The 115,343-nt window shown below is 60.8% G+C and carries 95 protein-coding genes and 3 tRNA genes (1 of these 98 running past the window's edge); 50 read left to right on the forward strand and 48 right to left on the reverse strand.

Annotated features, from left to right (window positions below):
• Nucleotides 1-81: 81 nt before the first annotated feature.
• The 3 genes from ASE94_RS02715 (at nt 82) to ASE94_RS02725 (ending at nt 4,320) form a co-directional block, all read left to right on the forward strand.
• The gene (locus ASE94_RS02715) at nt 82-1,080 is read left to right on the forward strand and encodes an ABC transporter ATP-binding protein (protein WP_062629113.1); all 999 of its coding nucleotides are present in this window, start codon (nt 82-84) and stop codon (nt 1,078-1,080) included.
• Nucleotides 1,081-1,206: 126 nt separating this feature from the next.
• On the forward strand, nt 1,207-2,679 hold the full coding sequence (locus tag ASE94_RS02720) for a mannitol dehydrogenase family protein (RefSeq protein WP_062629114.1): 1,473 nt from the start codon (nt 1,207-1,209) through the stop codon (nt 2,677-2,679).
• A gap of 72 nt (nt 2,680-2,751) precedes the next feature.
• Complete coding sequence (locus ASE94_RS02725) at nt 2,752-4,320, forward strand: FGGY-family carbohydrate kinase (protein WP_244483930.1); 1,569 nt, start codon at nt 2,752-2,754, stop codon at nt 4,318-4,320.
• On the opposite strand, the gene ASE94_RS02730 is transcribed toward ASE94_RS02725, so the two are convergent.
• Genes ASE94_RS02730 through ASE94_RS02755 form a run of 6 tightly spaced genes read right to left on the reverse strand, consistent with a single transcriptional unit; the run spans nt 4,321 to nt 10,601 of the window.
• Complete coding sequence (locus ASE94_RS02730) at nt 4,321-4,851, reverse strand: peptidylprolyl isomerase (RefSeq protein WP_156351788.1); 531 nt, start codon at nt 4,849-4,851, stop codon at nt 4,321-4,323.
• Between the two features lie 57 nt (nt 4,852-4,908).
• Nucleotides 4,909-6,489, reverse strand: a complete 1,581-nt coding sequence (locus tag ASE94_RS02735; protein ID WP_082460826.1) for a peptide ABC transporter substrate-binding protein — start codon at nt 6,487-6,489, stop codon at nt 4,909-4,911.
• Nucleotides 6,486-7,505, reverse strand: a complete 1,020-nt coding sequence (locus ASE94_RS02740; RefSeq protein ID WP_062629118.1) for an oligopeptide/dipeptide ABC transporter ATP-binding protein — start codon at nt 7,503-7,505, stop codon at nt 6,486-6,488. Before ASE94_RS02740 ends, ASE94_RS02735 begins: the two co-directional genes overlap by 4 nt.
• Nucleotides 7,502-8,506: an ABC transporter ATP-binding protein gene (locus ASE94_RS02745; RefSeq protein WP_062629119.1), complete on the reverse strand. Its 1,005-nt coding sequence runs from the start codon at nt 8,504-8,506 to the stop codon at nt 7,502-7,504. Before ASE94_RS02745 ends, ASE94_RS02740 begins: the two co-directional genes overlap by 4 nt.
• Nucleotides 8,503-9,675 (reverse strand): ABC transporter permease, encoded by a 1,173-nt coding sequence (locus ASE94_RS02750; protein ID WP_062629120.1) that lies wholly within the window; start codon nt 9,673-9,675, stop codon nt 8,503-8,505. The genes ASE94_RS02745 and ASE94_RS02750 overlap by 4 nt, the downstream gene beginning before the upstream one ends.
• Nucleotides 9,672-10,601 (reverse strand): ABC transporter permease, encoded by a 930-nt coding sequence (locus tag ASE94_RS02755; RefSeq protein WP_062629121.1) that lies wholly within the window; start codon nt 10,599-10,601, stop codon nt 9,672-9,674. The genes ASE94_RS02750 and ASE94_RS02755 overlap by 4 nt, the downstream gene beginning before the upstream one ends.
• Before the next feature lie 213 nt (nt 10,602-10,814).
• Here ASE94_RS02755 and treZ point away from each other — a divergent pair, with 213 nt between their 5' ends.
• From treZ to ASE94_RS20825, 6 genes are all read left to right on the forward strand, one after another.
• On the forward strand, nt 10,815-12,647 hold the full coding sequence (gene treZ, locus ASE94_RS02760) for a malto-oligosyltrehalose trehalohydrolase (RefSeq protein ID WP_200913574.1): 1,833 nt from the start codon (nt 10,815-10,817) through the stop codon (nt 12,645-12,647).
• Between the two features lie 153 nt (nt 12,648-12,800).
• The gene (locus tag ASE94_RS02765) at nt 12,801-13,757 is read left to right on the forward strand and encodes an ABC transporter substrate-binding protein (protein WP_062629122.1); all 957 of its coding nucleotides are present in this window, start codon (nt 12,801-12,803) and stop codon (nt 13,755-13,757) included.
• 127 nt (nt 13,758-13,884) lie between these two features.
• Nucleotides 13,885-14,700 carry a DUF1206 domain-containing protein gene (locus ASE94_RS02770; protein ID WP_061909697.1) on the forward strand — a complete coding sequence of 272 codons (816 nt, stop codon included), beginning with the start codon at nt 13,885-13,887 and terminating at the stop codon, nt 14,698-14,700.
• A gap of 134 nt (nt 14,701-14,834) precedes the next feature.
• Nucleotides 14,835-15,089: a 30S ribosomal protein S21 gene (rpsU, locus tag ASE94_RS20445; RefSeq protein ID WP_082460827.1), complete on the forward strand. Its 255-nt coding sequence runs from the start codon at nt 14,835-14,837 to the stop codon at nt 15,087-15,089.
• 374 nt (nt 15,090-15,463) lie between these two features.
• Nucleotides 15,464-16,078 (forward strand): LuxR C-terminal-related transcriptional regulator, encoded by a 615-nt coding sequence (locus tag ASE94_RS02780; protein WP_062629124.1) that lies wholly within the window; start codon nt 15,464-15,466, stop codon nt 16,076-16,078.
• A gap of 294 nt (nt 16,079-16,372) precedes the next feature.
• Nucleotides 16,373-28,339 carry an Ig-like domain repeat protein gene (locus ASE94_RS20825; RefSeq protein ID WP_062629125.1) on the forward strand — a complete coding sequence of 3,989 codons (11,967 nt, stop codon included), beginning with the start codon at nt 16,373-16,375 and terminating at the stop codon, nt 28,337-28,339.
• Between the two features lie 12 nt (nt 28,340-28,351).
• Here the strand turns inward: ASE94_RS20825 and ASE94_RS02790 are convergent, their stop codons facing one another.
• The 3 genes from ASE94_RS02790 to rpsU (ASE94_RS02800) all read right to left on the reverse strand — a co-directional run bounded on the left by ASE94_RS02790 (nt 28,352) and on the right by rpsU (ASE94_RS02800) (nt 30,548).
• Nucleotides 28,352-29,335, reverse strand: a complete 984-nt coding sequence (locus ASE94_RS02790; protein WP_244483932.1) for a DUF429 domain-containing protein — start codon at nt 29,333-29,335, stop codon at nt 28,352-28,354.
• Between the two features lie 77 nt (nt 29,336-29,412).
• A complete protein-coding gene (locus tag ASE94_RS02795) occupies nt 29,413-30,093 on the reverse strand; it encodes an outer membrane protein (protein WP_062629127.1) in 681 nt (226 codons plus the stop codon).
• 227 nt (nt 30,094-30,320) lie between these two features.
• Nucleotides 30,321-30,548 carry a 30S ribosomal protein S21 gene (gene rpsU / locus ASE94_RS02800; RefSeq protein WP_061909685.1) on the reverse strand — a complete coding sequence of 76 codons (228 nt, stop codon included), beginning with the start codon at nt 30,546-30,548 and terminating at the stop codon, nt 30,321-30,323.
• A gap of 257 nt (nt 30,549-30,805) precedes the next feature.
• Between rpsU (ASE94_RS02800) and ASE94_RS02805 the strand changes: the two genes are divergently transcribed.
• Nucleotides 30,806-31,498 (forward strand): alpha/beta fold hydrolase, encoded by a 693-nt coding sequence (locus ASE94_RS02805; RefSeq protein WP_062629128.1) that lies wholly within the window; start codon nt 30,806-30,808, stop codon nt 31,496-31,498.
• A 232-nt stretch (nt 31,499-31,730) separates the two neighbouring features.
• On the opposite strand, the gene ASE94_RS02810 is transcribed toward ASE94_RS02805, so the two are convergent.
• The 3 genes from ASE94_RS02810 to ASE94_RS02820 all read right to left on the reverse strand — a co-directional run bounded on the left by ASE94_RS02810 (nt 31,731) and on the right by ASE94_RS02820 (nt 33,620).
• The gene (locus ASE94_RS02810) at nt 31,731-32,819 is read right to left on the reverse strand and encodes a 5-(carboxyamino)imidazole ribonucleotide synthase (protein ID WP_062629129.1); all 1,089 of its coding nucleotides are present in this window, start codon (nt 32,817-32,819) and stop codon (nt 31,731-31,733) included.
• A gap of 5 nt (nt 32,820-32,824) precedes the next feature.
• Nucleotides 32,825-33,316 (reverse strand): 5-(carboxyamino)imidazole ribonucleotide mutase, encoded by a 492-nt coding sequence (gene purE / locus ASE94_RS02815; protein ID WP_061909679.1) that lies wholly within the window; start codon nt 33,314-33,316, stop codon nt 32,825-32,827.
• 88 nt (nt 33,317-33,404) lie between these two features.
• Nucleotides 33,405-33,620, reverse strand: coding sequence for a DUF465 domain-containing protein (locus ASE94_RS02820; RefSeq protein ID WP_061909677.1), 216 nt, complete (start codon nt 33,618-33,620; stop codon nt 33,405-33,407).
• Nucleotides 33,621-33,767: 147 nt separating this feature from the next.
• Between ASE94_RS02820 and ASE94_RS20530 the strand changes: the two genes are divergently transcribed.
• The 3 genes from ASE94_RS20530 to ASE94_RS02830 all read left to right on the forward strand — a co-directional run bounded on the left by ASE94_RS20530 (nt 33,768) and on the right by ASE94_RS02830 (nt 37,502).
• The gene (locus tag ASE94_RS20530) at nt 33,768-33,941 is read left to right on the forward strand and encodes a DUF465 domain-containing protein (protein WP_082460829.1); all 174 of its coding nucleotides are present in this window, start codon (nt 33,768-33,770) and stop codon (nt 33,939-33,941) included.
• A gap of 217 nt (nt 33,942-34,158) precedes the next feature.
• A complete protein-coding gene (locus ASE94_RS02825) occupies nt 34,159-35,643 on the forward strand; it encodes a sigma-54 dependent transcriptional regulator (RefSeq protein WP_062629130.1) in 1,485 nt (494 codons plus the stop codon).
• A gap of 236 nt (nt 35,644-35,879) precedes the next feature.
• Entirely contained in the window at nt 35,880-37,502 is a 1,623-nt protein-coding gene (locus tag ASE94_RS02830; protein WP_062629131.1) for an ABC-F family ATP-binding cassette domain-containing protein, read from the forward strand.
• A gap of 9 nt (nt 37,503-37,511) precedes the next feature.
• Here the strand turns inward: ASE94_RS02830 and ASE94_RS02835 are convergent, their stop codons facing one another.
• The 4 genes from ASE94_RS02835 to ASE94_RS02850 form a co-directional block, all read right to left on the reverse strand.
• Nucleotides 37,512-38,702: a multidrug effflux MFS transporter gene (locus ASE94_RS02835; RefSeq protein WP_062629132.1), complete on the reverse strand. Its 1,191-nt coding sequence runs from the start codon at nt 38,700-38,702 to the stop codon at nt 37,512-37,514.
• Nucleotides 38,703-38,725: 23 nt separating this feature from the next.
• On the reverse strand, nt 38,726-39,538 hold the full coding sequence (locus ASE94_RS02840) for an alpha/beta hydrolase (RefSeq protein WP_062629133.1): 813 nt from the start codon (nt 39,536-39,538) through the stop codon (nt 38,726-38,728).
• A 48-nt stretch (nt 39,539-39,586) separates the two neighbouring features.
• Nucleotides 39,587-40,225, reverse strand: a complete 639-nt coding sequence (locus ASE94_RS02845) for a DsbA family oxidoreductase (RefSeq protein WP_061909668.1) — start codon at nt 40,223-40,225, stop codon at nt 39,587-39,589.
• A gap of 90 nt (nt 40,226-40,315) precedes the next feature.
• Nucleotides 40,316-40,873 (reverse strand): tryptophan-rich sensory protein, encoded by a 558-nt coding sequence (locus ASE94_RS02850; protein WP_062629134.1) that lies wholly within the window; start codon nt 40,871-40,873, stop codon nt 40,316-40,318.
• A gap of 147 nt (nt 40,874-41,020) precedes the next feature.
• Between ASE94_RS02850 and ASE94_RS02855 the strand changes: the two genes are divergently transcribed.
• On the forward strand, nt 41,021-41,233 hold the full coding sequence (locus ASE94_RS02855) for a SlyX family protein (protein WP_062629249.1): 213 nt from the start codon (nt 41,021-41,023) through the stop codon (nt 41,231-41,233).
• Between the two features lie 158 nt (nt 41,234-41,391).
• On the opposite strand, the gene ASE94_RS02860 is transcribed toward ASE94_RS02855, so the two are convergent.
• Nucleotides 41,392-42,405 carry an alpha/beta hydrolase-fold protein gene (locus ASE94_RS02860; protein ID WP_062629135.1) on the reverse strand — a complete coding sequence of 338 codons (1,014 nt, stop codon included), beginning with the start codon at nt 42,403-42,405 and terminating at the stop codon, nt 41,392-41,394.
• Nucleotides 42,406-42,507: 102 nt separating this feature from the next.
• Here ASE94_RS02860 and ASE94_RS02865 point away from each other — a divergent pair, with 102 nt between their 5' ends.
• The 3 genes from ASE94_RS02865 to ASE94_RS02875 all read left to right on the forward strand — a co-directional run bounded on the left by ASE94_RS02865 (nt 42,508) and on the right by ASE94_RS02875 (nt 46,299).
• Nucleotides 42,508-43,509 carry a ligase-associated DNA damage response exonuclease gene (locus ASE94_RS02865; protein WP_062629136.1) on the forward strand — a complete coding sequence of 334 codons (1,002 nt, stop codon included), beginning with the start codon at nt 42,508-42,510 and terminating at the stop codon, nt 43,507-43,509.
• Entirely contained in the window at nt 43,506-45,071 is a 1,566-nt protein-coding gene (locus ASE94_RS02870) for a cisplatin damage response ATP-dependent DNA ligase (RefSeq protein WP_062629137.1), read from the forward strand. Before ASE94_RS02865 ends, ASE94_RS02870 begins: the two co-directional genes overlap by 4 nt.
• A gap of 79 nt (nt 45,072-45,150) precedes the next feature.
• Nucleotides 45,151-46,299, forward strand: coding sequence for a hypothetical protein (locus ASE94_RS02875; protein WP_062629138.1), 1,149 nt, complete (start codon nt 45,151-45,153; stop codon nt 46,297-46,299).
• Here the strand turns inward: ASE94_RS02875 and ASE94_RS02880 are convergent.
• Genes ASE94_RS02880 through ASE94_RS02890 form a run of 3 tightly spaced genes read right to left on the reverse strand, consistent with a single transcriptional unit; the run spans nt 46,296 to nt 48,926 of the window.
• Nucleotides 46,296-46,829 (reverse strand): hypothetical protein, encoded by a 534-nt coding sequence (locus ASE94_RS02880; protein ID WP_061909654.1) that lies wholly within the window; start codon nt 46,827-46,829, stop codon nt 46,296-46,298. The genes ASE94_RS02875 and ASE94_RS02880 overlap by 4 nt on opposite strands.
• A 4-nt stretch (nt 46,830-46,833) precedes the next feature.
• Complete coding sequence (locus ASE94_RS02885; RefSeq protein ID WP_062629139.1) at nt 46,834-47,223, reverse strand: MerR family DNA-binding transcriptional regulator; 390 nt, start codon at nt 47,221-47,223, stop codon at nt 46,834-46,836.
• Nucleotides 47,220-48,926, reverse strand: a complete 1,707-nt coding sequence (locus tag ASE94_RS02890; RefSeq protein ID WP_156351792.1) for a long-chain fatty acid--CoA ligase — start codon at nt 48,924-48,926, stop codon at nt 47,220-47,222. Before ASE94_RS02890 ends, ASE94_RS02885 begins: the two co-directional genes overlap by 4 nt.
• 241 nt (nt 48,927-49,167) lie before the next feature.
• Between ASE94_RS02890 and ASE94_RS02895 the strand changes: the two genes are divergently transcribed.
• The 9 genes from ASE94_RS02895 to ASE94_RS02930 all read left to right on the forward strand — a co-directional run bounded on the left by ASE94_RS02895 (nt 49,168) and on the right by ASE94_RS02930 (nt 61,092).
• Nucleotides 49,168-51,753: an acyl-CoA dehydrogenase gene (locus ASE94_RS02895; protein WP_244483934.1), complete on the forward strand. Its 2,586-nt coding sequence runs from the start codon at nt 49,168-49,170 to the stop codon at nt 51,751-51,753.
• 31 nt (nt 51,754-51,784) lie between these two features.
• Nucleotides 51,785-53,743 carry a 3-hydroxyacyl-CoA dehydrogenase NAD-binding domain-containing protein gene (locus ASE94_RS02900; RefSeq protein ID WP_062629140.1) on the forward strand — a complete coding sequence of 653 codons (1,959 nt, stop codon included), beginning with the start codon at nt 51,785-51,787 and terminating at the stop codon, nt 53,741-53,743.
• Between the two features lie 14 nt (nt 53,744-53,757).
• Entirely contained in the window at nt 53,758-55,044 is a 1,287-nt protein-coding gene (locus ASE94_RS02905; RefSeq protein ID WP_062629141.1) for an acetyl-CoA C-acetyltransferase, read from the forward strand.
• Nucleotides 55,041-55,205, forward strand: coding sequence for a hypothetical protein (locus ASE94_RS20830; protein ID WP_156351794.1), 165 nt, complete (start codon nt 55,041-55,043; stop codon nt 55,203-55,205). The genes ASE94_RS02905 and ASE94_RS20830 overlap by 4 nt, the downstream gene beginning before the upstream one ends.
• 312 nt (nt 55,206-55,517) lie before the next feature.
• Complete coding sequence (locus tag ASE94_RS02910) at nt 55,518-57,140, forward strand: peptide ABC transporter substrate-binding protein (RefSeq protein ID WP_062629142.1); 1,623 nt, start codon at nt 55,518-55,520, stop codon at nt 57,138-57,140.
• A 106-nt stretch (nt 57,141-57,246) separates the two neighbouring features.
• On the forward strand, nt 57,247-58,170 hold the full coding sequence (locus ASE94_RS02915; RefSeq protein WP_062629143.1) for an ABC transporter permease subunit: 924 nt from the start codon (nt 57,247-57,249) through the stop codon (nt 58,168-58,170).
• Entirely contained in the window at nt 58,170-59,090 is a 921-nt protein-coding gene (locus ASE94_RS02920; protein ID WP_062629144.1) for an ABC transporter permease subunit, read from the forward strand. Before ASE94_RS02915 ends, ASE94_RS02920 begins: the two co-directional genes overlap by 1 nt.
• Complete coding sequence (locus ASE94_RS02925) at nt 59,090-60,073, forward strand: ABC transporter ATP-binding protein (protein ID WP_062629145.1); 984 nt, start codon at nt 59,090-59,092, stop codon at nt 60,071-60,073. The genes ASE94_RS02920 and ASE94_RS02925 overlap by 1 nt, the downstream gene beginning before the upstream one ends.
• Nucleotides 60,073-61,092 (forward strand): dipeptide ABC transporter ATP-binding protein, encoded by a 1,020-nt coding sequence (locus ASE94_RS02930; protein ID WP_061909640.1) that lies wholly within the window; start codon nt 60,073-60,075, stop codon nt 61,090-61,092. The genes ASE94_RS02925 and ASE94_RS02930 overlap by 1 nt, the downstream gene beginning before the upstream one ends.
• A 176-nt stretch (nt 61,093-61,268) precedes the next feature.
• Here the strand turns inward: ASE94_RS02930 and ASE94_RS02935 are convergent, their stop codons facing one another.
• The 8 genes from ASE94_RS02935 to ASE94_RS02970 all read right to left on the reverse strand — a co-directional run bounded on the left by ASE94_RS02935 (nt 61,269) and on the right by ASE94_RS02970 (nt 72,108).
• The gene (locus ASE94_RS02935; RefSeq protein ID WP_061909638.1) at nt 61,269-62,060 is read right to left on the reverse strand and encodes an anti-sigma factor; all 792 of its coding nucleotides are present in this window, start codon (nt 62,058-62,060) and stop codon (nt 61,269-61,271) included.
• A complete protein-coding gene (locus ASE94_RS02940; RefSeq protein WP_061909636.1) occupies nt 62,057-62,563 on the reverse strand; it encodes a sigma-70 family RNA polymerase sigma factor in 507 nt (168 codons plus the stop codon). The genes ASE94_RS02935 and ASE94_RS02940 overlap by 4 nt, the downstream gene beginning before the upstream one ends.
• A gap of 14 nt (nt 62,564-62,577) precedes the next feature.
• A complete protein-coding gene (locus ASE94_RS02945; RefSeq protein ID WP_061909815.1) occupies nt 62,578-62,964 on the reverse strand; it encodes a hypothetical protein in 387 nt (128 codons plus the stop codon).
• Nucleotides 62,965-63,148: 184 nt separating this feature from the next.
• Complete coding sequence (hpt, locus tag ASE94_RS02950) at nt 63,149-63,694, reverse strand: hypoxanthine phosphoribosyltransferase (protein WP_061909634.1); 546 nt, start codon at nt 63,692-63,694, stop codon at nt 63,149-63,151.
• A gap of 323 nt (nt 63,695-64,017) precedes the next feature.
• Nucleotides 64,018-65,445 carry a glutamate synthase subunit beta gene (locus ASE94_RS02955; protein WP_061909632.1) on the reverse strand — a complete coding sequence of 476 codons (1,428 nt, stop codon included), beginning with the start codon at nt 65,443-65,445 and terminating at the stop codon, nt 64,018-64,020.
• Nucleotides 65,446-65,548: 103 nt separating this feature from the next.
• Complete coding sequence (gene gltB, locus ASE94_RS02960; RefSeq protein ID WP_348270946.1) at nt 65,549-70,222, reverse strand: glutamate synthase large subunit; 4,674 nt, start codon at nt 70,220-70,222, stop codon at nt 65,549-65,551.
• Nucleotides 70,223-70,816: 594 nt separating this feature from the next.
• Nucleotides 70,817-71,290 (reverse strand): DNA starvation/stationary phase protection protein Dps, encoded by a 474-nt coding sequence (dps, locus tag ASE94_RS02965; protein WP_046144029.1) that lies wholly within the window; start codon nt 71,288-71,290, stop codon nt 70,817-70,819.
• Nucleotides 71,291-71,652: 362 nt separating this feature from the next.
• On the reverse strand, nt 71,653-72,108 hold the full coding sequence (locus ASE94_RS02970) for an Hsp20 family protein (protein WP_061909628.1): 456 nt from the start codon (nt 72,106-72,108) through the stop codon (nt 71,653-71,655).
• Between the two features lie 407 nt (nt 72,109-72,515).
• Here ASE94_RS02970 and ASE94_RS02975 point away from each other — a divergent pair, with 407 nt between their 5' ends.
• The 4 genes from ASE94_RS02975 to ASE94_RS02990 all read left to right on the forward strand — a co-directional run bounded on the left by ASE94_RS02975 (nt 72,516) and on the right by ASE94_RS02990 (nt 75,921).
• Nucleotides 72,516-73,490: an alpha/beta hydrolase gene (locus ASE94_RS02975; RefSeq protein ID WP_162236033.1), complete on the forward strand. Its 975-nt coding sequence runs from the start codon at nt 72,516-72,518 to the stop codon at nt 73,488-73,490.
• Between the two features lie 63 nt (nt 73,491-73,553).
• Nucleotides 73,554-74,870 (forward strand): TadE/TadG family type IV pilus assembly protein, encoded by a 1,317-nt coding sequence (locus tag ASE94_RS02980; RefSeq protein ID WP_062629147.1) that lies wholly within the window; start codon nt 73,554-73,556, stop codon nt 74,868-74,870.
• Entirely contained in the window at nt 74,867-75,403 is a 537-nt protein-coding gene (locus ASE94_RS02985; RefSeq protein WP_062629148.1) for a TadE/TadG family type IV pilus assembly protein, read from the forward strand. The genes ASE94_RS02980 and ASE94_RS02985 overlap by 4 nt, the downstream gene beginning before the upstream one ends.
• A complete protein-coding gene (locus ASE94_RS02990; protein ID WP_062629149.1) occupies nt 75,400-75,921 on the forward strand; it encodes a TadE/TadG family type IV pilus assembly protein in 522 nt (173 codons plus the stop codon). Before ASE94_RS02985 ends, ASE94_RS02990 begins: the two co-directional genes overlap by 4 nt.
• Before the next feature lie 3 nt (nt 75,922-75,924).
• Here ASE94_RS02990 and hisN read toward each other — a convergent pair whose 3' ends face one another.
• Nucleotides 75,925-76,722: a histidinol-phosphatase gene (hisN, locus tag ASE94_RS02995; protein ID WP_062629150.1), complete on the reverse strand. Its 798-nt coding sequence runs from the start codon at nt 76,720-76,722 to the stop codon at nt 75,925-75,927.
• 58 nt (nt 76,723-76,780) lie between these two features.
• Nucleotides 76,781-77,677 (reverse strand): N-formylglutamate amidohydrolase, encoded by an 897-nt coding sequence (locus tag ASE94_RS03000; protein WP_061909616.1) that lies wholly within the window; start codon nt 77,675-77,677, stop codon nt 76,781-76,783.
• A 198-nt stretch (nt 77,678-77,875) separates the two neighbouring features.
• Here ASE94_RS03000 and ASE94_RS03005 point away from each other — a divergent pair, with 198 nt between their 5' ends.
• The 4 genes from ASE94_RS03005 (at nt 77,876) to ASE94_RS03020 (ending at nt 78,871) form a co-directional block, all read left to right on the forward strand.
• Nucleotides 77,876-78,235 carry a response regulator gene (locus ASE94_RS03005; protein ID WP_061909614.1) on the forward strand — a complete coding sequence of 120 codons (360 nt, stop codon included), beginning with the start codon at nt 77,876-77,878 and terminating at the stop codon, nt 78,233-78,235.
• A 161-nt stretch (nt 78,236-78,396) separates the two neighbouring features.
• Nucleotides 78,397-78,471: transfer RNA gene (locus ASE94_RS03010), tRNA-Val, on the forward strand.
• Nucleotides 78,472-78,498: 27 nt separating this feature from the next.
• Nucleotides 78,499-78,573 (forward strand) — tRNA-Val (locus ASE94_RS03015).
• A 223-nt stretch (nt 78,574-78,796) separates the two neighbouring features.
• Nucleotides 78,797-78,871: transfer RNA gene (locus ASE94_RS03020), tRNA-Gln, on the forward strand.
• Nucleotides 78,872-79,043: 172 nt separating this feature from the next.
• Here ASE94_RS03020 and ASE94_RS03025 read toward each other — a convergent pair.
• The 13 genes from ASE94_RS03025 to ASE94_RS03085 form a co-directional block, all read right to left on the reverse strand.
• Nucleotides 79,044-79,733: a hypothetical protein gene (locus ASE94_RS03025; protein ID WP_062629151.1), complete on the reverse strand. Its 690-nt coding sequence runs from the start codon at nt 79,731-79,733 to the stop codon at nt 79,044-79,046.
• Complete coding sequence (gene ugpC / locus ASE94_RS03030) at nt 79,733-80,779, reverse strand: sn-glycerol-3-phosphate ABC transporter ATP-binding protein UgpC (RefSeq protein ID WP_062629152.1); 1,047 nt, start codon at nt 80,777-80,779, stop codon at nt 79,733-79,735. Before ugpC (ASE94_RS03030) ends, ASE94_RS03025 begins: the two co-directional genes overlap by 1 nt.
• A gap of 3 nt (nt 80,780-80,782) precedes the next feature.
• The gene (locus ASE94_RS03035; protein ID WP_046142392.1) at nt 80,783-81,625 is read right to left on the reverse strand and encodes a carbohydrate ABC transporter permease; all 843 of its coding nucleotides are present in this window, start codon (nt 81,623-81,625) and stop codon (nt 80,783-80,785) included.
• Complete coding sequence (locus ASE94_RS03040) at nt 81,615-82,535, reverse strand: sugar ABC transporter permease (RefSeq protein ID WP_062629153.1); 921 nt, start codon at nt 82,533-82,535, stop codon at nt 81,615-81,617. Before ASE94_RS03040 ends, ASE94_RS03035 begins: the two co-directional genes overlap by 11 nt.
• A gap of 55 nt (nt 82,536-82,590) precedes the next feature.
• Entirely contained in the window at nt 82,591-83,862 is a 1,272-nt protein-coding gene (locus ASE94_RS03045) for a sugar ABC transporter substrate-binding protein (RefSeq protein ID WP_062629154.1), read from the reverse strand.
• A gap of 23 nt (nt 83,863-83,885) precedes the next feature.
• Nucleotides 83,886-85,499 carry an FAD-dependent oxidoreductase gene (locus ASE94_RS03050; protein ID WP_062629155.1) on the reverse strand — a complete coding sequence of 538 codons (1,614 nt, stop codon included), beginning with the start codon at nt 85,497-85,499 and terminating at the stop codon, nt 83,886-83,888.
• Nucleotides 85,496-86,527 carry a LacI family DNA-binding transcriptional regulator gene (locus ASE94_RS03055; protein ID WP_062629156.1) on the reverse strand — a complete coding sequence of 344 codons (1,032 nt, stop codon included), beginning with the start codon at nt 86,525-86,527 and terminating at the stop codon, nt 85,496-85,498. Before ASE94_RS03055 ends, ASE94_RS03050 begins: the two co-directional genes overlap by 4 nt.
• Nucleotides 86,528-86,741: 214 nt before the next feature.
• Complete coding sequence (locus ASE94_RS03060; protein WP_156351800.1) at nt 86,742-88,394, reverse strand: iron ABC transporter permease; 1,653 nt, start codon at nt 88,392-88,394, stop codon at nt 86,742-86,744.
• A 52-nt stretch (nt 88,395-88,446) separates the two neighbouring features.
• Nucleotides 88,447-89,475, reverse strand: a complete 1,029-nt coding sequence (locus tag ASE94_RS03065) for an extracellular solute-binding protein (RefSeq protein ID WP_062629157.1) — start codon at nt 89,473-89,475, stop codon at nt 88,447-88,449.
• 162 nt (nt 89,476-89,637) lie between these two features.
• On the reverse strand, nt 89,638-90,651 hold the full coding sequence (locus tag ASE94_RS03070) for an ABC transporter ATP-binding protein (protein ID WP_244483938.1): 1,014 nt from the start codon (nt 90,649-90,651) through the stop codon (nt 89,638-89,640).
• Nucleotides 90,652-90,767: 116 nt separating this feature from the next.
• Entirely contained in the window at nt 90,768-91,547 is a 780-nt protein-coding gene (locus tag ASE94_RS03075) for a metallophosphoesterase (RefSeq protein WP_062629158.1), read from the reverse strand.
• A gap of 113 nt (nt 91,548-91,660) precedes the next feature.
• Nucleotides 91,661-92,302, reverse strand: coding sequence for a ThuA domain-containing protein (locus ASE94_RS03080; protein ID WP_062629159.1), 642 nt, complete (start codon nt 92,300-92,302; stop codon nt 91,661-91,663).
• A 102-nt stretch (nt 92,303-92,404) separates the two neighbouring features.
• The gene (locus ASE94_RS03085) at nt 92,405-93,640 is read right to left on the reverse strand and encodes an ROK family transcriptional regulator (protein WP_062629160.1); all 1,236 of its coding nucleotides are present in this window, start codon (nt 93,638-93,640) and stop codon (nt 92,405-92,407) included.
• A 210-nt stretch (nt 93,641-93,850) separates the two neighbouring features.
• On the opposite strand from ASE94_RS03085, the gene ASE94_RS03090 reads away from it, so the two are divergent.
• The 7 genes from ASE94_RS03090 to ASE94_RS03120 all read left to right on the forward strand — a co-directional run bounded on the left by ASE94_RS03090 (nt 93,851) and on the right by ASE94_RS03120 (nt 100,170).
• On the forward strand, nt 93,851-95,143 hold the full coding sequence (locus ASE94_RS03090; protein WP_156351801.1) for an extracellular solute-binding protein: 1,293 nt from the start codon (nt 93,851-93,853) through the stop codon (nt 95,141-95,143).
• 61 nt (nt 95,144-95,204) lie between these two features.
• The gene (locus ASE94_RS03095; RefSeq protein ID WP_061909597.1) at nt 95,205-96,140 is read left to right on the forward strand and encodes a sugar ABC transporter permease; all 936 of its coding nucleotides are present in this window, start codon (nt 95,205-95,207) and stop codon (nt 96,138-96,140) included.
• The gene (locus ASE94_RS03100; RefSeq protein ID WP_061909595.1) at nt 96,133-97,011 is read left to right on the forward strand and encodes a carbohydrate ABC transporter permease; all 879 of its coding nucleotides are present in this window, start codon (nt 96,133-96,135) and stop codon (nt 97,009-97,011) included. Before ASE94_RS03095 ends, ASE94_RS03100 begins: the two co-directional genes overlap by 8 nt.
• A 9-nt stretch (nt 97,012-97,020) precedes the next feature.
• A complete protein-coding gene (gene ugpC, locus ASE94_RS03105; protein ID WP_062629162.1) occupies nt 97,021-98,082 on the forward strand; it encodes a sn-glycerol-3-phosphate ABC transporter ATP-binding protein UgpC in 1,062 nt (353 codons plus the stop codon).
• Between the two features lie 305 nt (nt 98,083-98,387).
• Entirely contained in the window at nt 98,388-98,663 is a 276-nt protein-coding gene (locus ASE94_RS21320; protein WP_061909591.1) for a hypothetical protein, read from the forward strand.
• 236 nt (nt 98,664-98,899) lie between these two features.
• Nucleotides 98,900-99,115, forward strand: a complete 216-nt coding sequence (locus ASE94_RS03115) for a cold-shock protein (protein ID WP_061909589.1) — start codon at nt 98,900-98,902, stop codon at nt 99,113-99,115.
• A gap of 167 nt (nt 99,116-99,282) precedes the next feature.
• On the forward strand, nt 99,283-100,170 hold the full coding sequence (locus ASE94_RS03120) for a DMT family transporter (protein ID WP_062629164.1): 888 nt from the start codon (nt 99,283-99,285) through the stop codon (nt 100,168-100,170).
• An 18-nt stretch (nt 100,171-100,188) separates the two neighbouring features.
• Here ASE94_RS03120 and ASE94_RS03125 read toward each other — a convergent pair whose 3' ends face one another.
• Nucleotides 100,189-101,091 (reverse strand): LysR family transcriptional regulator, encoded by a 903-nt coding sequence (locus ASE94_RS03125; RefSeq protein ID WP_062629165.1) that lies wholly within the window; start codon nt 101,089-101,091, stop codon nt 100,189-100,191.
• Nucleotides 101,092-101,188: 97 nt separating this feature from the next.
• On the opposite strand from ASE94_RS03125, the gene ASE94_RS03130 reads away from it, so the two are divergent.
• From ASE94_RS03130 to ASE94_RS03140, 3 genes are all read left to right on the forward strand, one after another.
• Nucleotides 101,189-101,929, forward strand: a complete 741-nt coding sequence (locus tag ASE94_RS03130; RefSeq protein ID WP_062629166.1) for an SDR family oxidoreductase — start codon at nt 101,189-101,191, stop codon at nt 101,927-101,929.
• A gap of 99 nt (nt 101,930-102,028) precedes the next feature.
• Entirely contained in the window at nt 102,029-102,529 is a 501-nt protein-coding gene (locus tag ASE94_RS03135) for a nuclear transport factor 2 family protein (RefSeq protein WP_162236035.1), read from the forward strand.
• A complete protein-coding gene (locus ASE94_RS03140; protein WP_082460839.1) occupies nt 102,526-102,873 on the forward strand; it encodes an Atu4866 domain-containing protein in 348 nt (115 codons plus the stop codon). Before ASE94_RS03135 ends, ASE94_RS03140 begins: the two co-directional genes overlap by 4 nt.
• 63 nt (nt 102,874-102,936) lie before the next feature.
• Here ASE94_RS03140 and ASE94_RS03145 read toward each other — a convergent pair whose 3' ends face one another.
• Genes ASE94_RS03145 through ASE94_RS03160 form a run of 4 tightly spaced genes read right to left on the reverse strand, consistent with a single transcriptional unit; the run spans nt 102,937 to nt 107,641 of the window.
• Nucleotides 102,937-103,734: an ABC transporter ATP-binding protein gene (locus tag ASE94_RS03145; protein ID WP_200913576.1), complete on the reverse strand. Its 798-nt coding sequence runs from the start codon at nt 103,732-103,734 to the stop codon at nt 102,937-102,939.
• Nucleotides 103,731-104,588, reverse strand: coding sequence for an ABC transporter permease (locus ASE94_RS03150; RefSeq protein WP_082460841.1), 858 nt, complete (start codon nt 104,586-104,588; stop codon nt 103,731-103,733). Before ASE94_RS03150 ends, ASE94_RS03145 begins: the two co-directional genes overlap by 4 nt.
• A gap of 54 nt (nt 104,589-104,642) precedes the next feature.
• The gene (locus ASE94_RS03155; RefSeq protein ID WP_062629168.1) at nt 104,643-105,605 is read right to left on the reverse strand and encodes an ABC transporter substrate-binding protein; all 963 of its coding nucleotides are present in this window, start codon (nt 105,603-105,605) and stop codon (nt 104,643-104,645) included.
• A 56-nt stretch (nt 105,606-105,661) separates the two neighbouring features.
• Entirely contained in the window at nt 105,662-107,641 is a 1,980-nt protein-coding gene (locus ASE94_RS03160) for a N,N-dimethylformamidase beta subunit family domain-containing protein (protein ID WP_062629169.1), read from the reverse strand.
• 330 nt (nt 107,642-107,971) lie between these two features.
• Here ASE94_RS03160 and ASE94_RS03165 point away from each other — a divergent pair, with 330 nt between their 5' ends.
• The 6 genes from ASE94_RS03165 to ASE94_RS03190 all read left to right on the forward strand — a co-directional run.
• A complete protein-coding gene (locus tag ASE94_RS03165; RefSeq protein ID WP_062629170.1) occupies nt 107,972-109,021 on the forward strand; it encodes a mannonate dehydratase in 1,050 nt (349 codons plus the stop codon).
• Nucleotides 109,022-109,084: 63 nt separating this feature from the next.
• Entirely contained in the window at nt 109,085-110,197 is a 1,113-nt protein-coding gene (locus ASE94_RS03170) for a lactonase family protein (protein ID WP_062629171.1), read from the forward strand.
• Between the two features lie 6 nt (nt 110,198-110,203).
• A complete protein-coding gene (gene manD, locus ASE94_RS03175; RefSeq protein WP_062629172.1) occupies nt 110,204-111,415 on the forward strand; it encodes a D-mannonate dehydratase ManD in 1,212 nt (403 codons plus the stop codon).
• A 7-nt stretch (nt 111,416-111,422) separates the two neighbouring features.
• Complete coding sequence (locus ASE94_RS03180; RefSeq protein WP_062629173.1) at nt 111,423-112,580, forward strand: mandelate racemase/muconate lactonizing enzyme family protein; 1,158 nt, start codon at nt 111,423-111,425, stop codon at nt 112,578-112,580.
• Between the two features lie 10 nt (nt 112,581-112,590).
• Entirely contained in the window at nt 112,591-113,571 is a 981-nt protein-coding gene (locus tag ASE94_RS03185) for a hypothetical protein (protein ID WP_062629174.1), read from the forward strand.
• 336 nt (nt 113,572-113,907) lie between these two features.
• A protein-coding gene (locus ASE94_RS03190) for an ABC transporter substrate-binding protein (protein ID WP_062629175.1) crosses the window boundary here: on the forward strand, nt 113,908-115,343 show its 5' portion. The gene runs 349 nt beyond the window's last position; 1,436 of the gene's 1,785 nt are visible here — the first part of the coding sequence; the start codon lies at nt 113,908-113,910; the stop codon falls past the right edge of the window.

Genomic DNA, 115,343 nt, shown 5'->3' on the forward strand with positions numbered 1-115,343 from the left:
CCAAAGGGAGAGGTGAAGAAGGCCAGCGTCTCGTGCACCCAATCACCGCCATGCGGCGAACAGCCTAGAAGGACCAAAACAATGGGTTCAATCACCCTCGAACACGTCAACAAGTCCTTCGGCGAAGTCGAGATCATTCCCGACATTTCCCTCGATATCGAGGACGGCGAATTCGTCGTCTTTGTCGGTCCGTCGGGCTGCGGCAAGTCGACCTTGCTGCGCCTCATCGCCGGCCTTGAAGACACGACCTCGGGCAAAATCCTCCTAGACGGGCAGGACGTCACCGACGCGCCGCCCGCGCGCCGGGGCCTCGCCATGGTGTTCCAGTCCTATGCGCTTTATCCGCATATGAGCGTGCGCGAGAACATCGCCTTTCCGCTCAAGATGGCGAAAATGCCCCAGGCCGAGATCGACAAGAAAGTCGACTACGCCGCGCGTACCCTCAACCTCGGCTCTTATCTCGACCGTCGCCCGCGGGCCCTCTCCGGCGGTCAGCGCCAGCGCGTCGCCATTGGCCGCGCCATCGTCCGCGAGCCCAAGGCCTTCCTTTTCGACGAACCCTTGTCGAACCTAGACGCAGCGCTCCGCGTCAACATGCGCCTCGAAATCACCGAGCTGCACCAGCAGCTCAAGACCACGATGATTTACGTGACCCACGACCAGGTTGAAGCCATGACCATGGCCGACCGGATTGTGGTGCTCAATGCCGGCAATGTCGAACAGTTCGGCTCCCCGCTCGACCTCTATAAGAAGCCCGCCAATCGCTTCGTTGCTGGCTTCATCGGCTCGCCGAAAATGAACTTTGTGGACGGCCCGGAAGCCGCCAAGCACGGTGCCCATTCCATCGGCGTTCGCCCCGAACATTTTAAACTCTCGACCACAGAAGGCGCCTGGAAAGGCACGGTCGGCGTTGCCGAACAGCTCGGCTCCGACACCTTCCTTCACGTCCAAACCGACGGCCTAGGCCTGATGACCATCCGCACCGACGGCGACCAGACTTTTAGCCACGGTGACGTAGTCTATCTGACCCCGGACCCGACCCGCATCTATAAATTCGACGCTGCGGGCAAGGCCTTATAAGCCTGCCACACAAACAGCGTCATTCCCGCGAAAGCGGGAATCCCTTGTTGCAAACAGGAGAGAGATTCCCGCTTTCGCGGGAATGACGCCGGGGCAGGGCCGGATGTGAAGAATAGGACGACCAGAATGACCAAACTTGCCGCCGCCACCCTGCCGAGCCTCACCACCGCCGCGGTCCCCGGCTACACCCGCGCCGACCTAACCCCCGGCATCGTCCATTTCGGCGTCGGCAATTTCCATCGCGCCCACCAGGCCGTCTATCTCGACGCGCTCTTCAATATCGGCGAGGGCCACGACTGGGCCCTGATCGGCGCTGGTGTCCGCGAAACCGACGAAGCCATGCGCCAAAAGCTCATGGGTCAGGATTTGCTCACCACCGTCGTCGAACAGGAAGCCGATTCCAGCTCCGCCCATGTCACTGGTGTGATGGTCGATTACCTGAAGCCCGGCGACAGCGCTGCCGTCATTGCCAAACTCGCCGATCCCGCCATCCGCATCGTCTCCCTCACCATCACCGAGGGCGGCTACTACATCGACCCGGCATCGCAAGAGTTCGATCCGACCCATCCCGATATCGCCTACGACGCCGCCCACTTCGACGCACCGAAAACCGCCTTTGGCCTGATCCTTGCCGGCCTCGTCGCGCGGAAAAACGCCGGTCTGCAGCCGTTCACCGTCATGAGCTGCGACAACATCCCCGGCAATGGCCACGTCACTGAAAACGCCGTCGCAGGCCTCGCTGCCCTGATCGATCCCGCGCTCGCCAACTGGGTCAAATCTTCCGTCGCCTTCCCCAATGGCATGGTCGATCGCATCACCCCCGCGACCTCCGACCGCGAGAAAAAGCTCCTCGCCGACAATTTTGGTATCGACGACGCCTGGCCGGTCTTCTGCGAAAATTTCAAGCAATGGGTGCTCGAAGATAATTTCCCGGCCGGCCGCCCGGCGCTCGAAAAGGTGGGCGTCCAGTTCGTCCCCGACGTCGCGCCCTATGAGCACATGAAGATCCGCATCCTCAATGGCGGCCACGCGACCATCGCTTACCCCGCCGGGCTCATGGACATCCACTTCGTCCACGAAGCCATGGAGCATCCGCTCGTTGCCGCCTTCCTCAAAAAGGTCGAGACCGAAGAGATCATCCCGGTCGTGCCGCCGGTGCCCGATACCGACCTCAACGACTATTTCAAGCTCTGCGAAAAACGCTTCGCCAATCCCAAGATCGGCGACACGATTCGCCGCCTCGCGCTCGATGGCTCCAATCGACAACCGAAGTTTATCATTCCGACGGCCTTGGATAGGGTCAACGCTAACGGAATGGTAACAGGCCTTGCCCTGGTGAGCACACTTTGGTGCCGCTACTGCTATGGCACGACCGATAGCGGCGCGGTCATCGAACCCAACGATCCAAGCTGGGATCGCCTCACGGCGCAGGCCAAAAAAGCCAAGGATAATCCAACTGTCTGGCTCGAGATGGCCGACATCTATGGCGACCTCGCCAAGGCCCCCAGCTTCATCGCGGCCTTCACCAAGTCGTTGAATTCATTGTGGTCTATCGGCACTAAGGCGACGCTCGAAGCCTATCTCGCCGACCGCCTCTAGCCCCGCTCGCTGCCTTCCGCTAAGCTCCGCCCGGGACGGAGAAGCGAGGGCAGCGTGGGGCAAGACCTCCTGGTGGGAGTGGACGTAGGCACCGGCAGCGCCCGTGCCGGAGTTTTCACAGTCGACGGTAAACTCTTGGGCCGTCACGAAAATCCGATCCTGATGCGGCGCAGCGACGCCAACTTTGCCGAGCACGACAGCGAAGACATCTGGACCGCCGTCTGCCTCGCCGTCCGCGCCGCCCTCACCCAAGCCAAGGCCGATCCCGCCGATGTCGTCGGCATCGGTTTTGATGCCACCTGTTCCCTCGTTGTCCGCGACGCCGCAGGCGCACCGGTAACTGTATCCAAAGATGGAGAAGATCGTTGGGATACAATAGTTTGGCTCGATCATCGCGCCCTCGAAGAAGCCGATGAATGCACGCGAACCGGCCATGAAGTGCTCCATTATGCCGGCGGCGTCATGTCCCCGGAAATGGAAGTGCCCAAGCTCATGTGGATCAAGCGCCACCTGCCCAAAAGCTGGGCCCGTGCTGGCCATATGTTTGATTTAGCTGATTTTTTATCTTGGAAAGCCACGGGCTCACTTGCCCGTTCGCAATCGACCCTCACCTGCAAATGGACCTATCTCGGCCACGAGAGCCCAAGCTGGCGGCATGACTTTTTGAGTCTCGTTGGCCTCGACGATCTCATTGAAAAAGCTGCACTTCCTGACGTAGCGAGCCCTGTCGGCGACGACCTCGGCTCCCTCACGGAAGCCGCCGCCGCCCAACTCGGCCTCACCCAAAATTGCCGCGTCGGTGCCGGCCTCATCGACGCTCATGCCGGCGCCCTCGGCGTCCTCGGCGCCTTCACGTCCGACGTCGAAACCATAGACCGGCACCTTGCCCTCATCGCCGGAACATCGAGCTGTGTCATGGCTTTATCGGCCGAGGACCGCCCGACCACAGGGGTATGGGGGCCCTATTTCGGCGCCGTCCTGCCGGGCGTCTGGCTCAACGAAGGCGGCCAATCGGCCACCGGCGCGCTGCTCGATCACATCATCCGCTGGCACCGGGCGGGGGGTGATCCGACCCCGGAAAACCACCTCGGCATCTGTCGACGGGTGATGGAGTTGCGCGAAACCGAAGGTCTCGCCCTCGCTAACCGCTTGCACGTGCTGCCAGATTTTCACGGGAACCGCTCGCCGCTCGGCGATCCCTTTGCGCTGGGGGTCATCTCCGGCCTCACCCTCGACAGCGATTTTGACTCCCTCTGCCGCCTCTATTGGCGCACCTGTGTCTCCATCGCCCTCGGCGTTCGGCATATCCTCGAAACGCTGAATACCCGCGGCTATGCCATCGACACCCTCCATATCACTGGCGGGCATACCAAAAATCCATTGCTGATGGAGCTTTACGCCGACGCTACCGGCTGCACCGTCGTCGAACCATCGACGCCCGACGCAACGCTTCTCGGCATGGCTATGGTCGCTGCCAATGCCGCGGGGCTTTATCCGAGCCTTGATCAGGCGTGTCTAGCCATGCAGCAGGGCGGCACCTCGCGGGCACCCAATCCGGCAGCCCGGTCGCAATTCGACAGGGACTACCGGATATTCCTCGAAATGTTGAGGCAGCGCCAAGCTATTGACGCGATGGAATAATCAGGCGCGACGAACGCGCGTGAATTTTACGGGCTGCTTCTTGTATTCATTGCCGGCGCCGGTTTCGGCCTCGGCAAAAATCTTCATCACCGTATCGCGGCCATCGACCACCTGACCAAAGGCGGCAAAGCCCTGGCCATCGGGATTGCGTCGTCCGCCGAAATCGAGTTCGGGCTGATCGCCGATGCAGATGAAGAACTCCGAAGCCGCTGAACCGACAGCAAAGCGGGCCATCGAGACGGTCATATCCTTATGGGAAAGGCCAGTCATTTCAGTGGTTTCATGGGCAATCGGTGGATAGGGCGCTTGCCGGTCGTCGGTCGTGTGATAGCCCCATTGCACGACTTCGATCTTGTGCACCGATTGCGGGTTCTGGTTTTCATAGGTGACGATGCGATAGGCCTCGGCATCATCGAGCAGGCCGTCATCGACATAGCGCAGGAAATTGGCCGCCGTAACGGGGGCCTTGGCGTCGTCGACGGAAATGGTGAAGCTGCCTAGCTCGGTTTCGAGCAGAACTGAAATGGTCACGTCTTTAATCCGATGAAAGAGAAGCTCCCGCCGGTTGGCCGGCGGGAGGCATTGATTTTATTCAGCGATTTCAGCGTCGCGGAAGTAGGGGACGTTGAGCGGCGAACGCCAGAAGCCGGTCACCTTGGGGCTCATCATCATGTAATTGTAGCGGTGGTACTGCGGCAGGATGACGTGGTCATTCATCAAGATGGCCTCGGCCTTGCGCATGTCGTCGCGCGATTCCGCTTCATCGCCGGTTGCCTTGGCCGCTTCGATTGCAGCGTCGTAATCCGGGTTGGACCAATTGGCGAGATTGTTGGCGCTGCCGGTGACGAAGTTGTCGAGGAAAGTCATGGGGTGCGGGTAATCAGCACCCCAGCCCATCTGCGCGATCTGGTACTCGACCTTCTGCACTTCGGGATAGAAGACCTGCCATTCGGTCGCCTGGATCTCGACGTCGATATTGAGGTTTTCCTTCCACATCTGCTGGATGGCTTCGAGCAGCTTTTCGATCGGCGGGGAGGAATAGGTGACGTAGAGCGTCTTTGGAAAACCTTCGCCATTTGGGAAGCCGGCTTCGGCCAGTTCGGCCTTGGCGCCTTCGACATCGGCGGTTTCCGAGAGACCAAAATTATCGTGGCCTTCGGTGAAATCTTCGCCGGCAAGGCTCATGCCCGGGGGCACAAGGCCGAGGGCCGGGGTGTCAGCCGATTGCAGCACGAACTCGATGATCTCGGAGCGATCGATCGCCATCGAAAGCGCCTTGCGCACATGGATATTGTCGAGCGGCGCCTGGTGCGGATTGAAGAACGCATAGGTGGTGCCGAGAGCGGGAACGATGAGGAAAGCATCGGACTCGACGGAAAGGCGCGGAATTTCGGGCGCCGGGACGGCTTCGATGCCGTCGACATCGCCGGCTTCGAAGGCGGCGAGTGCGGTTGCCGGATCAGGGATCAGGCGGAAGGTCAGCTTGTCGAGGCTGACCGCGTCGGCGTCATAATAGTTCGGGTTCTTTTCGAAGACGACGGATTCGCCCTGATTGAACGCGGTGACGCGGAACGGGCCGGTGCCGATGAAAGTAGCGGGATTGCGCGTCCAGCCTTCCGGATCGGCGGAAACGACATCTTCGCGGACAGGATAGAAGGTTGGGTAGTTAAGAAGCTGCAGCATATAGGGCACGCGCTGCTTGAGCGTGAAGGTCAGCGTCTTGTCGTCGGGAGCCGAGATCGCAATCGCGCTAGCATCGCCCCCGCCATAGGCTTCTTCGGCGCCGACGATGTGGTAGAGCATCTGCGAATTCATCGAGCCCGATTTGGGATCGAGCACGCGCTTCCAGGCATAGACGAAGTCCGATGCCTTGACCGGTTCGCCATCGGACCACTTTGCATCGCGCAGGTGGAATGTGTAGGTGAGGCCGTCTTCCGAAACATCCCAGCTTTCAGCCAGAGCTGGCACGACTTCGCCCTCGGGGCTCAGGCGCACGAGACCTTCGAAGGTGTTGCCGATGATCGGGGCGGCAAAGGTTTCGGCGGTGGTGCCGGGGTCGTATTTGGCGCTTTCATTGTTGACCACATAGGTCAATTCGCCGGCAGCGAAGGCCGACCCGGCCGAGGCCAGCAGCATTGCCGTTATGAGCGGCAGTACGCGTTTCATCATTGCGTTCTCTCCTTTGTCGGGGATGTTACCCCGTTTGCTTGTTGCGCCAGTTCCCCGGCGAAGTGGCAGGCTGCCAGATGACCGCCGCCAATATCGGTAAGCTGCGGCTCGACACGCGCACAAAGCTCGGTAGCGAGCGGGCAGCGGGTGCGGAAGCGGCAGCCGGATGGGATATCGATCGGGCTCGGGATTTCGCCCTGCATGGGCTCGACCGCCCGGGCCGCTTCCGGGTCCGGCACCGGAATGGCCGAGAGCAGGGCGCGGGTATAGGGGTGCGAGGGGCGGTGATAGAGATCGGCAGAGGTCGCGAGCTCGACAATTTTGCCCAAATACATCACCCCGATCCGATCCGAAATATGCCGGACCATCGAGAGGTCATGGGTGATGAAGAGATAAGTCAGCCCGAGATCGGCCTGAAGGTCTTCAAGCATATTGACGACCTGGGCCTGCACCGACACGTCGAGCGCGGAAATGGGCTCGTCGCAGATGACGAGATCTGGCTCAAGCGCGATGGCGCGGGCGATGCCGATGCGCTGGCGCTGGCCGCCGGAAAATTCATGGGCGAAGCGCTGGGCGGAATCGCTGGGGAGACCGACGCGGTCGAGAAGGTTCGCGACTTTCTTGCGGCGTTCGACTGGCGTCCCGATGCCGGCGATCTCAAGGGGTTCGGCAATCAGGTCGCCGACGCTCATGCGCGGGTTAAGCGAGGCATAGGGATCCTGAAAGATCATCTGCACGCGGCGCCGGAACTGGCCCAGTTGCCGCTCGGGCGCTTTGGCGACCTCTTGGCCATCGAACAGGATACTGCCTGAGGTTGGCTCGTGGAGGCGAATGACGGTGCGGGCTAGCGTCGATTTTCCGCAGCCCGATTCCCCGACGAGGCCAAGCGTCTCGCCTTTCATCAGGTCGAGATCGACACCATCGACGGCACGAAGCACGGGCTTTGCCGCAAAGGGGGCTGCCGGCAGATGGAAGTGCTTGTGGAGGTCGCGCAGTTGGAGAAGGGGTTTTGTCATGCCGCCACCTCGTGAATGGCGCCGACCTTGGGCGCCTCGGGGTGTTGCAGCCAGCAGCGCGATTGATGCGCGGCGCCGAAGAGCGGCGGCAGTGCGGCCATGCATTGGGCCATGGCGTGCGGGCAGCGCGGGGCGAAGGGGCAGCCGGGTGGGGGCGAGAGCATATTGGGCGGCGAGCCGGGTATCGGTGTCAGCCGCTTATGCGTGTCGTCACGGAGGTCCGGCACCGCGCCCAGAAGGCCGACTGTATAGGGATGCGCAGGGCGGGCGAACAGGTCACGCACCGGGGCGGTTTCCATGACGAGGCCCCCATACAGGACCAGCACGCGGTCGGTGACTTCGGCGATGACGCCGAGGTCATGGGTGATCAGGATCACCGACATGCCAAGGCGCCGTTGCAGGTCCTTCAGCAGAGCGAGAATCTGGCGCTGGATGGTGACGTCGAGGGCTGTGGTCGGCTCGTCGGCGATCAGCAGTTTTGGATCGCAGGCGAGCGCAATGGCGATCATCACGCGCTGGCGCATGCCGCCAGAGAATTCGTGCGGATAGGATCTTAGGCGCTTGGCGGCAGAGGGGATGCGGACGAGTTCGAAAAGTTCGATGGCGCGCGCGCGTGCTTCGGCGGCGCTTGCCTTGCGATGCCGCCGCACCGCTTCCATGACCTGCTCGCCCACGGTGAGCGTGGGATTGAGCGAGGTCATCGGGTCCTGGAAAATGACGCCGATGCGGTTGCCGCGGAGGTCGGACAGGGCGTCTTCGTCGAGCGATAGAATGTCCGTGCCTTCGAAGGTCGCCGAGCCGGATTTGATCCGGCCGCCAGCTTTCAAGAGGCGGAGAACCGACATGCAGGTGATTGACTTGCCTGAGCCGCTTTCGCCCACGAGGCCGAGGATTTCGCCTTGTCGCACATCGAAGCTCACGCCGCGAACGGCCTGGACTTCGCCGCGCCGGGTGAAAAAGGACGTTGCGAGATCTCTGACGGAAAGAATGGGGGCGCTCATCGGCTGAGCCTCGGATCAAGCGCATCGCGGAGGCCATCGCCGAGGAAATTAAAGGCGAACATGGTCAGGGAAATCGCGGCAGCCGGGAAGAACAATTGGTGCGGATAGGCGCGGAGCGTCTCGACGGCTTCGGAGGTCAGCGAGCCCCAGCTCGCGAGCGGTGGCGTTACGCCAAGGCCGATAAAGCTCATGAAACTCTCGATGAAGATGGCCGAGGGGATGAGCATGGTCAGGGTGACGATGATCGGTCCGATGGAATTGGGCAAGAGGTGCCGCGTCAGGATGCGGGCCGGGGATGCGCCCATGGTGCGGGCGGCGGCAACATAATCCTGGCTCTTGAGGCTGAGGATTTGCCCGCGCACGATGCGCGCCATATCGACCCAGAAGACCGAGCCGATGGCGATGATGATGGATAGGAGCCCAGAGTCGAACACCACCATCAGCAGCACGACATAAAGCGTCAGCGGAATGGTCGAGATGATTTCGACGATCCGCATCATCACGGCATCGACCTTGCCGCCCATATATCCGGCAATGCCGCCATAAAAGACGCCGATGAAGAAGTTCACGAGGGTCGCGACGAAGGCGACGGTGAGGGAAATCTGCGCGCCATAGAGCTGGCGCACCAAGATATCGCGGCCGAGCTGGTCTGTGCCGAAAAGATAAGTCTTGTTCCAGGCCCAGCCGGTGGGGCGGACTTCCGAGCCGTCTTCGAGCACGAGCCGGGCGGGCAGTTTTGAATAATCGAGCGTCAGGGTCTGATCGCCGAATTCGTACGGCTGGCTCTTCTTGATGATGTCTTTGCGCCCACCCCTCAAAAGGCCGAGCATGTTCCCCTCGGCGTCGACCTCGTACAGGTTGAAGTTCGACGCATTGAGGAAGAAGCGCGTCGTTTCGCCTGCACCGTCGGTCACCGCATAGGTTTCGAAGAAGGGCGGGATATTGGCGAGCTTCAGGTCCTGCTTGTAATAGGTGTGGGGCGAGAGATAGGGCCCGAAGAAGGCCGCGATCACGAGCAGCACGATGAAGACAATGCTGACGACGGCGGGCTTATTGGCCCAGAGGCGGCGGCGTACTTCCTGGCCATAGGTCGGGGCGGGCGGTGGAACAGGCGTCGCCTTTTCGTCGGCCGGGAGCTTGGCCCACATTTCCGGAGATATGTCGGTCATGCGGTTGCCTTGGTCAGTTTGATGCGCGGGTCGAGCCACACATAGAGAAGATCGACGATCAGGATCATTAGCATCAGCACGGCGGCATAGAAGATCGTGATGCCCATGATGGCGGTGTAGTCGCGATTGGTGATCGAGAGCACGAACTGCCGCCCGATGCCGGGCAAAGCGAAGATCTGTTCGATGACGAAGGAGCCGGTGATCAGGTTGGCAACGACCGGACCCAGTACGGTCACGACGGGCAGAAGCGAATTGCGGAGGCCATGCTTGATGAGGATTTGCCCCTTGCGCAGGCCCTTGGCGCGGGCTGTGGTCATATAATCCTGATCGAGCGTTTCGAGCAGCGACGAGCGAGTCAGGCGGGACACGAAGGAAATCCAGAAGCCGGAAAGGGCAAAGACCGGCAGAAAATAGCCGCGCCAATCATCGAGGCCGAATGTGGGCACCCAGCCGAGGCGCAGGGCGAAGACGTAGATCGAAACTGTGGCGATCACATAGCTTGGAATGGCGACGCCGAGCGTCGCAATGAACATCACCGTCGTGTCGGGCCAGCGATTGCGATTGAGCGCCGCGATGACGCCCAGCGGCACGCCCAGCGCGATGACGCAGATGACCGCCAGGAGCCCGGTCTGCAACGTGACAGGCAGGCCGGCGGCGATCATGGAATTGATCGATACACCGGGATATTTGAAGGACGGGCCGAGGTCGAAGGTCAGGATGCGGCCGAGATAGTTGAGATACTGCTCCCAGATCGGCAGGTTGAGCCCATATTTGGCATTGAGGGCGGCCGCGATCTCAGGCGCAAGCATGCGTTCGGACACGAATGGCCCACCGGGTACGGCATGCATGAGAAAGAAAGTCAGGGTGACGATCGCCCAGAGGGTGACGAGCATCATGCCCAAGCGATTGAGAATATAGGTGAGCATAAACGACGCCGCTCTGGAAAGCGGTGCTGTAGGACGCCGCAGACTCGAAACATGGTTCTATTGCAGCACCATTAAGCCCCGAATTCAATATCTCAAACAGGCGGCCCATCGCCTCGTTGCGCGCGCCGCAAGCGTTACATGCAGGAACGCGCGCTGGGCGCAGGCATTTGGGAATCCAGATGCCTCACAGTCCATCCTGTCAGTTGTGTACCCATGAATATCATGATCCCCCAAGAGCCGCGCGTTGTTCGGCGTGACCAGCCGATGAAGTTCGGCACTCAGTTTACCGCGACCGGTGTGCGTTTCCGGGTTTGGGCTCCCTATTCCAACGGGGTCGCGCTCAAAATATACGATCTCGATATCACCGTACCGATGAACAGCCAGCCGCGGGATTGGTATGAAGTCGAGATCGAGGGCGCGCAGGCGGGCATGCGCTATCGCTACGTGCTCGAGGATGGCACCGAAGTGCCCGATCCGGTTTCAAGATTTCAGCCAGAAGATGTTCACGGCCCAAGCGAGATCATCGACCCCCACCAGTTCGAGTGGACCGACATCGGTTGGCCAGGCCGGCCATGGGAAGAGCAGATCATTTATGAACTGCATGTCGGCACATTTACCAGGGAAGGCACGTTCCGCGGCGTCATCGATAAGCTCGACTATCTCGTCGAACTCGGCATCACCGCCATCGAGCTTCTCCCCGTTGCCGAATTTCCCGGCAAGTGGAACTGGGGATATGACGTGGCGCAATTGTTTGCGCCCGATTCAAGCTATGGACGGCCAGAGGATCTCAAGGCGCTGGTCAATGCTGCGCACGAAAAGGGCCTCAGCGTCTTTCTCGATGTGGTCTACAATCACTTCGGCCCCAAGGGAAATTATCTCTCCGTCTATACCCCGCAGACGACCGACAAGCACGAAACGCCCTGGGGTCCGGCGATCAATTTCGACGCAGACGGCGCTTCCGTCATTCGCGAATATGTTTTCGCCAGCGCTCGTTATTGGCTCAACGAATATCATTTTGACGGCCTGCGCTTCGATGCCGTTCACGAGATCCACGACAATGGCCCTCGGCATCTGCTGCAGGATTTGGCGGAGCAGATCCGCAGCTCGACCGATGGGCGACATATTCATTTGATGGTCGAGAATTCCGACAATGAAGCGAGCTGGCTTAAAAGGCGCGAGGACAGCACGCCATGGCTCTATGACGCCCAGTGGAGCGATGACATCCACCATGCGATGCACAATGCGCTGACGGGCGAAAGCGCCTGGTATTATGCGGACTTTGATGGTCGCATCGACCTTTTGGGACGAGCGCTAGCGGAAGGCTTTTCCTGGCAGGGCGAATATATGGAGCATGAAGGCCGCAAAAAGGGCGAGGCGAGCGCCTTCTTGCCGCCAACGGCCTTCGTCTCTTATGCGCAAAACCACGACCAAGCCGGCAATCGGCCGTTCGGTGAGCGGATCAACCATCTAATCCCCGCCGACCGCGTCCAGCTATGGGCCGCGATTTATTTGCTGAGCCCACATATTCCCATGCTGTTCATGGGGGAAGAATGGGCGCCCAAACAGCCTTTCCTGTTCTTTTCCGATGTGGGCGAAGATCTTGCCGATGACATCAGGCAATCGCGGAAGGATGAGCTCAAGAATTTTCCCGAAGATATGGACCGCGGCGATCCGCCCGATCCGATGGCGCGTTCGACCTTTGAAAGCAGCAAGCTCGTCTGGTCCGATCTCGAGAAAGACGAGCATGCCAAGAGCCTTGTGCATTATCGGCAGCTTCTTGCGCTGAGAAAAGAAGAGATCATTCCGCGCCTTGCGGATATCGGCGGCAATGCTGGCAGGTTCGAGCTGCTGGCTAAAAGGGTTCTCAAGGTTGAGTGGACGCTAGGGGATGAATCGGTTTTGACGCTGATCGCGAATTTGTCTGATGAACCGTTCTCGGGCGCCAAAATCTCCGGCGCGGATCAGCTTTGGCTTGAAGGGTCCGCGTCAAAGGATACGATTGGCGCTTGGAGTGCTGTTTTCACTCTCGATCGCGCAGGTTCCTGACCGTAACGAGCGCTGGGCATGCCGCATAGGCGTTGCTGCTCGGCGACATCCGCAGGCCTCTCAAAGCGTCACTGATATTGTTGACATCGTTAGTCATAATTATTAGTGCGGGCTGTGAGGCCACTTTTATGCGCCTCGGTATGGGGGAAACGCATGAACCGCTTCATTGCAGCCTTATTGGCTGTCATCCTTACCGTTGCCCCGGCGCTAGCGCAGGAGACACGCAGCATCACCGATCTGACCGGTCGGACGGCCGAGATTCCAGCACATCCAATGCGGATCGTTTCGCTGCACGATCTCAGCATCACCATCCCGCTGATCGAGCTTGGCGTGCCCCCGATCGGTAGCCATGGGCGGACGACGGCCGATGGAAAGCCGTTCATCCGCGCCAGTGCAGTACTGACAGGGGTCGATTTCGACAATTCCGAGATCAAATTCGTCGGTAATCTGCCTGCTGATATAGAAGCGATCTCGGCTCTTGAGCCCGATCTCATCATCACGACCGAATGGCAGACCGCCCCCGTCGGTCAATTGGAGAAGATCGCTCCCGTCGTTGTCATCGATACCAGCGCTGACGCTTTTGCGGCCTATGAACTTTTGGCCGACATAACCGGCACACAAGAGCGCATGGCTTTCCTCAAGACCCGCTATGATGGCCAGATTGCGCAGATCAAGCGACTGATCGACACGGCCAACATTTCGGTCTCTGTCATTCAGGGCAATGACGGCGCCTTCTATGTCGAGCACACCTATGGCACGCTCGGGCGTGTGTTGCGCGATGCGGGGTTCAAGGCGCCTGCGCTCATCGAGAGCATACCCGAGGGCGGCGACATGATGGTTCCGGCCGACAGACTTCCGGAGCTCGATGCAGACTTTGTCTTTGCCACTTACCGCACGGACACGCTCGAAACCCCTCAAACGTCCAATGAGAAGCTAAACGCCGTTGTCCCCGACTTCTGCCAGTATCTGACGGCGTGCCAGAACCACCAGCAGATCACCATTCCGCGCGAAGAAGCCTCGTCCAACTCCTTCTATGCGCTCGGAGCCATCAGCTACATGCTGATCTCCAACATTTCGGGCCGAACCTTCGTGCCCTATGCCGGCCAATAGGACCTAAGTGGCGCGGCACCCAAGTGTCGCGCCATGCTCGCCCACCGTCGCAGCATCGTCGCATCGCTAACGCTGCGGAACCCGGCCCACGTCTCGTCGTTTGCCCTTCAGTTGAAGGGTTTACGTCATGCGCAACAAATTTGAGACACTGGCACGGGCAGGCTATGCTGCTCGTGGCGTTGTTTATATTCTCCTTGGCGGTCTCGCCTTCATGTCAGCTTTAAATGGCGGCGGGGGCACGGAAGACTCCTCAGGAGCGCTCTCGCATGTCTTGCAATTCCCCTTCGGTCGCGTGCTTCTGGGCCTGATTGCCATCGGTCTTGCCGGTCACATCGCCTGGCGCCTCGCGCAAGGATTTCTGGACGCCGACAATGTCGGTACGGACGGCAAGGGTCTTGTCGGGCGCGTCGGTTCGCTGATCAGCGCAGGCGCCAATGTTTTCCTTGCGCTCACTGCTGCGCGCATGGCGTTGGGGCAAGGGGGCGGCAGTAGCGGTGGTGGCGGGGAATCCGAGGCCTCGGCCTGGCTCCTCCAGCAGCCGTTCGGCCCTTTCCTCCTTGGCCTCGTCGCTATTGGTGTCATCGGCGCGGGTCTTGTTCAGATCGGCAAGGGTGTCACACGGAAATATCGCGATCGGCTCGATCTTCCATCGTCGCCCAAAGTGCTCGACTTTGCATGCTTGTTCGGGCTGGTTGCCCGCGGCGCTTTGCTCGCCATCGTCGGTGGGTTCGTGGCTTATGCGGCTTTGACCGTTTCGCCCGAGCAGGCTGGCGGAATTTCGGATGCTCTCGATTATGTCTATGCGCTGCCCTTCGGGCGTTGGCTTTATGGCACTGCGGCTCTTGGCCTCGTCGCGTTTGGCTGCTATTCCATCATCCAGGCAGTGTACCGCCACATGAATGCGCCAAGCCTTGCTGATGTGAAGCAGGCGCTTCCTGGTTAGATCTTCCCGAAAATTTACCCTTATTGGGGTTGGGTCGAGACGATCAAGCTGATACCACACGCCCCAATCGGTCTTACGTCGACTCCTGCCTGTCTGTTCAGGCGGGTGAGACGAAATCAAAGTTAGGAAATTTTTTGCAGGTTCAGGTACGCGACAACAACGTCGAACAAGCCCTTCGTGTCCTCAAGAAGCGCCTTCAGCGCGAAGGCGTCTTCCGCGAAATGAAGCTCCGGAAGTATTTTGAGAAGCCCTCGGAAGAGCGCGTCCGTAAAAAGGGTGAGGCCGTTCGCCGCGCCCGCAAGAATGCTCGCAAGCAGGCTATCCGCGAAGGTTTGATCGCGGCTCCCAAGCGCCCGGTACGCACCGATGGTCGTCCGTCGCCCCGCTAAGGCATAACCCAGGGCCCGCCGGCATAAGGTCGGCGGCCCTAGGCTCTCTTCCTTCTTATCCATCGGATCGGGGCTTTGCCTCCCAGTATTCCGATGTCGCGGTTTAGCCTCGTTATGGGCTGTCCGCCAACTGGTGCGCTCAGCGTCGCTTTGCCCAGTTACTGCAATAACCATTCCCGATCTTTAAGTTCACATCGTGAATGTAATTGTCCGCGACCTGCGGTTCTGCAGTCGCTTGGCAATGCGGCTTAGTTCCACAAAGAACATGGGTTATATGAACACAGAAGATGGTTGTATTATCACCGATATTGGGTACATTGAGGTTGTGTATGTAGATTGCCTTAACCGCACCCTATGAACCAACTTCCTGGCTGATGAAAAAAACTGTCGATTGGACGGCTGAACGTCAAAGGTTTCGGGCCGTTACTGAGACCACCAATTTGATCGCTTGGGCGACTGATTTGAATGGTGAATGCTTTTACCTCAGCCCGGAATGGTTTCATTTCACCGGTGCTGACGCTGATCAAGGGATCGGCCTTTCCTGGCTGAGCCTTGTTCATCCAGACGATGCCGGAAAGGTCCGGCGCAGCTTCCTCCACGCTCATGATACGCAGACTGCTTATGGCGCGGCCTTCAGGCTGGCGCGGGCGGATGGCGATTATTCGAGCGTCTGGGCCGTGGGCCTACCAAAATTCGGCGAGAATGATCAGTTCGAAGGATTTTACGGCACTGTTTGCCCGATCCAGGACTATCAAGAAGAAGAGCCGCGTGAGGAAGAGCCGCAGCCACGCGGCAAATACGCCATCACCGAGCGCGAACGGGAAGTTCTGCGACTGATCTCTTTCGGCAATACCAGCGATACCGTTGCTTCGATGCTCGGCATCACCAGCCGGACTGTGGATACGCATATTGCCAATGCGGGGGCGAAGCTTGGTACGTTCAACCGCGTTCATGCGGTCGCTACGGCCCTTCGTAAAAACCAGATCTAGCGCTTTTTGAAACTAGTTTAGGCGTGAGACTGCGTTCACGTCTACGTCCATTGCAGAAAACCAGCAATTGACACGACGTCGAATCGCGCCAGATACGGAATATTCCGTACCAAGAACCCACAATATCTCGAATAATCCGCGTTAAGCATACTGACAATCGGCGTCATGACGGCTTTCGATCGCAGCGCTTCTGGAATATCGCGCCAGCGTCAGGCTCCGATTTAGTTAACAACAGTTAACGTTTTTCTTTCCAGTTGGCAATTCGAAAGCGTTCAGACGGTCACAATTGGTGTTGTGCTCTTTCTGTCTGGGTTTTCGGTGGTACCGATCTTTACGCGCCTTTGGCGTAATGACTTCGTTATCGGTGTTATTCAGTGGCTGGCGACAGTCCTCGCCATCTGCTGCGCCCGTCTTCTTATCCAGCCTCTTCGCCATTGCATTCCAGCATCGCTGTGCTTCTTCGCGCTGACGGGTGTCGCCGCCGCAGCGTCGCCCGGTTGCACTTACGTCAATTCGGGCGTGATGAACTATTCGGGTCCGCCATCCACCGCAGGACTGTTGCTGACGACGCAGGTTTTTTATGCCGGCGACGAAATTCGCTTTGCCTATACGAGCAATCCGGCCAAAGCCGGCGCAGTATTGCAAATCCTCTACAACAACATCTTGCCCGCAACGATCCTTGGCGCGACCGTTACCAATGCCACTAATACCAGCTATGTCATCAATGGAACAATTGCGGCGACTGGCTCCGCCCTGCTGCAGGCGGCCCATGTCGATGCGACGGCCGCCCTAAGCCAGTCGAACCGCGTTACTGTCTCGCTCACCTGTAATCCGGCGCCCGCGCCGACAACACTAGCCGTTTCGGGCGCAAGTCAGTCGTTTTTTGGTCAGTCGGTTCAGTTTCAGGCAAGCGCGAGTTCGATTGGTGGAACACCCACGGGCGATGTGGTTTTCTCGATCGGTGGTGTACAGCAATCGCCGGTTGCCTTGAGCAACGGCGTTGCGACCCTATCGCGTTCGGATTTGCCGGTCGGCACATATGCGGTGACCGCGAACTATCTCGGGAATGCGAACTTTGGTGGCGCTAGCGGCACGCTGGCCGGAGGGCACGGGGTCGCACTAGCGGTGACCAGTACGACCGTCGCTTCAAATCCAACCCCAAGCGCTTATGGCCAGTCTGTGACGCTGACGGCTCAAGTCAGTGCGACTGCGCCCAGCGTGTCGACGCCCACCGGCACGGTGGTGTTTTCCATCGATGGCGTCGATCAGCGGGCGGTCGCTTTGCAGGCGGGCACGGCGACCTTCACGACCACAGCACTTGCCGCCGGCACGCGGTCTATCATTGCCAAATATTCGGGCTCATCGGGTCATGCTGCCAGTGTTTCGAGCCCAGCTTACCGGTCCGTCACGCCTGCAGCGACGACGACTACGCTCAGTCTTTCGCCAAATCCGAGCACTTTTGGCCAGGCCGGCACAATTACCGCCACTGTCGAGGCCTCCCAGATCACGCCGGTGGGCACCGTGGTTTTCACCGTCGATGGCGTTGCCTATGCGCCGGTCAGTCTTGTCAGCGGCAAAGCCAGTATCGCCATGCCGCCGCTTGGTGTCGGGACACATGCCGTGTTGGCGACATATCATCCCACGAGCAATTTCACCGGCTCCAATACGTCGGCTTCCCAGCAGGTCGATCAAGCGGCCACCACTGTCCAAGTCACGGGTCCGGGTGCCGTGGTCTATGGTCAGCAGGCAACCTTCGCCGCAACAGTTACCTCTTCTGGCGGCACGCCGACTGGCACGGTTACCTTCAAGATCGACGGTGTTGCACAGACGCCGGTGCCTGTCGTCGGCGGTGTTGCAAACTTCACCGCGCTTAATCTTTCCGGTGGCACACATCTTGTGGAGGCTCACTATGGAGGCTCTACCAATTTCCGGACCGGGGATGGGGTTCTCTCAGGCGGACAGGTCGTTTCGCCGGCCTCGACCACGACCACGCTCACCTTGGGTTCGGCAAACAGCCAGTTTGGCGATACGCCGACGGCGGTCGCTCGCGTTTCGTCGGTCGCAGGTGCTCCGGGTGGCAGGGTTGTCTTCAGTATTGATGGCGTCCCGGGGCCAGACGCCCCGCTCGTTGGTGGAGAAGCCACGGTATCGCTGTCGGGCCTTGCGATTGGCGATCGCAGTATCACCGCCGCCTATCAGGTGTCCGGCAGTTTTTCGGCCAGCGTTTCAGGCGCTGTCGTACACACCGTCAGTAAAGCGACATCCTCTGTTTTGTTGACCGCGACGCCTGAACCAACTGTAACCGGGCAGGCGGTGACTTTTACGGCCCGTGCTTCCGCGCCGGGCGGCCCGGCAACGGGGTCGATAATATTCACGATCGACAATCAGCAGGTTTTGCCCGGGGTGACCCTCGTCAATGGTGAGGCGACACTCACGCGTTCCTCGCTCGCAGTGGGCAATCACACCGTATCGGCAGCCTATAGCGGGAGTGCCAACGCTCTTTCGACAACTGGCTCGCTTCCAGGTGGCCACACTGTTGACCGTGCCGCCACGACCACCACGATTTCAAGCACTGCTGCGAGCGGGGCATTTGGCGCCGCTGCGGTGTTCACCGCTCATGTCGAAGCGCTCGCGCCTGGCGTCGGCACTCCGACGGGAAGCGTCACCTTCTCGCTCAACGGGGCACAGCAACCCGCGCAAAACCTCGTCAATGGTACGGCAGTCCTCTCCCTGCCGAGCCTTGCGGTGAACACGTATACAGTAACCGCCGTCTATAGCGGGGATGCAGGCTTTATCCAGAGCACCGATACGCTCGCCAGTGGCTACCAGGTGCGCCCTGCCGATACTGCTCTGAACCTCACCGTTTCACCTGAACCCAGTCGGTTCAAAGATGAAGTCACGCTTCGTGCAGAGGTGACATCCCTAGGTGGTGTGCCAATTGGCGATGTGACCTTCATGGTCGACGGGCAGTCTCTTGGATCGGCGGAGCTTCACGCAGGTGTAGCCTTGGCCAAAACGACTGCCCTTGCCGTGGGGCAGCGGCAGATTACGGCAAGCTATACTGCAACGACCAGCTTTAGCGCGAGCCCAGTTGCCAGTGTGCAGCATCAGGTCAACAAGGCTTTGACCTCGACTGAAGTCACCACCTCGGCGCCTTCAATCGCGCTAGGCGGGACTGTGACCTTTTCGGTCAAGGTCAACTCCACAGCCGCAACGCCGACAGGCACGGTCGATGTCTACATCGACAACACGCTGGTCGCGGACGATGTGTTGCTTACAGCAGGTATGGCGAATGTTTCCGTCACGCCGTCTTCCGTCGGCACTCATGTTGTCAGGGTTGAATATTCTGGAGACTCTGATCTCGAGCAATCGACGGGCATTCTCGCCGGTGACTTACACGTTGATAGGGCGCTGGTTTCTCTAAGCGTATCAGCGAGTGCCAATGCGATCGCCTATGGGCAATCCGCGACCCTTACTGCCGATATTTCTTCAGCGGGAGGGTCGCTTCCTGGTAACATCGTCTTCGACATCAATGGGACGAGCTACCAGGCTCCGATCACGAATGGCAGGGCGCAACTGGCCGTTCCGACATTGGAGCCAGGATTTTATCTCGTCACTGCCAGCTATGCGCAGACGACCGATTTCCAAAGCGCGACCGTGCCTTTGGCCGGTGGTTTGACCATCCAACGGGCTCCATCTGCGCTCACCGTTGTTAGTTCTGCGGCCGTATCAGTCTATGGGAGCAGTCCGACGATCGAGGCGCGCCTCAATACAGGCGCTCTTGTGCCATCCGGCACGATAACTTTCACGGTGGACGGTTCGCCAAGATCTGCTGATTCATTTGCCAATGGCGTGGCGGTGCTGAGCCTTCCTGGCCTCGATGTCGGCAATCACACCATCTCAGCAAGCTATTCAGGCGATAGCCATATCCTGCCTGCGACGGGCGCTCTAAGCGGCGGACAGACAGTTACCCCGGCGAGCACCCTCATGGCTTTGTCCGCGACGCCCTTGACCGCGGAATTGGGGACTGCCGTCGAGTTGGTGGCTGAGGTAACCGGCGTGGGGACGCCGTCGGGCAACGTGGTCTTTATGGTCGATGGGACCGCTTATGGCGCCCGCTCCTTGGTTGGCGGCAAAGCGCGACTGACATTGAGCGCTTTGACAGTCGGTTCGCACGCCGTCAGCGCCTCCTACGCCACGCAGAACAATCATGACACCTCCAGCGCGACGCTGGCGCCCCCTGTCGTCATTACGCACAAAACGACGACGCTTAGAATTTCCGGGCCCCCTGCGCTTCTTCATGTAGGTGAGCTGGCCACGTTCCGCGCAGACCTGACGACGGGTGCTTTTACCCCAACCGGCACAGTCGATTTCATCATAGATGGAGACACTTCGGCGCCAATCAGAAAACCCCTCGTGAATGGCTCCGCCACGCTCGATTACGCATTTGTGTCAGGCGGCAATCACGCTGTGGAAGCGGTTTATGCCGGTACGCATGAATACGGTCCTGCGCGCGACGCGCTTGCTGGCGGGCAGGTCGTTGTCGCGGCTGCCACCAGCACGGCTTTATCCTTGCCCGCCGCACCTTTGCGCTTTGGCGATCCGATCACTGCCACAGCCGTCGTTACGGCCCTGACTGCGGGGGCGGGAACACCGTCGGGCATCGTCGAATTTTTGGTCAATGGGACTGTTGTCGGCACCTCGGCCCTTGTGGGTGGCTCTGCGGACTTCGACTTACCGGCATTGTCTGCGGGACAATATGTGGTCATCGCCCGCTATGTCGCAGGTCGAGACTATGGGGCAAGTTTTGACGAGCGCATTGGCGTCACCATCGAACGAGCGACACCAAACGTTGCCCTTGTTGTCAGCCCGAGCCCCGCCACTGCGGGACAGCCGGTGGTGTTTGAACTCACGGTCGCTGCGCCTGGCCTGTTTCCGCCAAGCGATGTCACCTTCAGCGCTCCCGGCATGTCTCCGGCAACGGTCCAACTCAACGCGTCCGGAAAGGCTTCTTACTCAACAGCGTTCCCAAGCGCTGGCAGCTTCACCGTCGCTGCCGATTTCAGCGGAACACCAGATATCTTGCCGGCCAGCGCGTCTGCTGTGCTCGTGGTCGACCCTGCGCCAATCAGTGTGACGCTCGTCTCGCATGTTCCCCCTGGGGAAGTCGGCGCGGACTATTTCGGTTCGGTCACTGCCGTCGGTGGTACAGGTCCCTATTTTGTCACGCACGGCACCGGGTTTCCGCCGGGTCTGCAGATGGATGCGGCAACGGGGCAAATTACCGGGCGCCCCTTGTCCGCTGGATCGTTCACCTTTGACGTCGATGTGGTCGACGCAAACGACCAGCCGGTCACCACAGGCAGTTATTCGATTACCATCGTCGTTCCCGTCGCGGTGCTCATCACGTCAAGTCTTCCACCAAGCGGTGTCGCTGGGATCCGTTATCAAAGTGTAGCGCCTACCGTCACGGGCGGCGCTGGCGCTTATTTGTTCGCGCTATCGGGGGCACCATCGGGGATTAATGTCGATCCAACGACGGGCATTGTCGCAGGGACCACGCGCCAAACCGGAACGTTCAACCTTGTCCTGACCGCAACCGATACCAATGGCGTTGTGGGCAGCAGAACCTATCCGGTGACCTTCACCGCGCCAGTGATCGCGGCGTCAGCCAACATGCCCGCAGGCGAAGTGGGCGTTGCCTATCCCGGCGGTTCAATCACTGCCTCGGCAGGCGCTGCCCCCTACACCTATGCGATCGGTGCCGATCCACTGCCGCCCGGACTGGTACTCGATGCAGATACAGGCGCCGTGACCGGTATTCCCTCAGCCGCAGGGACCTATCCGGTGACGTTCACAGTCACAGACGCCAACGGTTTTTCCGGGCAGGCATCGGCTTCGTTCGTCACCACCGTGGTGCCCGTGGTCACCCTGCCGGCAAGCCTGCCGCCCGCCCGTGAGGGGCAACATTATCTTCAGTCGATCGCAGCGGTTGGCGCGACGGGTCCCTATACCTACAGCGTCTCAGCGGGCAGCCTGCCATTTGACCTGCAGCTCGATACCACGACGGGCTTGTTGTCTGGCATACCGAGCCAATCGGGCACTGCTGACTTCACAATCACTGCCATCGACAGCTCCTTGCCCGTGCCGCGTGTTGGTACCCAGCGCTACACCTTTGCGATCGCCGCTGCCTCTGTGCTCACAATGACGCCGCCGCCTGCGGTCGTCGCGGGCGCGGCATATTCCCATGCCTTCAATGCTACGGGTGGCTCTGGAAGCTACACCTATCAGATTGTTTCGGGCACGTTGCCTCAGGGCCTCCAGTTCGATCCGCAGACTGGCGTGGTTTCTGGAACCACGACCGACGTCGGCAATCATGCTTTCATCGTCGCGGCGACCGACACCGGCTCCGGCGACACATCGAGCCAAGGCTTTGCTCTGGTCGTGGTCCCGCCATCGATCGTGGTTTCGATCTCAGGGACCTCCGCCGCATTCGGCGCTGCTTTTTCGGCAAATCTGACGGCGGTGGGCGGGCAGGGCACTTACACCTTCACCAGCCCCGACAAACCAGCGTGGCTATCCCTTACAGCAGCCGGTGACCTTACGGGCACACCCGACGCTGCCGGTTCTGTGAGCTTCGATGTCGAGGCCAAAGATGCAAATGGCTTCATCGGCACGGCCACAATTACCCTGGTTGTCGCGCCGCCGGTCCTTTCGCTTGGCGTCCTCAGTGATACTGCCCACGAAACCACTCGCCCCTATAGCGCGACGTTTTCGATAGCGGGGGGCGTCGCGCCTTATAGCTTGGTCCTTAAGGGAGGGACACTACCGCCCGGTTTGACGCTGGGTGCCATGGCAACAATTCAGGGCACGTTGTCCGGTACGCCATCGCTCGTCGGCACATATACCTTTGACATCGAGGCTCGCGATGCCAATGGCTTCACTGTCGAGCATGCCTACACCGTCATCATCAGCACCCATCTGGGCACCGCCATATTGAATCCGACCCTGCCACCTTGGATTGCGGGCGAGCCTGACTCTGACACGGCAGGAGTGACCAATGGGGGCGGCACTTTCACCTATGTGAGCTTGGACCTGCCCGCCGGTCTCAGTCTTGACCCGGTCACGGGCGACATTTCAGGGACACTGACAACGGCCGGGACCTACGCGTTTACGGTGACTGCGACGAATACCTTGACCGGTCTTGAGAATAGCCAGAGCTATTCGCTCTCCGTCGTGGCCCCGGCATTCACCTCGGCAAGTGCGTTGGCAACTGGTACCGCGGGGACGGCTTATTCCGCTCAGATCGCCGTCAGCGGTGGTTCTGGCATCTACACTTTTGGCGCAGCCACGGGGCTTCCGGCAGGTCTGTCCTTTGATCCGGCGACAGGGACGTTGGCCGGCTCGCCGACTGAAGCGGGTGCCTTCCCCATCGTCGTTCCCATCCGCGACAGCAATGGTTTTGACGGCACCGCGACCTATGCGCTGCAGGTCGACGCGCCGACGATTACGCTAGCCGGCGGCAGTCTCACCGAAACGATACTGGCATCGCCGTTCGCACCTTATCAGTTCGCTGCGTCAGGCAATGGTGCTGGAGTGCTCAAGTTCTCGCTGAGCGCAGGAACGCTTCCGCCGGGTCTTGCTCTTGCGACAGACGGGACGCTCTCGGGCTCTGCGACCGCCCAAGGCCGGTTCTCGTTCGAAATAACTGCGACCGACGAGAATGGCTTTACCGGTTCGGCGCTCTTTGATTTGACCGTGCTCAGCAATGAAAGCGGCGCCCTCAGCTTCTCCGGTGCGTTGGCGGATTGGCCTTTCAGGCAACTCGATACGCGCAACGTTGCGGCATCAGGCACCCCTGTCGCGAATGTCAGCTATAGCGTCACCGCTGGTGCCTTGCCGCCGGGTGTCAGCCTCGCGCCAACGACCGGTATGCTCAGCGGAACGCCCACCGCAGCGGGACCTTTCCGTTTCGAAATCACGGTAAAGGACGGCGACTATTTCAAATCTCATACCTTTGACCTGAACGTGGCTCCGCCAGGATTGAGCTTGAGCGGTATGGTTCCGCCGACGGGTCGTGTGGGTGTGCCCTATACCGCCGATGTGGATGCGACGAGTACATTGTCTGGCTCGAGCTTCGTCTATCGACTGATCAATGCGCCGCCCGGCCTCTCGATCGATGCATCCGGCGCGATCACGGGCACGCCGACAACCGATGGCTCGTTTACCTTCACTATCCAGGCGACCGATGGAGACGGTTTTTTCGTCAGTCAGAGCCACACCCTCGTCGTTTCTGAGGCGTTCATTCCACTCGCGCTCCCCGCTAGCCTTCCCGATGCCGAAAATGGCGTGCCCTATTCCGAGCTGGTCCAGCCAACCAATGGGACTGGCCCGTTCACGTTTCAGATTGACGCGGCCCCTGACCTTCCTCCCAATCTGTCGATCGATAATACCAGCGGCTTGCTTTTCGGTACGCCTTCGGCCGACGGCCAATTCTCCTTCACGATCACGGCCACAGACAATCTGGGCAATAGCGGTTCTAAAACCTACACCTTGACGATTGCGCCCGCAGGCGCCAGCACGCCGAGCGTGACGACCGTCAACCTCACGCCATCCTCCTCAAGCCCCGTGGTGGGGGAGCGGGTGGTCTTGAGTGCGGAGGTGCTGTCGTCGGGCGGTATTCCGGGTGGTACCCTGGTCTTTAAATCCAACGGCGCGACGATTGGCAGCGAGCTTCTCGACGCTCAGGGCCGCGCGGAAATCGAGTGGCCGATCGGGCTTGCTTCGCAAACGGTGGAGGCCGAATATCTCGGTGCCTCGGGCTTTCTGGGCTCCAGTTCCGCACAGCTTACCGTGTCGGCCACAGCAGCAGCCACGGAAGCCAGCATCAGCGGCAATCTCTCGATCAGCCGGCATGACGATAGGCTTGTGGTTGTCGCAAGCGTCGGGCGACTTGCGCCTTCAAGCGGTCCGGTGAGTGCCGGCACTCTTAAATTCTACCTGGATAATGCGCCCATCGACTCTGGTCCGGCCGTTGGAGGGACGCGCACGCTGATTAGCACATTGGATCCTGGGCTCCATATTCTACGCGCGGAGTTTGAGCCAGACGACCCAGCGCTCGACCTTGGCGCATCCGCAGAGGTGAACATAACCGTCAGTGCAGACACGGTGGTCACCGTCACGGGTCCGGCCTCGGCAATGGAAGGCGCGACGTCCACATTCGTGGCCACCGTCGATCTCGTGCCGGCCCATGCGTTAGACGCCATTGGCGATGTGGAGTTCTTTGCCGGAACAACGAAGCTCGGCGAGGAGACACTCGTGGGCGGAGAAGCAACATTCTCGACCGATGAGCTGCCCGTCGGTACTCATGACATATGGGTGAATTACCCGCTCCATCACGTGTTCCGCGCCAGTGCATCGCCCCGCATGGCCCATCGTGTCATGCACGTCTCGACGGTATCTGAAGACTCGTTTACCGATCTTTCGCTCTCAACTGCGTCGCCGGTCATCAGCCAAATGATCACGATGAGGGCTGAAATAACCGCGCTGTCTGGGTTGATCCCGACTGGCGACGTCGAGTTCGTGGCGCAGCCGTCAGGCACTGTGCTCGGCAGGAGCGCAGTTGATGCCATAGGTGTTGCGAGCCTTGATTATGCATTTTTCGATCTCGATACGCGGAACATTGAGGCGCGATACCTTGGCGAGGGGAACTTCAATGCGAGTTCAGACACCTCGCCGGTCGTTCCGGTGAGTGCGCCGACCAAGCTCAACCTTTCAGCGTCAGCGCCCAGAACACTTGTTGGCGAGACGGTCACATTGACGGCCGAAGTCGAGCGACAGGCACCCGCCAGCGGCCTGCCATCCTCCGCAACGATAGAGTTCCTAGCCGATGGCAGTGTGATCGGAACATCGGTGACCAACGGCGCGAGCTCAGCGACATTTGTCACACCGCCTCTCGCCGCCGATACAGCGTTCACGGCGCGATATCTTGGTCCACTCAATCTGATCGATGCTGCAAGCCAGTCGGCGGTCCTCAACCAACCCGTCGTCCGCGACGATGTCGATCTTGCGGTCGATGCCACCAATAATGGCACCGATTTCGTCATCGACGTTACGTTGACACCTGTCGCTCTAACCGGTCGCACGCCCAGCGGAACACTGAAACTTCGTCACGCCGACGGACTCTTTGCCGATCAGGTCATCACGCTTGCAGGGCCGACCGCGCAGTTTTCCGTTCCCGAAACCCTTTTTGGCCCAGGCGTCCATACGCTTTTAGTCAGTTATGACGGGGACACCTATTTCAATGCGGCCAGCGCCCAGATCAACCATCAGGTCATGGGCGATACGACGGTAAGCTTCACCATTTCGCCTAACCGTCCCGTTCCCGGCGCTCTTGCCACCCTGTCGGCGCGCGTTTTCTCGCTATCGGGCAGTGGCATGCCCACGGGATCAGTCCTGTTCCGCTTCGCCAGCAGCACTTGGAGCGATCAGGTTTCAGCTAACCTTGTGGGTGACCACGCAACGGCCAGCATGGTCTTTCCGGACGCGACGGAAGGCGAGATGACGGTCATCTATTCGGGAGACGCCGTCTATCAATCAAACGCCGCTGCGCCGCTTCGGCGCCGCATCGTCATGATGTCGGGCCTTGAAGCCACAAGCACCGCTCTCTCGACCTCGGCCGCTGCAGTGGGCGTGGGCCAGCCCGTAACCTTTACGGCTGCCGTGCAGACGCCAACTGGTTCGCCGTCGGGGTCTGTAGTGTTTTATAGCGGCAACATTCTCTTGGGGCGCGCCACGCTTGGCGGGGGACTAGCGCAATATACCGTGCCCGGCTTTGCGTCCGGCACGCATTCGATCATCGCCTATTATGGCGGCACGGCGCTCCATGCCGCGAGCCAGTCACCAGCGTTGAGCCAGCGCGTGATCGGCGCCGATGGCGTCAGTTTCTCGATGAGCACACGTCCCGAGGCCTTCGTCGCGCTCGGTCAGCGGATCGAGGTCATCTATACGCTCGTTGCGACGGGTGGTGTCGATCTGACGGGCCTCGGCGTCAGTTCCGCGGCTATGGCGGTGACGTGTCCGTCGGATAGTCTGGCGGCCTTTGCGACCATGGTCTGTACGGGGTCATATACGATCACCGAAGCCGACATGCAGGCCGGCCGCGTTGATCTGCCTGGCACAGCGGTGGTCGATGGGATCGGCGCCATCGTCTCAGGAACGTCGATCACCTTGCAGGCGGCGGCAGTCGCTGAACAGTTCGCCACGATGACCGAAGAGTTCATGACGACGCGGCAGAAGCTCGTGGCAACGGCTCTTCGTCTCCCTGATATTTTTGATCGACGCCGCATTGCGCCCGGCCGGCGCCCCGGCACGGTCATTGCGCGGGCCGATGGCACAAGCCAGATCCTCGGCTTCACCTCGAGCCTGGCTGACGTCATGAGTTGGGGCGCGGCAAAGGCTGCAGAAAATCTGGCAACTTCGGTCGCGCTGGAGCCCCTTCCGGTCAATATCTGGATCGACGCGCAGATGACGCTCCACGCGCAAGCTGGTGTCGATACGCACTGGGGCGACTTCTCGACCCTGGCCATCGGCGCCGACTACCTGATTGGCGATACTGCGTTGCTCGGCGCAGTGCTGCAGGGGGATTGGATGCACGACAATTCGAGCAAGGGGTCAGTGAGCGGCACCGGTTATCTCGCAGGCATCTATGGTTCAGTGGCCCTCTCCGAGCACCTCTCTCTCGACGGCAGTCTCCTCTATGGCCAATCGCAGAACGACGCGGTTGCGGAAATGTTTGGCCAATATTTCGCTGGCTCGTTCGGCACGGAGCGGTTCCTTGCCAATCTCGATCTCAGCGGTTTCTGGGAGCACGACGCCCTCACCATCCGGCCGAGCGTGCTCATGACGCTTTCAAGCGAAGATGGTGGCGACTATCTCGTGCGCAACGAGACCGGGGATGCCGTTCTGGTCGAAATTGAGCGGCAGACGGAATTCAAGCTGGGCCTGGGGAGCGCCCTTGAATACGGCATCGATTTGGAAGGCGGGCACGTCCTGACGCCAAAGGCAGAGATCGAACTCGGGCTGTCTGACAGCGTTCTTGGCGATCTCAGTGTCGACAGCCGCCTCTATGGTCGCAGCACGGTGGGCTTTGGCTATTCGAGCCCAAATGGGCTCACGCTCAACGGCGAATTTGGTGCAGATCTTGACGCGACGGGGTTCCGTTCCGTGACAGTCAGGGGTGGCATAGGCGCGAAATTCTAGGCGATTTCTGAACTATCCGCTTCGCCGATGACCAAGCATCCAGCCCTCGATCTCGCTGATTTGCGGGGTATCCGGCGCGCCGTCATAGCGCCCTCCGTCGACCACATCGATCATGCCAATTAGACCGACAAGAGAATCGAAGCGGTCTTCCGCATGCGGGTCTTCGCCGAAGCCCGTCGCGATCAATGGCAGTATTGCGCCTGGCTTCACGTGGGGTTTTTCCATGAACCATTGGGCGAAACTATCGGCAAATCTGACGCGATCGCCTTGCTTTCGCTTGCTCCAGCCGCGTTTGGGAAAGCCGATTTGGCTATAGATATCGCCGGGATAAGTTTCAGCGATGACAATGTCATTGGTCCGGACAAGCTCGTGCAAAGGCCCGTCGAAGGGCCATAGTGCGATGCGATCGAGGTTGGGAATGATAAGCTCCTGCCAGCCGGAGATGGCGGCTTTGCCAACTTGGTTGCCGCCCATGGTCCAGAAGAGGCTGGCGGCGGCTGGTCTTTCTTTGCTGGCGCGTTCGCAGAGGCGGAGGAGGTCGTCCCAAGCCGTTAGGCCTAGGGCGTCGAGGAGATGGGCTCGCTTCGCGCTGCCGGGGCGTGCGGGATAGAAGGGGCGGTGAATTCCGATTTCTTCAGGGGTTGTGGCGACGTCGAGCCAGGTCGGCCACTTGCCCTTTCCGATGGAATTCAGGAACTCTCGAAAGCCCGTTATGCCGGCGGCTTTAGCGTAAGCTGCTGGTAAACCTATCGAAAAATCGACGCCTAAAAGGAGCGCGCCGTTTTCGCGCTTTCGTTTTGCCAGTCTCTCGAAGAGCGTTTCGGTGCTGCCGACGGGTTCGGGTGCGGAAATTTGCCAGCCGCTCTCTGTCCGGCAAGCGAGGCTCATCCAGCGTTTGGATGGAGTTTTGCTCCAGTCGCAATGTGCGATCAGGCCCACATCGGCGGAGATATTTTGTGAAGGTCGAATGTTCGGCAATCGAGAAACGTTCTCCACGGGACTAAAACAGAGAAGGCCCGCAGCGCTGCCTGCGGGCCTTGTTCTGTTAGCATTCCGTTAACATCGACGCGCGATTAGAACGCGTAATTGACACCGGCGCGGATGACGCTGAAGCGCTGGCCGATTTCGCGGCTGCCGCCGGGGAGACCATTGTAGGTCTGGTTGCCGAGATCGACATAGAGGTACTCGGCCTTGACCGAGAGATTGTCGGTGGCCTTGGCTTCGATACCGACGCCGGCGGTCCAGCCGAAATGGGTGGCGTTCTGGGACGTGGTGACGCCGCCATTGAGGACCTGGGACGTGCCGCGACCGAAGGCGGCGCCGAGGGTCACGAAGGGCATGACCTGACCGAAGGTGCCACCGGCGCGAGCGCGGGCGGTACCGAACATGTCGAGCTTGCTTTCGAACGTGCTGCCGTTGCCGAGTGGCTCGCTATAGGCAAGGTTGGCCCACTGCAGATCGGCTTCAGCGCCGACGACGAAGCCGCCCATATCCATGTTGAAGCCGAGCTGACCGCCAGCGGTCCAGCCGGAGCTGTTATTGTTGGTATTATTGATCGCAGGGCTGGTGGTGGTATTGCCCCAGAGGTAGCCGCCGTTCACGCCGGCATAAAACCCGTTCCAATCCGCAACGGACGTGGAGGAAAACATGGTGGACGTAGCGGGGGCGCCGCCGCCGTTCCAGCCCAGGTCGGCTGCGCTCGCAGACGCGGTAAGCGTCAGAAGGGCTGACATCACAATGGCTGAGCGTTTCATTCGGGCCTCGTCGAAAATGAGCCTTAACATCAAGGCCCAAAATCGTCCGAAGGTCTTAACGACGGGGTAAGGAATAAGGTTAACGCCGAAGGTTTTATGCTTTTGTGAAGGGGTTTGTTAGGGCAGGGGATAAGTTGGCCCGCCCGCTGCCTAAGCGAAATCCTGGCGCCAAAACAAAAAGGCCACCCCGAAGGGCGGCGCTTTCAAATTCAGACTGTTCGCAAAACCTAATTGCGAGCCGGTGGCGCTGCAATCAAGCCTTCGCGCTGTGCGCGCTTGCGAGCCAGCTTGCGGGCGCGACGGACGGCCTCGGCCTTCTGGCGAGCCTTCTTTTCAGAGGGCTTCTCGTAATAGTTGCGCAGCTTCATTTCGCGGAAGACGCCTTCGCGCTGCAGCTTCTTCTTCAGGGCGCGCAGCGCCTGGTCAACGTTATTATCGCGAACGACTACTTGCAAAGGTCAACTGCCCCTTCAAAACTTGGCAATGTGCTAGGATGGAAGCGCCGGAGCCGCAGAGCCACGTCGCCGACCAGCAGCGCCGGTCACCGTGGCGGGGTCTATAGAGTAAGATTGCGGCTCTGTCCACTGTAAAAGCCGCCGAATACCGCCCAAAACTGGCTCAAGACTCCTACGCTCAACCAACGCGAGCGCCATCACTGTCTTGCTCGCAGCAAGCCGGCATTCTACGTCTTGCCTGACTTAAGGAGACCACCATGTTCCAGCCGCTCGTCCTCGTTCCCGGCCTTCGCTGCGATGCCTACCTGTGGCATGCCGTGATCGAGCGTCTCGACGAGCGCGTGGCGCCGGTGGTGGCCGACGTTTCGCGCGACGATAGCGTTACTGGAATGGCTGCGCGGATACTTGCCGCGGCGCCGCCGCGCTTTGCCCTCGCGGGGCTTTCGATGGGCGGCTATGTGGTTCTCGAGATCATCCGCCAGGCGTCCGAGCGCGTGACCCATCTGGCGCTGCTCGATACCAATGCGCGGCCCGATAGCGAAGAGCGCAAGACCGCCCGCCGTACCGAAATGGAACTTGTCCGCCAAGGCAAGTCAGCACTTGTGTCCCGCATGGGTCTGCCGAACCTATTGGCGCCGATCCATCTCGATAGTCCCATCGCCGAAGCCGTCCACGCCATGACGCTGCGCGTCGAGTCCGAAGTCTATCTGCGCCAGCAAGACGCGATCATGACCCGCATCGATTCCCGGCCGTACCTCGGGCAAATTGCTGTGCCGACTTTGGTCGGCGTCGGGGCCGAGGACAAGCTGATCCCGCCTGAACTGTCGGAGGAAATGGCAGCGATGATCCCAGAGGCCAAACTCGCCATCTTTGCCAATGCGGGCCATATCCCGACGCTCGAAGCGCCACAGGCGGTGGCGACCGCTATGCGGGAATGGTTGGCGCGGTAGTTTTAACCGTTCCTAAGGGGATAGTCTGCCTGCGAGGCGTCTAGTTCCCACCGGGCTTCCCTCGGGCTTGACCCGAGGGTCACTCCCCCATGCCTGAATGTTTGTGGCTTCCGAACTGGCCCTCGGGTCAAGCCCGAGGGAAGTGCAGTGGGTGGGAGGTCTTCGAGGACAGGGATGGGAGCGACACGTTTCGCCTTCGGTGAGGAAAGCTCCAGCGTTCGCTGGAGCAAAACTAGTTCGCCCGCACAATCTTATTGATGTGCCCCATCTTCCGCCCAGGCCGCGCTTCCGCCTTGCCATAAAGATGCGGTTGGGTATCGCCATCGATGCCGCCGGGGACAATATCGACCTCGTCGCCGATCAGGTTCTGCATGACCACATCGGCATAGCGCTGCGGATCGCCGAGCGGCCAGCCGGCAACGGCGCGGATGTGCTGTTCGAACTGGTCGGTGAGGCACACTGCTTCAGTCCAGTGGCCGGAATTATGGACGCGGGGTGCGATCTCGTTGACGACGAGGCTCGGGCGCTCGCCGCCGATGACGAAAAACTCGACGCCAAGCACCCCGACATAATCGAGCGCAACGACGATGACCTTGGCGAGCATGGCCGCATGTTTGGCAATGCCCGGCGCAATCTCGGCGGGAACCGTCGAGGTGAAGAGGATATGGTCGCGATGGACATTTTCGGCCGGATCGAAGGCCCGCACGGTGCCATCCGCGCCGCGCGCCACAACGACAGAGATTTCCTTTTCGAAATCCACAAAACCTTCGAGCACCAGCGGATGCGGCTTCAAATCGGCAAAGGCTGATGCCGCGTCTTCCGGCGCCCGCAGCACGCGCTGCCCCTTGCCGTCATAGCCAAGCCGCGTGGTCTTCAGAACTGCGGGAAGGCCAATCGCAGAGATCGCGTCATTGAGCTCATCGAGCGAATGAACCGCGCGATAGGGCGCGACCGGAATATTCTTCGAGGCCAGAAAGCTCTTCTCGGCCAAACGATCCTGCGAGATCGCCAGGGCGTTGGCGCCTGGCCGAAGCGGCTTCAAACTTGCGAGAATTTCGGCCGTCGCTGCCGGCACATTCTCAAATTCATAGGTGATGACATCGACCTCTGCCGCGAAGGCCCGCAGCGCAGATGCATCATCATATGCCGCGACGGTCTTCAGTGGAGTCACGTCAAAGGCGGGGCTTTGCGGATCGGGGCAATAGATGTGGCTCTTGAGCCCAAGCTTTGCTGCCGCGAGGGCCAGCATCCGGCCCAACTGGCCACCGCCCAAAATGCCGATGGTGGCGCCGGGGCGCAGCGCCGCAAAAGTGTCTGCCAAGAGTTTTACTCGAGATCGGAGGGGAAATGCGGCACGGCCTTCGCCTGCCGTTCGCGATGCGCGTCGAGCCGGTCGGCCAATTCGTCATCATTGAGGGCCAGAACCGCCGCAGCCAAAAGGGCGGCATTGATCGCGCCCGGCTCGCCAATGGCGAGCGTGCCGACGGGAATGCCGCCGGGCATCTGCACGATGGAATAAAGGCTATCGAGCCCGCTTAGTGCCTTGGAGCGCACCGGCACACCGAAGACGGGAAGCGGTGTCATCGCGGCGATCATGCCCGGCAGATGCGCGGCGCCTCCAGCCCCGGCGATGATGATCTTGATGCCTTCGGCGCGGGCATTGGTAGCAAAATCCACCAGGCGCTCGGGCGTCCGGTGCGCCGAGACGATCCGCGCCTCATATTCGATTTCAAGGGATTCGAGTGTTTCGGCGGCAAGACGCATGGTCGGCCAGTCCGATTGACTGCCCATGACGATGGCCACAGGTGGCTTGAGCATGGCGGTGTCTCCCCTGCCGCTCCGCAAAAACCGCATCTAGCTCAAAATCAAAGACCGCTCAAGCCGGGGCGGGGCGCTCAGCGACTTTTCAGGCGATGATATCGGGCAGTAAAATGTTTTCGAGCTGGGTGATGCGGTCTTTCAGCGCCAATTTGCGCTTCTTGAGCCGCTGCACGAGCATCTTGTCGGAAAATTGCGACTGCGTCAGCGTGTGGATCGCCGCGTCAAGATCCGCATGCTCCTGCCGCTTTGTCGCCAGTTCCAGCCCGAGTTGGGCCTCTTGTTCCTTGCTGAGCTGCAGCATGACCGGAAAACCCTGCTCCCACTCACCTTTGGTTAACGCATCACACCTTGTTTTGCATCTGATTTCGATGAGCTGCCCATCTGTGCTCGACAAACCATGAAAGATTTGTGACCATGATCCTCGTCCACGATGTCTAAGGAGTTGTCTATGACTACTGAAGGCCACATCGCAGCGCTGGAGCGGCGCCACCAGGAACTGGACCGGCAGATTCAGGCAGAGATGCAGAATCGCCAATATGACGACCTGATGGTTTCCACGCTGAAGCGAAAAAAGCTCGAAGTAAAAGACGAACTGTCGCGTTATTCCGAAGCGCAGCATTAATCGGTCGGACGACCATCTATCACTGAATTCTGAGGGTCACGGATTTTCCGCGGCCCTTTTTATTTGGGCATGGCAACGCCTTCGCGCCGTTTGGCGCGCGCAAAAGCGAAGCCGAAATATTTAGGATTAACACCCTCTTAACGCCGTTTCTTCATTGTCTTCCCAAAACGGCACACCCGATTCGTGCCTTTTGCCCGCAATCAGCTTTGGGATAGGCATGACGCGCGTTCTTGTGGTCGATGACGATCCGGTCCAACTCCGGCTTACTGCCGAAATTGCCAATCGAGCCGGCTTCAAGCCATTGACGGCGACGGGGGGCGAGCAAGCCCTCGCTATTCTGCGCGACGATCGCAAGATCGGCGCGATGATCCTCGATCTCGTCATGCCCGATCTCGACGGCATGGGGGTCATGTCGGTGATGCGGGCCGAGGGACTCACCACGCCGGTGATCATCCAGACGGCCAATGCCTCGCTCGAAACCGTCATCTCGGCCATGCGCCAGGGCGCAGCTGACTATTTCGTCAAACCCGTTTCGCCCGAGCGCCTCATCATCTCGCTGCGCAATGCGATGAAGCTCGATACGCTCGAAGCGGCTATCCGCTCCGACACGGCCAAGCGCAGTGGCACACTGACCCAATCGGACATGATCGCGACGGCACCAGCCATGGCCCGCGTGCTGACGCTTTCGGGCAAGGCGGCGAAAAGCCCGATCCCGGTGCTCATCGAGGGCGAAACCGGCGTCGGCAAGGAAATGGTCGCGCGCATCATTCAGGGCATGTCCGATCGCGCGGGAAAACCGTTCGTGACCGTCAATTGCGGCGCCATCCCACCCAATCTCGTTGAATCCGTGCTCTTCGGGCACAAGAAGGGGGCCTTTACCGGCGCCATTGCCGACCAGGCGGGGAAATTTGCCGAGGCCCATGGCGGTACGCTGTTCCTCGATGAAGTGGGCGAACTGCCGCTCGAAACGCAGGTCAAACTGCTCCGCGCCTTGCAGGAAGGCGAGATCGAGCCGGTCGGCGCGGCGCGGCCAGAGCGGGTCAATGTACGGGTGATTTCGGCCACCAACCGGCGCCTGCTCAACCTCGCCAAATCGGGCGAATTCCGCGAGGACCTGTTTTATCGGCTCAATGTTTTCCCGATCTACGTGCCGCCGCTGCGCGAGCGAATGGAAGATCTGCAGAACCTTACGGCTCATTTCGTCGCCCGCCTTTCGGCGGAAGCGGGCAAGCGCGTCGTTGGCGTGACGCCCAAGGCGCTCGATCTGCTCGCCTCCTACGATTGGCCGGGCAATGTCCGCCAGCTTGAAAACGCCATCTATCGCGCCATCGTCCTTGCTGACTCGGCCTTTCTTGAGCCCAAGGATTTTCCGCAGATTCTCGCGCAAGCTGCCGGCCGCGATGAGGCGTATCGCGCGACCGAGCGCGCCCCGGTCTTGGCGGCGCCCATTCATATCGATACCGCTCCGGCTCGGCCGCGGCCTGAGCCCGAAATCGAGCCGATGCAGGATCGCTTCCTCAGTTCGGCAGGGGATCTGCGCGCACTTGGCGATATCGAGCGCGAGGCTATTGCCTTTGCCATCGACTATCACGGCGGCCGCATGTCGCGTGTCGCAAGGGCGCTGGGGATCGGCCGCTCGACGCTCTACCGCAAGCTCCATGAATATGGCATGGCCGAGGGGCTGATCAGCGATGCGGCTTAGGCGGGAAAGCGCTGCAAGGCCGCGTTGCAAAACGCTGCCTTGCGCATAACGCCCCCGTTCTTTAGAGACCGCCCTAAATCGTAACGCATAGTCGTCCTCATGGTGAGGTGCGGAGCGCAGCGTAGCCTCGAACCACGAGGACGTGGCACGCGCTCCTTGAACCACGCCCTCGTCCTTCGAGGCTTGCCTCCGGCAAGCACCTCAGGATGAGGACTACTGAATTTCAAGGGCTCCCCATGATCCGCCTCGAAAGCATCGGCAAGCAGAACGGCAAGCAGATCGTCTTTATCGAGGCATCGGCAACGCTGCTCAAGGGCGAGAAGATCGGTCTTGTAGGGCCCAATGGCGCGGGCAAGACGACGCTTTTCCGCATGATCACCGGCGAAGAGCAGCCCGATGAGGGCCAGGTTTCGGTCGAGCGCGGCACGACCATCGGCTATTTCAGCCAGGATGTTGGCGAAATGAGCGGGGTCAGCGCGGTTGCTGCCGTCATGGATGGCGCCGGCCCGGTCAGTGAAATTGTCAGGGAAATGCGCGCGCTCGAAGCCGATATGGGTGATCCCGATAAGGCCGACGAGATGGACGCCATCATCGAGCGCTATGGGGAAATCCAGCACCAGTTCGAAGAGCTCGACGGCTATTCGCTCGATGGGCGCGCGCGCGAAGTGCTCGATGGCCTCGGCTTTTCGCAGGAAATGATGGATGGCGATGTCGGCGCGCTTTCGGGCGGCTGGAAGATGCGCGTGGCGCTCGCCAAGATCCTTCTCATGCGCCCCGACGCGCTACTGCTCGACGAACCCTCGAACCACCTCGATCTCGAAAGCCTGATCTGGCTCGAAGAGTTTTTGCAGAATTATCAGGGCGCTCTCTTCATGACCTCGCACGACCGCGAATTCATGAACCGGATCTGCACGAAAATCGTCGAGATCGACGCCGGCGCGCTGACGACTTATTCGGGCAATTACGAATTTTATCAGCAGCAGCGGGCGCTGGCCGAAAAGAACCAGCAGGCGCAGTTCGAGCGCCAGCAGGCCATGCTCGCAAAAGAGCTCGATTTCATCGCGCGCTTCAAGGCGCGCGCCAGCCATGCGGCGCAGGTGCAGAGCCGGGTGAAAAAGCTCGACAAGATCGACCGCGTCGAGCCGCCCAAGCGCCGGCAGACTGTCGATTTCGAATTTCGCCCAGCGCCCCGCTCGGGTGAAGACGTCGCGCTTTTGAAGGGCGTGTCGAAAAGCTATGGGTCGCGCTCGATTTATAACGGGCTCGATTTCCACGTTCGTCGGCGTGAACGCTGGGCGATCATGGGCATCAACGGCGCGGGCAAGTCGACGCTGCTGAAACTGGTGACCGGCACCACCGATCCAGATGATGGTTCGGTCTCGCGCGGTCCGTCGGTGAAGATGGCCTATTTTGCCCAGCACGCGATGGATGTGCTCGATGGCGACCTGACTGTCTTCGGCCAGCTCGAATATTCCTTCCCGCAGGCAGGCCAGGCGCCGCTGCGTGCGCTGGCCGGCGCCTTCGGCTTTTCAGGCGACGATATCGAAAAGAAGTGTCGCGTGCTTTCGGGCGGCGAAAAGGCGCGTCTCGTCATGGCGATGATGCTGTTCGATCCACCGAATTTTCTGGTGCTCGACGAGCCGACCAACCACCTCGATATCGCGACCAAGGAAATGCTGATAACGGCGCTGAGCAATTACGAAGGCACCATGCTCTTCGTCAGCCACGATCGGCATTTCCTCGCCGCGCTCTCCAATCGTGTGCTCGAGCTGACGCCCGAGGGCGTTCATGTCTATGGCGGTGGCTATACCGAATATGTCGCCTCGACCGGCCGCGAGGCACCCGGTCTCCATAGCTGAGGCGCGACGCTAGCGCTGCACGGCCGAGCGGGTGCGCCTCAAGTCGGCGCTGGCGAGGGCGATGGCCAGCAGCGCCAAAGCCGGCATGAGGATGACGAGCGCGCTGCGGGCTTCGGGGAAGAGCAGCGTGCCGGCAAGGGAGGCGAGGAAACCGCCGCCCATCTGAAAGAAGCCGGTCAATGCTCCCGCTGAACCGGCAATTTCGCCAAAGCCTGACATGGCGGCGGCGGTGGCGCTGGGGCTGATGCAGGCAAGCGACAGCATCCAGAAGCCCACGGGGATCATGACAGCCAGAACCTCATTGGGCCAGATGCGCGGGGCTATGGCGTAGCCAAGGCCCGAGAGCCCGATGAGCACCAGACCGATGGCGACCAGTTGCCAGCCATCGACGCGCTTGGCGAGGCGCGCGGCAATGAGATTGCCGGTGATGAACGAGCCCGTCTGGATCAGCATGGCCATGGCGAACTGGAAGGGCGTGAGGCCGATCTGATCGATGAGCACGAAGGGCAGGAGCGCGGCGGAGGCGTAAAAGCCACCAAAGGCGGCCGCCAGCGTACCGGCGGGCAGCAGAAAGGCCGGGGCGCGGAGGAGGCGTCGATAATTGCCGAGGATCGTGCGCGGATTGAGCGGGACGCGCCGGTCGGCGGGGAGCGTTTCGCGGGCGGAAAAGCCCAGAAGCGCTATAATGGCGAGGCCGAAGCCGCCCATGACGACGAACATCAAGTGCCATGAGCCGATCGCAAGAAGCGCCGTGCCGAGTGTCGGGGCGATGGCCGGGGCGACGGTGAGAACGAGGTTGATCAGGGTGAGAATGCCAATCGCTTCGCGGCCGACGAAGAGATCGCGGACCATGGCGCGCGACAGCGCTACGCCTGCCGAGACGCCGAACCCCTGGAGGATGCGGCCGATGAGTAGCATTTCAAGGTTTTGCGCCGAGGTGCAGACCAGTGCGCCCAGCACGTAGATGGCAAAGAAGGCGATGCCGACCATGCGCCGGCCATAGCGGTCGGACAGCGGGCCGCAGATCAATTGGGCCAGCGCAAAGGCGGCGAAATAGACGGTGAGCGTCAGCTTGCCGCCAGCGTCGGTCGTGCCGAGATCGATGACCATGCCGGGCAAGGCGGGGGCATAGAGCGTCAGGCTAAGAGGGCCGGTCGCGACCATGAGGCCGCCGATGATGGCGGTGCGGCGGCCGGACATGGCGCCCGATGCGGATGAGACGGTCAGCGGACGGCTCCGGCGCGGGTGAAGAAAGCCTTGGCCTTGGCCCAGATTCCAGCATCCCACAGATCGGAATGGTCGGCGCCCGGGACGATCCAAAGTTCGTCCTTGTTAGGGACGAGATCATAGAGCCGTTCGCCATTCGATACGTCGATGGTGCGATCGGCCGTGCCGTGGCCGATGAAAACCGGCTCTGTGACATTGGCGATCCACTGATCGGAATGGAACTGATCGAGCATGACGAGGCTGACCGGCAGGAAGGGATAGCGCTCGGCGGCGACGCCGACAGCGGAGAGGAAGGGCGTTTCAAGAAGCAGAGCGAGCGCATCCCTCTGGCTCGCGACATAGGTCGCCGGGCCCGTGCCGAGCGAGCGGCCCCAGATGACGAGGGGGAAGCCTTGCTTCTGCGCCCAATCGAAGGCGGCGATGGAATCATCGAGGATTCCGGCTTCGCTGATCGAACCGGGCGAGGCGGGGAAACCGCGGTAGTCAAAAGCGAGGAAGCCGTAGCCCTCGGCGGCAAAGGTCTGGTAGCGCTCGTGCTCAGCCGAGAAGCTTTCAGAATTGCCTTTGTAATAGATGATCAGCGGCTTGCCGGGCGATGGCGCCTTGTACCAGCCATTGACGACGGAGCCATCCACCGGAATGGCGACGTCTTGGGCGCCGGGAATGCCGGCTTCGGCGAGGGTGGTTACCTCGCCGAACGGATTGTACTGCAAGGCGCGCTGGTTGACATACATGTAACCGACGATGCCAAGATAGGCGATGACGACGAGCCCCACCAGGGCCAGAACAGCAAGACGTAGGCGCTTCACCGATGCGATCCTCAAATCATTCGGGTCAGCTATAGCGTCTCGCCGATCTCAAATCTCGGAAATTGTCTTCTCAAGGGCTTGGGCAAAGACCTCGTCCGGCTGCGCGCCCGAAAGGGCATACTTTTCGCCGAAGACGAAGAACGGCACGCCGCGAATACCCTGCTGGGAGGCGGAGGTGGCGAGCTGTTCGGTGGTTGCCAACTCATTGGCGTCGTTCATCGCATCGAGCGCATCGCCGCGATCCCAGCCGAATTCGGCGGCGATATCGGCGAGGATATTGTCGTCGTTGATCTGGCGATGATCGAGGAAATAGGCCTCGGCAATGGCATTGGCCAATTCGTGCTGGTTGCCATTGGGCTTGGAGAGGCGCGTGATGGTGTGCGCCTTGGCCGTGTTGAACATGCGCGGCTGCTTGGAGAGATCAAGCGTGATGCCAGCCTTGGCGGCTTCGCTTTCGACCCGCTCCCACATTTCCTTGGGGTCGCGACCGTATTTTTGCTTGAGCATCTCGCCGACATCGACGCCTTCGGGCGGAACCGTCGGGTCGAGATAGAAGGGGTGATTTTCGACGACCACATCGACATCGTCGGGGACATTGGCGAGGGCGGCATCGAGACGGGCCGAGCCGACGAGGCACCAGGGGCAAACGACATCGGTGAAGACGTCAATCTTGAGCGTGCGAGCCATGGTTCGCTCCAAAATGAAAGGTGCCCCCATGTGGGCTGCTTAACGCAGACCCGCAAGAAGGCACCTTTGGGTAACTTGTCTGGCCGGCCGTTAGATCGCAGCAGGCGCTGGGTTCTGTGCGGTCACCAGAGCAAAAGGCGGAGCCCAGGCGGCGGAGATGGCAAGGCCAAGCACTGCGCCAAATCCAATCCAGCCGAGCATTGGGATCATCAGCCAGCCACCAAGGCGCGAGACGCGCGCCACGCGGATGGACGTTGCGAGGCCAAGCATCATGACGCCCGTCATGACAAGCGCAAGCTGCAGCGAATCAAGCGGGGCAGCGAAGAACGGAAAAGCGATCATGCCAATGATGAGGGCAATGCCCCAGGGCAGAGCCTTGCGACCGCGCAGCCCCTGACCATAAGCGATGCCGATGCCGAGACCAGCCATGGCAAGCGCCACGAGATGAATGCCCGCGCCAACCCAGCCTGGAAGGCCGGCAGGCGAGAAAAAGAGCGGCATGACGCCAAGGCTTTCGGCCATAAAATTGGCCGCGCCAAAACCGGCGAGGGGGAGAAGGGCCGACAGAACGGGACGTGCGACATTGCCGATTTCCGCCTTGTGAGCGGTCGGAGCGAGTGTCGTATTTTGAGCCGTCAAGGTCGCCATTTTAGGCTCCCGAATTGTTCGATTTCGCGGAGTCAATGGCGAATTGCACGAAGAAGTTCCCTAAACGTCAACACGCTCCCGTGTAGGCCCGGCTTGCCGCAGGGGCAGGCCAGGGCTATGTGCGGGGCGGATGAAGAGGGATTGGCGATGAGTGACGACGACCTAAACCAGCGCCTGGATCGGCTCGAAAGCCGTATCGCGTTTCAGGACCAGACGATCGAGGATCTCAACGTCGTCATCACCGAGCAGTGGACGGCGATGGAGCAGTTGCGGCGCCGGCTTGATGCCATGGAAGAGCAGGTGCGCAGCGGGAGCTATATTGCGGATCCGGCGAACGAGAAGCCGCCCCCACATTACTGACGTGTCGTTAGTCGCGGCGCCGGTAGGCTTTGCTCCACCCCCTCCCAGCCTCCCCCATCTAGGGGGAGGTGTGGATCGAGTCTGTACCGCGATTTGATCAAATCCACCGGCCCTGCACCTCCCCCTTGATGGGGGAGGCTGGGAGGGGGTGACCTCCACTACCGAGAGAGCGCCTCCGCCAGGTAGGGCAGGCTGATGTCCATGCGGTAATCGACGCTGGAGTGGTTGTCGGGGAATTCCTCGTAGCAGTGGGCAACGCCCTTTTGCGCGAGGGTTTTGTGGATGCGGCGGGAGCCGTAGAGGATGTTGTATTGATCCTCGGTGCCGCAATCGAGGTAGAAGGCCTTCAGTTTGCCGATGGCGTCGGCATGGGTTTCGACCATGCGGGCCGGGTCCCATTTGCGCCAATTGGCCCAGCGCTCTTCGATCAATTCGCAGGTGTCCATGGTGACGGGCAGGCGGAGGCCGAGGAAGGTGCCGGGGTTGTCGTCGGGGTCGAAGCTGGCGGCCTGGGCGAGGATCATCAGGACCAGCGTGTCCTTGCCATCGATCTTTGGCTTGGCCTCGAAGGCGCGGAGCCAGGTTTCGATATCGTTGCCGAATTTGGCTAGGGCACGGAGGGTGCCGGGGAATTCGGGGATATAGAGATTTTCAAAGCCGGCATCACCCGAATGGCTGGCCGCCGCGGCCCAGAAATCGGAATGCAGCATGGCGTGGACGAGCGAGCCGAAGCCGCCTGAGGATTTACCGAAAACGCCGCGTCTGCCGGCGCCGCCGCAGTTGAATTTTTCTTCGACCGTCGGGACCATCTCTTCGATGAGAAAATCCTCGTAATTTCCGAGGACGAGGCTGTTCACATATTGATTGCCGCCGAGACGCGAGAAACAATCGGGGAAGGCGACGACGACGGGCGGCATCTTGCCATCGCCGATCAGGCGATCGAGACGCTCGGGGACGTTTTCGCCAAAGTTTTTCCAGGCGGTGTGGGCCGGGCCGCCGGCGGTGAAGCCGACGAGATCGACGAGTAGTGGCAGGCCTTCGCCAGTGTGACCGGCGGGGACATAGACATCGACCAAGCGCGCAGTGGGGTCGCCAAGGCGATTGCCAGCGATGGCTTTGCTCTCCACGGTCAGGCGATGAATGGTGCCGGCGGGGTGGCTGGTGCGGCGCATGGTCTTGGCTCCCTTTGCTCGTTGGGCACGAGGTTTGGCCCACCAGCATGTCCTTGGCAAGACGATGTGAACCGGGGGGCGGCAAGAGTCGTTGGAGGAATTATGGGCTTTCTCATAGACCGCAATCTCTACGTTCCTGCCATTGACGCCTGGATCGATCCGGCGGAGCCGAAGCCGCGTGCCATCATTACCCATGGCCATGCCGACCATGCGCGGTCGGGCCATGGCAGCGTTTTGGCGACACCCGACACGATCGAAATCATGAAGGTGCGCTATGGCGTCGATTGCGCTGGGCGGTTCGAGGCGCTCGACTATCGCATGCCGCTTGAGATCGACGGCATGACCGTGAGCTTTCATCCCGCCGGACATATTCTGGGGTCGGCGCAGGTGCTGATGGAGCAAGCCGGGCAGCGGGCCGTGGTGACGGGGGATTATAAACGCCTCCGGGACCGCACGGCGCAGCCCTATGAGGCTGTGGACTGCGATCTCCTGGTGACCGAGGCGACCTTTGGTTTGCCGGTGTTTCAGCATCCCGATCCAAAATTCGAGATCGGACGGTTGCTCAAATCGGTCGAGGCGCAGCCCGAGCGGTGCCATCTTGTCGGCAGCTATGCGCTCGGCAAGGCGCAGCGGGTGATTGCGCTGTTGCGCGATGCGGGATGGGACAAGCCGATCTATCTTCATGGCGCCATGGTGCGGCTTTGCGAACTCTATCAGGCGCTTGGGGTCGAGTTGGGTGAGTTGTTGCCGGCGACGGGGATGCCGAAGGCGGAGATGATGGGGCAGATCGTGATTGCACCGCCATCGGCCATTCGCGACCGGTGGAGCCGAAGGTTTCCCGATCCCGTCGTGTGCCAGGCCTCGGGCTGGATGAGCGTAAAACAGCGCGCAAGACAGGCGCTAGTGGAATTGCCGCTCGTGATTTCGGACCATTGCGACTGGGGCGAACTCAATACGTCGATCCTCGAATGCGGCGCGGAAACGGTTTGGGTGACGCATGGGCGCGAGGATGCGCTGGTTTATTGGTGCCGGCAGCAGGGGCTCTATGCCGAGCCGCTGGCGCTGCCGGGGCTCGATGACGATGGCGGGGAGGGCGGGGAATGAAGCGGTTTGCGGACCTGCTCGAACTCCTGGCGCTGACGCCCTCGCGCTTGCGAAAGATCGAAGCGCTGAAGCGCTATTTTATCGAAGTGCCGGACCCGGATCGTGGCATTGCGCTGGCGGTGCTGACCGGGGAAATGGACATCCGCAACGTCAAGCCAGCGCTGTTGCGCGAGACAGTGTTGCGCGAGGTCGATGAGACGCTCTTTGCGCTGTCCTACGATTATGTCGGGGATCTGGGCGAGACCATCGCGCTGATCTGGCCGCATAAGGGCGAGGGGGAATTGCCCAGCTTGAGCGAGACGGTGGATCTCCTCAACCGCACGAGCAAGGCGGACTTGCCCAAGGTGATCGGCGGGCTGTTGAGCCAGGCGGCGATCCATGAGCGCTGGGCGCTGGTGAAGCTGGCGACCGGCGCATTGCGCATCGGGGTTTCGGCGCGGTTGGCGAAGACCGCATTGGCGGAGATGAGTGGCGTGCCGCTTCAGGATATCGAGGAAGTTTGGCATGGGTTGAAGCCGCCCTATCAGAACCTTTTTGCCTGGCTCGAGGGGAAGAACGCGCGGCCCGACATCGACCATGCGGCGCGGTTTCATCCGCTGATGCTGTCCAATCCGATCGAGGACCGGGATTTCGAAAAGCTCGAGCCCAAGGATTTTTCGGCCGAATGGAAATGGGACGGCATCCGCGTGCAGCTCGTCATGGGGCCAAACGGGGTTTCGATGTTTTCGCGCACGGGCGACGATATCGGCGGCTCGTTTCCCGATGTGGTCGAGAACGCCAAGGGCGAGGCGGTGCTCGATGGCGAACTCTTGGTCGGGCAGGACTTTGACGCGAAGAGCTTTAATGATCTGCAGCAGCGGCTCAATCGCAAGGTGGCTTCGGGCAAACAGATGCAGGAGCTGCCAGCGTTCGTGCGGGTCTATGACATCCTGTTCGATGGGCGCGAGGATGTGCGGGCGCTCGGCTGGGAAGAGCGGCGGGCGCGGCTTGAAAAATGGTTCGCGGCCAATCCGCAGACGCGGCTCGATATCTCGGAAATTCTGCCCTTTGCCGATTGGGAAGACCTGGGGCGATTGCGGCGGATGGGCGCCGATGAACATGGCCACGAGGGCGTCATGCTCAAGCTCAGGACCGCGCCCTATGTGCCGGGGCGGCCCAAGGGATTTTGGTTCAAATGGAAGCGCGATCCCAATGTCGTCGATGCGGTGCTGATGTATGCCCAGCGCGGACACGGCAAGCGCAGCTCTTACTACTCCGACTATACGTTCGGGGTCTGGAAGGGCAACGAGATCGTGCCGATCGGCAAGGCCTATTTCGGCTTCACCGATGAGGAGTTGAAGCAGCTCGACAAGTGGATCCGGGCGCACACGACGGCCAGTTTCGGACCCGTGCGCGAGGTAAAGAAGGAACTCGTGTTTGAAGTGGCCTTCGATAGCGCGCAAAAGAGCGGGCGGCACAAATCGGGCGTCGCGCTCAGGTTTCCGCGCATCAGCCGCATCCGCTGGGACAAGCCGGCGCAGGAGGCGGCGCGGCTTGAGGATATGGATGCCTTCGTCGGTTGATTACGGTCGATAAAATGCGACCCAATATCTTGAGCGGGGTTTAGCGCCCGTCTGGCATGGCTTGGAGACGGAGTGTGCCATGGCCATCAGCGCCGCAAGCTATAACCAGCCGAGTGTCCCCGCGCGCTTTCAGCAGGCGCGGCAAAGTCTCGTCACGCTCAAAAGCACGATCGGCCAAAGCAAGACCACCGAAGAGGTCAGCTTCGAGGTCAAGCGCGAGACGCGCATCCGCTTTGCAACCCAGCCGGTCTATGCGAGCCGGCCGACTTATGGGATGCGCGATGTCTATACCGAGCGGGATGTAACCGAGGACCGGGCGGTCTACGAGACGCGGCCAACTTATGCGGATCGTCCCGTCTATGAGACCAAGCTCACGGGAAGCCGGGATCTGCGGGGCTTTGCGTCGGCGACTGCGGCTGGGCTCGATGAAAAGGCCGATTTTTCGGTGCAGGTCGGATCGGGAGCCGCCGCGCGTGTGCAGTTTACCGGGAGCACCGTGGCGGTGACCCAAAACGGCGCCACCCATAATTTTGCTTATACGGCGAGCGCGGGTTCATTCCAGTCCGCGATGGTCGCGGCGCTCAGTAGCGTGAGCGGGCTCACTGCAAGTCTTGATACTAGTGGCCATCTGTCCCTCAAGTCCGATAACGCCGAGAGCCTGAAGCTAGCAGAAGTCACCAACGAGCTGCTCGATCTTTCCGGCACGGCGCTCGACAAGCTTGGTTTGTCGGCGGGGACTGTGAACCGGCAGCAGACGGGGACGGTCCGCGAGCAGAATGGCACCGAGCAGGTGCAGACGGGAACTGAAACCGTCATTGTCGGCCGTGAAAGCGTCAAGACGGGCAGCGAGCGGTACGAGGTCGGTTCGGAGACGTATATTTCCGGATCAGAGCAGGTCGAGGACGGCACGGAAAGCGTCGTGACCGGCTATGAACGTGTGGTCAAGACCACAGATGCCTCCGCGATCGAGCGGCGCACCAAGCAGATGTCGGCGCGACAGGCCATGGTGAGCCTGATCAAGGCGGCGCAAAACGATATCGGCAGTGCAGGCGCGGTCGGAACGCGGATCGCCGAGGGCTTGGCCGGGATCATTGGTGTTCTGGGCAGCAGCGACCCGCTCAGCGCGGACAAACTCGATACTGCCGTCAGCAATCTCGACAAGGCGCGGGCTGCCTATATGACCAGCGCCTATTCCGGTTCAGGCGGGCTTTTCGCCAAGAGCGTCTAGGCGACCGCTGCGCGAAGGCCCGTCGAGGGGAATTTGCGGCCGGCCTTGATCAACTTGCCATCGTGGCCGAGGGCGCGATCGAACAAGGCTACCAGCAGGGGATTGGGAGAAGCCTGGGGCACGGTGCGGAAAATCGCCTGGCCGGCTTTGTCGGCGGGGAGCGTGCGCGCCAAAATGCCGAGGGCAATGGCGGCGGCGCGGGTGCGGCCCTGAAGGCAGTGGATCATCAGGCGCGCGTCTTTGGGCAGCGTCGCGATGAAGCCTAGGATTTCTTCGATATGGGCCGGGGTCGGTGCGCCGGGGGCGCTGGGATCCACCACGTCTTCGAAGCGCGCATGGATTTGGCGCGTCTGGTCGAAATCGGGCAGGCCGAGATAGCGGTTTTCCGGGCCATAGACCGAAATGATGTGGGTCGGGGCCCATTCGGCACCATTGCGGCGCGCTTCGGTCTGGCTGCAGACCAGCATGGCAGAGGGCCAGCGACTGGGATGGCCGGTGCCATCGGTCAATGGCGTGAACAGCTCGGACATGGGTCTAACTCAAAACGACTCGATCGCGTGCAAGTTTGCGGATTTCGTGCAGCTCGGCAATCGTGGTTTGAAGGTCGGCGAGTTGTTGTTCAAGGAGTTCTAAACGCTCATCCACTTTTTCCGATAAAAGGCTGACTTGCTGGCCGCGGTCAGCGTCATAAAGCGCGAGATAATCCGAGATATCGCGGAGGGAAAAGCCGAGGCGCTTGCCACGGAGAATGAGGATCAGCCGAGCGCGATCGCGGCGGCGGAAGACGCGGGTGGCGCCAAGCCGCTCGGGCGAGATCAGGCCCTTGCTTTCATAAAATCGGATGGCGCGGGTCGAAATGCCGAACTCCTTGGCGAGATCGGCAATCGAATAAAGTTCTGCACTTTCGGGATCGACAGGGCTCACGAGTGGGCGGCCTTCTCTTTCGCGTATTCGGCGCGCAATTCCTTTTTGCTGAGCTTGCCGATCAGCGTCTTGGGCAGCGCGTCCTTGAAGATGATTTCCTTGGGCATTTCGATCTTGTTGAGCTTTTCGGCAAGGAAGTGCTTGAGATCGGTTTCGCTCACGGCCTTGCCGGCGCGGAGCTTGACATAGGCGACGGGCGCCTCGCCGCGATAGGTATCGGGTACGCCGATGACATTGGTTTCCTCGACCGCGTCATGGGTCATCAGCGCTTCCTCGATGATGCGCGGATAGACGTTGAAGCCCGAGCAGATGATCAGATCCTTGATGCGATCGACAAGGAAGACATAGCCGTCTTCGTCCATGTGGCCGACATCGCCCGTGCGCAGCCAGCCGTCGTCAAAGGCTTCCTCTGTCGCTTGCGGATTTTCAAAATAGCCCGGCATGACCTGGGCGCCCTTGACCTGCAGCTCGCCATTTTCGCCGATGCCGACTTCCTTCTTAGTATCGACATCGATGAAGCGGATATCGGTGCCGGGGAGGGGGAGGCCGATGGACATGGGTTTTGAGGCGACGCGAAGCGCAGCGCAGCAGACGACAGGCGAGGCTTCCGTCAGGCCATAGCCTTCGGCGAGAATGGCCTTGGATTTTTTGGCAAAAGCGTTGCGCACTTCGTCGGGCAGGGCGGCGCCACCGGAAATCGCGACTTCGAGGCTTGCGAGATGTTCGGCCTTGGTCGTGTCCGCGCGGGCAACGGCATTGAGCAGCGTCGGCACGGCGGGGAGCACATTGGCCTTGGTGCGCGCGAGAAGATCGAGCAATGCCTTCAACTCAAAGCGCGGCAGCATGACGACCTGGGTGCCATTGCAAAGTGGCACATTCATGCAGACGGTCATCGCAAAGATATGGAAGAAGGGCAGGACGGCGACGACCTTGGAGGGCGGATAAAACAGTCCGCAGCCCCACTTGTCGATTTGGCTCATATTGGCCGCGATATTGGCGTGGGTCAGCAGCGCGCCCTTGGGAATGCCGGTGGTGCCGCCGGTATATTGCTGGACCGCGATATCGGTCTTGGCGTCGATGTGGATCGCGCTCGGGGTGCGCTTAAGGGCAATAAGATCATCAAATGGCGTGATCTGGCTCGCAAGCGGGGATTTCTTGGGGTGCGCCATGTCCTTGCGCTTGAAGAGCGAGAAGAGGACCTTCTTGGCAAGCGGCAAGGCATCGGTGAAATGGCAGACGACGAGCGATTTGACGTGGCCCGCCTTGAGCAGCGCCTCGCCCTTTTCGTAAATCTGCTGGAGATCGAGCGTGACCATGAGGTCAGCGCCGGCATTGGCGGTGATGTGGCTGAGCTCGGCGACGGTATAGAGCGGATTGCAATTGACGACGATGCCGCCGGCCCGCAGCACGCCATAATAGGCGATGGGATAGAATGGCGTGTTGGGCAGCATGAGGGCGACGCGGGTGCCCTTCTTGACACCAAATTCGGACTGCAGCGCTCCGGCAAAGGCAACGATCTTTTTGGAGAGTTCGCCGAAGGTGGTGGTGCCGCCCAGAAAATCGAGCGCGACGGCTGACGGGTTGCGGGCGCAGGCGGCCAAAACCTGTTCATGGACCGGCGTCGTATCGATCTCGGTCTGCCAATCGATGCCGTCGGGATAGTTGGCGATCCAGGGGCGCAGGCGGTCCGTGGCTGCCGTCATAAACTACTCCTCCTCAAGAGGTCGGCGGCGCCGCGGTCTTTTCGACCTGTGCCATTCCTCCCGCCGACACTGACAAGAATTATTTCACGCCTTTACGTTAGCGTCAAACAACTGCCCGTAAACTTTGGAGGAAATGGTGCCGTGCAAGGCGCCATTGCGGGAGGAGTGGCAACCAACATCGTGTGAACGTATTGGGCGCCTGGTTGACGTTTACGTAAACGTTGCTAGTTTTAAGGCAACGATGATCGCGACGCGGTTTTCTTCGCGCGTGATCATAAAGCTGCCCTATCGGCGGCTACGGTTTGGACTTGCGGGCGACGCCCCAACCAATGGCGTCGCGCCGTCCGAGGAGGACAGTGCAGTGGGCCTATTGCTTTTCGTGATCGCGATCGTGGCATTCGCAACCTTGGCTATGCGGGAAAGTCCGCTTTGGCATTGGGGCGTCGCAACGCTGGCGCTGGGGCTGTTGTCCGGCGTCAATTTTGGTCCGGTCCATCCCGAATTCGGGCTCGGCTTTGGCAGTTGGCTGCTGATCGTACTCGGGCTCGTGCTTCTGGCCTTGAGCGTTGCGCCCTTGCGCAAGGCGCTGGTGATCACGCCGGTCTTCGGGGCCGTCAAATCCATCTTGCCGCGCGTCAGCCGCACCGAGCAGGAAGCGCTCGATGCCGGGACCGTCGGCTGGGATGCGGAGCTGTTTTCGGGCCGTCCGAACTGGGACAAGCTGACTGAAATCCGCCCGCTGACGCTGACGGCCGAGGAAGAAGCCTTCCTTGCCGGCCCGACGGAGACGGTGTGCCAGATGATCGACGATTGGGACATCCGCCACAATCGCGCCGATCTCTCGCCCGAGCTTTGGCAGTTCCTCCGCGACAAGGGTTTTTTGGGCATGCTCATCGGCAAGGAGTATGGGGGCTTGGGCTTTTCGGCCCAGGCGCAGTCGATGATCGTGTCCAAGATCGCGAGCCGCTCGGTGGCCGCAGGGATTACCGTCATGGTGCCCAACTCGCTTGGACCAGGCGAATTGCTCGAAAAATACGGCACACCGGCGCAGAAGGAAAAGTATCTCCATCGCCTCGCGACAGGCGTCGATATTCCGTGCTTCGCGCTGACTGGCGTGCATTCCGGTTCGGATGCCGGCGGCATGCGCGATATTGGTATTGTCACCAAGGGCATGTGGAATGGCGAGGAGACGCTGGGCGTCAACCTGACGTTCGACAAGCGCTATATTACGCTTGCGCCGATTGCGACGCTGGTTGGGCTCGCTTTCATTCTCAAGGATCCCAATAATCTCCTCGGTCGCGGCGAGGATATCGGTATTACCCTCGCGCTCATTCCGCATGACCATCCGGGCCTCGATATCGGTCGGCGGCATTTCCCGGCGCGGCAGGCCTTCATGAATGGGCCGGTGCGCGGCAAGGATATGTTCGTGCCGATCGAGTTTTTGATCGGCGGCACCGACTATGCCGGGCAGGGCTGGCGCATGTTGATGGAGTGTCTCTCCACCGGCCGGGCGATTTCGCTGCCGGCGATCGGATCGACCTCGATCAAGGCGACGCTGCGCGCGACTTCGGCCTATGCGCGGGTGCGGCGGCAGTTCGGCATTCCGGTTGGGACCATGGAAGGCGTGGCGGAGCCGCTCGGTGAAATGGTCAAGCGCGCCTATAGTTTTGAGGCGGCGCGGCGGCTGACGGCGTCGATGGTCGATGAGGGTCAGCGCCCGGCGGTGATCGCGGGGCTCCTGAAATACACGACGACGGAAGCCATGCGCGACAGCATGGACGATGCCTTCGATATCCAGGGTGGCCGCGCCATTCAGGACGGGCCGGGCAATTATCTGTTCGGCGCCTATCAGGCGCTGCCGGTGGCCATCACGGTCGAGGGCGCCAATATCCTGACGCGCACGCTGATGACCTTTGCGCAGGGCGTTTTGCGGGCGCATCCCTATCTCCTCAAGGAAGTGCAGGCGGCGCAGAGCAAGGATCGGCAGAAGGGGATCGATGCGTTTGACACCGCCTTTGGCGGGCACACGGCCTTCATGCTGCGCAATATCGTCGCGAGCTTCCTCCATGGGCTGACCAATGGTTCTTTTGCCTCCTCGCCCAATGATGGGCCGATGGCGGGCTGGTATCGCAAGCTGCACCGTTATTCGCAGGCTTTTGCGCTGACGGCGGACTGGACGACGGTGGTGCTGGGCGGGGCGCTTAAGGCCAAGCAGAAGATTTCGGGCCGCATGGCCGATCTTCTGGGTGATCTTTACATCATGTCGGCAACGCTCAAGCGTTTCGAGGAAGAGGGGCGCTTGGCAGAAGATCGGGAACTGGTCGATGCAATCATGGAAGATCGCATTGCCTCGATGGAAAAGACTTTTGGCGAAGTGTTCGACAATTTCCCCAATCCTGTCTTCGGCACGGCCATGCGCTTCCTCTGCTTCCCGCTCGGGCGGCATGCCAAGCCTGCCGCGGATGACGTCAACTACAAGTTCGTCCGCGCCGTATTGCGTCCCGGTGCGTTCCGCGATCGGCTGACCACGGGGGTCTATGTGTCCATGGACCCAAATGACGTGACGGGCGTTCTCGAAGATGCATTCATCAAGGTCACGGAGGCCGAGGACATCGAAGCCCGGTTCATCAAGGCGTCGCGCCGCGGTGTGTTTGATCGCCGTCTCGACCGCGACGCCATTGCCGATGCGGTGGAGGCAGGGGTGATCAACGACAATGAAGCCGGCATCATGCGGGCGGCCGACGAGGCCACCGAGCGCGCCGTGCAGGTGGATGATTTCGACAAGGATGTGCTCAAGCACACAGAGCAGCGGACGGCAGCCGAATAGGCGTCAAGCGGTGGATTGAAGAGGAGCAAGCATGATCGCGCAGGCAACCGAGACCAAGCATTGGAGCTTCCACACCGATCTCGAAAAGATCGGCTGGCTGACCATCAGTTCGCCGACGGGCTCGGTGAATACGCTGAGCCGGGAAGCGATCATGGAGCTCGAAACCCTGGTCGCCCGTTTCGAAGACCTGGCCAATAGCCAGGAAATCATCGGGATCGTGCTGCTCTCTGGCAAGGATTCCGGCTTCATCGCCGGGGCCGATGTCAGTGAATTCGACGCGATGAGCGACTTTTCGGTGCTGCCAGAAGCGCTCAAGCGCACGCATGCGCTGTTTTCGCGGATCGAGAATTTGAAGGTGCCTGTTGTCGCCGGTATCCATGGCTTCTGCCTTGGGGGCGGGCTCGAACTGGCGCTGGCGTGCCACTATCGTATCGCCGTCAATGACGACAAAACCCGCATCGGCTTCCCCGAGGTCAATCTCGGTATTTTCCCGGGCTTTGGCGGTACCGGCCGCTCTATCCGGCAGGCCGGGCCTGTGGACGCGATGCAGATCATGCTGACCGGCAAGATGCTGCGCGCGGGACAGGCGCGAGGGCTCAATCTCGTCGACAAGCTCGTGCGGCATCGCGACATGCTGCGCTGGGAAGGCCGCAAGGCTGTGCTGCAGCATCGCAAATCCCAGCCAGCTGGATTTTTCAAGCGCGCCATGGCTGGGCCGCTCCTCCGCGACTATGTCGCCAACAAGATGCGTGAAGAGGTGGGCAAGAAGGCCAACCGCGTCAATTATCCCGCGCCCTATGCGCTGATCGAACTGTTCGAGCAGCATGGCGGGGATGGGCAATCGATGATCCGCCACGAGGTCGATGCCTTCGTGCCGCTGATGGGTTCACCGACGGCGGCCAATCTTCGGCGGGTGTTTTTCCTCTCCGAAGGACTCAAGAAGCAGGGGCTCAAGGGCGCGAAATTTTCGCGCGTCCATGTCATCGGTGCCGGCGTCATGGGCGGCGATATTGCGGCCTGGTGCGCTTATCGCGGCATGAGCGTCACGTTGCAGGATCTCGACATGGCGCGGATCCAGCCGGCGCTTGATCGGGCAAAGAAACTCTTCCAAAAGCGCTACAAGAAGAAGCGCGAGGTCGATGCGGCGATGCTGCGGCTGACCGCTGACCCTCAGGGCAATGGCGTGCCGCGGGCCGATGTGATTATCGAGGCGGTGGTCGAAAAGCTCGAGGTCAAGCAGTCGATTTTCAAGAGCGTCGAAGGCAAGCTCAAGCCTGGCGCGATCTTGGCGACCAATACGTCTTCCATCGAACTCGAACGCATTGCTGAGGCGCTGCAGGACCCGGCGCGGCTGATCGGGCTTCATTTCTTCAATCCGGTGGCGCAACTGCCGCTGGTCGAGGTGATCAAATCCAAATTCAATTCGGACGAGGCGATCGGCAAGGGCGCGAGCTTTGCGTTGGCCATCGGCAAGTCGCCGGTCGTGGTCAAGTCCGCGCCCGGCTTCCTCGTCAATCGCGTGCTCATGCCCTACATGCTGGGCGCGGTGGAACGGGTCGAGCGCGGCGAAAGCAAGGAATTGCTCGATGCGGCCGCTGTCGCCTTCGGCATGCCGATGGGGCCGATCGAACTGATGGATACCGTGGGGCTCGATGTCGGCAAATCAGTTGCGACCGAGCTTGGGCATTCGGTGCCGGATGGCAGCACGTTTGCGCGGCTGATCGCCGAGGGCAAGCTCGGCCGCAAGACCGGCGAAGGTTTTTACAAATGGGAAAAGGGCAAGGCCATCAAGGGCACCGCGCCCGCGCATACCGATCTCGTCGCGCTCGGGCGTGAGCTCGTCAAGCCGCTTGTCGATATGACCGAAGTGGTGGTGAGCGAAGGCGTTGTGGCCAATGCCGACCTTGCCGATGTCGGCGTCATCATGGGAACGGGCTTTGCGCCCTTCCTTGGCGGGCCGCTCAGAGCCCGTGCCGACGGTCGTGCGTAAAGGGGAGCAGGATAATGACTGAATTGAAGCGCGTTGCCATTGTCGGTTCGGCCCGCATTCCCTTTGCCCGTGGCGGCACGGCCTATGCTGACGAAACCAATCTTTCCATGCTCGCGACGACCATTGGCGGGATCGCGGACAAGTACGGTCTGAAAGGCGAGAAAATCGACGAGGTGATCGCGGGGGCGGTGATCAACCATTCGCGCGATTTCAACATCGCCCGAGAGGCATTGCTTGACGCTGGGCTTTCGCCGCGGACGCCGGGCACGACGATGCAGATCGCGTGCGGCACAAGCCTCCAGGCGGCGCTGGTCCTCGCCGGCAAGATCGCCTCGGGGCAGATCGACAGTGGCATTGCCGCGGGCTCCGATACGGTTTCGGACAGCCCCATCGTCTTCGGCTCGAAATTCCAGCATCGCCTGCTCGATGCGAATGGCGCCAAGACGACGGGCGACAAGCTCAAGGCATTCACCAAGGGATTTTCCTTTGGCGAACTGACGCCTGTGGCGCCATCGGTCAATGAACCGCGCACCGGCATGTCCATGGGCCAGCACTGTGAATTGATGGCGCGCGAATGGGGCATATCCCGCCGCAGCCAGGATGAGTTGGCGGTAGCGAGCCATCGTAATGCGGCCAAGGCTTATGATGAGGGTTTTCATGATGACCTGCTCGTCCAGTGTGCCGGGCTGGTGCGGGACAACAATGTCCGCGCCGACAGCAATCTCGACAAGATGTCGACGCTGAAGCCCGCATTCGACAAATCCTCAGGCCATGGCACGCTGACCGCCGGCAATTCGACGCCGCTGACGGATGGCGCCGCCGGCGTGTTGCTCGCGAGCGAAGACTGGGCGAAGGCGCGCGGACTGCCGATCCTTGCCTATCTCACTATGGGTCGCGTTGCCGGCAATGATTTTGCGCACGGCGAAGGGCTGCTTATGGCGCCGACCATTGCGGTTTCCGAAATGCTGGAGCGGGCCGGTCTCGGCTTTGCCGACATCGATTACTTCGAACTGCACGAGGCTTTTGCGGCGCAGGTGCTCTGCACCCTCAAGGCTTGGAAAGACCCCGCCTATTGCAAGGATGTGCTCGGGCGTGACGAAGCGCTCGGGGAAATCGATCCAGCCAAGATCAATGTGAAGGGCTCGAGCCTTGCCTATGGACATCCCTTCGCAGCGACTGGCGCGCGCATCCTGGGACTGACGGCAAAGCTGTTGTCCACAGAGACGCGCAAGCGCGCACTGATTTCCGTGTGCACGGCGGGTGGTATGGGCGTCGCTGCGCTGGTAGAAAGTGCTCTATGAGCGATAATGTCATCAAATTCCGGCGGCCCGAGAAAAAGCCCGAGCCGCCGCAACCTAAAAAGCCGCGCGGCCCCATGCCCTCGTGGCTGCCTTTTGCCGTGCTATTGGCGATCGCGCTGGCGATTTATTTCGTCAGCAAGTCCGGCATGATGGGCCAATAAGTCTTCCTGCAAATGACAGGCGTGAGGCGCAGGATCTTCCGGCGTCGGAGGCGGCTATTCCGCATAATGGCCTTTTAGGGAACCAGTTTCCCTCAAGGCGTTGTGAACCGGAAAGCATTGCCAAGGCTTACAGGATGTTAACAAAACGTCGCACGTTTACGCTTAGGTCAATCTTTTGCTTGTCAGTGGACGGTTTCGCGAGATACCGTCCAGCAATCTTGAGCAAAGGCGAGGGCCTTTGTGAAAGGGTGGGGCCGTGTGGGCAAACACACGGAATACAATTCAAGAATTCCACAAGGAGATGGGACGACAATGACGTTCACGACAGCCTTCAAGGCGATCGCAACCGCCGGCGCCATGGCGCTGATGATGTCGACGGCGGCGTCAGCCGTTACTCTGCAGCTGCACAATGGCGGTGATCCGGGCACACTGGATCCGCACAAGGCTTCGGGTGACTGGGAAAACCGCGTCATCGGCGATTACATTGAAGGCCTGCTTACGGAAAACGCCAAGGCCGAGGCCATTCCTGGCCAGGCTGAAAGCTGGGACATTTCGGAAGACGGCACTGTCTACACCTTCCACCTTCGTGACGGCATCCAGTGGTCGGACGGCGAGCCGGTAACCGCGGGCGATTTCGTCTTCGCGTTCCAGCGCCTCTTCAACCCGGCAACTGCCGCGGACTATGCTTACCTCCAGTTCCCGATCAAGAACTCGGAAAAGATCAACTCGGGCGAAATCACCGATTTCAACGAGCTTGGCGTCAAGGCGATCGACGACAAGACCCTCGAAATCACGCTCGAAGCGCCGACCCCGTTCTTCCTCGATGCGCTGACGCACTACACCGCCTATCCGGTTCCGCAGCATCTGGTTGAAAAGTTCGGCGACCAGTGGACCAATGTATCCAACATCGTCGGCAATGGCCCATACCTGATCAAGGAATGGCTGCCAGGCTCCTATGTCCGTTCGGAAAAGAACCCGGACTATTATGATGCCGCCAACGTCAAGATCGACGAAGTCTTCTACCATGTGCTCGAAGATCAGGCCGCAGCGCTCAACCGCTACCGCGCCGGTGAATTCGACATCCTGACCGACTTCCCCGCCGACCAGTATCAGTGGCTGCAGGACAATATGCCGGGCCAGGCACACGTCGTGCCGTTCCTCGGTGTCTATTACTACGTGATGAACCAAGAAGAGGGCCAGGTGCTCTCCGACGTCCGCATCCGCGAAGCGCTGTCGACGACGGTCCTGCGTGAAGTGATCGGGCCCGATATCCTGGGCACGGGCGAACTGCCAGCCTATGGCTGGGTGCCGCCTGGCACCAACAACTATGTCGCCGAAGCCGATGCTTACATGCCGGAATGGGCTTCGACGCCTTATGAAGAGCGTGTCGAGCATGCCAAGGAACTGATGACCGAAGCCGGTTATGGTCCTGACAAGCCGCTGACCCTGCAGCTGCGCTACAACACCAATGACAACCACCAGCGCATCGCCGTGGCGATTGCCGCCATGTGGGAGCCGCTTGGTGTGAAGGTCGAGCTCTTCAACGCCGAAACCGCCGTGCACTATGATGCGCTGCGCGCCGGCGACTTCCAGGTCGGTCGTGCCGGCTGGCTGCTCGACTATTCCGATCCGTCCAATACCCTCGACCTCCTCAAGACCGGCACCAACCAGGCCGGCACGATGAACTGGGGTAACAACTATGGTCGCTTCTCGAACGAAGAGTTCGATGGCCTCCTGAGCCAGGCTTCGACCGAGCTCGATCTCGATGCCCGCGCCAAGCTCCTGGCCCAGGCTGAAAAGATCGCCATGGACGATTTCGCTGCGATCCCGATCTACTGGTACGTGTCCAAGGACGTCGTATCGCCCAAGATCTCGGGCTTCGAAGAAAATGCGAAGAACATCTTCCGCACCCGATGGCTCTCGAAGTCGGAATAAGCGGAAAATACGAAACGTGGGGGCCCGGTGCCCCCACGGTTCTTTTGCCGTCTAGCGCCCTCCGGCCCCTCCGTTTCTGGCGCAACGGCTTAGGAGTTCACGATACATGTTGGCCTATGCCTTACGGCGTGTGCTTTCGGCTATTCCGATCGCACTGATTGCCGTCACAGCCTGTTTCTTCATTCTGCGCCTTGCGCCCGGTGGTCCCTTCGACGGCGAGCGTGCCTTGCCCCCGACCGTGTTGGCGAACCTGCGCGCGCACTACAATCTCGACCAGCCGCTGGTCGTGCAGTATTTCCTCTATATCTGGCGCCTTTTGCATGGCGACCTCGGTCCCTCGATGGTGATCGACGGCTTCAATGTTAGCCAGCTCATCTCCATCGGTTTTCCGTTCACGCTGACCATGGCGCTCTGCGCCTTCGTGATCGCGACCGCAATCGGCATGCTCGCCGGGATGGTCGCCGCCGTTTATCAGAACAAGTGGCCGGACTATGTGCTGGTGCTCGCCGTCATGGTGGGCGTGCTCATCCCGAACTTCCTGATGGCAGCGCTGTTGCAGCTCTGGTTCGGCGTGTACCTTAAATGGGTTCCGGCCGGTGGCTGGGTCAGCGGGAGCGTCTGGCACCTCATTCTGCCCGTGACCGTGCTTGCGTGGCCGCATGCGGGGCGCATTTCGCGCCTGATGCGCGGCTCGATGATCGAAGTGCTTGGCACCAATTATGTGCGCACTGCGCGCTCGAAAGGTCTTGGTGAGCGTCTGGTGCTATCGCGCCACGCCATCAAGCCGGCGCTGCTGCCCGTCGTGTCCTATCTCGGACCAGGCCTTTCCTATCTCCTCACCGGCTCGCTGGCCGTCGAACAGATTTTCGGCCTGCCCGGTATCGGCAAATATTTCGTCACCGCCGCGCTCAACCGCGACTATGGCGTCGTTCTGGGGACGACCATCCTCTACATGTTCATTATTCTCGCGCTCAATCTGATCGTCGACCTCGTCTATGCCTGGCTCGATCCCAAGGTGAGGTACCGCTGATGGCTGGCCTGACCGGTAAAGACCAGGTCCTCACGACCTATGCCAATAAGCTCGCGACGCTTGACGCGCCCAAGGGCCGTTCGCTGACGCAGGACGCCATGCGGCGCCTCGTGCGCAACAAGATGGCCCTCATCTCGATTTTCGTCCTGGTGACGATCGTCATCCTTGCGATCATCGGGCCCTATTTCGTGCCTTGGGGCTATTCCCAGGTGGATTGGAGCAATATCCGCAAGCCGCCCAATTTCGAGGTGGGGCACTATTTCGGGACCGACCAGAACGGTCGCGATATGCTCGCGCGCGTGCTGCAGGGCACGCAGATGAGCCTGATAGTCGCGTTTGTCGCGACCTTTGTGTCGGTGACGATCGGCGTCGTCTATGGCGCTGTGGCGGGCTATTTCGGTGGCCGGGTCGACGCAGTGATGATGCGCATCGTCGATATCATGTATGCGCTGCCCTACATTCTCTTCGTCATCATTCTCGTCGTGATGTTCGGTCGTAATCCGGTGCTGCTGTTTGTCGGTATCGGCGCCATCGAATGGCTGACCATGGCGCGTATCGTGCGTGGGCAGACGCTCTCGATCAAGGAGAAGGAATTCGTCGAAGCGGCGCGTGCCGGTGGGGCAAAGCCCTTCACCATCATCATGCGCCACATCGTTCCGAACCTGACCGGGCCGGTGGTGATCTACGCAACCCTGACTATTCCTGAAATCATCATTGCCGAGAGCTTCCTCTCTTATCTCGGCCTTGGTGTGCAGGAGCCGCAGACCTCGCTCGGCACGCTGATTTCGGCCGGTGCGCCGGTTGCCGAAGTCATGCCCTGGATGCTGCTTGCGCCAGCGGCTGTGCTCGTCACGCTGCTCTTTTGCCTCACCTATATCGGGGACGGTCTGCGCGACGCGCTCGACCCCAAGGATCGCTGATGACCAAAGTTCTTTCCGTAGAAGACCTCGGCGTCACCTTTGCTCTGCATGAGAGCGAAGTGCGCGCGGTCAACGACCTCAACTTCTCGCTCGAAGCGGGAGAAACGCTTGCCGTGGTGGGCGAAAGCGGCTCGGGCAAGAGCCAGGCTTTCCTCTCCATCATGGGCCTGCTTGCCAAGAACGGCCGCACCAGCGGCCGGGCGATGCTGGGCGACGTCAATCTCGTCGGCATGGAGAAATCGCGCCTTGATCGCATCCGCGGCAAGGATATCGCGATGATTTTCCAGGATCCGATGACCTCGCTCAATCCAAGCCTGCGGGTCAAAACCCAGCTTGCCGAAGTGCTGGTCAAGCATCGCGGTTTCGACAAGGGCAAGGCCGAAAAGACCGCGATCGAGATGCTGGAACGGGTCGGCATTCCCGAACCCGTCAAGCGCGCCAATGCCTATCCGCACGAGATGAGCGGCGGCATGCGCCAGCGCGTGATGATCGCCATGGCTCTCCTCTGCCAGCCGAAAATCCTGATCGCTGACGAGCCGACCACGGCGCTCGACGTGACGGTGCAGGCGCAGATGCTCGATCTCTTCAAGTCGCTGACCGAAGACTTTGGCACCTCGCTCGTGATCATCACCCATGATCTCGGCGTCGTTGCCGGCGTCGCCGATCGCATGATGGTCATGTATGGCGGCCGGGCGGTCGAAAAGGGCACGGTCGACGATCTGTTCTATGATCCGCGCCACCCCTACACCCTTGGGCTCTTGCACTCGACTCCACATATCGCCCAGCGCGCGGCGCGGCTCGACCCGATCCAGGGCCTGCCGCCGAGCCTTGAACACCTGCCCAAGGGCTGCTCGTTCAATCCGCGCTGCGCCTTCTGCTTCGACCGGTGCCTCGAGGAACGTCCGCCGCTGATGCCCACCGAAAGCGGGCGTGAGAAGGCGTGTTTCTATGAAGGCCCGCTCAAATATGGAAAGGTCGCGTAATGATCGAGACCCCAACCAATCTGATCGAGATCAGGGACCTCAAGAAGACCTTTTCAATCTCTACCGGGCTTTTCGGCCGTGCGCTGAGCCTGACGGCCCTTGAAAATATCAACTTCTCGGTCAAGAAGGGCGAAACGCTCGGGATCGTGGGCGAAAGCGGTTGCGGCAAGTCGACGCTCGGCCGCTGCATCCTGCAATTGCTCTCGCCGGACGAGGGCCAGGTGCTCTGGCTTGGCCAGGACCTGACGAAACTGCCGGCCGAAGAAATGCGCAAGCGTCGCGCTGATCTCCAGATCATTTTCCAGGATCCGCTGGCTTCGCTCAATCCGCGCATGACCGTGGGCGATATCATCGAAGATCCGCTCAAGACGCTGCGTCCGGAAATGAACAAGACCGATCGTCGCGCCAAGGTCGTCAAGACCATGGAAGCGGTCGGCCTCTTGCCCGAAATGATCAACCGCTATCCGCACGAATTTTCGGGCGGGCAGGCGCAACGTATCGGCATTGCCCGGGCGCTGATCACCGACCCGAAGCTGATCGTCTGCGACGAGCCGGTTTCCGCGCTCGACGTGTCGATCCAGGCGCAGATTCTCAATCTCTTGGCCGAGCTCAAGGACGAATTCGGGCTGACGCTGATCTTCATCTCGCACAACCTTTCGGTGGTGCGGCACGTGTCGGATCGCATCCTCGTGCTCTATCTCGGGCGGATTGTTGAGCTTGCGACCGGAGACGAGATCTATGAGGACCCAAAGCACCCCTATACACGGGCGCTGCTGACGGCGGTGCCCATCCCCGATCCGAAACTGGCGCGACAGCGCAATATCGATGCGCTCAAGGGCGAAATTCCATCGCCGATCAATCCGCCATCGGGGTGCACATTCCGCACGCGCTGCCGGTTCGCCAAGCCACAATGCGCGGAAACGCGGCCCCCGCTTGAATCGATCGAGGGCGGGCGGCTCGTCGCCTGCATTCGCTGGCGGGAGATCGAAGTCGAAGCGCCGGTTGTCGTTCCGGCATAAGAGTTTCTCAAAGTTGGAGAGTGGCGGGCACCTGGTGTCCGCCATTTTTTTTGATTTTCAACACTCTCTGGCTGTCATCCCGGCCTTAAGCCGGGATCCATCTTGAGATTTGGGGATGGGCCCCGGCTCAAGGCCGGGGTGACAAAGAGTGGGGCTGTGGGCCGTGCAAGAGCCAATCAGGTCCGGTAGTTCGGTGTGCCCGGATTGAGCTGGGAAAACACGGACCCGGCGATCCCCTGCAGTTTTTCCGCCGAATAGGGGGCGGTGATGGTGCAGGTGAGGACGTCATCGGCCCAGAAGAGCGCGGTGTCGAGGCCGAGGGTGGCGACTTCGGTGCGGGGGGCGTCAGCGGCGGGGCGCGGGGTGATGTAGAGCGTCAGGCGCTCGCCATTGGTGTCTTCGTACATTAGCTGCGCGGCCTTGCCGCCGGGGACATCAGCCGCGGGGAGCAGGCGGCCGCCGAGGAAGGTGAGGCCGGATGCCGTGAGGTCGGGCATGGCGAGAGTGGTCTGGAGGCGGTTCGAAAGCCAGGAGGAGAGATGCTCTTGTTCGTCGCCACCGACTTCGACGGCGTGGCGCTTTTCCAGCACATAGACGGTATGGGCGCTGACGGCATCGGCGATAAGACGATCGGCAATGGCGGGCGTATCGGTATTGCCGCGAATGAGCCAGCCGCCGCCAAGCCCGAGGCTGAGAAGCACGACGGCAGCGGCAGCCTGGGTCCAAAACCGGCTGCGGCGCTGATCTTGGGCGCGGGCGAGACGGTTTACCGAGAGACGTGGGGGCACGGGCTCGGCGCCGGCTGGAGCGTAAAGGGTTCGGATAGCGTCGGCTTGACGCTGCAGGAGCGCGACTTCAGCTGCCGCATCCGGATTTGTGGCAAGGAACGCTTCGACTTCTGCACAGCGCGCGGGATCGAGCTGCCCATCGACATAGGCCATGAGCGTATCGCGGGTGATGTCGCTCATTTGACGGTCCTCAGATGGGGTTCGGCGGGCGCGCCAGTCAGGGTTTTCAGCGTCGCGCGGGCGCGGCCAAGGCGGCTCATCAGCGTGCCGAGGGGAATAGCGAGAATGTCGGCGGCCTCCTTATAGGCAAGGCCTTCGAGGGTCACCAGAAGCAGAGCCTCCTTTTGCTCAGGCGGCAGGGTGTCGATGGCACGGGCGAGTTCAGCAAGCGCGAGATGGCCGGGCTGGGCGGCGGGGACCGCTGGCTCGGGAATGCTCGAGAGATCAAGCGTTTCGCCGCGGCGGCGCTGACCGCGAAGGCTGTTGCGGTAGAGATTGACGAGAATGGTGAAAAGCCAGGGGCGCACTGGACCAGACGGCCGGAACAGCCGACGCCGGGAAATGGCGCGTTCGAGACAATCCTGCACGAGATCGTCGGCGCGATCGATATCCCGCGTCAGCGCGCGCGCATAGCGGCGCAGAGCGGGGACAGCGTCTTCGATCTCGTGCAGGATGTCAGCCAAAATCGGCCTCGGGATTATTCGATGGCAAGATGCCAGACACCGCCCACGCCGTCACCCTTGGTTTCGCCGGCTGCGGTATCTTCATACCAATAGTAGAGGGGCATAGATTTATAGGCCCACATTTTCGTGCCGTCGGTACGGTCGACGATGGTGAAATCGCCTTCCGCCTTGGCAGAGGCATCGGCGAAAAGCGGGGGCCACTTTTCGGCGCAGGTGTCGTAGCAGTTGGAGACGCCGGCTGTGTCCTTGTCGAAGATATAGAGCGTCATGCCATTGGCATCGGTCAGGACGGATTTGCCAGCGATATCAGTGGATTTGACGGCGCCGCCGACATAGTCGGTGGCAAAGGCGGGAGCGGCGACGAGGGCCAGCGCAAAGGCGCCGGCGAGAACGGAACGCAGGATCATTGGTTTTCTCCTTGCAGCAGCCACGCAATGCGGCCTGCAGGAAGACGAACACCGGCGGCGTTCGTTTAATCCCGTTCTCTTGAAATTTTTGTCGTCGGGATGAAAAGCCCTGAAAATCTCAGGATGGATCCCGGCTCGAGGCCGGAATGACAGCCGGTGGGCCCCTATGAGGGCCTGATCAGGCCTCGTCGGTGAAGCGGACGGCGCCGATGTGCGGGAGGTTGCGATTGCGCTGGGCGTAGTCGATGCCATAGCCGACGACGAAGCGATCGGGGATTTCAAAGCCCAGCCATTTGGCGTTAATTTCGGTCTCGCGGCGGCTGGGTTTCGAGAGGAGGGCGCAGACTTCCATGCGGCGCGGGTGGCGCGTCTCGAGGATTTCGAGGACGTGCTTGAGGGTGTGGCCGGTGTCGATGATGTCTTCGACGACGAGGACGTCGCGATTGGCGATTTCGCCGCGCAGGTCCTTGAGAATGCGGACTTCCCGGCTCGATTCCATGGCATTGCCATAGGACGAAGCCTCGATGAAATCGACTTCGACCGGCAAGTCGAGTTCGCGGACGAGGTCGGCGATGAAGATGAAGGAGCCGCGCAAAAGCCCGACGACGACGAGCTTGTCGGTATCGGCAAAATGCGTGGATATCTCTTTGGCGAGGGCCTCGACGCGGGCGGCGATCGACTTGGCCGAGATCAGTTCATCGACGACATAGGGCTTTTGGGTCATGGCAGATCCGAGTCACGCGAGAGGCGGAACTGTTAGCAGACCGTTAGCTTTGAGGGTAGCCAAAGCGGGAATTGGGTGCAGTTTCGTTAGCGGCGCGGGGGGCACCAACCAATCGCAGCACTTTGTCGCAAATTCGCTGGCTGTCATCCCGGCCTTGAGCCGAGATCGATCCTAAGATCTCAAGATGGGCCCCGGCTTTCGCCGGGGTGACAATCGAGTTTTAGATTGCATCGAGGTCAAATCCCAGCCCTAGACGGGCAAGGACAGATTGCACACCGCCATTCGAGCGTAGCTCCCATGGCCTTCTGCCTTCGGTACGCTTCTCAGCGCGGCAGGTCTGTCTTGCCCATCAGATCGAAATCGATGGCGCGGGCGGCTTGGCGGCCTTCGCGGATGGCCCAGACGACGAGGGACTGGCCGCGGCGCATGTCGCCGGCGGCGTAGACTTTTGGCTTGGACGTGCGGTAGCTCATCGTGTCGGCAAAGAGATTGCCGCGCTTGTCGAGGTCGGCGCCGAGTTCGCTCAGCATGCCTTCGACGACCGGGCCGGCAAAGCCGATGGCCAGCAAAACCATGTCAGCCTTGATGATGAATTCCGAACCCGGGATCGGCTGGCGCTTGCGGTCGACGCGGGCGCATTCGACGCCCGAGACCTGGCCCTTGGCATTGCCGATGATCTTCATCGTGCCGGCGGAGAATTCGCGGATGGCGCCTTCGGCCTGGGAGGACGAGGTGCGCATCTTGACCGCCCAATTGGGCCAGTTCGTGAGCTTGTTTTCCAGCTCGGGCGGCATGGGGCGAACGTCGAGCTGAGTGACGGCGATGGCGCCCTGGCGGAAGGAGGTGCCGACGCAATCGGACGCGGTATCGCCGCCCCCGACTACGACGACATGCTTGCCGGCGGCGGTCAGCTGCATTTCGCCCGAGACGTCTTCATAGCCGACGCGGCGGTTCTGCTGGACGAGGAAGGGCATTGCATAGTGAACGCCGGCAAATTGCTGGCCTTCGACATCGACTTCGCGCGGACGTTCCGAACCGCCGCAGAGTAAGACCGCATCGTGGTCGCGCTGGAGATCGGAGAGCGGCTTGTTGACGCCGATATTGGCGCCATAGTGGAAAGTGACGCCCTCGGCTTCCATCTGCGCGGTGCGGAAGTCGATGTGTTCCTTTTCCATCTTGAAGTCGGGAATGCCATAGCGGAGGAGACCGCCGGCCTTGGGCTCGCGCTCGAAGAGGTGGACTTCGTGACCGGCGCGGGCGAGCTGCTGGGCCGCAGCGAGACCGGCGGGACCGCCGCCGACCACGGCGACCTTCTTGCCGGTCTTTTCCTTGGCGATCTGCGGCTTGACCCAGCCCGAACGGATCGCCTTATCGGCGATGGCCTGCTCGACAGTCTTGATCGCGACGGGCGCGTCTTCAAGATTGAGCGTGCAGGCTTCCTCGCAGGGCGCGGGGCAGATGCGGCCGGTGAATTCAGGGAAATTGTTGGTCGAGTGGAGGTTGCGCGCGGCCTCTTCCCAATCGCCGTTGTAAACGAGATCGTTCCAATCGGGGATCTGGTTGTGGACGGGGCAGCCGGTGTCGCCGTGACAGAACGGAATGCCGCAATCCATGCAGCGCGCCGCCTGGTCGACAATGCGGCCCTCGGTCATCGGAATGGTGAATTCGCCGAAGTGACGAATGCGGTCGGAGGCCGGCTCGTAGCGGGGCTCTTCGCGTTCGATCTCGAGAAAGCCGGTTACCTTACCCATGGCTTTTTCCCTATCTGATTTTCGGCGCTGAAAGCGCTCGTCTCAACATTTCTCGGGATCATCCCCGCTAGGGCGAGGATGATCCAGTGGGTTTGTTCGGTCGTTATTCGGCCGCCACGTGCGGGGTTGCGCCGCGCTTGCGTTCCATTTCGAGGATGGCGCGGCGGTATTCGACCGGCATGACCTTGACGAATTTGGGGCGCATTTCGGCCCAGTTGTCGAGGATCATCTTGGCCTTGGTCGAGCCGGTATAGTGCAGGTGGTTCGAGATCAGCTGATGGAGGCGCTCGTCGTCGTGCTTGGTCATGTCGCCGGAAATGTCGACGCGACCGTGCCATTCGAGATCACCACCATGGTGGTGAAGTTTGCGCATCAGGTCTTCTTCTTCCTGCACCGGTTCGAGATCGACCATGGCGAGGTTGCAGCGGGACCGGAAGGTTTCGTCTTCGTCGAGGACATAGGCGACACCACCGGACATGCCGGCGGCAAAGTTGCGGCCGGTGGGGCCGATGACGACGACGAGACCGCCGGTCATGTATTCGCAGCCGTGATCACCCGTGCCTTCGACGACAGCGATGGCGCCGGAATTGCGGACGGCGAAACGTTCGCCGGCAATGCCGCGGAAGTAGGCTTCACCGGCAATGGCGCCATAAAGCACCGTGTTGCCGACGATGATCGACTTTTCGGGCGCAAAGGTCACCTTGTCGGAGGGGCGGACGACGATGCGGCCGCCGGAAAGACCCTTGCCGACATAGTCATTGGCGTCGCCGATCATGTCGATCGAGATCCCCTTGGCGAGGAAGGCGCCAAAAGCCTGGCCGGCGGTGCCGCGGAGGGTGATCGAGATCGTGTCTTCGTTGAGCCCTTCATGGCCGTACTTCTTGGCGAGGGCGCCCGAAAGCATGGCGCCGGCCGAACGGTCACGCGAGCGGATCGGCAGCTCGAACTGGACGGCAGTGCCGTGTTCGAGAGCCGGGGCTGCGTGTTCGATGAGCTTGCGATCCAAGACCTCTTCGAGGTGATGGTTCTGCAGCTCGGAATGGTAGAGCGTGTCGCCGCCAAGGGGCTCGGGCTTATAAAAGACCTTGGAGAGGTCGATGCCTTCGCTCTTCCACTGGTCTTCGGCGCGGCGCTGATCGAGGAGGTCGGAGCGGCCGACCAGTTCGTTGAGCGTACGGGCACCCATTGATGCCATCAGGCCACGCAGTTCTTCGGCGATGAAGAAGAAGTAGTTGATGACGTGCTCGGGCGTGCCCTTGAAGCGCTTGCGCAGCACCGGGTCCTGGGTGGCGACGCCAACCGGGCAGGTGTTGAGATGGCACTTGCGCATCATGATGCAGCCGGCCGCGATCAGCGGCGCGGTCGAGAAGCCGAATTCGTCGGCGCCGAGGAGGGCACCGATAAGGACGTCGCGACCGGTCTTCAAACCACCATCGACCTGCAGCTTTACCCGAGAACGCAGGCGGTTGAGAACGAGGGTCTGATGGGTTTCGGCAAGGCCGATTTCCCAGGGGCCCCCGGCGTGCTTGAGCGAGGTCAGGGGCGACGCGCCCGTGCCGCCATCATAGCCGGAAATGGTGATGTGATCGGCGCGCGCCTTGGCAACGCCGGCCGCAACCGTGCCGACGCCCATTTCGGACACGAGCTTGACCGAGATGTCGGCCTCTTCGTTGACGTTCTTGAGATCGTAAATGAGCTGGGCGAGATCTTCGATCGAATAGATGTCGTGGTGCGGCGGGGGCGAGATGAGGCCGACGCCGGGGGTCGAGTGGCGGGTCTTGGCGACGATCCAGTCGACCTTGTGGCCGGGCAGCTGGCCGCCTTCGCCGGGCTTGGCGCCCTGCGCAACCTTGATCTGGATCTGGTCGGCATTGACCAGATATTCGGTGGTGACGCCGAAGCGACCGGAGGCAACCTGCTTGATGGCAGAGCGCAGCGGGTTGCTGGAGCCATCGGGCAGGGGCTTATAGCGATCGGGCTCTTCGCCGCCTTCACCGGTGTTGGACTTGCCGCCGATCCGGTTCATGGCGATGGCGAGCGTCGTGTGGGCTTCGCGCGAGATCGAGCCGAAGGACATGGCGCCTGTGACGAAGCGCTTGACGATCTCGACAGCCGGTTCGACGTCGTCGATGGCAACGGCTTCGCCAATCGGCTTGATATCGAAGAGGTGGCGAATGGCGAGATAGCCGTTTTCGCCCGAGTTTACGCGTTGGGCAAAGCTGTCGTAGCGATCCCGAGCGGTTTCCGGGCTTTCCTCGAAGGTGCGGACGGCGTGCTGGAGATCGGCAACAACGTCGGGGCTCCAGGCGTGCTTTTCGCCTCGGATGCGATAGGCATATTCGCCGCCGACATCGAGCGACTTCTTGAGCACGACATCGTCGCCAAAGGCTTCGGCGTGACGGCGCACGGTTTCTTCCGACACTTCGGCGAGGCCGACGCCTTCGATCGAGGTCGCGGTGCCGAAGAAGAACTTCTTCACGAAGTCCGAGTTGAGGCCGACCGCGTCAAAGATCTGGGCGCCGCAATAGGACTGATAGGTCGAGATGCCCATCTTGGACATGACCTTGAGAAGGCCTTTACCGACCGACTTGATGTAGCGGTAGACGACTTCGTCGGCCGAGACTTCGGGCGGATATTCGCCTTCGGCGTGGAGCGCGGCGAGGGCTTCGAAGGCTAGATAGGGGTTGATGGCTTCGGCGCCATAACCGGCGAGCATGGCAAAGTGGTGCATTTCGCGGGCTTCGCCGGTTTCGAGGACGAGGCCGGAGGAGGTGCGCAGACCCTTGCGGATCAGGTGGTGGTGGACCGCGGCGGTCGCGAGCAGCGCCGGAATGGCGATGCGGTCGGCGGCAACGAGCCGGTCCGAGAGGATGATGATGTTGTATTCGCCGCGGACGGCTTCTTCGGCGACGGCGCAGAGGTCGTCGAGGGCCTTGGCCATGCCTTCGGCGCCCTGGGACACATGATAGGTGATGTCGAGGGTGCGCGTCTTGAACTGGTTGTCTTCCATGTCACCAATGCCGCGGATCTTTTCGAGGTCCTCGTTGGTGAGAATGGGCTGGCGGACTTCGAGGCGCTTTTGCTTGGAGACACCTTCGAGATCAAAGATGTTGGGGCGCGGGCCGATGAAGGAGACCAGCGACATCACCGATTCCTCGCGGATCGGATCGATGGGCGGGTTGGTGACCTGCGCGAAGTTCTGCTTGAAATAGGTGTAGAGGAGCTTCGACTTGTTGGAGAGCGCCGAGATCGGCGTGTCCGTCCCCATCGAGCCGACGGCTTCCTGACCGGTGGTCGCCATGGGCGCCATCAGGAGCTTGATGTCTTCCTGGGTGTAGCCAAAGGCCTGCATGCGGTCGAGGAGGCTTTCCGAGGTGGTCGGGGCCTTGGGTTCGGTTTCGGGCAGGTCTTCAAGGACGATCTGCGAACGGGCAAGCCATTCGGCATAGGGGTTCTTGGTGGCCAGAACCTTCTTGATTTCGTCGTCGGAGATGATGCGGCCTTCTTCGAGATCGATCAGCAGCATGCGGCCGGGCTGCAGGCGCCAGCGCTCGACGATGTCTTCGTCCGGGATATCGAGCACGCCAGACTCGGAGGCCAAGACGACGTGGCCTTCCTTGGTGACGAGGTAACGCGCCGGGCGGAGGCCGTTGCGGTCGAGGGTCGCGACGACATAGCGGCCGTCCGACAACGACATGGCGGCCGGGCCGTCCCATGGCTCCATCAGGGCTGCGTGATATTCGTAGAAGGCGCGGCGCGTTTCATCCATCAGCGGATTGCCGGCCCAGGCTTCGGGGATCAGCATCATGGCTGCGTGGGGCAGGGAATAGCCGCCACGTACCAAAAATTCGAGCGCGTTGTCGAAGCAGGCGGTGTCGGACTGACCTTCATAGGAGATCGGCCAGATCTTGGTGATGTCATCGCCAAAGAGCGGCGAGGAGACTGAGGCCTGGCGCGCGGCCATCCAGTTGACGTTGCCACGGATGGTGTTGATTTCACCATTGTGGGTGGTCATGCGGTAGGGGTGCGCCAGCTTCCAGCTTGGGAACGTGTTGGTCGAAAAGCGCTGGTGGACGAGCGCGATGGCGCTTTCAAAACTTTCGTCCGAGAGGTCGGGATAGAAGGCGCCGAGCTGATAGGCGAGGAACATGCCCTTATAGACGAGCGTGCGCGCCGACATCGAGACGACGTAAAAGCCGTTGTCGCTGTCGCTTTCGGGGACCTGGGCATAGACGGTGTTGGAGATCACCTTGCGCACGATGAGGAGCTTGCGCTCGAACTCATCCACGGTCAGGCCATCGGGGCGGGCGATGACCATCTGCTCGATGATCGGCTGGGTGGCGATGACGCCTTCGGAGAGCTTTGAATTGTCGAAGGGGACGACGCGCTCGCCAAGGAGTTCGAGGCCTTCGGCATCAAGGCAGGCGCGGACGGCGGCGGCGCAGCGATCGCGCAGGGCGACGATGTTGGGATAAAAGATCATGGCCACGGCGTAGTGGCCCTTTTCCGGCAGGGCGAAGGGCAGCACCTTCTCGAAGAAGGCGTGCGGGGTCTGCACCAGAATGCCGGCGCCGTCGCCCATCAGGGGGTCAGCGCCTACGGCGCCACGGTGTTCGAGGTTCTCGAGGATTTCGAGACCCTTTTCGACCACTTCGTGGCTGGGCTTGTTCTTGATATTGGCGATCATGCCGATGCCGCAGGCGTCGGATTCGTTGGCCGGATCGTAGAGACCCTGGGCATGCGGACGGCCAGTCACGACGGCGCGATCATCTGCGATGACGCGGTGCCCATTCTCGATCAGCGTGGTTTTGCGAGCATTGGCTTTCGCGGTGACCGGAAGGGAAAATCCGTTCGTCTCGTGTGCCATATCGTGTTCCTCGCTATCTGATCGTGCCTGTTGCCAGGCTTGGTTCGCTATGTCGTATGCATCCTGATGGTGCCGGTGCCGGCCCGCTGGATGCAGTCTTGTTCCTCAGTGGGCACGCTTTTCGACCGGGTCGTACTTTTCGTACGGCTCAGCGAACAAAGTCGCGTCCATGCGTGGGGAGCGGCGCTGCATCCAAATGGCCGCTCATAATTCGAGCTATCTTAGCTCCGCCTATTCGTTTCCGCTATCCTGTAACGGGCCAGCCGAACCAGCGTGCGCACTTGGCCGCGGAGAGCGGGGTGCGCGTCAGATAGGACAGAAGCACTGCCCTAACGCCTTCACATTTGCATAATTCCAAACTGCGAGCAAGCGCTTTTGCCAGATTTGAGACACAAATAATAGGACTTTGCTGGCGAAAGAATAGGAAAGCGTAGGAGAACCACGCTAGAAAACGCAAAAAGCGCGCTGGTCGGCGCGCTTTTTATGGTTAATGGCGGGTAAATCCTATTCGAGATGGGATTTGATGAACCACAGGTCCTTGTCGAGCTCGCGCGAGAAATTGGTGAGAATATCGGCCGTGTCGGCATCGCCGGCTTCGTCGGTGGTGTCGATATCTTCGCGGACCTGGTTGGCGAGGGCAGCATAGCGCTCGGCGAGGGCGGCGAGGTGATCGGCAACCTTGCGGATATCGGTGGGATAGGCTTCGAGGCTCGTGGCTTTGGCGACAACCTGGCTGGTGCCAAGCGCAATGCCGTCGAGCTGGGCGACGCGTTCGGCGATGATGTCGACGTGATTGTCGATTGCCGCGCGCATGGGATCGAGCATTTCATGGACGCCGATGAAATTGGGGCCCTTCAAATTCCAGTGGGCTTGCTTGGTGATCAGGGCGAGGTCGATGGCGTCGGCAAGGCGCGCATTGAGCACGTCGATGACGGCGGCCTTGGCATTGGATTTGAGGGTGATCGAGGGAGTCTTCATCGGGAATGGTCCTGACGCTGGTTTTGAAACTGAGGGCTCTTGAGCCGTGTGCATCTTCAACTGGTGGCGGTTGGGACTCGTTCCTTGTGATGTGGGGTGTCGGAGCGCGATTTTCTCAGTCGGGGCCTTCTGCTGTGGGTGAGGCACGCTCGGCGTCGTGGCTCTCAATACCCCCACCTAACCTCCCCCTGATAGGGGGAGGAACGCTCCGGTGGTTGGCTAGGCTGACAAACAAAAAGCGCGGCCCCGGGGGACCGCGCCTTCTTCATTCCGGAGACTTCGCCATTCGAGCCTAGCTCTCATGGCCTAGTTGCCTAAAATCGCTCCACCGGAGCGATTTTGCGCTTCGCGCCGGCTCCTAGTTAGTTAACCGACTTGTCCTCGATCGTCGGGGTGCTGCCATTGATCGAAATGGTGCGCGGCTTCTTGCTTTCGGGCAGTTCGCGCTTCAGTTCGAGATGGAGCAGGCCGTTTTCGAGCGTTGCGCCCTGAACCTCGACATAATCGGCAAGCTGGAAACGCAGCTCGAAGGCGCGTTCGGCAATGCCGCGATGGAGGAACTCGCGCTTGGCATCGGCGCTCTCGGCGGCCTTTGCGCCCTTGACGACGAGGCTGTTCTCCTTGGTCTCGATAGCGATATCGCCATTGGAGAACCCGGCTACGGCAATGGAGATGCGATAGGCATCTTCGCCGGTGCGCTCGATATTATAGGGCGGGTAGGATTTGGTTTCCTGGGTGCCCAGCGTGTCGAGGCGGTTGAACAGACGGTCAAAGCCGACGGTGGAGCGATAGAAGGGGGAAAAATCAAAGGTCTGCATTTGTCACATTCTCCGTAAAGCAACGTGTGTTTTCGGGTGCATTTGGCACCCCTCGCCGACGGCTCCCGTGGTGCTCCCAGAAGTGGCGAGCGACCGTTTGGCAGGGCCGGTGTCCCCGGAAATCCGGCGAACGAATGATATTTAGGTGCGGGTTTTCGGGGTTCAAGAGGGGAAAAACGCATCTCTCATGGCGTGCCCGATGAACCGAATATGAATGATAGGGTCCGGCCCGGTTCAGGCGCTGGGGCGCATAAAGTCAGCGTAGGCCACACGGTCTACAAAGCGGTTCCGTCACCCGCCCCCCGCACGGAACCGTCGGTAAAAGAAAGCCAGTGTTCCGCCAGCCCGGAATGCTGGCTTTTCTTTACCTCGCGCGTTTATCGTGCGGCTCAAATTCGGAGGCGCCCGTGACCGCAAAGGTCGATCCCACTGGACCCAAGCTTGCCATCGTCCCATCCAATCCGGTGCCGGACGGCGTTCGGCTGGGCTTTGTGACGACCCCTGATCGGGTCAAGCTGCGCTATGCGATCTGGCCGAAATCGGCGGGGCCGCATCGTGGCACGGTGTGCCTCGTCCAGGGACGCACGGAATATATCGAGAAGTATTTCGAGACGGTCGCCGATTTCCAGGCGCGCGGCTTTGCGGTCGCGACCTTTGATTGGCGCGGGCAGGGCGGTTCGGACCGGCTGATCGGCAATCCGGCGGTGGGTTATGTCGACCGGTTCGAGGATTATTGGACCGATCTCAAGACCTTTCATGGCGAAATCCTGCTGCCCGACTGCCCGCCGCCATTCTATCTCGTCGGGCATTCCATGGGCGGGCTCGCTTCGCTCTTTGCCGCGACGCGCGACCGGATGATGTTCGATCGCATGTTTCTGTCGGCGCCCATGGTCAGTCTTTCAGGCATGGAAGACAGTCTTGGCGCCTGGGGCGGCTTTGCCGAAGTCCTGAGTTTTATCGGGTTAGGCGCCGTGCCGCTCAAGCGGCGGGGCGACAAGCGGCCGACCGAGGCAAGCTTTCTCGACAATCCCCTGACCTCGGACATGCTGCGCTATATGCGCATGGTCGAAACCATTCGTGCCGACGATAGTCTCTATCTCGGCTCGCCCAGCTTCCGCTGGCTCGCTGCCGCCATGCGCGCCATGGTCGAAGCCAATCGCGAAGAGTTTGCGAGCCGGCTGCAGATCCCGCTCCTCGTGCTTGCCGCGGCGCGCGACACGATCGTCTCCACCCCGGCGCTCGAACAGCTCGGCCTGCGGCTGCGCAATGGACGGCACGTCGTCGTCGCCGGCGCCAAGCATGAACTGTTCATGGAAACCGACCCCGTGCGCGGCCAAGTGTTGGCGGCCTTCGACGCCTTCATCACAAATCAGACCCGCTAAGCGTTTCTTAGGGCAATCTCACTAAGGGTTTTTCCTGATCCAGAAGGATCACGAGGGGCCGAAGTGCGTCTTTTCAGGCAATTACTGGCCGACCAGAATGGCAACGTGACTATTATCGTTGCCTTTATGATCATACCGATGTTGGTCTTGGCAGGCGGCGCTACCGATATCGCGCGCTATGAGATGCACCGTGTTCAGCTTCAAGATGGTGTCGATCGCGCTGTACTAGCAGCAGCGGCGCTGACTCAGAAGAAATCGGTCGAAGCGACGGCGCGCGAGTACCTCAAGACCGTTACATTCATTGATCAGGTCGATCTCGACTACGATTACACAGCTGCGTTGAACCACCGCTCGGTAACGATTACCGGGCGATATGAGATGCAAACCAGCTTTTTGCCGCTCATCGGCATCAACACGCTGCCGATGGTGGCAACGGCTACCGCGCAGGAGCGAAAGCAGAACCTCGAAATCTCGCTGATGCTCGATATCTCGGGCTCGATGACTGAAAACAGTCCTTCTCGTATCAGTTTGTTGCGGCCTGCGGCCAAGCAATTCATCGATGCGATGATCACGCCTGATACCGCGCCCTATACCTCGATCAGCATCGTGCCTTATGCGGGTACGGTCAATGTCGGCTCCATCGCCTTCGGGCTTCTCGGTGTGACCCGTCAGCACAATTACTCGTCCTGCGTTGAATTCGACCACGCGGGCAATAAGGACTACGGCACCGGCTGGGTAGCGTTCAACCAACGCGCTCAAGTGCCGCATTTTACCGAGAACCATAAGGACAACCCTGCCGGCAAGGAGTGGTCCTACTGCCCGTATGAAGCAACCTCCATCACCTATCTCTCGAATAATGCGAACGCGCTGAAGACGAGGATCGATAGCCTCAAACTTCATGACGGGACTGGTTCCGGCGTCGCTACAAACTGGGGATTTTTACTGCTGGATCCTTCCGCGCGGCCATTTATCGGACGGATGGCGGCAGCGGGACAGGTCCCTATGCAGTTTGCCAATCGCCCTGCTGCGTTCGACGATAGTGAAACACTGAAAATTCTGGTGCTGATGACGGATGGCGGTATCTCCGCCCAACGGCGTCCGAAGCCTGGCTTGTATAACTATCCGCGCAATCCCGAAGGCGGTGCAAGCAACAACGATTACCAATCACAGTCGGCTGCCTCGACGTCGCTGCGCCGCGTTTGCCAAGTTGCCAAAGAGAAGGGCGTGATTGTCTTTACGATCGGATTTTACACCACCAACGCCGACCTCACGACCTGCGCCTCGAGCGCCAGCCACTTCTACAATGTGACGGGCAGCGGCATCACGCTGGCGTTTCAATCGATCGCCAACAATATCCAAAGCTTGAAGCTCACCCAATGAGCCTATCCATTCTCACCTTGGCACGATGGCTCCGCAGGGACACGCGTGGCGCTGCAGCGGTCGAGTTCGCGCTGGTTGTGCCCATGCTGCTCGCCATCATCTTTTCGACCTTTGAAGGCGGCTGGATCATGCTGCAGTCGATCATGCTTGACCGGGCAGTCGACATGACGGTGCGCGAACTGCGCCTTGGCACATTTGCCAATCCTACGCATGAAGCGATGCGGGCAAAAGTGTGCGAGCGCGCTATGGTGCTTCTCAATTGCGAGGCCTCAATGGCACTCGAATTGATCCCCATAACCGCTGGGGCGGCGAGCTATCCAACCGATGACACCAGATGCGTTGACCGGCGAAGTGAGATTGCCCCGGTGCTGCGCTTTAATGGTGGCGCGCGATCGGACATTATGTTCGTGCGCGCTTGTTACGTCGTTTCTCCAATAACGCCCGGCCTTGGCCTATCGCTTGCACTGAACAAGGACGAGAGCGGCGCGCTACGGCTCATTTCCAAATCCGCATTCATCAACGAGCCCGCATGATGACGCAGATTTTCATTCGGTTCTTAAAGAATGAGAGTGGAGCTTCGGCGACGGAGTTTGCGATGTTCCTGCCCATATTGATGGCGCTGCTTCTCGCGTCGCTAACAGCTTTCGATATGTTTCGAACGGCGCAAAACGTCGAGAAAGCAACGTTCACCATCGGTGACATGCTGGCGCGTGAAAAGTCCTCACTGACCAAGGCCAAGCTCACGGACATGCTGACCCTTTTGCGGCAGACGGTCTATAGCGCCAATGACGGTGGATTGCGTGTCAGCAGTATCGGGCGTGTGAACGGCGAGTTCGTTCTACGCTGGTCGCAGACCGTGGGGAACAACGTGCCCGGCACCGCACTCAACACCTCGCTTTTCCCCGAGATGGCTGATGGAGATTCGGTGCTGCTGACGGAGAGCTTCGTGCCGCATGAAGCGATGGTCGCCGGGTTCGGGATCAGCGACGTCACGTTTTCGGCGCGCGCAGCCTACCGGCCGCGCTTCGTGTCTTCGATCGCCTTCCAATAACTTTCAAGCCGCGTTGACGAGCGCCAGTGCTTTTTCGAGCAGCGTCTCATTGGCCGCGGCGATGACATTGCCGCCGCCGGTGGGCTCCGAGCCGTCCCAGCAGGCGACGGCGCCGCCGGCTTCGCGGATGATGGGGACGAGGGCGGCGATGTCATAGGTGTTGAGATAGGGCTCGATGACGAGATCGGCATGGCCGGAGGCGAGGAGCGCATAGCCATAGCAATCCATGCCGAAGCGCTGGAGGCGGGTAGCGGCTTCGATCGCGTGCCATTTGGCGAGGAGTTCGGGCGTGTTGAAGAGACGCGGCGTCGTGGCGAAGACGCGGGCTGCCGACAGATCGGTGAGTGCGGTGGTCCGATTGGGCTGGCTGATATCGCCGCGGATGTAGCGGGATTGGCCGGGGACGGCGAGGAAGGTTTCGCCGATAAAGGGCTGGCTCATGATGCCGGCGACGGCGACGCCATCCACGGCAAAGCCGATCAGCGTGCCCCAGACGGGCGCGCCCGAAATAAAGGCCCTGGTGCCATCGACCGGGTCGATGATCCAGGAAAACCGGCTCTCGCCGCTCGTGCCCCATTCCTCGCCGATGACGGCATGATCGGGGAAAGCGTCTTCGATGATGGTGCGGATGACTTTTTCGGCGCCCTTGTCGGCCTCGGTCACCGGATCAAAGCCCACGGCGAGCTTGTTGTCGACAGCAAGCCCAGAGCGAAAGAGCGGCAAGGTGTGCGCGGCAGCAGCTTCGGCGGCCGCAATGAGCGTTGCTTCGACGCGGGCGAAATCGGGCGTGGCGCTGGTCATGAAAATCCTCGGCCGGGGGCGGGCAAGGTGTATTGGCTGGCTCGGCGCCTGACAAGCGCTACTCGGCGGCAGCGCGCTCGGGCGTGACCTGCGGCATCGCCAATTGCACGAGATCGATGCCGATGACGGCGTGGATCATGCTCTCGACGAGTTGGCGCAGCGGCTCGAAGCCGGCGCTTTTTTCGAGCGTTGCCTCGTTCATGTAGAGATGACGGCTGATCTCGATCTGGAGGGCGTGGACGCCATGCTGCGGCCTTCCATAAGCGCGGGTACAGAAGCCACCGGCATAAGGCCGATTGCGCGCGACTTTTAGGCCCGCAGCGCTGAAACCGGTTTCGACAAGGTCGATCAGGGCGGGCGAGCAGGTCGTGCCATAGCGATCGCCGAGCACGATATCGGGCGTGGCGCGCTCGCCATGGCGCCCAAGGCGCGGCATGGAATGGCAATCGATCAGCACAGAAACGCCGAAGCTGGCGGATGCCTCGCTGAGGAGGTTTTGGAGCGCGGCGTGATAGGGATGATAAATGCCCTCGATGCGCATGCGCGCATCTTCGAGCGTCAGGCGATCGCGATAGATAGGTTTGTTTTCGGCGACCACCTTGGCGAGCGTGCCGAGGCCGGCTGCAACGCGCGGCGAGGTGGTGTTGAACCGGTCCGAGAGCGGCTCGACGAACATGGTGGGATCGAGTTCCCAGGGCTCGCGATTGACGTCGAGATAGGCGCGCGGGAAATGCGCGCGCAAAAGCGGGGCGCCAAGATGGGGTGCGCGCGAAAACAGCTCGTCGATAAAGGCGTCTTCGGACTGGCGAATCGACAGGTGATCGAGCCGCGTCATCGCAAGGAAGCGCGGGGGATAGTTGCGGCCCGAATGGGGCGAATTGAAAACGATGGGCGCGACCATGCGGCGGGGCCGGATGGTTTCAAATGCCGGTTGATCCCAATAGTCGGATCGCACGCTGCCTCCGCAGACGGCACCAGGACGGCGCAGTCGAGTGATTTGCTGTCACCCAAGTGTCGCGCGGCGCAACCAACTTGTCCAGACGCCAGCAAAAAGAGCGCAGGTTTGATTGAGCCGGTTTGCGTCCGCTCAAATCTGAATTAAACATCGCTAAAGACCGACTCACCGCCGAACGGGCCCTTTTAGAGGTTTTTGATGAAGCGAATTCTGCTCGCCGAAGACGATAATGATATGCGCCAGTTCCTTACGCGGGCGCTCAAGAATGCGGGCTACGATGTCGTGTCCTTCGACAACGGGCTTTCCGCCTATGAACGCTTGCGCGAAGAGCCGTTCTCGCTGCTCTTGAGCGATATCGTGATGCCGGAAATGGACGGGATCGAACTGGCGCGCCGCGCCACCGAACTCGATCCTGACCTCAAGGTCATGTTCATCACCGGTTTTGCCGCCGTCGCCCTTAATCCTGACAGCGATGCGCCCAAGGATGCCTCGGTCCTGTCCAAGCCCTTCCATTTGAAGGACCTGGTGTCGGAAGTGGAGCGACTGCTCGCCGCCTGATGGTGACGCGCATGCCTTTGTCGCAAAACCGGTATCCACTTTTGGAAGGCATGCGAACGAAGAAATCCACAGGCGCGGAAATGAACCTATTGACCCATTGGTCGCTTCATGGTTTATCCGCGCCACCGGAACGGCGAACGCTGAATCGGTCCCGGAGAGATGGGCGTATAGCTCAGCGGGAGAGCACCTCGTTGACATCGAGGGGGTCACAAGTTCGATCCTTGTTACGCCCACCATCTCTCATTTCCCTGCCGCTAAGCAGCGGGTGCGTAGCTCAGCGGGAGAGCACTGCCTTCACACGGCAGGGGTCACAGGTTCAATCCCTGTCGCACCCACCATTCTTTTCCTAATCGCGATGATCGGCTGTGACGGGTTTGCCGGCGCTGCGCGTTTCGACGCTTGAGCGGACATTGCGCTGGCGCGGTTGCCGCGGAATCTATGATCGTGGCTGTCGTCTGATCCGGGAGGGACGGCGCTTTGAGGTGGCGCGGCGCGGGTCTGTGAACAAGGCGCAACCCGTGTTGCGCCTTCGTTTTAAACCGTGTAGGAACCCGCCACAGTTGGGGTGTCGCCAAGTGGTAAGGCACCGGTTTTTGGTACCGGCATTCCTAGGTTCGAATCCTAGCACCCCAGCCATTTCAAGGTCATTGTTGTGCTGATGAGCTAGGCGTGTGCCACGGCGCGGCTACGCAAAGCCACGTTTCGCGGCCGCGCTTTCAATGCCGCCTTTTGCAGCCAGCAGGTGTTGTTCGGCGTGAGCCGATGCACAGAGCGCTAATTCTCCGATGTGGGGCGGCTTTTGAAGGCCTCAGGCGCTTGCCAGGGCCTTGTGGAGATCGCCGACAGCCTTGGACATGGAGCTGGGTGTATCCCCTGTCACGATGGCGCCGAGGAGCGGGGCGGCTATGCCGGCTTGGCGCAGGGCGAGGGCGTCGTCTGGTGTCAGCGAGAGCTGGCTTGGGACGATGACGGGCACATCGACGGCAGTGACGATTTGGGCATAGCGCTGGAGATCGGCTGGGGTCATGGCCGTACGATAGCGCTCGAAGGGCATGATCGAGGCTTCGATGATGCAGCCCGGTATGGCGGCGATTTTTGTCACGTCCTCGGGCGTGCTGGTCGAGGCGAGGGCGGGCATGGGGCGAAGTTTTGATTGTAGCAGGTGCGGCTGCAGGTGATCCACATAGACGTTGAAGCCTTCAAAGCCGAGGGTGTGCAGCGCGTCCATTTCTTCCGCGGTCGGGACCGTCTCTTGGCCCGCCATGACGAGGAGAGGGCAGCCGAGCTTTGAGAGCTCTTCGAAGAAGGGGCGTTCTTCGGCAAAGGAGCCGAAGGTCGTGCCGGTGGCGCGGTGATAGGCGTTGAGATGGGTTTTGAGCGCATAGGCGCCTGCATCGAGCGCGGCTTTGGCGAGATCGAGATCGTGCCGGGCCAGCGAAACGATGATCGGGAAACTGCCATCGGTCAGCTTTTGGTAGAGCGGGGTCGTCGCGTACATCAGTTGATCCTCTGGCCGGTCGTGGCGTCGAAGAGATGGACGGCAGCGAGGTCGGGCAGGATGTGAATGGTTTCGCCGGGGCGGGCGGCGACGCGTTCGCGGAAGACGCCGGTGACCACGTGTTCGCCAAGGGTCATGGTGACCAGGGTTTCCGAACCCATAGGTTCGACCAGCGAGACAGTGGCCGGGAGGCCGTCGGACGAAAGCTGGAAATGTTCGGGACGGATGCCATAGCTGGCGGCCCCAGTCGCGGTGAGGCCAGCCGGCAAGGGCAGGGTGACGCCAGCGGCCTTGAACTCGGCGCCTGCGATCGTGCCGCCCAGAATGTTCATGGCCGGCGAGCCGATGAAACCGGCGACGAAGAGATTGGCGGGCCGATCGTATAGCTCCAATGGCGCGCCGATCTGTTCGACCTTGCCGGCATGCATCACGACGATGCGGTCAGCCATGGTCATGGCTTCGATCTGATCGTGTGTCACATAGACGGTCGTGACGCCGAGGCGGTGGTGCAGCGCCTTGATCTCGCCGCGCATGACGACGCGCAGTTTGGCATCGAGATTGCTGAGCGGTTCGTCGAACAGAAACACCTGGGGATTGCGCACGATAGCGCGGCCCATGGCAACGCGCTGGCGCTGACCACCCGACAACTGGCGGGGATAGCGATCGAGAAGGTGCGAAAGGTCGAGGATATCGGCGGCCCATTTGACGCGCTCGGCGATCTCGGCCTTCGAGGCGCCGCGATGTTCAAGCGAAAAACCCATATTGGTCGCGACCGTCATATGGGGATAAAGCGCATAATTCTGGAACACCATGGCGATGTCCCGGTCCTTGGGCTCAAGGTCGTTGACGATCCGATCGCCGATGCGAATGTCGCCCTTGGTGATGGTTTCAAGGCCAGCGATCATGCGGAGCAAGGTGGACTTGCCGCAGCCCGATGGACCGACGAGGACGATGAATTCGCCATCGGCGATATCGACATCGATGCCATGGAGGATCTGGACGTCGCCATAGGCTTTCTTGACGGAATGGAGGGAGACGGGGGCCATGGATCAGCCTTTCAAACCGGTATGGGCGAGACCTTCGACGAACTGCTTCTGCGCGACGATGAAGACCAGGAGAACGGGAATGGCGGTCATGGTCGCAGCGGCGAGCTGGATGTTCCACATGGCGCCGCCATAGGCGTCGGTGAACTGGGTCAGCGCCTGGGGCAGGGTAAACATCTGGGTGGAAGAGAGGAAAACGATGGGCTCGAGGTAGAGATTCCACGAGTGGAGGAAGGTGAAGATCGCGACGGCGCCGAGCGCAGGCTTGGCGAGCGGCAAAGCGATGGTCCAGAAAATCTTGAACCGGCCAAGGCCATCGACGCGCGCGGCTTCTTCGAGCTCGCCGGGCAGGGCGATGAAGAACTGACGCATGACGAAGGTCGCAAAGACCGAAGGGGCGCCGAAGATCGGCACGAGGATCAGCGGCCAGTGGGTATTGATCATGCCCCAACCCAGGAACATCTGAAAGAGCGGCACGATGGTGACTTCGGAGGGGATCAGGAGGCCCAGCAGCACGATCATGAAGATGGCATTGCTGAAGGGAAATTTGATCCGCGCGAAGGCATAGCCGGCCATGGAGGAGACGACCATGGTGCCCGCCGTGACGATGGCGGCAATATAGGCCGAGTTCCAATATTGCCGGGCGAAGGGCTGCAATTCGAAGACGCGCTGATAAGTCGAGAAATCGAAGCGGCGCGGCCAGAGATCGGGCGGGAAGGCGAAGATATCGCTGATCGGTTTGACCGACGAGGTGATCATCCACCAAGTGGGGAAGACGAAGGGGATGAGCAGCACGCACATCAGCCCATAAAGGGCGACGCGCAGGCGGGGGGAAAGGTCAGTTCTCATAGAAGACGATCCGCTTGCGCATCTGCCACTGGATGAAGGTGAGCACCGCGACGATCAGGAAAAGGAGGATGGAGAGCGTCGAGCCATAGCCGAAGAAATTGAACTGGAAGGCCTGCTGATAGAGGTAGTAGACCAGCACCGTGGTCGAGACGCCGGGGCCGCCTTTGGTCAGGATGGCAATCTGGGCAAAGACCTGCAGCGAGCCGACGATGGTGATGATCGAGGTGAGCAGAATGGTCGGGGAGATCATCGGCAAGGTGATGCGGCGGAATTGCTTGAAGGGGCTCGCGCCATCGACCTTTGCTGCTTCGTAGAGTTCTTTGGGCACGCCCTGGAGGGCGGCGAGGAACAGGATCATATTGAGCCCGACATTCTTGAAGACCTGCACGACGACGACGGAAATCATCGCCGTGGTTGGCGTACGCAGCCAATTGGGGCCCTCGATACCGAAGACGGCGAGGATGCCATTGATGCCGCCATTAGCCTGCAGCAGGAAACTCCAGACGATGGTCCAGGCGACGAGCGAAACGACGACCGGCGAGAAAAACAGCGTGCGGAAGACGACGATGCCTTTGAGCTTTTGATCGAGCAGCACGGCCAGGAGCAAGGCGAGGCTGAGGTTGAGGACGACGAGGCCAGCCGAAAAGATGGCCGAGGCCAAGAGCACTGGCGGCAGGTTCGGATCGCGCAGCAGCATCTGGTAATTGGCGTCGCCAACAAAGGTGAAGGTGTTCGCCAGCACGTTCCATTCGTGCATGGAATAGTAGAAGACGAGCCCGAGCGGGATCAGCACGAAGGTGATGATGCCCAGGGTCTGCGGCGCAATGAAGAGGAAACCGGCAGCCGCGTCTTTCCGGGCGATGGTCCAGAAGGGGCGTTTTTGGTTTGGGGCGGCGCTGTGATCGTTCATTTCGCCTCGGTGATCGAAAAAAGCTCCCCGACGAAAAGCCGGGGAGCGGATGGAATCAGCGGGCTAGGAGCGGGCTGACGCCCTGGCAGACGCTGGCGAGCACGGCGGGCACATCGGCATCGGCCACCCAGAGGCCATCGAGCGAAGCGCGGATGGTTTGCTGGATCTGGGCGAAGTTGGTGTGACCAGCGATCACCTTGCCGTTCGAGATACCGGCAATGACGACGTTTTCGATCTGCTCAGGAGTAAGCAGCGGATTGGTCTTGCCGAGGGTTTCAGCGTTGAGGAGGTTGGCGCGGGCCGGCGGGAAGAACTGGGCCAGCTTTTCGCTGTTTTCCGGATTGGTCATGTAACCGAGGAATTCGACGGCAACATCGGTGTTCGGACGATTGGCGAAGGCGCCGACGGCGGCCTGGCCGATGACCGAATAGGCGCCGGCCGGACCTTCTGGAAGCGGCACCAGATCCCAATCGAATGGATCGTCCTTGGGGAGGAGCGAAGCGCGCGAAATCTGGGTGATGGTCATGGCGGCGTCGCCGGCAAAGAAGTCGACATTTTCGCCGGGGCCGGGGAGGGCGCCATCAACGAAGATCGCCTGATGAAGGCGGGTCATGGCGTCGACCATGGGCTGTTCAGTAAAGCCGCAGGTCTTGCCGTCTTCGCTCCAGGCATTGGCGCCCCAACCGCGCCAGAAGGCGGTCAGGTTCTGCCAGGTCTGGTAATTGAAATCGCGGATGACGAGGCCGTCCTTGCCGCTGTCAGCCACGGCCTTGGCGGTCGCGAGCGCGTTTTCCCAGGTCCATTCGCCCGAGGCGATAAGTTCGGCCGGGGTCTTGGCACCGGCTGCGGTCACCAGGTCATTGTTGACGAAAACGGCGAAGGGCGAGGTCGAGAACGGATAGGCATATAGCTGGCTATCGCGGGTCCAGAGCGCCGTTGCGGCTTCGGTGACGTCGTCGAGGTTGTAGCCCTCGGTATTGGTGAAGGCTTCAGTCAAGGGCGCAAGGGCACCGGAATTGACGAAGTCGGCGGCGCTGGTTTCGAAAATCCAGGCGAGATCGGGCGGGTTGCCGCCGGCGATCTGGGTGGTCAGCGTCGTCGTGTAGTTTTCGAACGGCAGCGGCTCGAAGGTGACGGACACATTGGGATGCGTCGCCTTAAAGCCTTCGGCGATTTCGTTGAACAGCGCCAGATGCGCCTCGTTGGCGCTCCAGATGGTCATGCGCAGATTGACTGCGTCCTGGGCCCAGGCGACGCCGCTCCAGGCGAGAGGCAGAAGAATGCCGGCTGAAGCCGCCGTGGCTTTGAGCATTGCAAGTCTGGTCATCGTTTCCTCCGTTGATGAGCCGATCAGTAGCCGCGCACGTCCGGCCAGCGGATTTCGACGCCGGCGCGGTAGAGCTGAGCCTGAAAATCTTCGAGTTTGCCGTCATCGGCCTGCACCTGATGCGGGGTCAGGCCATGATTGAGGCAGTGCGCGGCAAGCATGCCGGCGACCTCGCCCACGTTCCATTCGACCGGGTGCAGGCGATAGCAGCCATTGGTGATGTGCGTGGTGCCGAGGTTCTTGCCCGCCGGCAGCAGGTTTTTGACGCGACGCGGCAGGAGCGCGCCGAGCGGGATTTCAAAGGGTGCGGATTCCACATCGACATAATTGTCGCCACCAGTCGAGGGGTGGAGGTCGATGCGGTACATGCCGATGCCGACGCTGTCGCGATAGCTTTTCGAAAGGCTATTGCCGTGGACGGTCATCGACACGTCCTGCTCGACAATGCGCGTGACGGGCAGAATGCGGCGGCTTTCGCGGATATAGGGCGCCATGGCGAGGCCATGATCGGTGCCGGTGACGTCGCCGCGGAGGCGGAGGCCTGGGAAGCCCTGACCGCCATCGAGGCGCGGCGCTTCGGTCTGCAGCCAATAAAACACCGAATAGGAGAGATCGGCGGCCGCCTTGAGGTGCCGAGCCTTTTCCTCTTCGGAAACGTCGATGATGGTCGATTCCATGTAGTCGATCATCGGCCAGTTCACGAGGCAGATGTCAGACTGATAGGCGCCGGGCTGGAAATTGCGGCGGGCCGCGATGCGGCGGAAGGTCCAGAGATTGCCGTCGCCCGCATTGCGGCGCTGGTCGGCGTCGACCAGAAGCGGATCATCATCGGGATTGGGCGTGAAGGAGCGCTCGGTGATTTCGAGCGTACGCGGATGCGGGGCCCTGAAGCCGAGGAGCGGTCCGCCCCAGAATTCAGGCTGATACTTGCGCCAGAAATCGTAGTTTTCAGGCTTGTCGATGGTCTGGTCGCCATCGACGTGATCGATGGCAAAACAGACGGATACGGCCTGCACATTGTCGGGCTGGGCGTGATCGGGGGCGCTGGGTTCGCCGGTATCGGACTGGGCCTCGAAACCCTTGGCATATTCGGTGCCGGTCAGCGGCAGGAGATCGCCGAGTTCGGTTGCGTCGATCACATAAGGCGCCGAGCAGACGATTTCGCGGCCCGTGTCGCGATGGCGGAGGGTGATCGAGCGGACAGTGTCGCCGTCGACATCGGCTGCGACTGGACGATAGGGCTGCAGCACCGTCAGCTTCCCTCCGCCGCGCCAGGGCGCGAGCATGGCTTCAAGCACGGCAAGGCCAACGCGCGGCTCGGCGCACAAGCGGCTGACCCAGCCGGCGCCGGGATTGAGATCGCCCCAGGCGCGGCTTTCCGCGGTCAGCGGATAGTTGTCGCGATAATACTGGCGAATGCCGCGGCGCAGTTGCTGATAGGAGCGGGTGACGCCGAATTGCTCGACCCAGGAATGCTCGTCGGGCGGCACGGCCTGGCTCGTCAATTGGCCGCCGATCCAGTCGAATTCCTCGCTCATGATGACGGTGCGGCCCGAGCGCAAGGCGCCAAGCGCTGCAGCAACGCCACCGAGCCCGCCACCAACGATGAGAATGTCTGCGTGAAGCTCTTTGGTCATGTGTTCCGAACGTGTTGGGTAGAAAGAGGGCCGAGGGTGTCACCCTCGACGATGGCGCAATCGAGCAGCACCTGCTCGACCGGGGCGTCATTCTCCACGCGCCGCACCAGCATTTCGGTGGCGGCGCGGCCCATGGCTTCGCGGGGAATGGAGAAGGACGTAAAGCGGCGGCCGTGTTCTTCGGCGCGGATGTGATTGCCGAGAACGACGATCGAGAGATCGCCGGGAACGCTGATGCCGCGATGGCGTGCGACGGCATCGACGGCGATGGCATCGGCCAATTCGGTGAAGAAAACGCAGGTGGCGCCGGCCGCGAGCAGCGCATCGAGCGTTTCGCCGGGCGGCTGCGCTACGGCAAATTGGGTGTGGACGAGCTCTGCACCATTTAGGGCCGGCTCGAAGCCGATCCAGCGATCGACCGTCGATTCCGCGCCTTCGTTGAGGCCGATATAGGCAATGCGCTGGTGGCCCAGGGCCCGGGCACGCTGAACGAGCGCTGCCGTGCCCGCGACATAGCCGCCACCCACATAGGGGACGGGGCCGCCCGCATCGTCTCGGCGGCCGACGGCGACGAAGGGGAAGTCGCCAGCGACCAGCCGGGTCAGCTCATCGCGATCGAATTGCCGTCCGAGAATGATGCAGCCATCGGCGAGCCTGAGGCGAACATTGTCGCCAAAAATACGCCGTTTGACGCCTGCGCCGGTCAAGAGCAGCAGGTCATATCCCAGCTCCTGTGCCGCTTCCTCAATGCCGAGGAGAAATGGCGTGAAAAAGTCTGCCTGGGCGGATGGGAAGGCAGGCTCATAAGTGAAAACGCCGAGAATGCGGTTGAGACCCTTGACCATCCGGCGTGCGACGGGATCAGCGACATAGCCGGTGTCCCGGATCACTTTCTGCACGCGGTCCCGCGTCTCTGCAGGGATACGGTTGGCGTTTTCCGGCGAGCCATTGAGCACAAAGGACACGGTCGCCTGGCTGACGCCGGCCAATCTCGCAATGTCCTTTTGTGTCAGCCGCCGCGTCGCCAAGCCATCCTCCAAAATCTGCTAATGCGTATTAGCGCTGATACGTATTAGCGTGTTGTGGAGCGGTGCGCAAGATGGATTAAATTCGTGCGAAGAGCGGCAAGATGGACGATGGAAAGCGCCACCTGGGATATCGCTCCCAGCGTGTCGTCCTCCCATCAGTTGGAGTGCTTAAGTCAGGGCAAAATCTGCACTCAACGCCTCAAGTCCCAAAGACTTACGCAGCTGGTTGCGATGATGTTCTTGCCAGCAGCACGACTGGTAGAATGCCGATGGCGACGATGATGAGGGCGGCGAGGGCGGCGTCTTCGTAGGTGCCGCGGGCCGCCTCGCCGTAAAGGAGGGTGGCAAGGCTCTCGAAGTTGAGGGGGCGCAGGAGCAGCGTTGCGGGCAATTCTTTCATGCAATCGACAAAGACCAGAAGGCCCGCGGCAGTCAGTGCCGAGCGCGACAGGGGCAGGTGGACTGCGAAGAGGGTGCCACTTGCCGAGCGGCCGAGGGTGCGCGCGGCGTAGTCATAGGCGGGCGGAATGCGGCTTAGTCCCGCGTCAATGCCGCCCACGGAGATGGCAAGGAAGCGTGTTGAATAGGCATAGATGAGGGCTGCCCCAGAGCCGAGCAGCAAGAGCGTGCCGGGCAGGCCGGTCCAGGCGTGCCAAAGATTGCCCAGTGTCCTGTCAAAGGCGGCAACGGGAACGAGGATGCCAAGGGCCAGCACAGTGCCCGGGACGGCATAGCCCAGTGAGGCTATGCGCATGGCGCCCTCGGTCCAGGCCGATCGATGCAGCCGCGCCGCATAGGCGAGGGCAAAGCCGATGAGGACGATGACCACGGTGGCCATGGCCGACACGCTGACGGTGTTGATGGTGGCGCGGAGGAGAGCGTTGGAAAAACCGGCAAACTCGATGCGCCGGATCGCAGCAATGATGAGATAAAGCGCGGGGCCGGCAAAGCCGATGGCAATCGGAAGTGCCCCGAAAAGGAACGCGAAAAGCGCGGCCGGGCCACGGAGCCGCTGGCGCTGCATCTGTCGGGCGTTCTGCGCGGCCGAGGCAAAGCGCTGCCTGCGGCGCGCCCATCGCTCGAAGACCAGCATCGCAAGGACAATGGCGAGCATGCTGATGGCAATCTGGGCGGCGCCGGCCAAGTCGGTTCGAACGATCCAGGTCGTGTAGACGGTGGCGGTCAGGGTCCGCACGCCAAGAAATTGCGAGGCGCCGACATCGTTGAGCACTTCCATCAGCGCCAGCGAAACGCCGACGGCGACGGCAGGTCGCGCGAGAGGCAGGGCGACGCGCCAGAAGATGGCAGAGCGCGGCACGCCTAGCGTGCGCGCCACTTCGATGACATTGGCGGCCTGGGTCAGGAACATCGCCCGGGCGGTGAGATAAACGTATGGGTAAAGAACGAAACCAAAGACCAGGATGGCGCCCCACATGGCGCGAATGTCGGGCAGGCGAAACTGGCGCGGGCTCGAATAGCCCAGCACCCATCGCAGCACGCCCTGCACCGGGCCGAGCGGGTTGAGGATGTCGAGATAGGCATAGGCCATGATGTAGGTGGGCACGGCCAGCGGCAGCAGAAGGCCCCATTCGAGGAACCAGCGGCCCCGGAAATCATAGGCGGTGACCAACCATGCTGCGCCGGTGCCAACGATGGTCGCGATGAGACCGGAACCAGCAAGCAGCACCAGCGTGTTCCAGGTCGCCTGCGGCAGTACGAACTGGACGATATGGCCCCAGAGTCCGCCGGTATCGGCCATGGCCGTCACCGCGATCGTCACGATCGGCACAAGCGCGAGAGCCGCCGCGGCAAATGCCCCGGCGGCCCAGACGTTGATACCGAAATGGCGGCGCCTTGGGCGCGTCATGGTGAAATCGGCCATAGAAAGTGCGGCGGCCGGGGCCGCCGCGTGTCTCCGATCAGTTGCCGAACGTGTCGAAGTTCACTTCGTCCACCAGCTCGCTGGCGCGTGCGCGGAACGGCAGGATTTCGGTCAGCGATTGGCTATCGGGGTTGAGCGTGCCAAAAGCTGCGATGATCGGCTGCACTTCCGCGGTGGTCGAAACCGGATATTCGAAATTGGCTTCGGCATAGAGCTTCTGCGCCTCGTCGGATGCGAGATATTCGAGCAGTTGCACGGCCTCGTCGCGGTTGGGGGCATGGGCCGCTACAGCCGCGCCGGAGACGTTGACCAGCGTGCCGCCACCTTCAAAGGTCGGCAGGATCACCTTGACCTCTTCGGCCCACGCCTTCTGCTCGTCGCCACCGGCGCCGCTCGCCATCAGGCCGTAATAGTAGGAGTTGGCGACGGCGATGTCGCAGATGCCGGCGGCGATGTCGCGGGCGCCGTCACGGTCGCCACCGGCTGCGGCGCGGGCCTGGTTGGCCTTGAGGCCTTCGAGCCAGGTTTTGGTGGCTTCTTCGCCGTGCTTGGCCATATAGGCGGCAAATAGCGCGGTGTTGTAAGGGTGCTGGCCAGAGCGGATGCAGAGCTTGCCGCGGAACTGTTCGTCGGCGAGCTGTTCATAGGTGATGCTGTCGAGATCGAGATCCTTGGCGGCGTAAACGACACGGGCGCGGCCCGACAGCGCAAACCAGTTGCCATCGGCATCGCGGAGTGATGCGGGGATCGCGGTCTCAAGCGCTTCGGAATCGACCGGCTGGGTGACGCCGGCATTGACGAGATCAATCAGCGCGCCAAAATCGACCGTCATCAGAAGGTCGGCCGGCGAGCTTTCGCCTTCTGCCTGAACGCGCTCGATCAGGCCGCTTTCAAGGAACACGGTGTTGACCTTAACGCCGGTCTCGGCGGTGAAGGCATCGAGGATGGGCTGGATCAGGCCGGGCTCGCGGGTCGTGTAGATGTTCACTTCCTGGGCGAGCGCAGGAACGGCTGCACCAAGAGCCAGCATGCTCGTGACGCCAACGAGTTTGAAAAGGGTATTCATGGACGATCTCCCAAATTGATGAGCAGGTCGCGCGGCCCTTCCGCATTTCCTCTCCTAGGGAGGCTAAAGCCATAGCGGACTGTCTAAGTCAAGTTATTTAGGGTCAACTTAGAATTAGTCTAAGGTACTGACTTTCCATCACAATCGGGACTTTTAGGCATCCTAAGGGAAGATCATGACCTCGTCCGCTTTGACGGCGATCTCAACCGCATCGCCAGGATGGACATCGTGCCGTGATGTGCCGCGCATGATCAGGGGATCGTCGACACCAGCCACGGCGATGCGCAATTCCTCTATCTCGCCGAGAATGGAGCGATCGACCACGACACCGGGAATTCCGCTTTCCGTCAGGACGATGGATTGGGGCCGCAAGAGAACATGCGGCTCGCCGTCGAGGGCCGGCGCATGAAAGCGTCCCAGCGGCGTATCGAGCATATTGGCCTCGATTTTTGCGGGAATGACGTTCATGCGGGAAAAGAACCGTGCGGCATAAGCCGTCCAGGGGGCGTCGTAAATGCGTTCGCCGGTGCCCGCTTCCACCACGCGGCCTTTTTGCATGAGGGCAACCGTATCCCCGATGGCCAGGGCTTCTTCGGGATCGTGGGTCACGACCACGGCTGTCATGCCGAGGTCCCGCACGATCGAGAGAGTTTCGTGCCGCACGCGATCCCGCAGGCCGCGGTCGAGATTGGAGAAGGGTTCGTCCATCAATAAGAGGCGCGGTTGGGGCGCGAGGGCGCGAGCAAGCGCCACGCGTTGCTGTTCGCCACCAGAGAGCATATGCGGAAAACGGTCGGCCAAAGCTTCGAGGCCGATCCGGGAGAGGATGTCGCTGACCCGGTTAGCGCGGTCGGAACGGGCAAGTTTCTTGAGGCCAAATGCGACGTTTTCTCGCACGCTGAGATGTGGGAACAGCGCATAGTCCTGGAACATGAAGCCGATCCGGCGATCCTCCGGCTCGACGAAGATGCCGTCGCCGGAAACCGGGGTGCCCTCGATGGCGATGGTGCCACCATCAAGCGTTTCGATGCCTGCAATGGCTCGCAGAAGCGTCGATTTTCCGCAGCCGGAATGCCCGACAAGGCATAGAACCTGCCCGGCACCCAGTTCCAGCGAGACGTCCTGCAGCGCCGCCACGTCATTGAAGTGGCGCGTAACACCCTTGAGGGCGAGCATTGGCTTTCCCGAGATCATGATCAGCACCTGACGGGCGCGGGGGGCCTTGTCAAGTGCGCCCCATGATCAGCTTGCCAAACCCGCGCCCATGAAGACGCTGTCAGAAGGGGGCTCGATCAGGCGATTTCGGGATTGCCGTCGATATAGCTGTCGAAATGCACTGTGGTCTGGTCCGCTTCGCCGATGACGAGAGCCATTTGCGCCGGGCCGGTGAGGCGGCGCATGGGGACGTGGTCCTGGTCCACCGTGCAGTAATAGTGGCCACCGGCGAGGGTGGTGAAGGGGATGCCGCGCCAGAGGGCGGTCGAGGTCAAGTGGACATGGCCAGCGATGACCTGGCGAATATCGGGATGGGTCTTGAGTGCGGCGATGAACGGCTCGGCGTCGCGGATGCGGATATCATCGGAGTTGATGTGGAGCGCATTGGCGTTGTGATGGAGGATCACGATGACCGGGCGGTCCAATGCCTCGGCAAGTCGGGCCTTTAGCCAGGCGATCTGAACCTTGGTGAGCACGCCGTCGACGCGTCCGGGCTCGGAGGAATCGAGGAGAATGATGCGATAGCCTTTGGCGTCGAAGGCTTTGTCGATCTTGCCGGTTTCGGCGACATATTCCTCGCCGAAAACCGAGAGGAAAGTCTCGCGATCATCGTGATTGCCGAGGGTCAGGTGGACCGGGATATCTATACGGTCGATCAGTGACTTGAGGCGCTCGTAGGCTGCGGGTTGACCGAGATCTGTGAGGTCCCCGGCAAGGACGCAGAAATCGACAGTGTGGTAGCGGGCGGCAATGGTTTGGACGGCTTGTTCAAGCCTTGCGCCGGTGTCGAGCGTCATCGAGAGTTCGCCCTCAGGCATGACGTGGAGGTCGCTGAGGACGATGAATTTGAGGGTCATGGCTGAGCGGTCCGCTAGGTTTTTGGCAGTCTGACGCAGTTTGATGTCAGCGAGAGGACAGAGCCGCCAATCTACACGGGGCGACCCCATTGGGGCGCCCCGTTTTAACCTGCCTATCGGGCGGCCCAGTTCATGCCGCGGCGGAGGATCGTGCGCATTTGCGGCACTTCGAATTCTGAAGCGACATGGCCGAGCGAAGAATAGAACACGCGGCCTTCGCCATATTTGCGTTTCCAGACCACCGGCATGGTGATCCCGTCGATCCAATAGGCATGATCGCCGTTGAAAGTGGTCGTCGCCAACACCTCGTTCGAGGGGTCGACATGCATGTAGTATTGCTCCGAGCGATAGGGGAAACTTTCGATGCCTTCCATCACCGGATCGTCGGGGCAGGTGATGTCGACGCGATAGTCGATGATGTTCCCCGGGTGGGCGACCCACTGGCCGCCTACCATGAACTGATAGTCTACCGCATCCCGAAAAGCATCGCCCATGCCGCCGTGATATCCGGCGAGGCCCGCGCCGCCGCGCACGGCCTCGGTGAGCATGCTGAGCTCTTCCTTCTCGATTTTGCTCATGGTGAAAATCGGCACGATGAGGCTGAGATCTTTTACCGAAGGATCGGCGAAGGCCTCGGTCGTGTTCTCGACATAGACCTTGAAGCCGTCTTCCTCGAGCATGCCGCGAATAATGTCGGCACACTGTTCCGGCTCATGTCCACTCCAGCCACCCCAAACGATGAGAGCTTCCTGCATAGTCTTTCCTCCTCTTGCTTTGGTCAGCCGAGACGCCGCCGCAATCGGGCGCCACCGGCTAAGTTAGCCGGCTGACCGACCTGGTGATGGATCGCGAATTGCTCACGGGCTTTTGCCGCTTTCGAGCGCATCGGCATTGAAGGTTCTCGCGGGGCCCGTGGTCCCCCAGGGCGAGCCGTAGAGTTCGCCAAGTGCCACCGCGGCGGCGCCGCGAGCCCAGAGTCGGTCGTCGGCGTTTTCGATGACGATTTCCGCCACCTCCCGCAGCGATTGGGGAATGGCCTTGGCAAAACTGCTGTGGAGCGCATCGAGGAGATGCGGCCCGAGCGTTAGCGTCGAGCCAACGAGAATGACGCGCGGTGGCGCGAAGAGCGCGACGAGATTGGCGATGGCAATGCCAAGGGCCGCGCCGGCCTTGTTCGCGGCAACCCGCAGCTTGTTGTCGCCGGCTTCGATCATGCCGCGCACCTGGCTCATGCCGCTACCAAGGCGAATGGCGTCGCGCATCCGTGGATCGCTGACCTCGCCATTAATGATCGCTTTTTCGCTCGCGACATCGGCCAGTTTTACTGCGTGATCGGGATCGGCACCCATGACCATGTCGCCCAGCGTCAGACTGAGTTCTCGTGCGCCGCGGAAGATCTGGCCACCATGCATCACTCCGAGAGTGAGATTGTCCTCGATGGCGACGAGGACGAAGTCGTCGCAATCGCGCGCCTGGCCGAACCAGTGCTCGCCCATGGTGATGGCATTGGCATCGCTCTCGACGATAACGTCGATGCCGAGCCGCTCCACCAGGGCCTCCTTGAGCGGCACATCGGCATCGCGGAAAATACTGCTGGCGCGGACAAGTCCGGTGCCATGCTCGATGATGCCGGGCAGGGATACAGCCACGGATTTTATGTCTTCCATGGCGATGCCGGCATCGAGCACGCAGCGGCGCACGCCATCCTCGACGAGATCGGCGATGACCGATAGCGGCAGCCGATCGACCCGCAGCGGCAGGATCAGTTCAGCCAGGATATCGCCCTGAAAATCGGTGACGACGAAGGCAAGGCGATTGGCGGCGATCTTGGCGCCGACGACACGCGCCGCCTTGGGATTGAGCGCCAGCATCACTCGCGGGCGGCCGCGATTGCCACCGCGCAGGTCGCCCTCATGCTGCGCCAGGATCAGCCCATCTTCGATCAGCGAACCGGTGATCGCCGAGACGGTGGTGGGCGAAAGCTGGATCCGCTCGCCGATTTCGACGCGGGAAATGGCGCCATAGCGGCGGATGGTATCGAGCACATGGAAGCGATTGATCGCTCGCATGAGTTCAGGATCGGCAGTCTTCATGATCCCGTCTTCGGCCTCCCGGCGCCCGCTTTAATCAGCGATGCGTATTAATTCAAAAAACTCTAGCAGCCAAAATCGTCGATTAGCAAGTGCCAAACCCACTGTTTCAAGGTGTCTAGGGCGGTGTCGGTCTGAAGGTATTGACAATCGGTGAATCGGCGAGCCTATTAATTCCGCATAACGGACAAAATGTCCGACGGGAGGAACATCATGAATCTGGTTTTCGGACGCCTGTCCAGGCGATCGCTCGTGCTTGCCCTCAGCGCCGTGGCGCTGGCCTCGACTGTATCCGGTGCGGCAGCGCAGTCCATCATCAAATGGCTGCACCTTGAATCCAATCCGGATCGTCTTGCCACCTGGCAGGAAATCGCCGCCAATTACGAGGCGGAGCATCTCGACGTCAAAATCGAATTCCAGTTCCTTGAAAACGAGGCTTTCAAAGCCAAGCTGCCGACACTGCTGCAATCGAACGACGCGCCATCCATGTTCTACACCTGGGGCGGTGGTGTGTTGAAAGCGCAGACCGAAACCGGCGCCATCCGCGACATCACCGCGGCCATGGATGCCGATAATGGCGCCTGGCGCAATGCGGTGAGCCCGGCAGCGGTCGATGGCCTCAGCATCGACGGCAAGGTCTGGGCCGCCCCCGTACAGTCGGGCCTCGTGTCCTTTTTCTACAACAAGGCGCTGTTCGAGCAGGCGGGCGTTGATGCCAATGGCATCAAGACCTGGACCGATTTTACGGCGGCCGTACAAAAGCTCAAGGATGCCGGGATCACCCCGATTGCCGGTGGCGGTGGAGACAAGTGGCCCATCCACTTCTTCTGGAGCTATCTCGCCATGCGCGAGCTCGGCAAGGATGGGTTCGACGCGGCCAAGGCCGGTGAGGGCTTCCAGGGCGAAGGCTTTGTGAAGGCGAGCCAAATGCTGGCGGATCTTGGCGCCATGGAGCCATTCCAGGAAGGCTATCTCGGCGCGACCTGGCCCGATACGCAGGCTGTGTTCGCTGATGGCCGCGCTGCCATGGTGCTCAGCTTTGAAAACACCGCGACGCCGCAGAACCAGGCCAATGCCGCAACCGACGGCAAGGGCCTTGCCGAAGACGCGATCGGGCGCTTCGCCTTCCCGCTGGTCGATGGCGGGGCCGGCGTCGTGACCGACGATTTCGGCGGCCTCAATGGCTGGGTGGTCACCACCAATGCCCCGCCGGAAACCGAAGATTTCATCCACTACATGACGGTCGAAAACGCCGGGCTATTGGCTGAAAAGAACAATATCCTGCCGACCGCCCTTGGCTCGGATGCCAGCGTCAAGGATCCGAGCCTGGCCGATAGTGCTGCGCAGATGGCCAAGGCCACCTGGCACCAGAACTATCTCGACCAGGATCTCGGCCCCAATGTCGGCCGTGTCGTCAACGACATGTCCGTCGAACTGGTCTCGGGTCAGGTCACGCCTGAAGATGCTCTGCAGCAGGTGCAGGACGCCTTCTCGATGGAGATGTGAGCGCGAGCGGGCAGCCTTGCGGTTGCCCGCTTCTCCCTTCGGTCGTTGAAAGGTGAGATGGATGACTGAGACTGTTGCAGCGCCCGGCTTGTCCGCCGGAACGGCGCTCGCCCGCCCAAAAGTTCGACGTGCCCGCATCCGCGGCAAATGGCCGGTTCTGGTGCTCTTCCTGCCGCCAGCGCTGCTGCTGTTCACCGTCTTCGTCATTCTGCCCATGGGCGAGGCGGCCTGGTATTCGTTCTACAACTGGAACGGCTATGGCCTGCCGACGCAGTGGATCGGCTGGAAAAATTATGAGCTGATCTTCCGTCAGGGCGCCTTCCGCAACGCTCTCGTCAATAACGGGCTCATCATCCTCGTTTCGATCTGCATCCAGGTGCCGCTTGCGCTCTGGCTTGCGACCATGGTCACCAAGCATATCAAGGGCGCGACCTTTTTCCGGCTGATCTTCTTCTTGCCCTATGTGCTGGCCGACGTTGCTGCGGGCATGATCTGGCGCTTCGTCTACGATGGCGAATTCGGGCTCGTCGCCAATATCTACCATATGATGGGCCTTAACGCGCCCTTCTGGCTCGCCGACAAGAACGCCGCCTTCTCGGCCGTGCTTGGCGTCATAGTCTGGAAATACTTCGGTTTTCACATGATGCTGTTTATCGCCGGGCTCCAGGCGATCGACAAAAGCGTGCTCGAGGCTGCCGATATCGATGGGGCGACTGGATGGCAGAAGTTCCGCCAGGTCACCCTGCCATTGCTGGGCTCGACGGTACGCCTCTCGGTCTTCTTTGCCGTGATCGGATCGCTGCAGCTCTTTGACATGATCATGCCGCTCACCGGCGGTGGTCCCTCGAACTCCACGCAGACGCTCGTGACCTTCCTTTACAGTTTCGGGGTCATGCGCATGCAGGTCGGCTTCGGTTCGGCCGTGGGCGTCGTGCTGTTCGTCATCTGCGTCACCCTCGCTTTCTCCTACAAGCGGATCTTCATGAAAAATGACTGACACCGCCACCAATCCCATCGACGCCGCCAAGGCCCAGACACCGGGGCGCAGCCTCCGCTTCGGCACCAAGGCTTACCTTTATACCTGCCTCATCATTTTTGCCGCGGTTGTGGTTATTCCCCTGGTCACGACTGCACTCGGCGGCTTCAAGACGCTGGGCGACCTCCGCGGCAATGCTTTCGGCCTGCCATCGACCTGGATGGTCTCGAACTATGCCGACATCCTGTTTTCCCAGCGTTACTGGCTGCAAATGGGCAATTCTCTGCTCATCGCGGGGCTCACGGTCTTCCTGACGCTGGCCTTTGCCGCCATGGCGGCGTTCACCTTCGCCCATGTCAAATTCTTCGGCTCGCAGTTCCTGCTCAATTACTTCCTGATCGGGCTGATGTTCCCGGCGGCCACGGCCATCCTGCCGCTCTTTATCCGCATCCGGGATTTGGGCCTTCTCGATACCTATTGGGGCGTGGTGCTGCCGCAGGTGGCCTTCGGGCTCGGCATGAGCATCTTGCTCTTCCGCAATTATTTCCGGAGCCTGCCGACTGAACTCTTCGACGCTGCCTTCGTCGATGGCGCGGGTTATCTTCGGTTCTTCTGGCACATCTCGCTGCCGCTCAGCCGCCCAATCATCGCGACGGTCGGGATCATCTCCTTCGTCGGGAGTTGGAACAGCTACATCCTGCCGCTCATCATGCTCAATTCCGAGAGCAAATATCCATGGCCGCTGGGGATCATGGTCTATCGCGGCGAATTCAGCACCGATTGGCAACTGATCCTTGCCTTCATCACTCTCACCATCCTGCCCACGGTCATCGTTTTCTTCGCGGCGCAGAAGCACATCATTGCCGGGCTGACTGCCGGCGCAGTCAAGTAGGAGGCTTTCATGGCCGGCTTGGAACTCCGCAATATTGCAAAAAACTACGGAACCGTCTCGGTAATCGAGGGCATCAACCTCTCTATTGAAGACGGCGAGTTCGTCGCTCTCGTCGGCCCATCTGGCTGTGGCAAGTCGACGATCCTGCGCATGATCGCTGGGCTTGAGGACATTTCGAGCGGTGAGGTCGCTATCGGCAATGAGGTGGTCAACGACCTGACGCCGCGCGAGCGCAACATCGCTATGGTGTTTCAGTCCTATGCGCTCTACCCACATATGAACGTCTACCGGAATATGGCCTTCAACCTCGAGCTGGCAGGGAAACCCAAAGCCGAGATCGACAGCCGCGTCCGGCAGGCAGCCCAGATGCTGGAACTTGAACCGCTGCTCGATCGCAAGCCCAGCCAGCTTTCAGGTGGCCAGCGCCAGCGTGTCGCCATGGGCCGTGCCGTCGTGCGTGACCCTTCGGTTTTCCTTTTTGACGAACCGCTTTCCAATCTCGATGCCAAGCTGCGCGTCCAGATGCGATCCGAGATCAAGGCGCTGCATAAAAAAGTGGGCGTCACTTCGGTCTATGTGACGCATGACCAGGTCGAGGCGATGACCCTTGCCGATCGGGTCGTGGTGCTCAATCGCGGGGTCATCCAGCAGGAGGGCTCCCCGATGGAGCTCTATCGCCAGCCGGCCAATTTCTTCGTCGCCGGCTTTATCGGCTCACCGGCCATGAACTTCTTTGAAGCAACCGTAACCGGCAACACCGCCCGCACCGCCGGCGGCGAGGTCTTCACGTTCGAGCCCGGCCCCAAGGTCGCGGATGGCCAAAAGGTCAGCGTCGGCATCCGCCCCGAACATCTCCAGCTCGGTGCGTACGGCATTGCCGGCCAAGTGAGCTTCGTCGAACCGACCGGCGGCCAGACGTTCGTGACGGTCGATGTTTCCGGCCTGCCGGTCGTCGTTACCGTCAATGGCGAAGAAGTGGTCACGCCCGGCGACAGCGTGAACATCATGGCCAATCCCCGCCAGACCTATATTTTCGATGGCCGCACTGGCGAAAGGGTCAGCCTCAATTAGCTGAGCACACGACATGTCGTGTGCAAGGCCGCCAGCCAATGATGGCTCTCACCGCTCCATTTGTAGGCGACGTCGGAAAACTGGGCAGTATCTACACTGCCAAGCGCATTTTGCGCCGAGGTCGCCGAGCTTTCGGGAGACGTGGCGGGCCTCTCTTCGTTTCCTGCCTCACAAAAGTGGCTATTGTGCCCCATATGAGTTGTGGCGCTTCATATGCCTTTGGCTCCCGGTCCCAGCCGCTTTCCTCAGATTGTGAACGTTGCGCCCACGCGGCGCTCGATCTCGCGTTCTCGAAAGGACTAGCGATGACTAATTTCAATGCGCCGGCTGAACTTTATCCTGGACGACATCATACCTCGCCTCGGGTGGCGCGATATCAGCGGTTTCCCTCGTTGGTCGAGGCAATTCAGTTCACCATTGAGGAATTGCCCGTCGGCCTTCAATCAAGCTCCATTATCGAAGCAAACGAAATTCGCTACGGCGCCGAGGCTATTCGCGGCCTTTACTTCTCGGACGAATATCCGCTTCGCCGTTCGGTCGTTCAAAACGATAAGCACAAAGGCGAACCCATATCAGGATGAGGTCAACGCGACGGCCTTGAGCTTTAGCAGGAGCTTTTGGCGCGTTCGCCTTGCCAATGCCGCTATTGGGTGCGAAACACCATGATACGCGTTTTCAGCCCAAGTCGGCTGCCTCCTGCCGGTCCTTATCCGGTTAATGGCTCAGTGATCCACTTTGCGAACGTCTATGCCCCCTCTTGCATGTTGCAGAGGGCAACGCTCGCTTTGCTTCGGCTCCGAGCTCAAGGAATATTAAAATGGCAACCATGAACGGTACTGTAAAATTCTTCAACGCAACCAAGGGTTTTGGTTTCATCACCCCTGACAATGGCGGCAAGGACCACTTCGTCCATGTGTCGGCTGTCCAGAATTCTGGCGTTGACGGACTTTATGAGAACGACAAGCTTTCTTACGAAGTAGAGACCGGTCGCGATGGCCGCGAATCCGCGATCAATCTGATCCTTCAGAAGTAAGTTCAGCTTCGACGTCCAAGCCTTGAGGCCGCCGCTGGCGGCCTTTTTTGTAGCCCGTGACAGGCGTCGCGCCTTAAAAGAGATTCTGCGGCGCCAGCCGCTGGACATTTACGGGCACTGCTCTATCAGGATTCGAGCTTGCACCTGCCCGATGTCTAGAGACCACCATGCGCCGCCCTTCCGGCAATACGCTTGGGATCATCCTCATGATCCTTGCGACCGCCTGCTTCACGATCAATGACAGCCTACTTAAACTGGCCATGCACGAAGTGCCGCCGTTTCAAGCCCTGTTCCTGCGGGGCGTCGGCTCCACGCTTCTTGGCATACCGCTTCTTGCAGCCCTGGGCCTCTTTCGCTACGCGCCGCGCATGCTGGACGGCCGTGTGCAATTGAGGAATTTGCTCGAACTCACCGCCGCAATGGGTTTTGTCGCTGGGCTTGCCTATGTGCCCATCGCCGATCTGACCGCGCTGGGGCAAACGTCACCGCTGCTGCTGCTGATCGGCGCGATGGTGTTTTTCAAGGAGCGGCTATCGGGCATGCAGGTCGCTCTGATCGTTCTGGCCTTCGCCGGCGCACTTCTCGTCGCGCAACCAGGCGCGAGCGGCTTCTCACCCTATACCCTGTTTGGTCTTTGGAGCGCTGCGGCAGTTGCGGTGCGCGATCTCATCGGCAGGAAGATCAAGCTTGATATACCCGGAATCGTCGTCGCAGTCGCCGCCGGAGCCATCGAGATCGTCGGTGCGGGGCTCGCGGGCCTGCTGCTCGAGCAATGGACATGGCCTTCTGCGCTGACCCTTGCCTTCGCCGTGGGGTCGAGCATATTTTTGATCGCCGCGCATTGGCTGCTGCTCACCGCATATCGCGCCGCGTCGGTCTCGGCAGTCGTTCCCTTTCTTTATATGTCCACGGTCTGGGCGCTGCTGTCCGGCATGCTGATTTTCGGCACGTTTCCCAACGCGCTCGCTCTCTTGGGCATTGCGGTTATCATGGTCAGCGGCGTGGCTGTCGTCGGTCTGGAGCGTTGGCCGAAGAAGGTCGTTGTCTCGCCGTGAAGCGGATAACTGACCGCTCTACGCGATGGTTTTGTCCGGAACGTTGAAGACCTTGACCAGCCAGTCAATGAGGACACGAACGCGGGGCGAAAGCTGGCGGTCGCGCGGATAGAGCACGGAAACGGGCGTGCTTGGCGGCTTGATTGTTGGCAGGATTTCGACGATCTCGCCCGAGGCCAGTGCCGAGGCAGCGTGGTAGCGCGGGATCTGGATGAGCCCCAGACCGCGCAGGCAGGCGGCATAATAGGTTTCGGCCCCTGTGACCGTAAGCGTCATGGGCAGCATCGCCTCACGGACCTTGCCGTTGATCTCGAAGAGCAAAGGCAAAACGCCACCCGTGGCAGTGGATCGGAAGCCGACCATGCGATGGTGGGCGAGATCGTCGAGCGTCTCAGGTATCCCGAACTTTTCGAGATAAGCCGGCGAAGCAAGCGTTGCCTCAGGTAGGGTTGCGATCCGGCGCGCGATCATGTCGCTATCGTGCGGAACCCCAACCCGCAGCACGCAGTCGATCCCCTCGCGCACAAGATCCACAAGCCGATCGCCCTCGCTGATGAACAGCTCGATCTCGGGATAGGTTTCAAGGAATTCCGGCAACCGCGGCATGACGAAATGCCGGGCGAGGGTGCCGTGAACGTCTACGCGCAACAGCCCCTTGGGCTTGGCGCCAAGAAAAGTGGATTCAGCCGCTTCCACCTCCGCTAGGATCGCCAGGCAACTGCGGTGATAGGCTTCTCCGTCGAGCGTCGGCGTCACCGAACGCGTCGTGCGCTGGAGGAGGCTCACCCCGAGGCGCGCTTCGAGCTGTTTGACCGCGTCGGTCACTGTTGAGCGCGGCAAGGCGAGGTCCTCAGCCGCGGCCGTAAAGCTCCGCCGCTCCAACACACGCGAAAAGACGCGCATACAATCCAGACGGTCCATTGTTCGAAAATTCCGCATTATGTTGTCGGATTTCACCTGATTATCCGCTGCAGGGCATCGCGTAAAGAGAGGACACCAAACAGAACAGGAGATCGAGATGACTGACGCATCTAAGAAAACTGCTCTTATTACTGGTGCCTCGCGCGGGATCGGTGCGGCGATCGCCAAGCGCTTGGCGGCCGATGGCTTCAACGTTGTCGTCAATTACGCCGGCAATGACAGCGAGGCCGCCAAAGTGGTCGAGGCGATCAGCACTTCAGGCGGCACCGCGCTGGCGCACAAGGCCGACATTTCTGATCCGGCCGCCGTGGCGCTGATGTTCGAGCGCGCGGAGCAGGCCTTTGGCGGCGTCGATATCGTCGTCAACAATGCCGGGATCATGTCGCTGGCGTCCCTTTCCGAGAGCAGCGATGCGCTGTTTGACCGGCAGATCGCCGTCAATCTCAAGGGCACGTTCAACACGCTGCGCGAGGCGGCCCGGCGCCTCAAGACTGGCGGACGGATCGTCAATTTCTCTACCTCCGTCGTCGGCCTCAAGCTTGAAACCTATGGTGTCTATGCCGCGACAAAGGCAGCGGTCGAGACTATGACCGCCATTCTGGCCAAGGAACTGCGCGGGCGCGACATCACCGTCAACGCCGTGGCGCCGGGACCGACAGCGACCGATCTTTTCCTCGACGGAAAGTCCGACGAGCTCGTCGCCAAGATGGCCAAGATGAACCCGCTCGAACGATTGGGAACGCCTGAGGACATTGCCGCAGCGGTCGCATTTCTCGCCGGTCCCGACGGCGGCTGGATCAATGGTCAAACCATCCGCGCCAATGGCGGCATGGTCTGAGCCGAACGAGCCAAAGGAGAAAAAAATGAGCGAGATCATTCTCGTCAACGGCGTATCGAGTCGGCACGACGACCTCTTGAGCCCAGGAAAGGCATGCTCATGACCAGCGAAATGGACGTGGCCCAGCTGCAGCGGCGCTGGATCCTTGAAGGCTGGGAAAAGGCGCCGGGCGAACCATTCGTTTTCGAGAAAAAAGCCGGCCTATTCTACGATTGGGAAAGCGCCGACACCGCGCTCTATGACAGCTTCGATCCCCAATTGCGGCTGGCGCGCAGCCCGCGCGAATGGGCCGAGGCATTCGAGACCTCGTTCAACCGGATGCACAGCGCGGTTCACGCTGTTATCGCCGAACCGGATGTGCTGGTCAGCGGCGATGTGGCGGCAAGTACATTCGAATTCTGCGCAAGGCTCGAGCAGGCAGATGGAACGGCGAGCGGCGTGATCTGCCGAACCTCCCATGTCTTCCGACGAAGCGGCGGCACCTGGAAAATCGTGCGCGAACACACATCGGGCCGCGGTGTGCCCGTTGAGGAGGTCGAAAATCTTTTGAAACGGTTCGAGCCGGCTAAGCGTGTTGATCTGCCGGGTGGCCAAACATGAGGATCGCAAGATTGCTCCTCATCACGCTCGCTTTCGCCGGTTCAGCGGCGATAGCTCAGGCGGCTCAATTTGACCCTTCAAACTCCGAGGAGAACGGAACGATGGAAAAGCACCCCTATATCGGCATGTGGGTGACGGGCGACGGACATGTGCGCCAGGAGCTTTTGCCCAATGGCCGCTATGATGAAGCGCGTGGCACCCGGCAGAGTGCCTATCAAGGCCGCTATGAGGTCACGGGCAAGATGATCTACTACTGGGACGATACCGGCTTTGAAGCTGACGGCGAGTTCGTCACCGATACCGAACTGCACCACGGTGGCATGATCTTTTTCCGCGCCGAGTGATAACGCAAAGCGGCGGTCCCCTAGGCAGGTGGATCGCCTCTCTTTTCCATCAGCGCGACAGTCCTAAGCGTCGTCCCCCAGTGACATGACCTTGAGTGTTTCCTCCCGGATGTCGGCGAGGACGCCGCGCTTTAGTTGCGAGAATTCGGGGCTGGTCACGATGTCGAATTGGCGGGGCCGGGGGAGATCGACCGTGAGTTCGCGCTTGATGCGACCAGGCCGCGAGGCAAGGACGATGACCCTGTCGGCGAGGAAAATGGCCTCTTCGACGTCATGGGTCACAAAGAGAACCGTGACCTTGTGGTCTTCCCAAACCTTGAGCAGCAGTTCCTGCATCATGCCGCGGGTCTGGGCGTCGAGGGCGCCAAACGGCTCGTCCATGAGGAGCAGCGAGGGCTTATAGACCAGCGCCCGCGCAATCGCGACGCGCTGGCGCATGCCGCCCGAGAGTTGACGCGGGTAGGACTTTTCGAAGCCCCTGAGCCCAACCTCGTGAATGAACTGGCGCACCAGTTCGGTCTTTTCCGGCTTGCTCAGTCGGCTCTTTTCGAGCGCAAAGAGGATGTTGCCCTCGACGGTCATCCACTCAAAGAGGCTATAGCCCTGAAAGACGAAGCCGCGGTCACGCCCCGGTCCCGTGACGGGCGTGCCATCGATGAAGATGTCGCCAAAGGTCGGCTCGGTGAGGCCTCCGACCATATTGAGGAAGGTGGACTTGCCGCAGCCGGACGTGCCGACGATCGAGACGAATTCGTTGGGCGCAACGGTCAGGTCGATCCGGTCGATGGCGAGGAACTCGTTCGCGCCTTCGCCGAAAATCTTGCCCACGGCTTCGGCGTGGATTTTGGGTGCCATGGTCATCGATCGGCCGTCCAGCGAAAGAGCGATCGGCCGGTGCGCTTGAAGGCATAGTCGGTCAGAAGACCCAAAAGACCGATGAACAGCGTGCCGAAAATGATGGTGTCGGTCGCAAGGTAGCGCTGCGCATCCATGATGCGGCGGCCGAGGCCATTTTGCGCGGCCACCAGTTCGGCGACGACGAGATAGGTCCAGGTCCAGCCGATGGTGATGCGGCAGGTGTCCCAGATGGCAGGCAGAGCCGCGGGCAGGATGATGCGCCACAGGATCTCGGCATTTGAAAAGCCAAGCGTCTGCCCGGCCCGGATGAGATTGACGTCAATGGTCTTGACGTTGTCCATCACCATCAGCGTCATCTGGAAGAAGGTCCCGAGAAAGAGGATCAGGATTTTCTGTTCGTCGCCGATACCGGCCCAGAGAATGGTGAGCGGTATCAAGGCCACGATGGGCATATAGCGCACTGTCGAGATCAAGGGCTCGAGCGCGCCCTCGAAGAGGCGGAAATTGCCCATCAGAATACCGACAGGAATAGCCAGGATAGCGGCGCTGAGCCAGCCGACGATGGTGCGATAGCTGCTGACGGCGGCGTCTTCGAACAGGATGCCGGTCGTGATCTGCCGCCAGGCTTCTTCAAGGATGGCGAGTGGGCTGGGAAGAAACAGCGGCTTGACGAGGCCGAGCGCAGTGACCGTCAACCACAGCAGCACGAGGACCACGGGCACGACAAGGCCAGCACTCGTGAAGATGCGGTCCGGAATGGGCTGGCGCAGCCGCAACAGACCTTTCTTGCGGCGGGATTGTCGGCGGTCGATGCGACCAGCCGCGGCATTTGCCGCGATGCTCGAGGTCTTGGGCATGCGCTACTCGAAGTTTTGAAAAGATGCCGGCGTCTCGGGGACGCCGGCCAACAATTATTGTGCGGCGGCCGAGAGAGCGGTCAGGTCGAAAAAGGTTTCGCCCGTCGGCAGGGTCTTGACCTCGTCGGGATTGGCTTGCTGCATGATGGAGCCGATCTCTTCGACCGTTGCCTGGAATTCGCCCTTGAGGGCAGCGTCGTTCTCGGCGCGATCGTAGAGGTGAACACCGGCAAAAGCGGTGTTGAATTCTTCGATCGGGCTACCGACGGCATCGGCGATGATCTTGCCGCCTTCTTCCGGATTGTCGCGCAGGAAGGTCACCGCCTCGTCCCAGGCCTTGATGATGCCGACGAGATCTTGCTGGTTGCCGGCGATGAAGCTCGTCTCGGCAGCCAGAACGTCGCTGATCAGGCCAGGCTTTTCGCCGGCGGTGTAGAGAACCTTGAATTCGGGGCCCTGCGCGAGGGCTGCGGAAATATAGGGCTCGTAGGTCACGGCCACATCAACCCGGCCCGCGATCAAAGCAAGTCCTGCATCGGCCGCAGCGATCGGCACGGCCTCGACATCGGCGAGGGTGAGGCCGTTGGAGTTGAGCGCGTAGTTGATCAGAAGGTCGCTGGTCGAGCCCTTTTCATAGGCGACGCTCTTGCCCTTGAGGTCGGTGATCGTGGCAACATCCTTGCCGGCGAGAACCGCGTCTGCCGTCGTCGAGCCATCCATGATCATGAAGGCCTTGAGATCGACGCCATTGTTCATATTGAGGATGACGGTGTTCGTCGCAGCAGAGATCACCTGGATATTGCCGCTGGCGAGGGCCGCGGCAACGTCCTGGTCCCAGGTGAAGTTGATCAATTGCACATCTACGCCGTTCTCCTTGAAGAACCCCTTCTGGTCGGCGATCCAGAGTGGACCATAGCCAAGCCAGGGCTGGAGGCCGATCTTGACCGTTTCCGCAGAAGCGGGGACGGCAAGGGCAGCAAGAGAAAGACTAGCGAGGGCAAGTGACGCAAGCTTCATGGGGCATGTTCCTTAAAGGGCGCGGGCGCATTGGCAGCATACATGTACGGATTAGCTCAGCTTGAAAAGTGCCTGAGCAGATTCAGTGTCATCCTGCCAACATCGTTTTGTTCATCCGGTCCCGGCAGGGCGCCGAGGAAAGCCACCGAGCTCGCCGAAAAAACCGAGCCGCCCGAAGCGTGGGTCAGGAAGGTCATTTCCGCAAGACGCTTGGCGTCGCGTTCAGGCGCGCCGCCCTCATACCAGCGGCCGGGATCATCGACATAGTCGTCGGGAAAGCCCCGAGCAGTCGCGAGAACGACAATGTTTTCAGGCGTGCCGAGCGCCGAGTTGGTACAATCGACCTCATAGCCCGCAGCACCGCCGAGAACCATGCCGGTATCGCCAAAGGTGTCGCCTGCAACTCCGTCGAAGAGCCAGGCAAAGGCTGGCTTGTAACTGGATGCCATGCGGGTGAAGGGCAGGGACTTGCTAAAGCCCATCAGGGCAATGCCGACGCCGGTCAGGGCGAATTCGCCCCGGCCGCGATCGCGCAGATAGCCGCCCGGCTCGTTGGTCAGCGCCAGGGGCATTTCGGCTAAGGGGCCATCCCAGGTGCGACCAGCTTGGGTCGGCCCGCGCCGCAATTCCATCAGGTCATCCTTGAAGGCGACCGCCGCGGCAAAGCCATTGCCGCCGAGATAGCAAAGATGCCCGCCCGTGGCGACATAGCGGCGATAGGCGTCTTCCATGGAGACTGAAAGGTATTCCGGATGGCTGCCGGTGAGAACGCTGCGATAGGGGCTGAGAAGCGCGAGGCCCTTCTGGTGCAGGTCATGATCGGTCACGAGATCTATGGCGATGCCGTTGCGAGCAGCGAAGGCCAGGAAATGCAGATCGACCGGCAGCAGGTGCGGCGCCCCGCAGAGCGGATAGCGATAGTCGTCGCGCAGCGTCGCCTTGGGCCGGCGCGTCGAGGCGAGGGATACGCCGCTCGCATCGGAATGGTAATCGTAGAGCGAGCGTAGATTGTTGGCGCGCGCGAATTCGTGGCCGCGATCGGTGCCGATCCATTCGTAGAGATGGGGCGGCAGATATTCATCGGCATAGGCGAGATAGGTTGCCGTCGGGGCAATGAACAAAAGCCGCGAGGCGGGTTCGGCGGCCGAGACAAAGAACGGGATGCGCTCGCAGGTCTCGCCGGTTTCGATCTCAATCGCATAAACGCCGGATCGCGCGTCGGCAGGGATGTCGATGGCGAAATTGGCCGGCCAATCAAGGCCCGCCAAGTCGGTGTCGTGACAATGGATGGCGTCGTAATGGGATGGTGTCAGGCGCGGATCGAGGCTCGACCCGTCCCAGCGCGAGGAGCGCACGCAGAAAGTCGGATTGTTATGGAGCCGCAGCGCCATGCCGTTGGACAGGAGTGGTGCGTCGGTAAAGATTGTCGGAAAAACCCAGCTGGCGCTTTGACCGTTCGCGATGAGGCTGATGTTGGCCAGCCGGCAATTGAGCGTCGGCAGCGCTTCTCCTTTATCCGAGCAGAGGATGACCTGGTCGAGCGTTCCGCCCGGGAGCACTTTTGACAGGGCGAAGGGCTTGTCCTGGTCGAGCGTTTCGACAGTGAGCGCGCCATGGCCGATTGCGACTTTGAGCCATTGGCGCGTGGGTAGGCGATCGATAGGCGTCTCGCCCATGTCGTCGCGCAAGACCAAATTGGCGCCGTCGACGATCGCGAGCTGAAACGCTCCCGCATCGAGAAGAACGCGGTAGCCTTCATTGCGCGTGAGCAGCATTTCAAAGGACAGCGCCGTGATCGATCGCGCATGGTCTATCGAGAGCCACGCGCCTTGGGAAAAGCTCTGTCGACGGCATTCTGCCAAGGATCGGATTGGCCAGTCGACCTTCGGCATCCCATCGCGATCAAGCGCGCGGATGCGGACGGCCTCGACAGCTCCGGCGCAGGACGAAGCTACCATTCGGGTTCCGGCCGGGCCGGTCCAAGGCTCGACATAGCCTGAAACGGCCAACGACGAGTGATCGATCGTGCGCAGCATTGTGGGTGCCTGTGATTTCGACTGATGCAAACAAAGGCACCGCTCAGGACCTAAGCCAAAGCGCGGCAAACTGCCAGACAAGTCAGGGTCCGCAATGCGTCATCGATCAGATTTGAAGGCGACAACCAGCGCTCAGGCTTCCGGTTTTTCCTCGCGTCCCAGTGCAGCTTCCACATTAGCGCCAACTGATCGTGCACGTGCGGATCACGATTGTACATTATTTTCTGAATTTGATGCGATAATGCTTGGCAAGGTTCGTCTTTCGCTCCAACCTAGGGGCAGATGATCGGCAGCGCGATCCGCGACTGACCGACGGGGGAGGAGACGACCATGGCGATCAGGATCGCGGTGGGACAGTTCCACGATCTGACCGAAGAGCGCTTGCGCTTTGCCGCGCAAATCGGCGCCAGCGGCATTCAGATGAACAATCCGAACCTGCCCGGCGACCAGCGCTGGGAAGAAAAGGACGTTCGCGCCCTGGTGGAACCGGTCGAAGCCGCTGGGCTTAAATTCGAAGCCATCGAAAACGTCCCGACCCACTTTTATCACAAGGCCATGCTCGGCCTTGAGGGCCGCGACGAGCAGATCGAAAACTACCAGGCGACCATCCGCGCCGTTGCCCGCGCCGGCGTGCCTGTTCTCGGCTATCACTTCATGCCCAATTCTGTCTGGTCGACGGATCGCTCGGCCAAGACGCGCGGCGGTGCCCTCGCGCGGCAGTTCGATATGGCCATCGTCGAAGCCAATGCCGACAATCTCGACCAGCTCCGCAGCTTCATGCCCACGACGCTCGGCCGCGCCAGTTCCATGCCGCTCTTTGGCAAGGACGGTCCCGTCATCACCGAAGACGCGATGTGGGAGAACTATCGCTACTTCATCGAAGCCGTCCTGCCGGTCGCCGAAGAAGAGGGTCTGCGCCTCGCGCTCCATCCCGACGATCCGCCGGTGCCGATGCTCGGTGGGGTTGCGCGTCTCTTCTATCGGCCGGAGGGATTTTACAAGGCCTATGAGATGGCGGGCCAGTCTCCGGCATGGGCACTCGACCTTTGCCTTGGTTGTTGCTCGGAAATGCCCGGCGGCGCAATCAACGTTACCGGATTGGTAACGTTCTTTGCCCCCCGCGGTGCAATTGCTTACATCCATTTCCGCGATGTGCAGGGCTCGGTTCCCAACTTCACCGAGTGCTTTATCGGCGACGGAAACTACGATCCAGCCGAGGTCATCGCCCTCCTCGCACGCCATGGCTTCGATGGATTCCTCCTCGACGATCACGTCCCCAAGATGGACGGCGACAGCGACTGGAACCATCGCGGTCGCGCCCATGCCATTGGCTATATGCAAGGCCTTGTGCGCATGGCCCAATATTCCGGCCTGCTTTAGCGGCCCCGTCATTCGGGCCACTGGTCCGGATGGCTCGATCATCTTAGTCAGGACCAAGCCTTTATGCCAAAAGCGCTTTTTTACATCGGCGGCGTCAATCGCGGCATCGGCTATGTCGCCAAAGCCGCTGGCAAAGGCATCGCTGCTTTTGAGCTCGATCTCGATACCGGCGGCGTCGAGCCGCTTGGGATCACCGAGGGCATCGACAACCCGACATTCATCGCCATCGCGCCCGGGGGCCATGCCCTTGCCGCCGTCAGCGAGGTCGATGGTTGGAATGAAGGTCTGGTTACTACCTATGAAATCAAAGACTTAACTGCCGCCTTGCGCTATCTCAACAAACAACCGACCCGCGGCGACTACACCTGCCACGCCGCCTTCGACCGCACCGGCCGCTATGTCGGCGTCGCCAATTATGGCGGCGTGCCGATCAGCGAAGAACCCAACAGATCTTTCGCCATCTATGCTTGCGATGAGGACGGCCGGCTCGGCGCACTGACGGCGGAAGTGGCCCATCAGGGCAGGGGGCCAAATGCATCGCGGCAGGATCGCCCGCATGCCCACTGCATCCAGTGGACACCCAACAATCGCTTCGTCATCGTCTCCGATCTCGGCCTCGATCGCTTAAAAATCTACCGGTTCGACGCCAGTTCAGGCACCATCGAAGACCACGACGAAGCGGTATTGCCGCCCGGAGCTGGGCCGCGGCATTTCTGCTTTCATCCAACTCTACCAGTAGTTTATTGCGTCACCGAGCTCGACTGTGCCCTCGTCACCATGGCCTTCGATGCCGAGGCCGGCACACTTGAAGCCATCGCGTCGACGTCGACTTTGCCACCGGGCGGCCATGACGGCGCATCGGCCTCAGCCATCTCCATCTCGCGCGACGGCCGGCACGTCTATATCGGCAATCGCGGCCACGATAGCGTCGCGCGTTTCAGCACCGATCCGCAGACCGGCGTCGCCACCTGCCTCGGCACCACGCCAAGCGGCGGGCGCATTCCGCGCGATTTCGCCTTCGATCCCACAGCTACGATCCTGGTTGTCGCCAACCAGGAAAGCGATTGCCTGACCCTTTTTCGCTATCGCCCGGAAACCGGCGATCTCGATCCCATCGAGCCGGCCATTGCCGTTGGCTCCCCCACCGTCGTCGCTTTCCATCCGCATTTGCGCTGAGCAGTCATGAAGATCACCGAGATAAAAATCATCGTCGCGTCTCCCGGCCGCAACTTCGTCACGGTCAAGATCATGACCGATCAGGGCCTCTATGGTATCGGCGACGCGACCGTGAATGGCCGCGAAAAGGCTGTGGTCGCCTATCTCGAAGACCATGTCGTGCCCTGTCTCATCGGCCGCGATCCGATGCGGAGCGAGGACATCTGGCAATATCTTTACAAGGGCGCTTATTGGCGCCGCGGCCCCATCACCATGGCCGCTATTTCCGGCATCGACATGGCCCTTTGGGACATCAAGGCCAAGGCGGCAAATATGCCGCTCTATCAACTGCTTGGCGGTCGCTCGCGCGATAAGGTGATGGTCTATAAGCATGCGAGCGGCATGGAGATCAATGAGGTGGTCGAGGGCGTCCTTGCGCTCAAGGAGCAGGGGCTCGACGCTATCCGTGCTCAGGTCGCCATACCTGGCCTGCCACCGATCTATGGCACCGGTCCTTCGACCGATCAGGCCGCTGGCGGCATGATCCATCCGCTGCCGAACGAAGAAGTCTGGGCAACCCACAAATATCTGCCGCTGGTGCCAAAGCTCTTTTCCAAGCTGCGCGATGCCGTGGGCTGGGATGTGCATCTCCTTCATGACGTGCACCACCGACTGACGCCAATCGAGGCGGCGCGGCTGGGTAAGGATCTGGAGCCCTATCGCCTCTTCTGGCTCGAAGACGCCATTCCCGCGGAGCTCCAGGAAGGTTTCCGGCTTTTCCGCCAACACACGACCCAACCCATTGCTGTGGGTGAGGTGTTCAATTCCATTTACGATACAACGACGCTGATCGCCGAGCAGTTGATCGACTATATTCGCGTCACCTCGGTCCATGCCGGCGGCGTCACGGGCATCAAGAAAATCTTCGATTTTGCTGCCATCTATCACATCCGCTCGGCCTGCCACGGGCCGATGGATGTGTCGCCCGTCGCCATGGGATGCAATATCCATGTCGATACCGCGATCCCCAATTTCGGTATCCAGGAATTCTCCGGTTACACCGACGCCACGCTCGATATGTTCCCGCGCGCCTGGACCTATGAGCGTGGCTATCTGCAGCCGGGCGAAGCGCCCGGGCACGGCGTCGATATCGACGAGGCCGTCGCCGCCCGACACCCTTACGAACCCGCTTATCTCCCCGTTGCCCGTCTCGAAGACGGCACACTGACCAGTTGGTAGTCCGGCCATGAAGATCACAGCAATCAAGCCGTTTCCCGCCTGGGTCGGGCATCGCAACCAGCTCATCGTCAAGATCGAGACTGATGAAGGCATCTATGGTTGGGGCGAAAGTGGCCTTTCCGGGCGCGAAAAGGCGGTCGTCGGCGCCATAGAGCATTTTCGCGAGTTCCTCATCGGCCGCGACCCCATGCGGATCGGCGCGATCTGGCAGGAGCTTTATCGCAGCCAGTATTTTGAAGGCGGCCGCGTCCTCCTCGCGGCGCAATCGGCCATCGACATTGCGCTACACGACATCAAGGGCAAAGCGCTCGGCGTGCCGGTCTATGAGCTCCTTGGCGGCAAGCACCGCGATGTCATCCCGACCTTCCCATCAACCGGGAGCCTCGATGGCCCCGAAACCATCGAGCGTGCCAAAGCGCTGATCGCCCATGGCTGGAATGTCGTTCGCTTCTTCCCCGGCGCTTGGGATGACGGGCAGGGCATTTTTGAACCACGCGAATCCATCGGCAAGACCGCGAAGTGGTTGATTAAGGCGCGCGAAGAACTGGGCGACGAGGTCGTCATCGGCATCGATTATCACCACCGTCTCAGCGTCGCAGAGGCGGCAAGCTTTTGCCAGAAGATGCCGTCGGGCACGCTCGATTTCCTCGAAGAACCGATCCGCGACGAGACGCCGGAAGCCTATGAGGCGCTGCGCCGTATGACCGATGTGCCCTTCGCAATCGGCGAGGAATTCGCCAGCAAATGGCAATTCCTGCCCTATATCGAGCGGGATATTCACCAGTTCAATCGTCTCGATCTCTGCAATGTCGGTGGCTTTACCGAAGCCATGAAAGTCGCCGGTTGGAGTGAGGCGCATTACGTCGACATGATGCCCCACAATCCGCTGGGGCCGATCTGTACTGCGGCGACCATCCATTTCTCCGCTGCCGTGGCCAATTTTTCCTGGCTCGAAACGCGCGTTGCCGCCGGAGATCTCTACGGCGCCGATCCGGGCTATGGGCTTTTTACCCAGCAGCCCATGCTGGAAGGCGTCACTTACAAAGTTCCTGAGACGCCGGGCCTTGGCGTCGAGATCGATGAAGACAAGCTGACCCATGACAGCTTCCGCTTCTGGGAAGCGCCGCACTTACGTCGGCGCGATGGCTCGGTGACCAATTGGTGAGGACCGCACGGTGACCGAATACCGGCTGACCTGGAGTCATGGCGAAGCGGTGGTGCTCGGCACCGCGGCGGTGCTTGCCGACTGCCGGTTCGATTTGCCCGCCGGTGCCTTTCGCCCCTTTGCCCGCGCGCCCTGGATGGGAACGGTGGACGACCCGACTATCATCGGCCATCTGCGCGAGCTCGGCGGGGATTTCGCCTGCGTGCCGTTCGGGGCAGGGCCCGCGCAGCCCATCGGCCCGCGTGACTGGGCCAGTTTGATGATCGAACCGCCGCTTCTGCCCATTCATGGTCCGGCAGGCGATGCGGAATGGACGCTGGTGGCGCAGACCGAAAGCAGCGTCACGCTTGGGCTCGACTATCCCGACGATCACATCGTGCAGCGCTTGGAGCGCACCGTTTCGGGGCGCGAGGGCAGTCCGGTTCTTGAGTCAGAACTGACGATCTATCCGCGCCGCTCTGGATCGATTTCGGTCGGGCTTCACCCCATCCTGCGCTTGCCCGAAACGCCCGGCCGCTTGCAGCTTCAGGCTGATTTTGCGTTTGGTCTCGTTCATCCGCGTCAGGTTCGCGACGGCGAGGTGCAGGAGTTTTCGCGCCTCGACAGCGTCCCTACGCCGATTGGTCCCGTGGACCTGTCGCATCTGCCGCTCGCGACAGAAAACTTCAGTGTCCAACTCTGTGGCATGACGGGCCCCTTGCGTGCGGTCTTTCTCGATGAAGCCATGGGCATAGAGCTCGATTGGAATCGCGCTATCCTGCCTTCGCTGCAGATCTGGTACACGGATCGCGGCATCGAAGGCGCGCCATGGCATGGTCAATATCGCGGTATCGGCGTCGAACCGATTGCGTCGGCTTTCGACCTCAACACCGCCGTTTCCACCCAACCCAATCCCATCAATCGCCGCGGTGTGCCTACGGCCGTCGCGCTCAATGCTGGCATCCCTTTGCATGTAACGCATAGGGTATCGGCATTCTCTATAAAGGACTGAAGAATAATACAATAATCAATGCGCGAACCAACTGTCACTTTGATAACAGTGGCGGAATAAATATTGTCGCGTTCTAAAATACGATGAAATATATAGTGTTGCAAACCACTTAGTGTTGGCGCACTATTGATTTCGAAGGTGGTTGTATTCGGCAAAAGATCGAGCCGGCCGCCTGGTGATTACAGGTCTGATTACTGCGGTTTGAGGAGATCGCGGATCGGGCTTCACCAAAGCGATACCGGCTTTGCCGGTGAGAGGAGGCGGATCGGCCGCGAGGGGCTTTGTCACAAGGCAAGGCTGTCGGCTCGTCCGCGCATCAAGGGAGAGAGCTGACTAATGTTCAAGTTCCAAACAGTTACCGCAGCGGTGCTGGCCCTAGGGCTGATCACGCTGCCGGTGGCGGCGCTGGGCCAGACCGGTGCGCCGCCGCCAACCGAGATCGTGCCGCAGTCGCTGCCGGAGGTGGCGCGCAACGAGACGCTGAACCTCGCCTGGGGCGTTTCCGCCTCTTCGTCGATCGGCACGACGAATCCATGGGTTCTGCCCGGCTATACCCATCAGGAAGGCAATAACCTCCTGTTCGAGCCGCTAATGTATTTCGGCATTTACAAGAACGAGTTCATTCCGTGGCTGGCCGACAGCATGGAATATACCAAGGACGATTTCACCGCGCTTGAGATCAAGCTCAACCCGATGGCCAAATGGTCCGACGGCGAGCCGGTCACGGCTGAGGACGTGGTCTATACGTTCGAAGGGCAGAAGCAGTATGAAACGCTGCCCTACCATGCCCAGTTCGCCGATCTCGTCGACACCATTTCGGCGAAGGATGAGCACACGGTCGAAGTGACGTTCACGCAGCCTGCGCCGCGCTTCAAGTTCGAAGTGCTGACCGAAAAATTCGATACCGGTATTCCGATCGTGCCAAAGCACTGGCTCGAAAAGCAGGAAGACCCGACCAAGGCCCCGGGCCTAGCCGAAATGCCGCATTCAGGCCCCTATGACATCGTTGCCTGGAACGCGAACCAGAAGATACTCGATCTGCGGGACGATTGGTGGGCTGTCGAGGCCGGCCGCGTCGAGAAACCGGCGGTCAAGCGCGTCATTGTCGTCAATATTCTCAACCAGCCGATCGATACGGTCGCGCAGCGTCTCGTGAACAACGAGTTTGACTCCTCGGTCGACATGCGCGCCCAGATCATCGGCAATATCCTCCAGCAAAATCCGGATATTCAGTCCTGGACGGGCACGGAGTCGCCTTACGGTTATCTCGATTGGTGGCCGAACTCGCTCTGGATGAACGACCAGCTCGAGCCCTATAGCGACGTGCGCGTCCGCAAGGCCATCAGCCTTGCCGTCAATCGCGACCTGATCAACGAAGTGCTCTACGAAGGCGCTGAGATCGCCACCGTCTATCCCTTCCCGCTCTATCCAAATCTCCAGACCTTTGCTGATAGTCCTGAGGTCAAGGCCGAGCAGGAAAAGTACAATCCCGGCGCCTATGACGTTGACGAGAGTGCCAAGCTGATGGAAGAGGCCGGCTTCACCAAGAATGGTGACGGGCTCTGGGAAAAGGACGGCAAGACGCTCGACGCTACCATCCAGGCGTTCGAAAGCATCCATGGCGATATCGCTCCGGTGCTGGCCGAAATGCTGCGCCAGGCTGGCTTTGACTCCAATGTCAATTTCGGCACCGATGCCTATCAGAACATGGTCGATGGCAAGGCCGGGCTCTATCTCTTCGGCCACGGCGCCAGCCTCTTCGACCCGTTCGA

The sequence above is a fragment of the Devosia sp. Leaf64 genome (assembly GCF_001421945.1).
Taxonomy (GTDB): Bacteria; Pseudomonadota; Alphaproteobacteria; order Rhizobiales; family Devosiaceae; genus Devosia.

Excerpts from the sequence above, each read along its gene's own strand:
- ASE94_RS02715 (WP_062629113.1), top strand. The coding sequence starts at position 82 with ATGGGTTCAATCACCCTCGAACACGTCAACAAGTCCTTCGGCGAAGTC.
- ASE94_RS02720 (WP_062629114.1), top strand. The coding sequence starts at position 1,207 with ATGACCAAACTTGCCGCCGCCACCCTGCCGAGCCTCACCACCGCCGCG.
- ASE94_RS02735 (WP_082460826.1), bottom strand. The coding sequence starts at position 6,489 with ATGATGAAACGCGTACTGCCGCTCATAACGGCAATGCTGCTGGCCTCG.
- ASE94_RS02740 (WP_062629118.1), bottom strand. The coding sequence starts at position 7,505 with ATGACAAAACCCCTTCTCCAACTGCGCGACCTCCACAAGCACTTCCAT.
- ASE94_RS02745 (WP_062629119.1), bottom strand. The coding sequence starts at position 8,506 with ATGAGCGCCCCCATTCTTTCCGTCAGAGATCTCGCAACGTCCTTTTTC.
- ASE94_RS02750 (WP_062629120.1), bottom strand. The coding sequence starts at position 9,675 with ATGACCGACATATCTCCGGAAATGTGGGCCAAGCTCCCGGCCGACGAA.
- ASE94_RS02755 (WP_062629121.1), bottom strand. The coding sequence starts at position 10,601 with ATGCTCACCTATATTCTCAATCGCTTGGGCATGATGCTCGTCACCCTC.
- treZ (WP_200913574.1), top strand. The coding sequence starts at position 10,815 with ATGAATATCATGATCCCCCAAGAGCCGCGCGTTGTTCGGCGTGACCAG.
- ASE94_RS02765 (WP_062629122.1), top strand. The coding sequence starts at position 12,801 with ATGAACCGCTTCATTGCAGCCTTATTGGCTGTCATCCTTACCGTTGCC.
- ASE94_RS02770 (WP_061909697.1), top strand. The coding sequence starts at position 13,885 with ATGCGCAACAAATTTGAGACACTGGCACGGGCAGGCTATGCTGCTCGT.
- ASE94_RS02780 (WP_062629124.1), top strand. The coding sequence starts at position 15,464 with ATGAAAAAAACTGTCGATTGGACGGCTGAACGTCAAAGGTTTCGGGCC.
- ASE94_RS02795 (WP_062629127.1), bottom strand. The coding sequence starts at position 30,093 with ATGAAACGCTCAGCCATTGTGATGTCAGCCCTTCTGACGCTTACCGCG.
- ASE94_RS02805 (WP_062629128.1), top strand. The coding sequence starts at position 30,806 with ATGTTCCAGCCGCTCGTCCTCGTTCCCGGCCTTCGCTGCGATGCCTAC.
- purE (WP_061909679.1), bottom strand. The coding sequence starts at position 33,316 with ATGCTCAAGCCACCTGTGGCCATCGTCATGGGCAGTCAATCGGACTGG.
- ASE94_RS02820 (WP_061909677.1), bottom strand. The coding sequence starts at position 33,620 with ATGCTGCAGCTCAGCAAGGAACAAGAGGCCCAACTCGGGCTGGAACTG.
- ASE94_RS20530 (WP_082460829.1), top strand. The coding sequence starts at position 33,768 with ATGACTACTGAAGGCCACATCGCAGCGCTGGAGCGGCGCCACCAGGAA.
- ASE94_RS02825 (WP_062629130.1), top strand. The coding sequence starts at position 34,159 with ATGACGCGCGTTCTTGTGGTCGATGACGATCCGGTCCAACTCCGGCTT.
- ASE94_RS02830 (WP_062629131.1), top strand. The coding sequence starts at position 35,880 with ATGATCCGCCTCGAAAGCATCGGCAAGCAGAACGGCAAGCAGATCGTC.
- ASE94_RS02835 (WP_062629132.1), bottom strand. The coding sequence starts at position 38,702 with ATGTCCGGCCGCCGCACCGCCATCATCGGCGGCCTCATGGTCGCGACC.
- ASE94_RS02845 (WP_061909668.1), bottom strand. The coding sequence starts at position 40,225 with ATGGCTCGCACGCTCAAGATTGACGTCTTCACCGATGTCGTTTGCCCC.
- ASE94_RS02850 (WP_062629134.1), bottom strand. The coding sequence starts at position 40,873 with ATGGCGACCTTGACGGCTCAAAATACGACACTCGCTCCGACCGCTCAC.
- ASE94_RS02855 (WP_062629249.1), top strand. The coding sequence starts at position 41,021 with ATGAGTGACGACGACCTAAACCAGCGCCTGGATCGGCTCGAAAGCCGT.
- ASE94_RS02860 (WP_062629135.1), bottom strand. The coding sequence starts at position 42,405 with ATGCGCCGCACCAGCCACCCCGCCGGCACCATTCATCGCCTGACCGTG.
- ASE94_RS02865 (WP_062629136.1), top strand. The coding sequence starts at position 42,508 with ATGGGCTTTCTCATAGACCGCAATCTCTACGTTCCTGCCATTGACGCC.
- ASE94_RS02870 (WP_062629137.1), top strand. The coding sequence starts at position 43,506 with ATGAAGCGGTTTGCGGACCTGCTCGAACTCCTGGCGCTGACGCCCTCG.
- ASE94_RS02875 (WP_062629138.1), top strand. The coding sequence starts at position 45,151 with ATGGCCATCAGCGCCGCAAGCTATAACCAGCCGAGTGTCCCCGCGCGC.
- ASE94_RS02880 (WP_061909654.1), bottom strand. The coding sequence starts at position 46,829 with ATGTCCGAGCTGTTCACGCCATTGACCGATGGCACCGGCCATCCCAGT.
- ASE94_RS02890 (WP_156351792.1), bottom strand. The coding sequence starts at position 48,926 with ATGACGGCAGCCACGGACCGCCTGCGCCCCTGGATCGCCAACTATCCC.
- ASE94_RS02895 (WP_244483934.1), top strand. The coding sequence starts at position 49,168 with ATGATCGCGACGCGGTTTTCTTCGCGCGTGATCATAAAGCTGCCCTAT.
- ASE94_RS02900 (WP_062629140.1), top strand. The coding sequence starts at position 51,785 with ATGATCGCGCAGGCAACCGAGACCAAGCATTGGAGCTTCCACACCGAT.
- ASE94_RS02905 (WP_062629141.1), top strand. The coding sequence starts at position 53,758 with ATGACTGAATTGAAGCGCGTTGCCATTGTCGGTTCGGCCCGCATTCCC.
- ASE94_RS20830 (WP_156351794.1), top strand. The coding sequence starts at position 55,041 with ATGAGCGATAATGTCATCAAATTCCGGCGGCCCGAGAAAAAGCCCGAG.
- ASE94_RS02910 (WP_062629142.1), top strand. The coding sequence starts at position 55,518 with ATGACGTTCACGACAGCCTTCAAGGCGATCGCAACCGCCGGCGCCATG.
- ASE94_RS02915 (WP_062629143.1), top strand. The coding sequence starts at position 57,247 with ATGTTGGCCTATGCCTTACGGCGTGTGCTTTCGGCTATTCCGATCGCA.
- ASE94_RS02920 (WP_062629144.1), top strand. The coding sequence starts at position 58,170 with ATGGCTGGCCTGACCGGTAAAGACCAGGTCCTCACGACCTATGCCAAT.
- ASE94_RS02925 (WP_062629145.1), top strand. The coding sequence starts at position 59,090 with ATGACCAAAGTTCTTTCCGTAGAAGACCTCGGCGTCACCTTTGCTCTG.
- ASE94_RS02930 (WP_061909640.1), top strand. The coding sequence starts at position 60,073 with ATGATCGAGACCCCAACCAATCTGATCGAGATCAGGGACCTCAAGAAG.
- ASE94_RS02935 (WP_061909638.1), bottom strand. The coding sequence starts at position 62,060 with ATGAGCGACATCACCCGCGATACGCTCATGGCCTATGTCGATGGGCAG.
- hpt (WP_061909634.1), bottom strand. The coding sequence starts at position 63,694 with ATGACCCAAAAGCCCTATGTCGTCGATGAACTGATCTCGGCCAAGTCG.
- ASE94_RS02955 (WP_061909632.1), bottom strand. The coding sequence starts at position 65,445 with ATGGGTAAGGTAACCGGCTTTCTCGAGATCGAACGCGAAGAGCCCCGC.
- dps (WP_046144029.1), bottom strand. The coding sequence starts at position 71,290 with ATGAAGACTCCCTCGATCACCCTCAAATCCAATGCCAAGGCCGCCGTC.
- ASE94_RS02970 (WP_061909628.1), bottom strand. The coding sequence starts at position 72,108 with ATGCAGACCTTTGATTTTTCCCCCTTCTATCGCTCCACCGTCGGCTTT.
- ASE94_RS02985 (WP_062629148.1), top strand. The coding sequence starts at position 74,867 with ATGAGCCTATCCATTCTCACCTTGGCACGATGGCTCCGCAGGGACACG.
- ASE94_RS02990 (WP_062629149.1), top strand. The coding sequence starts at position 75,400 with ATGATGACGCAGATTTTCATTCGGTTCTTAAAGAATGAGAGTGGAGCT.
- hisN (WP_062629150.1), bottom strand. The coding sequence starts at position 76,722 with ATGACCAGCGCCACGCCCGATTTCGCCCGCGTCGAAGCAACGCTCATT.
- ASE94_RS03005 (WP_061909614.1), top strand. The coding sequence starts at position 77,876 with ATGAAGCGAATTCTGCTCGCCGAAGACGATAATGATATGCGCCAGTTC.
- ASE94_RS03025 (WP_062629151.1), bottom strand. The coding sequence starts at position 79,733 with ATGTACGCGACGACCCCGCTCTACCAAAAGCTGACCGATGGCAGTTTC.
- ugpC (WP_062629152.1), bottom strand. The coding sequence starts at position 80,779 with ATGGCCCCCGTCTCCCTCCATTCCGTCAAGAAAGCCTATGGCGACGTC.
- ASE94_RS03035 (WP_046142392.1), bottom strand. The coding sequence starts at position 81,625 with ATGAGAACTGACCTTTCCCCCCGCCTGCGCGTCGCCCTTTATGGGCTG.
- ASE94_RS03040 (WP_062629153.1), bottom strand. The coding sequence starts at position 82,535 with ATGAACGATCACAGCGCCGCCCCAAACCAAAAACGCCCCTTCTGGACC.
- ASE94_RS03045 (WP_062629154.1), bottom strand. The coding sequence starts at position 83,862 with ATGACCAGACTTGCAATGCTCAAAGCCACGGCGGCTTCAGCCGGCATT.
- ASE94_RS03050 (WP_062629155.1), bottom strand. The coding sequence starts at position 85,499 with ATGACCAAAGAGCTTCACGCAGACATTCTCATCGTTGGTGGCGGGCTC.
- ASE94_RS03060 (WP_156351800.1), bottom strand. The coding sequence starts at position 88,394 with ATGACGCGCCCAAGGCGCCGCCATTTCGGTATCAACGTCTGGGCCGCC.
- ASE94_RS03065 (WP_062629157.1), bottom strand. The coding sequence starts at position 89,475 with ATGAATACCCTTTTCAAACTCGTTGGCGTCACGAGCATGCTGGCTCTT.
- ASE94_RS03070 (WP_244483938.1), bottom strand. The coding sequence starts at position 90,651 with ATGCTCGCCCTCAAGGGTGTTACGCGCCACTTCAATGACGTGGCGGCG.
- ASE94_RS03075 (WP_062629158.1), bottom strand. The coding sequence starts at position 91,547 with ATGACCCTCAAATTCATCGTCCTCAGCGACCTCCACGTCATGCCTGAG.
- ASE94_RS03080 (WP_062629159.1), bottom strand. The coding sequence starts at position 92,302 with ATGCAGGAAGCTCTCATCGTTTGGGGTGGCTGGAGTGGACATGAGCCG.
- ASE94_RS03085 (WP_062629160.1), bottom strand. The coding sequence starts at position 93,640 with ATGAAGACTGCCGATCCTGAACTCATGCGAGCGATCAATCGCTTCCAT.
- ASE94_RS03090 (WP_156351801.1), top strand. The coding sequence starts at position 93,851 with ATGAATCTGGTTTTCGGACGCCTGTCCAGGCGATCGCTCGTGCTTGCC.
- ASE94_RS03095 (WP_061909597.1), top strand. The coding sequence starts at position 95,205 with ATGACTGAGACTGTTGCAGCGCCCGGCTTGTCCGCCGGAACGGCGCTC.
- ASE94_RS03100 (WP_061909595.1), top strand. The coding sequence starts at position 96,133 with ATGACTGACACCGCCACCAATCCCATCGACGCCGCCAAGGCCCAGACA.
- ugpC (WP_062629162.1), top strand. The coding sequence starts at position 97,021 with ATGGCCGGCTTGGAACTCCGCAATATTGCAAAAAACTACGGAACCGTC.
- ASE94_RS21320 (WP_061909591.1), top strand. The coding sequence starts at position 98,388 with ATGACTAATTTCAATGCGCCGGCTGAACTTTATCCTGGACGACATCAT.
- ASE94_RS03115 (WP_061909589.1), top strand. The coding sequence starts at position 98,900 with ATGGCAACCATGAACGGTACTGTAAAATTCTTCAACGCAACCAAGGGT.
- ASE94_RS03120 (WP_062629164.1), top strand. The coding sequence starts at position 99,283 with ATGCGCCGCCCTTCCGGCAATACGCTTGGGATCATCCTCATGATCCTT.
- ASE94_RS03125 (WP_062629165.1), bottom strand. The coding sequence starts at position 101,091 with ATGGACCGTCTGGATTGTATGCGCGTCTTTTCGCGTGTGTTGGAGCGG.
- ASE94_RS03130 (WP_062629166.1), top strand. The coding sequence starts at position 101,189 with ATGACTGACGCATCTAAGAAAACTGCTCTTATTACTGGTGCCTCGCGC.
- ASE94_RS03135 (WP_162236035.1), top strand. The coding sequence starts at position 102,029 with ATGACCAGCGAAATGGACGTGGCCCAGCTGCAGCGGCGCTGGATCCTT.
- ASE94_RS03140 (WP_082460839.1), top strand. The coding sequence starts at position 102,526 with ATGAGGATCGCAAGATTGCTCCTCATCACGCTCGCTTTCGCCGGTTCA.
- ASE94_RS03145 (WP_200913576.1), bottom strand. The coding sequence starts at position 103,734 with ATGACCATGGCACCCAAAATCCACGCCGAAGCCGTGGGCAAGATTTTC.
- ASE94_RS03150 (WP_082460841.1), bottom strand. The coding sequence starts at position 104,588 with ATGCCCAAGACCTCGAGCATCGCGGCAAATGCCGCGGCTGGTCGCATC.
- ASE94_RS03155 (WP_062629168.1), bottom strand. The coding sequence starts at position 105,605 with ATGAAGCTTGCGTCACTTGCCCTCGCTAGTCTTTCTCTTGCTGCCCTT.
- ASE94_RS03160 (WP_062629169.1), bottom strand. The coding sequence starts at position 107,641 with ATGCTGCGCACGATCGATCACTCGTCGTTGGCCGTTTCAGGCTATGTC.
- ASE94_RS03165 (WP_062629170.1), top strand. The coding sequence starts at position 107,972 with ATGGCGATCAGGATCGCGGTGGGACAGTTCCACGATCTGACCGAAGAG.
- ASE94_RS03170 (WP_062629171.1), top strand. The coding sequence starts at position 109,085 with ATGCCAAAAGCGCTTTTTTACATCGGCGGCGTCAATCGCGGCATCGGC.
- manD (WP_062629172.1), top strand. The coding sequence starts at position 110,204 with ATGAAGATCACCGAGATAAAAATCATCGTCGCGTCTCCCGGCCGCAAC.
- ASE94_RS03180 (WP_062629173.1), top strand. The coding sequence starts at position 111,423 with ATGAAGATCACAGCAATCAAGCCGTTTCCCGCCTGGGTCGGGCATCGC.